At 65.2% G+C, this 114,258-nt stretch carries 103 protein-coding genes and 3 tRNA genes (2 of these 106 running past the window's edge); 43 read left to right on the forward strand and 63 right to left on the reverse strand.

Annotated elements, in window-relative coordinates; all coding sequences use genetic code 11:
• The 6 genes from AWB66_RS12155 to AWB66_RS12180 all read left to right on the forward strand — a co-directional run.
• Nucleotides 1–489, forward strand: partial view of a UDP-2,3-diacylglucosamine diphosphatase gene (locus tag AWB66_RS12155; protein WP_087630549.1) — the 3' portion only. Its footprint begins 468 nt before the window's first position; the window shows 489 of its 957 coding nt (coding positions 469–957); its start codon lies off the left edge, out of view; it ends in the stop codon at nt 487–489.
• Between the two features lie 72 nt (nt 490–561).
• Entirely contained in the window at nt 562–1,593 is a 1,032-nt protein-coding gene (locus AWB66_RS12160) for a glycosyltransferase family 4 protein (RefSeq protein ID WP_087630550.1), read from the forward strand.
• On the forward strand, nt 1,590–2,252 hold the full coding sequence (locus AWB66_RS12165; protein ID WP_235021094.1) for a diacylglycerol kinase: 663 nt from the start codon (nt 1,590–1,592) through the stop codon (nt 2,250–2,252). The genes AWB66_RS12160 and AWB66_RS12165 overlap by 4 nt, the downstream gene beginning before the upstream one ends.
• A 145-nt stretch (nt 2,253–2,397) precedes the next feature.
• Complete coding sequence (locus tag AWB66_RS12170) at nt 2,398–3,129, forward strand: TetR/AcrR family transcriptional regulator (protein WP_087630551.1); 732 nt, start codon at nt 2,398–2,400, stop codon at nt 3,127–3,129.
• Nucleotides 3,129–3,713, forward strand: coding sequence for an LOG family protein (locus AWB66_RS12175; protein ID WP_087630714.1), 585 nt, complete (start codon nt 3,129–3,131; stop codon nt 3,711–3,713). Before AWB66_RS12170 ends, AWB66_RS12175 begins: the two co-directional genes overlap by 1 nt.
• 83 nt (nt 3,714–3,796) lie before the next feature.
• Entirely contained in the window at nt 3,797–4,543 is a 747-nt protein-coding gene (locus AWB66_RS12180) for an SDR family oxidoreductase (protein WP_087630552.1), read from the forward strand.
• A 9-nt stretch (nt 4,544–4,552) separates the two neighbouring features.
• Here the strand turns inward: AWB66_RS12180 and AWB66_RS12185 are convergent, their stop codons facing one another.
• The 6 genes from AWB66_RS12185 to sugE all read right to left on the reverse strand — a co-directional run bounded on the left by AWB66_RS12185 (nt 4,553) and on the right by sugE (nt 10,188).
• Nucleotides 4,553–5,146, reverse strand: coding sequence for a DUF924 family protein (locus tag AWB66_RS12185; protein ID WP_087630715.1), 594 nt, complete (start codon nt 5,144–5,146; stop codon nt 4,553–4,555).
• Nucleotides 5,147–5,160: 14 nt separating this feature from the next.
• Nucleotides 5,161–5,892 carry an alanyl-tRNA editing protein gene (locus AWB66_RS12190; protein WP_087630553.1) on the reverse strand — a complete coding sequence of 244 codons (732 nt, stop codon included), beginning with the start codon at nt 5,890–5,892 and terminating at the stop codon, nt 5,161–5,163.
• A gap of 81 nt (nt 5,893–5,973) precedes the next feature.
• Entirely contained in the window at nt 5,974–6,393 is a 420-nt protein-coding gene (locus tag AWB66_RS12195) for a group II truncated hemoglobin (RefSeq protein WP_087630554.1), read from the reverse strand.
• A gap of 22 nt (nt 6,394–6,415) precedes the next feature.
• Nucleotides 6,416–8,914 (reverse strand): ABC transporter permease, encoded by a 2,499-nt coding sequence (locus tag AWB66_RS12200; protein ID WP_087630555.1) that lies wholly within the window; start codon nt 8,912–8,914, stop codon nt 6,416–6,418.
• Nucleotides 8,915–8,985: 71 nt separating this feature from the next.
• Nucleotides 8,986–9,621, reverse strand: a complete 636-nt coding sequence (locus AWB66_RS12205; protein ID WP_087630556.1) for a DUF4126 domain-containing protein — start codon at nt 9,619–9,621, stop codon at nt 8,986–8,988.
• 246 nt (nt 9,622–9,867) lie between these two features.
• Entirely contained in the window at nt 9,868–10,188 is a 321-nt protein-coding gene (sugE, locus tag AWB66_RS12210; protein WP_087630557.1) for a quaternary ammonium compound efflux SMR transporter SugE, read from the reverse strand.
• Between the two features lie 443 nt (nt 10,189–10,631).
• Here sugE and AWB66_RS12215 point away from each other — a divergent pair, with 443 nt between their 5' ends.
• Together AWB66_RS12215 and cydB are read left to right on the forward strand one after the other, a co-directional pair.
• Nucleotides 10,632–12,074, forward strand: coding sequence for a cytochrome ubiquinol oxidase subunit I (locus AWB66_RS12215; RefSeq protein ID WP_087630558.1), 1,443 nt, complete (start codon nt 10,632–10,634; stop codon nt 12,072–12,074).
• 308 nt (nt 12,075–12,382) lie between these two features.
• Nucleotides 12,383–13,387 carry a cytochrome d ubiquinol oxidase subunit II gene (cydB, locus tag AWB66_RS12220; RefSeq protein ID WP_087630559.1) on the forward strand — a complete coding sequence of 335 codons (1,005 nt, stop codon included), beginning with the start codon at nt 12,383–12,385 and terminating at the stop codon, nt 13,385–13,387.
• 6 nt (nt 13,388–13,393) lie between these two features.
• Here cydB and AWB66_RS12225 read toward each other — a convergent pair whose 3' ends face one another.
• From AWB66_RS12225 to AWB66_RS12235, 3 genes are all read right to left on the reverse strand, one after another.
• Nucleotides 13,394–13,876: a hypothetical protein gene (locus tag AWB66_RS12225; RefSeq protein ID WP_087630560.1), complete on the reverse strand. Its 483-nt coding sequence runs from the start codon at nt 13,874–13,876 to the stop codon at nt 13,394–13,396.
• A gap of 38 nt (nt 13,877–13,914) precedes the next feature.
• A complete protein-coding gene (locus tag AWB66_RS12230; protein WP_087630561.1) occupies nt 13,915–14,478 on the reverse strand; it encodes a peroxiredoxin in 564 nt (187 codons plus the stop codon).
• Between the two features lie 99 nt (nt 14,479–14,577).
• On the reverse strand, nt 14,578–15,858 hold the full coding sequence (locus tag AWB66_RS12235; protein ID WP_087630562.1) for an EAL and HDOD domain-containing protein: 1,281 nt from the start codon (nt 15,856–15,858) through the stop codon (nt 14,578–14,580).
• Here AWB66_RS12235 and AWB66_RS33670 point away from each other — a divergent pair.
• The 3 genes from AWB66_RS33670 to AWB66_RS12245 all read left to right on the forward strand — a co-directional run bounded on the left by AWB66_RS33670 (nt 15,857) and on the right by AWB66_RS12245 (nt 19,968).
• On the forward strand, nt 15,857–16,009 hold the full coding sequence (locus AWB66_RS33670) for a hypothetical protein (RefSeq protein ID WP_159462904.1): 153 nt from the start codon (nt 15,857–15,859) through the stop codon (nt 16,007–16,009). The genes AWB66_RS12235 and AWB66_RS33670 overlap by 2 nt on opposite strands.
• Before the next feature lie 349 nt (nt 16,010–16,358).
• Nucleotides 16,359–18,281: a putative bifunctional diguanylate cyclase/phosphodiesterase gene (locus AWB66_RS12240; RefSeq protein ID WP_087630563.1), complete on the forward strand. Its 1,923-nt coding sequence runs from the start codon at nt 16,359–16,361 to the stop codon at nt 18,279–18,281.
• 214 nt (nt 18,282–18,495) lie between these two features.
• Nucleotides 18,496–19,968: an HDOD domain-containing protein gene (locus AWB66_RS12245; protein ID WP_087630564.1), complete on the forward strand. Its 1,473-nt coding sequence runs from the start codon at nt 18,496–18,498 to the stop codon at nt 19,966–19,968.
• Between the two features lie 695 nt (nt 19,969–20,663).
• Here the strand turns inward: AWB66_RS12245 and AWB66_RS12250 are convergent.
• Nucleotides 20,664–22,325, reverse strand: coding sequence for a methyl-accepting chemotaxis protein (locus AWB66_RS12250; RefSeq protein WP_087630565.1), 1,662 nt, complete (start codon nt 22,323–22,325; stop codon nt 20,664–20,666).
• Nucleotides 22,326–22,689: 364 nt separating this feature from the next.
• Here AWB66_RS12250 and AWB66_RS12255 point away from each other — a divergent pair, with 364 nt between their 5' ends.
• Nucleotides 22,690–23,931, forward strand: a complete 1,242-nt coding sequence (locus AWB66_RS12255; RefSeq protein ID WP_087630566.1) for an MFS transporter — start codon at nt 22,690–22,692, stop codon at nt 23,929–23,931.
• Between the two features lie 83 nt (nt 23,932–24,014).
• On the opposite strand, the gene AWB66_RS12260 is transcribed toward AWB66_RS12255, so the two are convergent.
• From AWB66_RS12260 to AWB66_RS12280, 5 genes are all read right to left on the reverse strand, one after another.
• Complete coding sequence (locus tag AWB66_RS12260; RefSeq protein ID WP_087630567.1) at nt 24,015–25,913, reverse strand: propionate--CoA ligase; 1,899 nt, start codon at nt 25,911–25,913, stop codon at nt 24,015–24,017.
• Between the two features lie 62 nt (nt 25,914–25,975).
• A complete protein-coding gene (locus AWB66_RS12265; protein WP_200818975.1) occupies nt 25,976–26,476 on the reverse strand; it encodes a hypothetical protein in 501 nt (166 codons plus the stop codon).
• The gene (locus tag AWB66_RS12270; protein ID WP_125469713.1) at nt 26,473–26,721 is read right to left on the reverse strand and encodes a hypothetical protein; all 249 of its coding nucleotides are present in this window, start codon (nt 26,719–26,721) and stop codon (nt 26,473–26,475) included. Before AWB66_RS12270 ends, AWB66_RS12265 begins: the two co-directional genes overlap by 4 nt.
• A gap of 89 nt (nt 26,722–26,810) precedes the next feature.
• Nucleotides 26,811–27,575: a 5'-methylthioadenosine/adenosylhomocysteine nucleosidase gene (locus AWB66_RS12275; RefSeq protein WP_235021095.1), complete on the reverse strand. Its 765-nt coding sequence runs from the start codon at nt 27,573–27,575 to the stop codon at nt 26,811–26,813.
• Nucleotides 27,572–29,941, reverse strand: coding sequence for a UvrD-helicase domain-containing protein (locus AWB66_RS12280; protein WP_087630570.1), 2,370 nt, complete (start codon nt 29,939–29,941; stop codon nt 27,572–27,574). The genes AWB66_RS12275 and AWB66_RS12280 overlap by 4 nt, the downstream gene beginning before the upstream one ends.
• 151 nt (nt 29,942–30,092) lie before the next feature.
• Between AWB66_RS12280 and AWB66_RS12285 the strand changes: the two genes are divergently transcribed.
• Nucleotides 30,093–32,960 (forward strand): valine--tRNA ligase, encoded by a 2,868-nt coding sequence (locus AWB66_RS12285; RefSeq protein WP_087630717.1) that lies wholly within the window; start codon nt 30,093–30,095, stop codon nt 32,958–32,960.
• Nucleotides 32,961–33,025: 65 nt separating this feature from the next.
• Nucleotides 33,026–33,907: a UTP--glucose-1-phosphate uridylyltransferase GalU gene (gene galU, locus AWB66_RS12290; protein ID WP_087630718.1), complete on the forward strand. Its 882-nt coding sequence runs from the start codon at nt 33,026–33,028 to the stop codon at nt 33,905–33,907.
• 75 nt (nt 33,908–33,982) lie between these two features.
• Here the strand turns inward: galU and AWB66_RS12295 are convergent, their stop codons facing one another.
• The 4 genes from AWB66_RS12295 to AWB66_RS12310 are packed head-to-tail and all read right to left on the reverse strand — an operon-like array spanning nt 33,983 to nt 37,152.
• Nucleotides 33,983–34,210, reverse strand: coding sequence for a sulfurtransferase TusA family protein (locus AWB66_RS12295; RefSeq protein ID WP_087630571.1), 228 nt, complete (start codon nt 34,208–34,210; stop codon nt 33,983–33,985).
• A gap of 41 nt (nt 34,211–34,251) precedes the next feature.
• Nucleotides 34,252–35,283, reverse strand: coding sequence for a Gfo/Idh/MocA family protein (locus tag AWB66_RS12300; protein ID WP_087630572.1), 1,032 nt, complete (start codon nt 35,281–35,283; stop codon nt 34,252–34,254).
• The gene (gene iolG / locus AWB66_RS12305; protein WP_087630573.1) at nt 35,280–36,284 is read right to left on the reverse strand and encodes an inositol 2-dehydrogenase; all 1,005 of its coding nucleotides are present in this window, start codon (nt 36,282–36,284) and stop codon (nt 35,280–35,282) included. The genes AWB66_RS12300 and iolG overlap by 4 nt, the downstream gene beginning before the upstream one ends.
• A complete protein-coding gene (locus tag AWB66_RS12310) occupies nt 36,274–37,152 on the reverse strand; it encodes a MurR/RpiR family transcriptional regulator (protein WP_087630574.1) in 879 nt (292 codons plus the stop codon). The genes iolG and AWB66_RS12310 overlap by 11 nt, the downstream gene beginning before the upstream one ends.
• 206 nt (nt 37,153–37,358) lie before the next feature.
• Between AWB66_RS12310 and AWB66_RS12315 the strand changes: the two genes are divergently transcribed.
• From AWB66_RS12315 to iolB, 7 genes are all read left to right on the forward strand, one after another.
• Entirely contained in the window at nt 37,359–38,417 is a 1,059-nt protein-coding gene (locus AWB66_RS12315; protein WP_125469714.1) for a sugar ABC transporter substrate-binding protein, read from the forward strand.
• A 160-nt stretch (nt 38,418–38,577) separates the two neighbouring features.
• Nucleotides 38,578–39,741, forward strand: a complete 1,164-nt coding sequence (locus AWB66_RS12320; protein ID WP_087630575.1) for an ABC transporter permease — start codon at nt 38,578–38,580, stop codon at nt 39,739–39,741.
• Between the two features lie 16 nt (nt 39,742–39,757).
• The gene (locus tag AWB66_RS12325) at nt 39,758–40,546 is read left to right on the forward strand and encodes an ATP-binding cassette domain-containing protein (RefSeq protein WP_087630576.1); all 789 of its coding nucleotides are present in this window, start codon (nt 39,758–39,760) and stop codon (nt 40,544–40,546) included.
• A gap of 10 nt (nt 40,547–40,556) precedes the next feature.
• Entirely contained in the window at nt 40,557–42,536 is a 1,980-nt protein-coding gene (locus tag AWB66_RS12330; RefSeq protein WP_087630577.1) for a bifunctional 5-dehydro-2-deoxygluconokinase/5-dehydro-2-deoxyphosphogluconate aldolase, read from the forward strand.
• The gene (gene iolD, locus AWB66_RS12335) at nt 42,533–44,437 is read left to right on the forward strand and encodes a 3D-(3,5/4)-trihydroxycyclohexane-1,2-dione acylhydrolase (decyclizing) (RefSeq protein WP_087630578.1); all 1,905 of its coding nucleotides are present in this window, start codon (nt 42,533–42,535) and stop codon (nt 44,435–44,437) included. The genes AWB66_RS12330 and iolD overlap by 4 nt, the downstream gene beginning before the upstream one ends.
• Nucleotides 44,438–44,447: 10 nt before the next feature.
• A complete protein-coding gene (iolE, locus tag AWB66_RS12340) occupies nt 44,448–45,353 on the forward strand; it encodes a myo-inosose-2 dehydratase (RefSeq protein ID WP_087630579.1) in 906 nt (301 codons plus the stop codon).
• On the forward strand, nt 45,350–46,156 hold the full coding sequence (gene iolB, locus AWB66_RS12345) for a 5-deoxy-glucuronate isomerase (RefSeq protein WP_087630580.1): 807 nt from the start codon (nt 45,350–45,352) through the stop codon (nt 46,154–46,156). The genes iolE and iolB overlap by 4 nt, the downstream gene beginning before the upstream one ends.
• A gap of 6 nt (nt 46,157–46,162) precedes the next feature.
• Here the strand turns inward: iolB and AWB66_RS12350 are convergent, their stop codons facing one another.
• From AWB66_RS12350 to AWB66_RS12385, 8 genes are all read right to left on the reverse strand, one after another.
• On the reverse strand, nt 46,163–46,864 hold the full coding sequence (locus AWB66_RS12350; RefSeq protein WP_087630581.1) for an ABC transporter ATP-binding protein: 702 nt from the start codon (nt 46,862–46,864) through the stop codon (nt 46,163–46,165).
• Entirely contained in the window at nt 46,861–47,610 is a 750-nt protein-coding gene (locus AWB66_RS12355) for an ABC transporter ATP-binding protein (protein ID WP_087630582.1), read from the reverse strand. Before AWB66_RS12355 ends, AWB66_RS12350 begins: the two co-directional genes overlap by 4 nt.
• Nucleotides 47,607–48,728, reverse strand: a complete 1,122-nt coding sequence (locus AWB66_RS12360) for a branched-chain amino acid ABC transporter permease (RefSeq protein WP_087630583.1) — start codon at nt 48,726–48,728, stop codon at nt 47,607–47,609. Before AWB66_RS12360 ends, AWB66_RS12355 begins: the two co-directional genes overlap by 4 nt.
• Nucleotides 48,721–49,671 carry a branched-chain amino acid ABC transporter permease gene (locus AWB66_RS12365; RefSeq protein ID WP_087630584.1) on the reverse strand — a complete coding sequence of 317 codons (951 nt, stop codon included), beginning with the start codon at nt 49,669–49,671 and terminating at the stop codon, nt 48,721–48,723. Before AWB66_RS12365 ends, AWB66_RS12360 begins: the two co-directional genes overlap by 8 nt.
• A 2-nt stretch (nt 49,672–49,673) precedes the next feature.
• The gene (locus AWB66_RS12370; protein WP_087630585.1) at nt 49,674–50,111 is read right to left on the reverse strand and encodes an acyl-CoA thioesterase; all 438 of its coding nucleotides are present in this window, start codon (nt 50,109–50,111) and stop codon (nt 49,674–49,676) included.
• Nucleotides 50,112–50,114: 3 nt separating this feature from the next.
• Complete coding sequence (locus AWB66_RS12375; RefSeq protein ID WP_087630586.1) at nt 50,115–51,263, reverse strand: iron-containing alcohol dehydrogenase; 1,149 nt, start codon at nt 51,261–51,263, stop codon at nt 50,115–50,117.
• A gap of 100 nt (nt 51,264–51,363) precedes the next feature.
• Nucleotides 51,364–52,395 (reverse strand): threonine aldolase family protein, encoded by a 1,032-nt coding sequence (locus AWB66_RS12380; RefSeq protein WP_087630720.1) that lies wholly within the window; start codon nt 52,393–52,395, stop codon nt 51,364–51,366.
• An 85-nt stretch (nt 52,396–52,480) separates the two neighbouring features.
• Complete coding sequence (locus AWB66_RS12385) at nt 52,481–53,383, reverse strand: LysR substrate-binding domain-containing protein (protein ID WP_087630587.1); 903 nt, start codon at nt 53,381–53,383, stop codon at nt 52,481–52,483.
• Nucleotides 53,384–53,483: 100 nt separating this feature from the next.
• Between AWB66_RS12385 and AWB66_RS12390 the strand changes: the two genes are divergently transcribed.
• Nucleotides 53,484–54,662, forward strand: a complete 1,179-nt coding sequence (locus tag AWB66_RS12390; RefSeq protein WP_087630721.1) for a YbfB/YjiJ family MFS transporter — start codon at nt 53,484–53,486, stop codon at nt 54,660–54,662.
• Nucleotides 54,663–54,680: 18 nt separating this feature from the next.
• Here AWB66_RS12390 and AWB66_RS12395 read toward each other — a convergent pair whose 3' ends face one another.
• The gene (locus AWB66_RS12395; RefSeq protein ID WP_087630722.1) at nt 54,681–54,875 is read right to left on the reverse strand and encodes a hypothetical protein; all 195 of its coding nucleotides are present in this window, start codon (nt 54,873–54,875) and stop codon (nt 54,681–54,683) included.
• 196 nt (nt 54,876–55,071) lie between these two features.
• Nucleotides 55,072–57,696 carry an alanine--tRNA ligase gene (alaS, locus tag AWB66_RS12400; protein WP_087630588.1) on the reverse strand — a complete coding sequence of 875 codons (2,625 nt, stop codon included), beginning with the start codon at nt 57,694–57,696 and terminating at the stop codon, nt 55,072–55,074.
• Between the two features lie 349 nt (nt 57,697–58,045).
• Between alaS and AWB66_RS12405 the strand changes: the two genes are divergently transcribed.
• Nucleotides 58,046–59,266: a CaiB/BaiF CoA transferase family protein gene (locus tag AWB66_RS12405; RefSeq protein ID WP_087630589.1), complete on the forward strand. Its 1,221-nt coding sequence runs from the start codon at nt 58,046–58,048 to the stop codon at nt 59,264–59,266.
• Nucleotides 59,267–59,320: 54 nt separating this feature from the next.
• Here AWB66_RS12405 and AWB66_RS12410 read toward each other — a convergent pair whose 3' ends face one another.
• Nucleotides 59,321–59,533 carry an ornithine carbamoyltransferase gene (locus AWB66_RS12410; RefSeq protein WP_087630590.1) on the reverse strand — a complete coding sequence of 71 codons (213 nt, stop codon included), beginning with the start codon at nt 59,531–59,533 and terminating at the stop codon, nt 59,321–59,323.
• A gap of 392 nt (nt 59,534–59,925) precedes the next feature.
• Here AWB66_RS12410 and AWB66_RS12415 point away from each other — a divergent pair, with 392 nt between their 5' ends.
• Both AWB66_RS12415 and AWB66_RS12420 read left to right on the forward strand, forming a co-directional pair.
• A complete protein-coding gene (locus tag AWB66_RS12415) occupies nt 59,926–61,635 on the forward strand; it encodes a glutamine--tRNA ligase/YqeY domain fusion protein (protein WP_087630723.1) in 1,710 nt (569 codons plus the stop codon).
• Nucleotides 61,636–61,760: 125 nt separating this feature from the next.
• Nucleotides 61,761–62,672 carry a transporter substrate-binding domain-containing protein gene (locus AWB66_RS12420; protein ID WP_087630724.1) on the forward strand — a complete coding sequence of 304 codons (912 nt, stop codon included), beginning with the start codon at nt 61,761–61,763 and terminating at the stop codon, nt 62,670–62,672.
• Between the two features lie 24 nt (nt 62,673–62,696).
• Here the strand turns inward: AWB66_RS12420 and AWB66_RS12425 are convergent, their stop codons facing one another.
• Both AWB66_RS12425 and AWB66_RS12430 read right to left on the reverse strand, forming a co-directional pair.
• On the reverse strand, nt 62,697–63,149 hold the full coding sequence (locus tag AWB66_RS12425; RefSeq protein WP_087630591.1) for an NUDIX hydrolase: 453 nt from the start codon (nt 63,147–63,149) through the stop codon (nt 62,697–62,699).
• A gap of 49 nt (nt 63,150–63,198) precedes the next feature.
• Complete coding sequence (locus AWB66_RS12430) at nt 63,199–63,597, reverse strand: RT0821/Lpp0805 family surface protein (RefSeq protein ID WP_087630592.1); 399 nt, start codon at nt 63,595–63,597, stop codon at nt 63,199–63,201.
• A gap of 254 nt (nt 63,598–63,851) precedes the next feature.
• Here AWB66_RS12430 and AWB66_RS12435 point away from each other — a divergent pair, with 254 nt between their 5' ends.
• Nucleotides 63,852–64,103, forward strand: a complete 252-nt coding sequence (locus AWB66_RS12435; RefSeq protein WP_087630593.1) for a hypothetical protein — start codon at nt 63,852–63,854, stop codon at nt 64,101–64,103.
• Here the strand turns inward: AWB66_RS12435 and AWB66_RS12440 are convergent.
• Nucleotides 64,100–65,422, reverse strand: a complete 1,323-nt coding sequence (locus AWB66_RS12440; protein ID WP_087630594.1) for a cytochrome-c peroxidase — start codon at nt 65,420–65,422, stop codon at nt 64,100–64,102. The genes AWB66_RS12435 and AWB66_RS12440 overlap by 4 nt on opposite strands.
• A gap of 226 nt (nt 65,423–65,648) precedes the next feature.
• On the opposite strand from AWB66_RS12440, the gene AWB66_RS12445 reads away from it, so the two are divergent.
• On the forward strand, nt 65,649–67,211 hold the full coding sequence (locus AWB66_RS12445; RefSeq protein WP_087630595.1) for an acid phosphatase: 1,563 nt from the start codon (nt 65,649–65,651) through the stop codon (nt 67,209–67,211).
• Between the two features lie 39 nt (nt 67,212–67,250).
• Here the strand turns inward: AWB66_RS12445 and AWB66_RS12450 are convergent, their stop codons facing one another.
• Nucleotides 67,251–67,952: a GntR family transcriptional regulator gene (locus tag AWB66_RS12450; RefSeq protein ID WP_087630596.1), complete on the reverse strand. Its 702-nt coding sequence runs from the start codon at nt 67,950–67,952 to the stop codon at nt 67,251–67,253.
• Between the two features lie 127 nt (nt 67,953–68,079).
• On the opposite strand from AWB66_RS12450, the gene AWB66_RS12455 reads away from it, so the two are divergent.
• Nucleotides 68,080–69,273, forward strand: coding sequence for an amidohydrolase family protein (locus AWB66_RS12455; protein ID WP_087630597.1), 1,194 nt, complete (start codon nt 68,080–68,082; stop codon nt 69,271–69,273).
• Nucleotides 69,270–70,514, forward strand: a complete 1,245-nt coding sequence (locus AWB66_RS12460; RefSeq protein WP_087630598.1) for a cyanate transporter — start codon at nt 69,270–69,272, stop codon at nt 70,512–70,514. The genes AWB66_RS12455 and AWB66_RS12460 overlap by 4 nt, the downstream gene beginning before the upstream one ends.
• A 19-nt stretch (nt 70,515–70,533) precedes the next feature.
• On the opposite strand, the gene AWB66_RS12465 is transcribed toward AWB66_RS12460, so the two are convergent.
• Both AWB66_RS12465 and AWB66_RS12470 read right to left on the reverse strand, forming a co-directional pair.
• Nucleotides 70,534–70,610: transfer RNA gene (locus tag AWB66_RS12465), tRNA-Arg, on the reverse strand.
• Nucleotides 70,611–70,688: 78 nt separating this feature from the next.
• A complete protein-coding gene (locus AWB66_RS12470) occupies nt 70,689–71,519 on the reverse strand; it encodes an undecaprenyl-diphosphate phosphatase (protein ID WP_087630599.1) in 831 nt (276 codons plus the stop codon).
• 574 nt (nt 71,520–72,093) lie between these two features.
• On the opposite strand from AWB66_RS12470, the gene AWB66_RS12480 reads away from it, so the two are divergent.
• From AWB66_RS12480 to AWB66_RS12490, 3 genes are all read left to right on the forward strand, one after another.
• A complete protein-coding gene (locus tag AWB66_RS12480) occupies nt 72,094–72,996 on the forward strand; it encodes an aldose epimerase family protein (RefSeq protein ID WP_087630601.1) in 903 nt (300 codons plus the stop codon).
• A 130-nt stretch (nt 72,997–73,126) separates the two neighbouring features.
• Nucleotides 73,127–73,807, forward strand: a complete 681-nt coding sequence (locus tag AWB66_RS12485) for a peptidoglycan DD-metalloendopeptidase family protein (RefSeq protein WP_087630602.1) — start codon at nt 73,127–73,129, stop codon at nt 73,805–73,807.
• 62 nt (nt 73,808–73,869) lie between these two features.
• Nucleotides 73,870–74,172, forward strand: coding sequence for a hypothetical protein (locus AWB66_RS12490; protein ID WP_125469721.1), 303 nt, complete (start codon nt 73,870–73,872; stop codon nt 74,170–74,172).
• Here AWB66_RS12490 and AWB66_RS12495 read toward each other — a convergent pair.
• The 3 genes from AWB66_RS12495 to AWB66_RS12500 form a co-directional block, all read right to left on the reverse strand.
• Nucleotides 74,153–74,356 (reverse strand): hypothetical protein, encoded by a 204-nt coding sequence (locus tag AWB66_RS12495; protein WP_087630604.1) that lies wholly within the window; start codon nt 74,354–74,356, stop codon nt 74,153–74,155. The two genes, AWB66_RS12490 and AWB66_RS12495, sit on opposite strands and share 20 nt — an antisense overlap.
• Nucleotides 74,357–74,670: 314 nt before the next feature.
• The gene (locus AWB66_RS34020; protein ID WP_200818976.1) at nt 74,671–74,838 is read right to left on the reverse strand and encodes a hypothetical protein; all 168 of its coding nucleotides are present in this window, start codon (nt 74,836–74,838) and stop codon (nt 74,671–74,673) included.
• A gap of 95 nt (nt 74,839–74,933) precedes the next feature.
• Nucleotides 74,934–75,010 (reverse strand) — tRNA-Pro (locus AWB66_RS12500).
• A gap of 142 nt (nt 75,011–75,152) precedes the next feature.
• On the opposite strand from AWB66_RS12500, the gene AWB66_RS12505 reads away from it, so the two are divergent.
• Together AWB66_RS12505 and AWB66_RS12510 are read left to right on the forward strand one after the other, a co-directional pair.
• Complete coding sequence (locus AWB66_RS12505) at nt 75,153–75,611, forward strand: SixA phosphatase family protein (RefSeq protein ID WP_087630605.1); 459 nt, start codon at nt 75,153–75,155, stop codon at nt 75,609–75,611.
• A 123-nt stretch (nt 75,612–75,734) separates the two neighbouring features.
• Entirely contained in the window at nt 75,735–76,562 is an 828-nt protein-coding gene (locus tag AWB66_RS12510; RefSeq protein WP_087630606.1) for a GNAT family N-acetyltransferase, read from the forward strand.
• Nucleotides 76,563–76,594: 32 nt separating this feature from the next.
• Here AWB66_RS12510 and ppx read toward each other — a convergent pair whose 3' ends face one another.
• On the reverse strand, nt 76,595–78,106 hold the full coding sequence (gene ppx, locus AWB66_RS12515) for an exopolyphosphatase (RefSeq protein WP_087630607.1): 1,512 nt from the start codon (nt 78,104–78,106) through the stop codon (nt 76,595–76,597).
• A 229-nt stretch (nt 78,107–78,335) separates the two neighbouring features.
• On the opposite strand from ppx, the gene ppk1 reads away from it, so the two are divergent.
• On the forward strand, nt 78,336–80,399 hold the full coding sequence (gene ppk1 / locus AWB66_RS12520; RefSeq protein ID WP_200818977.1) for a polyphosphate kinase 1: 2,064 nt from the start codon (nt 78,336–78,338) through the stop codon (nt 80,397–80,399).
• Between the two features lie 36 nt (nt 80,400–80,435).
• On the opposite strand, the gene phoR is transcribed toward ppk1, so the two are convergent.
• The 11 genes from phoR to AWB66_RS12575 form a co-directional block, all read right to left on the reverse strand.
• Complete coding sequence (gene phoR / locus AWB66_RS12525) at nt 80,436–81,749, reverse strand: phosphate regulon sensor histidine kinase PhoR (protein ID WP_087630609.1); 1,314 nt, start codon at nt 81,747–81,749, stop codon at nt 80,436–80,438.
• A 43-nt stretch (nt 81,750–81,792) separates the two neighbouring features.
• Nucleotides 81,793–82,494 (reverse strand): phosphate regulon transcriptional regulator PhoB, encoded by a 702-nt coding sequence (phoB, locus tag AWB66_RS12530; RefSeq protein ID WP_087630610.1) that lies wholly within the window; start codon nt 82,492–82,494, stop codon nt 81,793–81,795.
• Between the two features lie 45 nt (nt 82,495–82,539).
• On the reverse strand, nt 82,540–83,244 hold the full coding sequence (gene phoU / locus AWB66_RS12535) for a phosphate signaling complex protein PhoU (protein WP_087630611.1): 705 nt from the start codon (nt 83,242–83,244) through the stop codon (nt 82,540–82,542).
• 34 nt (nt 83,245–83,278) lie between these two features.
• Nucleotides 83,279–84,034 (reverse strand): phosphate ABC transporter ATP-binding protein PstB, encoded by a 756-nt coding sequence (gene pstB / locus AWB66_RS12540; protein WP_235021100.1) that lies wholly within the window; start codon nt 84,032–84,034, stop codon nt 83,279–83,281.
• A gap of 145 nt (nt 84,035–84,179) precedes the next feature.
• Nucleotides 84,180–85,061 (reverse strand): phosphate ABC transporter permease PstA, encoded by an 882-nt coding sequence (gene pstA / locus AWB66_RS12545; protein WP_087630612.1) that lies wholly within the window; start codon nt 85,059–85,061, stop codon nt 84,180–84,182.
• The gene (pstC, locus tag AWB66_RS12550) at nt 85,058–86,041 is read right to left on the reverse strand and encodes a phosphate ABC transporter permease PstC (RefSeq protein ID WP_087630613.1); all 984 of its coding nucleotides are present in this window, start codon (nt 86,039–86,041) and stop codon (nt 85,058–85,060) included. The genes pstA and pstC overlap by 4 nt, the downstream gene beginning before the upstream one ends.
• A 94-nt stretch (nt 86,042–86,135) precedes the next feature.
• Nucleotides 86,136–87,167: a phosphate ABC transporter substrate-binding protein PstS gene (gene pstS, locus AWB66_RS12555; RefSeq protein WP_087630614.1), complete on the reverse strand. Its 1,032-nt coding sequence runs from the start codon at nt 87,165–87,167 to the stop codon at nt 86,136–86,138.
• A gap of 206 nt (nt 87,168–87,373) precedes the next feature.
• Nucleotides 87,374–88,732 (reverse strand): phosphoglucosamine mutase, encoded by a 1,359-nt coding sequence (gene glmM, locus AWB66_RS12560; protein WP_087630615.1) that lies wholly within the window; start codon nt 88,730–88,732, stop codon nt 87,374–87,376.
• Between the two features lie 107 nt (nt 88,733–88,839).
• Entirely contained in the window at nt 88,840–89,640 is an 801-nt protein-coding gene (gene folP, locus AWB66_RS12565) for a dihydropteroate synthase (RefSeq protein WP_235021101.1), read from the reverse strand.
• Nucleotides 89,641–89,827: 187 nt separating this feature from the next.
• Nucleotides 89,828–91,714 carry an ATP-dependent zinc metalloprotease FtsH gene (gene ftsH / locus AWB66_RS12570; RefSeq protein ID WP_087630617.1) on the reverse strand — a complete coding sequence of 629 codons (1,887 nt, stop codon included), beginning with the start codon at nt 91,712–91,714 and terminating at the stop codon, nt 89,828–89,830.
• A gap of 184 nt (nt 91,715–91,898) precedes the next feature.
• Nucleotides 91,899–92,561, reverse strand: coding sequence for an RlmE family RNA methyltransferase (locus AWB66_RS12575; RefSeq protein WP_087630618.1), 663 nt, complete (start codon nt 92,559–92,561; stop codon nt 91,899–91,901).
• A 376-nt stretch (nt 92,562–92,937) separates the two neighbouring features.
• On the opposite strand from AWB66_RS12575, the gene AWB66_RS12580 reads away from it, so the two are divergent.
• Nucleotides 92,938–93,468 carry a YhbY family RNA-binding protein gene (locus tag AWB66_RS12580; protein ID WP_087630619.1) on the forward strand — a complete coding sequence of 177 codons (531 nt, stop codon included), beginning with the start codon at nt 92,938–92,940 and terminating at the stop codon, nt 93,466–93,468.
• A 72-nt stretch (nt 93,469–93,540) separates the two neighbouring features.
• Here the strand turns inward: AWB66_RS12580 and AWB66_RS12585 are convergent, their stop codons facing one another.
• From AWB66_RS12585 to gloB, 7 genes are all read right to left on the reverse strand, one after another.
• Nucleotides 93,541–94,059, reverse strand: coding sequence for a DUF4149 domain-containing protein (locus AWB66_RS12585; RefSeq protein ID WP_087630620.1), 519 nt, complete (start codon nt 94,057–94,059; stop codon nt 93,541–93,543).
• Nucleotides 94,059–94,535, reverse strand: a complete 477-nt coding sequence (gene greA, locus AWB66_RS12590; RefSeq protein WP_087630621.1) for a transcription elongation factor GreA — start codon at nt 94,533–94,535, stop codon at nt 94,059–94,061. The genes AWB66_RS12585 and greA overlap by 1 nt, the downstream gene beginning before the upstream one ends.
• A 120-nt stretch (nt 94,536–94,655) precedes the next feature.
• Nucleotides 94,656–97,910: a carbamoyl-phosphate synthase large subunit gene (gene carB, locus AWB66_RS12595; protein ID WP_087630622.1), complete on the reverse strand. Its 3,255-nt coding sequence runs from the start codon at nt 97,908–97,910 to the stop codon at nt 94,656–94,658.
• A 39-nt stretch (nt 97,911–97,949) separates the two neighbouring features.
• A complete protein-coding gene (carA, locus tag AWB66_RS12600) occupies nt 97,950–99,089 on the reverse strand; it encodes a glutamine-hydrolyzing carbamoyl-phosphate synthase small subunit (protein ID WP_087630623.1) in 1,140 nt (379 codons plus the stop codon).
• Between the two features lie 381 nt (nt 99,090–99,470).
• Nucleotides 99,471–100,700, reverse strand: a complete 1,230-nt coding sequence (locus AWB66_RS12605) for an MFS transporter (RefSeq protein WP_087630624.1) — start codon at nt 100,698–100,700, stop codon at nt 99,471–99,473.
• A 102-nt stretch (nt 100,701–100,802) separates the two neighbouring features.
• Nucleotides 100,803–102,416 (reverse strand): transglycosylase SLT domain-containing protein, encoded by a 1,614-nt coding sequence (locus AWB66_RS12610; protein WP_087630625.1) that lies wholly within the window; start codon nt 102,414–102,416, stop codon nt 100,803–100,805.
• A 158-nt stretch (nt 102,417–102,574) separates the two neighbouring features.
• Entirely contained in the window at nt 102,575–103,378 is an 804-nt protein-coding gene (gloB, locus tag AWB66_RS12615) for a hydroxyacylglutathione hydrolase (protein ID WP_087630626.1), read from the reverse strand.
• Nucleotides 103,379–103,407: 29 nt separating this feature from the next.
• Between gloB and AWB66_RS12620 the strand changes: the two genes are divergently transcribed.
• The 4 genes from AWB66_RS12620 (at nt 103,408) to AWB66_RS12635 (ending at nt 105,591) form a co-directional block, all read left to right on the forward strand.
• Complete coding sequence (locus AWB66_RS12620) at nt 103,408–104,244, forward strand: class I SAM-dependent methyltransferase (protein WP_087630627.1); 837 nt, start codon at nt 103,408–103,410, stop codon at nt 104,242–104,244.
• Nucleotides 104,244–104,699, forward strand: a complete 456-nt coding sequence (gene rnhA, locus AWB66_RS12625) for a ribonuclease HI (RefSeq protein WP_087630628.1) — start codon at nt 104,244–104,246, stop codon at nt 104,697–104,699. The genes AWB66_RS12620 and rnhA overlap by 1 nt, the downstream gene beginning before the upstream one ends.
• A gap of 13 nt (nt 104,700–104,712) precedes the next feature.
• A complete protein-coding gene (gene dnaQ, locus AWB66_RS12630; RefSeq protein ID WP_087630629.1) occupies nt 104,713–105,450 on the forward strand; it encodes a DNA polymerase III subunit epsilon in 738 nt (245 codons plus the stop codon).
• A 66-nt stretch (nt 105,451–105,516) separates the two neighbouring features.
• Nucleotides 105,517–105,591: transfer RNA gene (locus AWB66_RS12635), tRNA-Val, on the forward strand.
• A 109-nt stretch (nt 105,592–105,700) separates the two neighbouring features.
• On the opposite strand, the gene AWB66_RS12640 is transcribed toward AWB66_RS12635, so the two are convergent.
• From AWB66_RS12640 to AWB66_RS12650, 3 genes are all read right to left on the reverse strand, one after another.
• A complete protein-coding gene (locus tag AWB66_RS12640) occupies nt 105,701–106,174 on the reverse strand; it encodes a DUF2214 family protein (RefSeq protein WP_200818978.1) in 474 nt (157 codons plus the stop codon).
• 46 nt (nt 106,175–106,220) lie between these two features.
• Nucleotides 106,221–107,048 carry a hypothetical protein gene (locus AWB66_RS12645; RefSeq protein WP_087630630.1) on the reverse strand — a complete coding sequence of 276 codons (828 nt, stop codon included), beginning with the start codon at nt 107,046–107,048 and terminating at the stop codon, nt 106,221–106,223.
• Between the two features lie 303 nt (nt 107,049–107,351).
• Nucleotides 107,352–108,416, reverse strand: coding sequence for a glycosyltransferase family 4 protein (locus AWB66_RS12650; RefSeq protein ID WP_087630631.1), 1,065 nt, complete (start codon nt 108,414–108,416; stop codon nt 107,352–107,354).
• Between the two features lie 870 nt (nt 108,417–109,286).
• Here AWB66_RS12650 and AWB66_RS12655 point away from each other — a divergent pair.
• Nucleotides 109,287–111,107, forward strand: a complete 1,821-nt coding sequence (locus AWB66_RS12655) for an ABC transporter ATP-binding protein (RefSeq protein ID WP_087630632.1) — start codon at nt 109,287–109,289, stop codon at nt 111,105–111,107.
• Between the two features lie 38 nt (nt 111,108–111,145).
• On the opposite strand, the gene otsA is transcribed toward AWB66_RS12655, so the two are convergent.
• Both otsA and otsB read right to left on the reverse strand, forming a co-directional pair.
• Nucleotides 111,146–112,525, reverse strand: coding sequence for an alpha,alpha-trehalose-phosphate synthase (UDP-forming) (otsA, locus tag AWB66_RS12660; RefSeq protein WP_087630633.1), 1,380 nt, complete (start codon nt 112,523–112,525; stop codon nt 111,146–111,148).
• Complete coding sequence (otsB, locus tag AWB66_RS12665) at nt 112,522–113,286, reverse strand: trehalose-phosphatase (RefSeq protein ID WP_087630634.1); 765 nt, start codon at nt 113,284–113,286, stop codon at nt 112,522–112,524. The genes otsA and otsB overlap by 4 nt, the downstream gene beginning before the upstream one ends.
• A 299-nt stretch (nt 113,287–113,585) precedes the next feature.
• Between otsB and AWB66_RS12670 the strand changes: the two genes are divergently transcribed.
• On the forward strand, nt 113,586–114,215 hold the full coding sequence (locus tag AWB66_RS12670; protein ID WP_087630635.1) for an SCO family protein: 630 nt from the start codon (nt 113,586–113,588) through the stop codon (nt 114,213–114,215).
• A protein-coding gene (locus AWB66_RS12675; RefSeq protein ID WP_087630636.1) for a cytochrome c oxidase assembly protein crosses the window boundary here: on the forward strand, nt 114,212–114,258 show its start. Its footprint extends 811 nt past the window's final position; 47 of the gene's 858 nt are visible here — the first part of the coding sequence; the start codon lies at nt 114,212–114,214; its stop codon lies off the right edge, out of view. The genes AWB66_RS12670 and AWB66_RS12675 overlap by 4 nt, the downstream gene beginning before the upstream one ends.

Below are 114,258 nucleotides of genomic sequence, written 5' to 3' on the forward strand. Positions count from 1 at the left end.
ATCCACGTGCGCGGCGAAGCCTTTCACACGACGCTCGCGGGCAAGCGCCTGTGGATCGTGCACGGCGATCTCTTCGACGGCGTCATCCAGCACGCGAAGTGGCTCGCCTATCTCGGCGACACGCTCTATACGCTGATCCTGCTACTCAACCGCTGGTTCAACCGCGCGCGCACGCGGCTCGGCCTGAACTACTGGTCGCTCTCGCAGTACCTCAAGCACCAGGTCAAGAACGCAGTCAACTTCATCTCGCAGTTCGAGCGCGTGATGACCGACGAAGCGCGCCGGCGCGGCTGCGACGGCGTCGTCTGCGGGCACATCCACAAGGCGGAGATCCGCGACATCGACGGCGTTCTCTACTGCAACGACGGCGACTGGGTCGAGAGTCTCTCGGCGCTCGTCGAGACGCTCGACGGTGAACTGAAGATCGTCTACTGGACCGTCATGCGATCGCCGGAAGAAATCGCGGTGAAAGCCCGCGCGACTGCCTGACAAACGCCGGAAACCGCGCCGCCGCAGCTTCACCGAAGCCGCACCGCAGCCTCACCACCTGGGCCGAATACGATGAAGATCATGATCGTCACCGATGCATGGGAACCGCAGGTCAACGGCGTCGTCCGCACGCTGAAGAACACGACGCGCGAGCTGACCGCCCTCGGGCATCGCGTGGAATTGCTGACGCCGCTCGAATTCAAGACCATCCCCTGCCCGACCTATCCGGAAATCCGCCTTTCGCTGATGCCGGGCCGCCGGGTCGCGCGACGCATCGCGGAATTTGCGCCCGATGCGCTCCACATCGCAACGGAAGGTCCGCTCGGCATGGCCGCGCGCGCGTATGCGATCCGTCACCGGTTGCCGTTCACGACCGCTTATCACACCCGCTTTCCTGAGTACGTGAACGCGCGTTTCGGCATTCCGCTCACGCTGACCTACCGCTTCCTGCACTGGTTCCACAAGCGCTCGCAGGCGGTGATGGCGCCGACGCCCGTCGTCAAGCGCGATCTCGAAGCGCACGGCTTTACCAATGTCGTGCTGTGGACGCGCGGCGTCGATCTCGACATCTTCCGGCCGATGGACTCGAAGGTGCTGAACTCCGCGCGGCCGATCTTCCTGTACGTGGGGCGCGTGGCGGTCGAGAAGAACGTCGAGGCGTTCCTGAAACTCGACCTGCCCGGCTCGAAGTGGGTCGCGGGCGAAGGTCCGGCACTCGCCGAACTGAAGTCGCGCTATGCGAGCGTCAACTATCTCGGCGTGCTGTCGCAGCCGGAACTGGCGAAGGTCTACGCCGCCGCCGACGTCTTCGTGTTCCCGAGCCGCACCGACACGTTCGGCCTCGTGCTGCTCGAAGCGATGGCATGCGGCACGCCGGTCGCGGCTTATCCCGTGACGGGACCGATCGACGTGCTCGGCACCGACGGCCCCGGCGCCCTCGACGACGACCTGCGCGAAGCGTGCCTGCAGGCGCTGAAAATCGAACGCGCCGATGCGCGCGCCTGGGCCGAGCGCTTTTCGTGGCGCACGGCATCGGAGCAGTTCGCGTCGCACCTGAAGCCGCTCGGCCCGCGCGAGCCGAGCACCCATCGGGCGACCGCATGACGCGGCGCGCGTCGGCGGCGTCGGCCGCGTCGGCGAACGAAGCCCGCGTGCGCGGCGAGACGGACCGCGACGCGGCGGCCGCGGTGGCGCCGGTTCACCGATCGCGCGGCATCGATCGAGCGAAAGGCGCCAACCGCGCTACCATCGGCGCCATGCGCGAACCCTTCGAACAAGACGAACCCGAACGCGACACGCCGGACGGCGAGCGCCCCGAACCGCTCTCCCCCGACGATCCGCTCGCCCCGCTGCCCTTCAATCCGTACAAGGGCAATCGCGGACTCACGCGCGCGTGGCATGCGTTGAAAAATTCGATCGCCGGCATCCGCGTGGCGATCCGCGAAGAAAGCGCGTTTCGCCAGGAACTCACGCTCGCCGCGATCCTCGTGCCGTGCGGCATCGTCGTTCCCGTCGCGCCGGTCGAGCGCGCCGCGCTCCTCGCCTCCGTGCTCCTCGTGCTGATCGTCGAACTGCTGAATTCGAGCGTCGAAGCCGCCATCGACCGCATCTCGCTCGAGCGCCACGAACTCTCGAAACGCGCGAAGGACTTCGGCAGCGCGGCCGTCCTGCTCGCGCTCGCCGTGTGCGTGATGACCTGGGCGCTGATCGTCGGGCCCGTGGTCTCGCCTGTCGTCTGGCATTGGCTCACGCGCATCTCATAAACGCGCTTCGAACGAATCGCGCGCCGCATCCGTCGTGCCGAACGACCGGTTTATAATCGTCCGATATTCTCAAAAATAGGAACCGACCCGGGTCCGCGACGCTTTTCACGAGGCCGAAGCACCCCGGCAACACGGTACGGACGATATGGAAGCCAAACCTCCCCGCCGCACCCGCGAACGGATACTCGAGTTGTCGCTGAAGCTGTTCAACGATCTCGGCGAGCCCAACGTCACGACGACGACGATTGCCGAAGAGATGGAGATCAGCCCCGGAAACCTGTACTACCATTTCCGCAACAAAGACGACATCATCAACAGCCTGTTCGCGCAGTTCGAGCAGCAGATCGAAAGGCGGCTGCGCTTCCCGGACGACCATCGTCCGACCATCGACGAAATGTGGTCGTATCTGCAGTACATGGCCGATTTTCTTTGGACCTACCGGTTCCTGTATCGCGACCTGAACGACCTGCTCGCGCGCAACCGCACGCTGGAAACGCATTTCAAGCAGATCATCACGCACAAGGTGCACTTCGCGCGCCAGTTGTGCGAGGCGCTTGTCGCCGATGAGGAGATGGTCGCGACGCCCGACGAGATCAAGGTCATCGCGACGAACATCGGCGTGATCGCGACTTACTGGCTGTCGTATCAGTACGTGATGAATCCGCGCAAGTACAACGATCAGGAAGCGATCCGCGCGGAACTGCATCAGGCGAGCCTGCATATCATTTCGTTGATGGCGCCGTATCTGCGCGGCCGCTCGCGTCAACTTTTCGACGATCTGGCTTCGGGCAAGATGCCGATGCGCCAGTACGCCGACTTCCTGCCGCCGCGCGAGGACGCCGCAGCGAAACCCGACACTCCCAAGGATTCCCGATGATGAAGTCGGTTTGTGTGTATTGCGGCTCCGCTTCCGGAGCCAGGCCGGTCTATGCCGAAGCCGCGAAGGCGTTCGGCCGCGCGCTGGTCGAGGCGAACATGTCGCTCGTGTACGGCGGCGGCCGCGTGGGGCTGATGGGCCTCATCGCCGACGAAGTGCTCGCGTGTGGCGGACGCGCGGTCGGCGTGATTCCCGAGTTGCTGCTGAGCAAGGAAGTGGGCCATACGGATCTGACCGAACTGCACGTCGTGCCGGACATGCACGAGCGCAAGAAGAAGATGGCCGATCTGTCGGACGCGTTCGTCGCGATGCCGGGCGGCGTCGGCACCTTCGAAGAGCTGTTCGAGGTCTATACGTGGGCGCAGCTCGGCTATCACCAGAAGCCGGTGGCGCTGCTCGATGTCGACGGCTATTACGATCCGCTGCTTTCGATGCTGCGGCATACCGTCGAGGAAGGGTTCATGCGCGAGGCTTATTTGGACATGCTGCTGGTCGCGCGGGAGCCTGCGCAGATGATCGCGAAGCTCACGCGCTACGTGCCGCCCATGATCGACAAGTGGGCCGAGAAACGCGATTCGGTCTGAATTGTCGCGGGCGCTCGGACGGCTCTGCACGAAGCGAAAAAAATCAGACGGTGTTGAACGACACCTCCCGGAGACGCAAACCCATGTCGAAAGTCATCCTGATCACCGGCGGCAGCCGAGGCATCGGCCGCGCAGCGGCCATCCAGGCGGGAACGCGCGGCTGGTCCGTCGCGGTGAACTACGCGACCAACGCCTCCGCCGCCCACGATACGGTCGCCCGGATCGAATCCGCGGGCGGCAAAGCCATTGCGATCCAGGCCGATGTCACCGACGAATCCGCGGTCATCGCGATGTTCGACGCGACGCAGGCCGCCTTCGGCCCGATCGACGGCTTCGTGAACAACGCAGGCATCGTCGCCCCGGGCGCGGCCCTCGCGGACATGGACCTCGCGCGCCTGAAGCGCGTCTTCGACACCAACGTGCTCGGCGCCTACCTCGGCGCCCGCGAAGCGGCCCGGCGCATGTCGGTGACGCGCGGCGGCAAGGGCGGCTCGATCGTGAACCTGTCGTCGGCGGCGGCGCGGCTTGGCGCACCGAACGAATACGTCGATTACGCCGGCTCGAAAGGCGCAATCGACACACTCACCATCGGCCTCTCGAAGGAACTCGGCCCGCAAGGCGTGCGCGTGAACGCCATCCGCCCGGGACTTATCGACACCGAGATCCACGCGAGCGGCGGCAAGCCGGATCGCGCGGCGGTACTCGGCGTGCAGACGCCGCTCGGACGCCCGGGCAGCGCCGACGAAGTCGGAGAAGCGATCGTGTGGCTGCTCTCGGACGCGTCGTCGTATGTGACGGGCGCGATCATCGACGTGACGGGCGGCCGTTAGAACCGCGCGCTAGAACCCGCCGTGCTTCGCGAGCCACGCTTCTTCGTCCGCGCGCATCGTGCGCCCGAGAATGCGGTTGCGATGCGGAAAGCGCCCGAAGCGCTCGATGACTTCGGCGTGTTCCCGCGCGTAGTCCAGAAAACCGACGTCGCCGGTTTCGTCTCGCAACGCGGTGAAAAGACGCACCGCCTCGCGTTGGCTTTCGGGCGTTTCGTCATGCTCGAACGGCATGTAGGCGAAGTTGCGATGCTGCGCGCTCGGCAGGCGCACATCGTCGCCCGCGGCAACCAGCGCCTTCGCCAGAGCGAGCGCCGTCGCGTCCCCGGCGAACGCGCGCGGCGTGCCGCGAAAACAGTTGCGGGAAAACTGGTCGAGCACCACGATCAGCGCCAGCGCGCCGAGCGGCGTGTCGGCCCAGTGCGCGAGCCGGCCTGCGTGCGCCTCTTCGAGCAGCGCGCCAAAATGCGCGGAAAGCGCGGCATCGAATGCGCGGTTCTTGGTGAACCACGCCTTGTTCTCCCGTCCGAATTCGGGCGAGCCCGGCGCGCCGAACCAGGCGTCGAGCACCTCTTGCGCGCGCGGATCGAGCGGCTCGCCGTTCATGTCGCGCCGCGCGCTCACACGAATTCGAGCACGAGCCGCCGCGTGCGCGCGCTCTTCTTTTCGAGCTTCGCGACCCGCAGCCGCCCAATCTCGCCCGTGTTGCGCACGTGGGTGCCGCCACACGGCTGAAGATCGACGTTGTCGATGCGCAGCAGACGCACGCGCCCGAGGCCGATCGGCGGCTTCACGCTCATCGTGCGCACGAGTTCGGGGCGCTCGGCCATCTCGTCGTCGGTGATCCATTCGGTCTCTACCGCATGCGATCCGCCGACGAGTTCCGCGAGCCGCGCCTCGACGAACTCGCGCTCGATCGGCTCGACCGTCGCGAAGTCGAGCCGTGCGTAATCGGTCGTGATGCTGCAACCGTCGACGGGATACGGCAACACCGCGCACATCAGATGACTCGCCGTGTGCAGCCGCATATGCCGGTAACGTCTTTCCCAGTCGATCTCGGCCGTCACGCGCGCGCCCGTCGCGAGCCGCGCGAGCGCGTCTTCCTGTCCGGGCGACGGAACGTGCACGGCATCGTCGGGCGTCGCGCCCTCGAACTTCGCCTTGCGCGTATCCGCGATGTCGATCCGCGTGCCGTCCGCGAGCGTCAGCGTGCCGGCGTCGCCCGCCTGGCCGCCACCGAGCGGATAGAACACGGTCTGGTCGAGATGGATGCCCTGCTCGTCGATGGCGGTGACCGTCGCTTCGCAGCGCGTCAGGTAGGCGTCTTCGCGAAAGAGTGCGCGTGTGCTCATGGGATGTGATGTCCGGCGGAGGGGGAACGGCCATTATGCCGAGCGTTCGCCCGTCATATTGTCAACGATTCTTGACGAAGTTCAGCCCGGACGATTGCGCATCCAGTCGGCGGTATCGAAGAAGGAGGTGAGCAGGCGTTCGCGCAGCTTTTCGTCGAGGCCGACGTCTTCCATCGCCCACGCCATGCAGCGCAACCACTGGTCGCGCTCGTCCGACGCGATGGCGAACGGCAAATGCCGCGCGCGCAGCCGTGGATGGCCGAAGCGGCTGATGTAGTGGTCCGGGCCGCCCATCCAGCCGCACAGGAACCAGAAGAACTTGTCGCGCGAGCCGTCGAGCGTCGGCGGATGCAACGCGCGGATGCCCGCGAATTCGGCTTCGAGGTCCATCAGGTCGTAGAAACGGTCGACGAGCGCGCGCACGCGCGCCTCGCCGCCGACCAGGTCGAACGCCGTCGGCTGCGGCGCTTCGGTGTGTGCTTCGGTGTTCACTTCGCTCATACGTGTGTTTGTCGATGAAAGTCTATGCGTCGCGCAGCGATTGCAGCGCCGGACGCGCCAGCACGCGGCGCAGGCTCAGCCAGCCGCCGAGCGCGGCGCACGCCACGCCCGCGACGATGCCCACGGGCACCAGCCACGGATTGAAGTCGATATGGAATTCGAACACGCGCGAGGCCAGCACATAGCCGATCGCCTGCGCGCCGAGCGCCGCCATCAGGCCCGACAGCGCGCCCACCGCGACGAATTCCGCCACCTGCACCGAACGCACCTGCCGATGCGACGCGCCGAGCGCGCGCAACAGCGCCGACTCGCGCATGCGCTCGTCGCGCGTGCCGGCGAGCGCCGCGTACAGCACGAGCACGCCCGCTGCCAGCGTGAACAGGAACAGGAACTGCACCGCGCCGATCACCTGCTGCAAGGTGCGCTGGATTTGCGCGAGGATCGGCGCGATGTCGATGGCGGTGACGTTCGGATACTGGCCGACGAGCCCGTCGATCAGCGTCTGCTGCGTCGGCGGCAGATGGAAGCTCGTGATGAAGGTGGCCGGGAAATCGGCGAGCGCCGCGGGCGGCATCAGCACGAAGAAGTTGACCTTGAACGAATTCCAGTCGAGCTTGCGCATGCTCGTGACAGGCCCTTCGACCTGCAAGCCCGCGACGTCGAAGCGCAGCGTATCGCCGAGCTTTACGCCGATCAGCTTCGCGAGCCCTTGCTCGATCGACACCTGCGGCTTCTCGCTCTGCCCGAACCAGTTGCCCTCTTCGACGCGGTTGTCGCCCGGCAATTCGGTCGTGTACGACAGGTTGAATTCGCGATCGACGAGCCGCTTCGCGTCGGCCTTCTCGTAGTTGTCCGGGTTCACCGGCTTGCCGTTCACCGCGACGAGCCGCCCGCGCACCATCGGCGAGAGCGCGGCGTCGGGCTGGCCGTGTCGCGTCAGATACGTCGCGACGCCCGCGCGCTGGTCGGGCTGGATGTCGATGAGGAACTGGTTCGGCGCGTCGGGCGGCGTCGCGTTGCGCCAGCCGGCGATCAGGTCGTTGCGCGTCATCGCGATCAGCAGCAGACACATGAGGCCGATGCCGAGCGCCGTGATTTGCAGCGCACTCGCGCCGCTTCGCCGCTCCAGCGACGCCAGCGCATACCGCCAGCCGACGCCCGCGCCGCCACGCTCGCGCCTCACGAAACGCGCGGCCGCCCAGAGCGCCGCGCGCGCGATGCCGCCGAACACCAAAAGCCCGAGCGCGAAGCCACCGGCTACGATCCCGCCGAGCTTCCACTCGCCCGCCGCGAGCACGAGCAGGAGCGCGAACAGCAGCACGCCCGCGCCATACGCGGCATAGGCGACGCGCTGTTCATCGCCGAGTTCGCGGCGGATCACATGCACCGGCGGCACACGCGTGAGCGGCAAAAGCGGCGGCACGGCGAAGCCGAGCAGCAGCACGAGCCCCATCGCGATGCCTTGGAGCCCGGGCCAGACGCTCGCGTTCGGCAGTTCGACATCGACCAGCGAGCCGAGCCAGTTCAAGAGCACGAGATGGCCGCCGAAGCCCAGCACCACGCCGGCGATGCTGCCGAGCACGCCGATCGTCAGGAATTCGCCGATGAAAAGCGCGCGCAACGTCCACTGGCTCACGCCGAGGCAGCGCATCGCGGCGCAGCCGTCGAGATGCCGGCGCGCGAAACGGTGCGCCGCCATCGCGATCGCGACCGCCGCGAGGAGCGCGGTCAAAAGCGAGACGAGCGTGAGAAAGTGGCTCGCGCGGTCGATCGTCTGGCGCACTTGCGGCTGGCCGTCCTGCAGCGATTCGAGGTTCACGCCGCGCAGCTTGCCGCCGTCGACGCGCGAGCGCGCCCACTTGGCAAACCGGTCGACCTGCGCATCGGGACCGGCGACCAGCAGCCGGTACGTCACGCGGCTGCCATAGCCGATGAGGCCGGTGCTGGCGAGGTCGTCGGCGCGCATCATCAGGCGCGGCGAGAAATTGACGAAGCCGAAACCGCGGTCCAGCTCGCGCGTGATGACCGCCGCGACCGTGAACACGCGCGTGCCGACCTTCACCGTGCCGCCGACGCGCGTCTTCAGCGCATCGAGCAACGGCGGATCGAGCCAGACGGTGCCGGGCGCGGGAATCGCGGTGGCGGGCGCATCGGCGGCACCGGGCGCGGGCGCCAGGCGCACCGCGCCGCGCAGCGGATAGCCCGGCGACACGCCCTTGATCGCCGCGAGCCGCGACGCGGGACTGCCGCTGGCGGCGACGGTCGCGCTGATCATGCTGGGGAAGATGGTGGTGGTCGCGGTCGCGAGTTTGAGCGACGCGGCTTCCTGGGCGAACGCGGGATCGACCGGATGATCGGCGCGCACGACGAAGTCGGCGGCGATCATCTGGCGGCCGTCGCGCTCCAGGCCCTGGCGCATGCGGTCGGCGAGAAAGCCGACGCTCGCGAGCGCCGCCACGGCCAGCACGAGCGCGAAGAGCAGCATCGTGAGTTCGCCCGCGCGCCAGTCGCGCGCGGTCATTCTCAAGGACTGACGCGCAAGTTGGGACAATCCGGGATGACGCGCTGTCGGCGCTGTCGGAGATACGGCGCTCAATCGTGCTTGCTCCGCAGGCGATCGAGATGCCGGAACCGGTCGACGCTCGGCACCATGTGCTTCGCCATGCGGCTCACGCCGCCGTGCACGCCGCGCACGAGACGCGGCAGCGCCCAGCCGGCAAAGACGAGAAACGCGATCACCAGCACGAGGAACAGGAGCGGCACGAAGAACGCGAGCGTGAGGCCGCCGAGCGCGCCGACGTCCTCGGTCGCGGAAGCCGCCCAGTTCGACACCGGCTCCGGCGAGAGATTGATGAGCGCGCGCGTGCCCGCCTTGGCGAAGTGCGACGCGCCCGCGAGCGTGCCGCCGGCGAGCGCGGCGATGGTGACGAGCGTCGGGTCGGCGTGACCAAGCGAAGCGGCGGCGAGCACCGCGCCCGCCGGGATGCGGATCAGCGTGTGGACGGCGTCCCAGAGGGAATCGAAGGCGGGAATCTTGTCGGCGAGAAATTCGACGACCGCGAGAAACGCGGCCACGCCGATCACCCACGGCGACGACAGCACCGCGAGCGTGTCCGGCAGATGCACGAGGCCCATGCGCTCGAAGACGCCTGCCACGAAGATCGTCAGGTACAGGCGCAGTCCGCTGGCCCACGAAAGGCCCGCTGCGAGCGAAAGTGCTTCCAGCATTGCCGCCTCCTTGCGTGCTACACGCGCCGCGCGCCCGGCTGGTGATCCAGGGCGAGCGCCGGCGTCGGTTGCTTCCGCCGGAGACGCCGGAAGAAGCCACCCGCATCGACGACGAGGCGGGGGAAAAGAAACGAACGCGGCTCGATACGAAGAATTCGAGATGACTTCAGACCATTATAGCCATGCTGCGCCAGGCCTTGCACGCCAAGGTCAAGCAGTTGAAGGTCCAGCTTGGCAGCTTACCCGTCAATGCCCGGAAGACAGCTTCAGTCCGACGAGTCCGATCACGATGAGCGCCGCGCTCGCGACGCGCGCCACCGTGAGCGCCTCGCCCATCATCACGATGCCGAAGATGAACGCGCCGACCGCGCCGATGCCGGTCCAGACGGCGTAGGCGGTACCGAGCGGCAACTGCCGCATCGCGATGGCGAGCAGCACGAAGCTGCCCGCGGCGGTCACGAGCGTGAACACGGACGGCCAGAGCCGCGTAAAGCCATCGGACGATTTGAGACCCGCCGCCCAGGCGACTTCCAGCAGACCGGCGATGAAAAGAAGAAACCAGGACATCGGAGAGACTCCATTGGAAAACTTGGGGTCGTCCCCTGTCGGCCAGAGTTGGCGCTGGCCCCATGCAACTGGGTGGCTGACATTCGAAAGCGCGCGCGGTCGTCCGCGCGGCCGTAGGTGAACTGTAATTGTACCAAAACGGTGCAAAAGCTTGCGCGTGCGGCCGGCGAAGCGCTCTTTCGCGACGACGATTCGTTCAGCGGTGACATACACGTCCGCGCAAATGCGCTGGAACTATTCGACAACGCGCCGTCATTTCGGCGGACAAAAGCGAATCAGCACGGAATTATCGAATAAAGAGCGCGTCGTGCGGAAAACGTGTATTAAGCTGAATGACACGTTTGCGATTATTTGCGCTTGTTTCGGTCACCGTGGCGACGTCGTTTTCTCGCCCAAACGCCGCCAGACGCCGTTCGATCCGACATTCTCGACGCGGAGTGCTCATGGAGTTCGATGCCGTCCTGCTATCCCGCTTCCAGTTCGCCTGGGTCGTCGCTTTTCATATTCTCCTGCCGGCATTCACGGTCGGTTTGTCGTGCTTCATCGCCACGCTCGAATTCAACTGGTGGATCACCAAGCGCGATGTCTACCGGCGGCTGTCCGCGTTCTGGCTGAAGATTTTCGCGGTGTCGTTCGGCATGGGCGTCGTCTCGGGCCTCGTCATGCCGTTCCAGTTTGGCACCAACTGGAGCCGTTTCTCCGACATCGCCGCCAACGTCATCGGCCCGTTGATGGGCTACGAGGTCATCACCGCGTTCTTCCTCGAAGCCGCGTTCCTCGGCGTGCTGCTCTTCGGGCGCAAGCTCGTGCCGCAGTGGGCGCACGTGATGTCGGCGATCTTCGTGGCGGCGGGTACCGTGATCTCGTCGTTCTGGATTCTCGCCGTCAACAGCTGGATGCAGACGCCGCAAGGCCACCGGATCCTGCCGGACGGCCGCTTTGAAGTCGTCAGCTTCTTCGACGTGATCTTCACGCCGTCGTTTCCGTACCGGCTCGGGCACACGGTGAGCGCGTTCCTCGTGACGGCGGCGTTCGTGATCCTCGGCGTCGGCGCGAGGTACGTGCTGCAGCGGCGGGCGCTGGAGGAAAGCCGCGTGATGCTTAAGATGTCGCTGATCTTTCTCGTCATCATGGTGCCGGTGCAGATGGTGATCGGCGACATGCACGGTCTCAATACGCTCAAGCATCAGCCGGCCAAGATCGCCGCGATGGAGGGCCTGTGGGAAACCGGTTCGCGCGTGCCCGCCAATCTCTTCGCGATCCCCGATCAGGACGCCGAGATGAATCACTTCGAAATCGCGATTCCCGTGCTCGGCAGCATCTATCTGACGCACGATCCGAACGGCACGGTGCAGGGCCTCAAGGCGTTCCCTCGCGAGGACCGGCCGCCGGTGGCGGTCGTGTTCTTCGCGTTCCGGATCATGGTCGGCATCGCGCTTTTGATGTTCGCGCTCGTGCTGTCCGGCATCGTGCTCTTCGCGCGCGGCCGGCTCGAACAAAGCCGCGCGTGGCTGCGCTGCGCGACGCTCGGCATGCCGCTCGGGTTCATCGCGGTGATCGCCGGCTGGACGACGACCGAAGCGGGCCGCCAGCCGTGGACCATCTACGGCCTGCTGCGCACGAAGGACTCGGTGACGCCGTCGCTCACCGCGGCGAATGTCGGGCTCTCGTGGCTGCTCTACGTGCTCGCGTATCTCGTCATTTTCGGCGCGGGTTTCACGCTGCTGCGCCGGCTCGTGCGCGTCGGGCCGTCGGAGACGGCGCAGGGCCACGAAGGCGATCGGCTCGAACCGGAGAAGCGTGCCGCGCGGCCGCTTTCGGCGCTGTCGAACAAGGCCGTCGCGGCATCGGCCGCGAAGGGCACCGAACCGCCGCCGCGCGCGTGACTGCAACTTGCATGGGACCGGATTAAGCGCGAAACGCATACTCCGGTCGGACGCTACTTCGTTGCATGGGACCAGAGTAAGGCGCATGGGGCCAGAGTAAGCGCATGGGACCAGAGTAAGCTCTAAAGCGCCAACTCTGGCCGACAGCGCCAACTCGGGTCGACAGCGCCAACTCTGGCCGACAGCGCCAACTCGGGTCGACCGCACTTCGTTGCATGGGACCAGAGTAAGGCGCATGGGGCCAGAGTAAGCGCTAAAGCGCCAACTCTGGCCGACAGCGCCAACTCGGGTCGACAGGAGACTCCGCGATGCTTGACCTCGTGCCACTCTGGGCCGCCATTCTTGCGCTGGCGGTGTTCATGTACGTGCTGCTCGACGGCTTCGACCTCGGCGTCGGCATGGTGTTTCTGCTGCGGCGCGACGCTCACGATCGCGACATGATGATCAACTCGGTCGCGCCCGTCTGGGACTTCAACGAAACCTGGCTGATCCTCGGCGGCGGCGGGCTGCTCGCGGTGTTTCCGCTCGCGTTCGCGATCATCGTGCCGGCCGTCTATTTCCCGATTCTCTTCATGCTGCTCGGGCTGATCTTCCGCGGCGTCGCGTTTGAGTTCCGCGAAGTGGTCGGCGCGCGCAAGTGGCTCTGGGACAGCGCGTTCGGCTATGGCTCGCTCGTCGCGACGTTCTCGCAGGGGATCGTGCTCGGCATGTTCATCCAGGGTTTCCCGATCGAGGGACGCGTGTTTTCCGGAACGAGCTGGGACTGGGTCGCGCCGTTTCCGCTCCTGACAGGCGCGGGCCTCGTGTTCGGCTATGCGTTGCAGGGCACGACGTGGCTCGTGCTCAAGACCGAGGGCGACCTGCAGGCGTGGGGACGCCGGATGGCGCGCTTCGCGCTCATCGGCGTGATCGCGTTCATTTTGCTGATCAGCATCTGGACGCCGCTCAAGGACGCGCGCATCGCCGCGCGCTGGTTCGATTTCCCGGTGAGCTTCCTGTTCGCGCCCGTGCCCGTGCTCACGGCGCTTTTGACGTGGACGCTCTGGTCGAGCCTCGACAAGGACCGCGACGTCGTGCCGTTTCTCTGCTCGATCGGACTGTTCTTCCTGGCGTTCACCGGTCTCGTGATCAGCCTGTGGCCGTTCATCGCGCCGCCTTCGGTGACATTATGGGACGCGTCGGCGGCGCCGCTGTCACAGCAGTTCCTGCTGATCGGGACGATGTTCCTGCTGCCGATCATCGTGTTGTACGTGATCTGGTCGTACTGGGTGTTTCGCGGGAAAGTGCGCGGCGATATGGGGTATCACGGGTGAGCTGCGCTACAACTTCTGCTCCACCGCGCGCGTCAGAATGCGCGTCCACTTGAGCGCCTCGCGCCTGTCGCGCATCGGCAGGCGCCATTCGCCGCGCTTCGCGTCCTTGACGTCGAGCAGGACCTGCCAGGCGCCATCCGCGCTCGCACCCGGTTCCATCCGCACGCCGCGCAGGTCCGCGAAAATGTAGCCGCCGCGTTCCCCGCCGACGCGCAGATCGCACAGCCGCTTGCCCGCCGCGAGGCGCACGCCGCCCCACTCGCGCCTCAGTTCGTGGGTCCAGTCGCCGTCCTGCCCGCGCGCGATGTTCGGCGCGACTTCGCGGATGCGATAGAGCAGATACAGAATCCCCGCGACGACCAGCGCCGCCGCCATTGCCGCCACGCCCGTCGCGACGCCGAGCCCGAAATGCGCCGACAGCGCGTGAAACGACCACACCGCGCCGTAGATCAGCGCGACGAGGGCGGCGAGCGCGACGACGATCGGCATGCTCGCGACTCAGCCGGCGTGGGTGAAAAGGACGAGCGTCATTGCGCGTGGTGCTTCGCGTTCCACTCTCGCAGCGCCTGCAGCGTGTTCGCGACGTGCTTCTCCGGCGAGAGGCTCGTGTACTCGTAGATGACGGTGCCGTCGGGCGCGATCACGTACGACACGCGATTAGCCATCGACGCCTTCATCGGCATCGACGCGTCGTAGGACTTGATGATCTGCGAACCCGCGTCCGCCGCCACCGGGAACTTGCTGCGGCATTCGCTCACGGAGAAGCGCTTGAGCGTGTCGATGTCGTCGTGCGACACGCCGATCACCGTCGCGCCCTCGGCCTTGTACTGGTCGACCGCTTCGGCGAATTCGTGCGCCTCGATCGTGCAGCCCTTGGTGAACGCCGCCGGATAGAAGTACAGCACGACCGGGCCCTTCTTCAGCTCGTCGGCGAGCGAGTAGTTGTACACGTTGCCGCCGAGCGATGCCTGCGCCACGAACGACGGCGCACGCTCGCCCGGCTTGAGCGTCGCGAACGCGACGAGGGCGTATGCCGCGAGTCCGGCGCCCAGCGCAGCCGCCCGCATCCTGCCTGCAAAGTTGCGTTTCATGTGTTTCCTCGTGTCTCGTCAGCCTTCGGGTAACGGGCGCCGTGCAGCGTCCGGGGAAAACAACGCATGTCTTATTCCAGCCGTCTCATTCCAGCCGCTTCATTCCAGCCGATGCGCGGCAAACCACGTCGCCGCCTCGACCTGAAGCTTCGCCAGCACCGCCGGCGTCAGCCGTGCGAACGCGGCGTCGGCGAGGCTCGCGTCGACTTCGGGGATGTCGCCCCGGTCGGCCGCCTGCGAAATCCGCAGCAGCACGCCAAGCGGCCCGCGTCCGTCGACGATCGCCTCGCGGATCGCCTCGGAGAGGCTCAGGCGCGTCAGCGCCTCGGCGGCCGCCATGTCGAGCACCACGTGCACCAGCGAGAAAATGCCGGTCATGAACGCGGAATCGGCGAACGCATCATCCGATGGACGCAACACCCGCGCCGCCAGTTCCATGAAACGCGCCCGCGTGCCGACCAGTTGCACGAGCGGGTCCGACCGCCACGACAGGCCGCGCCCGTCGGCGTAGAGCAGGAGTTGCGTCCAGCGGGTGATCTGCCGTGTGCCGATCGCCGCGATGGCATCGCGCAGCGACGAAACATGCCGGCTCAAGCCGAACGCGCTCGAATTGGCGACGCGCAGCAGTTGCACGACCACTTCGGGATTGCGCTTCAACTCCGCTTCGAGGCTGCGCATGGCGGGGTCGTCGGCGAGCAGCGACAGAAGCCGCATCAGCGCGACGCGCGATGCGCTGGGACGCCGCGTCGCGAGCACCTGCGGACGCGCGAAGAAGTAACCCTGGAAGTAATCGAAGCCGAGATCGCGGGCGCGCTGGAAATGCTCGTGCGTCTCGATCTTTTCGGCGAGCAGCGCCCGGCCGCTGCGCTTGACCTCCGCCGCGAGCGCGGGCAGCGTCCTCTGATCGGTGGCGAGGAAATCGATCTTCACCGTGTCGACGTAAGGGAGCGCCGCGAGCAGCGCGTCGTCGAGCTGCACGACATCGTCGAGGGCGAGTTGGAAGCCCGCGTCGCGCAACTGCGCGCAGCGCCGGAAGAGCGCGGCGTCGAAGGTGACTGTTTCGAGCACTTCGAGCACGAAACGCTCGGGCGGCATGATGTGGACGATGTCGTCGAAGAGCAGCGCCCGGTTCATGTTCACGTAGCCGCGATAGTCGCCGAGCACCGCCGACACGCCGATCTCGCCGACCGTGCGCGCCACGACATGCGCGGTCGCCTGGACGTCGTCGTGGACGGGCGCGCGATTGTCCAGGCTGTCGCGGAACAACAGCTCATAGGCGTGGAGCGCGCCGGAGCGATCGAGAATCGGCTGGCGTCCGAGAAAGACGCTTTCCGGTTCGCGCGCGTCGTCCGGCTCGGTCGGCTGCAACGAATCGTCCATGACTCAATCGTCCATGACTCAACAGTATGTGCTCGACCCGCACGCCCTGACGCGCCGCATGGGATGCGCCGGCGTACCGGCCAACGAAGGCCGAACCGAACTCGTATCACACATGGGCGGGCAAGTCGAGGAGGCGGGCTGGAATCGGTAAAAGAAACGAAACTTGCGCTGGCGCAGGGCGTTTTCAACCAAAGTTCGGTAGGAAATTCCGTAACCGCCGCGACACTTTAACCGAAAACCACGGCGCTCAGAGCATCCCGGCGGCCAGAAAAATATCGTCGATCGGCGCTGGCGGGCCGCTTCGCGGTGGCGCTTGCGGGGCGTGCGCGTTCACTAAAGTAATTCGTGACATAGCCGATAACCTGCCTGATAGGGCGTGTACCTGTTGCGCGAAAAGGCGCGAAAACGCGCGCGTGAAATCCGCGCGGGCAGTCTCCCAAGCGGACGTGCCGCCACGCGTCCTCCGACAGGTCACGCAACCAGAAGGCCATCACAAGAACATGCAAGCGAACCGGAACACCGTCCCCCGCCGCCTCTGGCGCGCCGCACTCGACAACGCGCTCGGTCTCATCGGCGCGTCGAAGCGGCATGCGCACGCGCCGGCCGCAGACGGCGCGAACGCCAGCCGCGCGGCAGCGGACGTTCCCAGCCCCGCAGCGGCCGAAGCGCTCGAATCCACGCCGGCGGCACCCGCCGCGCGTTCGTTGCCGGCGCAGCTGGAGGCGACGCTCGGCACGGTCGACTTCCTCGCCCAGCTCGACGAATCATTGCGCTTTGTCTACGTGTCGGATGCGAGCATCAGCTTCATCGGCTATCACCGCGACTATCTCGGCATGCTGACGCTTCACGACCTCGTGGCGTCGAACGAAGCCGACGAACTGAACGCGCTCGTGGCACGCGCGCACGCAAGCGGCAGGCTCGAAGCCGCGACGCTGTCGCTCGTCAAGTCGCTGACGTATCCGATCCCGGTCGAACTGCGTCTCCTTTCGACCACGGCAGCGGGCGTGCCGGGCTTCGCGCTCGCTGCGTTCGACGTCTCGCACTGGCGCGACAACGAGGCGCGGCTCACGCATGCGCTCCACCACGACCCGCTGACGGGCCTCGAAAACCTCACCGCGCTGATCGCCGCGGTCAACGCCGTGCAGGCGGAAGCCGAGCACACGCGCACGCAGGCGGCGCTCGTGCTCGTCGACATCGACGACTACCAGCGCATCAACCGCGCGCTCGGCTACGACGCCGGCGACGACATGCTGCGCGAAACCGCGCGGCGCATCCAGCACGCGGCCGGGCACGGCGAGCGCGTGGCGCGCGTCGCGAGCGACGAGTTCGCCGTCCTGCTGCCGGCGGGGACGAGCGCCGAAGCCGCCGAAAGTCTCGGCCGGCGCGTGCTGACGGCGATCGCGCAGCCGTATCGCTATCGCGGGCAGCACACGCATCTTTCCGCGAGCGTCGGCGTCGCGCTCTATCCCGATCAGGCCGATCCGGCAACGAGCGCCGACGAAACCGGCGGCCCGGGCAGCACGGCGGGCGCGCATCTGCTGCGCATGGCCGATCACGCGCTCGCCGAGGCGAAGTCGTCGGGCGGCAACACGCTCGTGTTCCACGCGGTCGACGACGACCCGACCGACGCCGAGCGCCTCAAGCTCGAAGCCGATCTCTACGAGGCCGTGCGCAACGGCGAGTTTGCGCTGCACTTCCAGCCGATCACGAGCAGCCACTCGGGCGGCGTGGTGGGCGTGGAGGCGCTGATGCGCTGGCAGCATCCGGTGCACGGGCTCGTGCCGCCGACGACGTTCATCCCGCTCGCCGAATCGATCGGCCTCATCAACTATCTTGGCAACTGGGTGCTGAAAGCCGCGTGCATGCAGCTCGTGCAATGGGACGCGATCGGCATCCGGCTCCACTACGTGTCGGTGAACGTGTCGCCGCAGCAGTTCCGCGACAAGCGTTTCACCTTCGCGGTGCAGGAAGCGCTCACGCTGACGGGGCTCGATCCGCGGCGGCTCGTGTTCGAGATCACCGAGAGCCTTCTGATGCACGATCCCGAAGAAGCGACGCGGCTCCTGCAGAAGCTCAGGGCATTCGGCATCCGTTTCGCCGTCGACGACTTCGGCACCGGCTATTCCAGCCTCGCCTATTTGCAGCGCTTTCCGCTCTCGAAGCTCAAGATCGACCGCAGTTTTGTCGAAAACCTGCTTACCTCCCGCAACAACCGCGCGATCGTGAGCGCGGTGGTGGGGCTCGCGCAGTCGCTCGGGCTGGAACTGGTCGCGGAAGGCGTCGAAACCGAAGCGCAGCGCGACCTTCTGACCGAAATGGGCTGCGATCACATCCAGGGCTGGCTCATCAGCCACGCGCTGCCGTCGGAAGAGCTTGCACGGTCGTTCCAGTCGAACTCGCTCTTCCTTCACGAGGCATTATGAGATAGGGCACGTTCGTGTTTTAATCCGGGAGCGTGCCGCGCAAACCACCTCGCATCGCCGCCTCACGTCGCCGTATCGTCGTATCGCCGTATCACTGCAGCACCGAGTATCGTTCCGGCCCGTTTCTCCGCTTTTCGTACGGCGGGAACGGGCCGAAGATTGACGCCGCGCCGGCCCGTTGGCCGCGGCACAGCAGGGCTTTCTCACACTACGCATGGCAAGCACCGTCAAGGCCGAATTACTGGACAAGTTGTGGCAGCGCATGAGCGAGCGCGGGGACTTCCCGATGCTCTCGCAGGCGTTGCGCACGACCGTGTCCGCGATGAGCGACGACGACCTCGACTTCACTGCCCTCGTGCAAGTCGTGCTGTCGGATTTCGGCCTCACGCAGAAGGTGCTGCGCCTCGCCAATTCGGCGATGTACATGGCCTTCGGCGGCAACATCACGACCGTGACGCGCGCGCTGATGGTGCTCGGCATGGACGCGGTCGGGCATCTCGTCGTCGGGCTGAAGCTCGTCGATCACTTTCATGCGAGCGTGCCGCGCCGCATCGACGCCAAGCTCGAACTGAACCGCACGCTGCTCTCGGGCGCGGTCGCGCGCCAGATCACCGAGCACACCGACCTGCGTTCGGCCGAGGAAGCGGTGGTCTGCACGCTGATGCGGCAGATCGGCAAGCTGCTGGTCGCGTTTTATCTGGAAAGCGAGTGGGACCAGTTGCGCCGCAAGGCCGCCGTCGAGAACATCAGCGACAGCAGCGCGTGCGCGGCGCTGCTCGGCGTCTCGTTCGAGGAGATCGGCATCGAGGCGGCGGACCGCTGGCGGCTGCCGGAGACGATCCGCGCGGGCATGCGCGCGAGCGACCCGCAGGCGCCCGACCAGACCGTGCCGCGCCATGTCGCGTGGCTGCAGGCCGTGACGAACTATTCGACCGAAGTCGCCGATGCGCTGACGGCGCAGAACATGGCGGGCGAAAATCGCGAGTCGCTGTTGGTTGATATCGCGAACCGTTACAGCGGCGCGCTGAACACCGACGCCGAGACGCTTGCCGCGATGAGCATTGCGCTCGCGAACGAAGAGAGCGGCGACGGCGTGATGCGCGAGATCGTCGAATTGCGTGCGAACGCCGACGCGATCGCGCGCGCGGGGGTATCGGCGGAAGCGCGGATCGGCGCGGGACTGGACGATTTGCGCGCGTTGCCTTCGAAGAACGCGCTCGGGCCGGTGCTCGCGCTGGCTTCCGAGGCGGTGCTCGCGGGCCTGGGCTTTTCGCGGACGGTGGTCTTCGTGCGCCAGGCCAACGATGAATTCCACGCGCGGCTGGGGCTCGGTCCGAACGTCGAGCGGATGCTGCCGACGCTGCAGTTCGCGGCCGCTTTCCAGCCGGATGTGTTTCATCTTGCGATCTCGAATCCGGTGGGCATCTTCATCGAGAATGCGCACGATCCGCGGATCGACGCGCGTTTGCCGCGCTGGTTCAAGCAGGCATTCGGCGATGCCAAGGCTTTCGTGCTGCTGCCCGTGAAGGCCAACGACTCGACAGTCGCGCTCGTTTATGGCGACTGGACGCTTTCGCCGCAAGTGCGCAAGATCACGCCGCCGGAGATGGGCGCGCTCAATGAGCTCACGCGGGAGCTTAGTCGGTTCTTTTCCAATGCGGATTGGAAGGAAGTTGAATTGCTCTAGGGGGTGCTGGCGCTTTGGGGGATTCTGCGCTTCTGTGGAACTTGTTTTCGCGTCGGTCTATTAGCTCTGCCCCTGTCCGGGGCGGGACTTACTTTCTTTGCTGCTGCAAAGAAAGTAAGCAAAGAAAGCAGCTTTTTAGGCAGCAGTTTTGAGGCGGCAACGCTCTTGAAGCACTGAGTGGACATACCGCCTAAGTGTCGCCCTCAAAGGTCTTTAGCGACTTGGTGCGATTAACCGCTGTGTCATCGCGCAGCGAATACAACGGTACAGCAGTCATACATCCATCTTCGCTTCGCTCGGACGTCAGGTGCATGGGTCGCGCGGTTCATGTTCGCGGTTCCGGCGGCTGTGGACCAACGGTTTTCTGTTTATGCCTTTCGTCCGCGAAGCGCGGACGAAAGGATGATTGCCTTACCAAAAACTTCACTGTGCGATGACACAGTGGTTAATCGCGCCAAGTCGCTAAAGACCTTTGAGGGGGACACTTAGGCGGTATGTCCACTCAGTACTTCAAGAGCGTTGCCGCCTCAAAACTGCTGCCTGAAAAAGCTGCTTTCTTTGCTTACTTTCTTTGCAGCAGCAAAGAAAGTAAGTCCCGCCCCGGACAGGGGCAGAGCAAATAGACCGCTAAGAAAGCAGGTTCCATAGAAGCGGAAGAACATCAAACGGTGTTCCACAAAGCGCCAGCACACCCCTCAGTGCAACTGAAACTTCCCGACCAATCCCTTCAACGCCCTCGCCTGATCATCGAGTGACTGCGCGGCGGCAGCCGCCTGCTCCACGAGTGCGGCATTCTGCTGCGTCCCGGCGTCCATCTGCGTGACAGCGCGGCCGATCTCCTCAATGCCGCTCTTCTGCTCCGCCGACGCCGCCGAAATCTCGCCCATGATGTCGGTCACGCGCCTGACCGCCTTCACCACTTCGTCCATCGTGGCGCCAGCCTCGTGCGCATAGGTCGAGCCGTCCGTCACGCGCGATACCGACGCGTGGATCAAGCCCTTGATCTCCTTGGCCGCCGCCGACGAACGCTGCGCGAGCGATCGCACTTCGCCCGCCACCACCGCGAAACCACGCCCCTCCTCGCCCGCGCGCGCCGCCTCGACCGCCGCATTGAGCGCGAGAATGTTCGTCTGGAACGCGATACCCTCGATCACACCGATGATGTCGCCGATACTCTTCGCGCTCGCGTTGATCTGCTCCATCGTCGCGACCACGCGTCCGACCACCTCGCCGCCCTTCTCCGCGATCTCCGACGCGTTGTGCGCCAGCATGCTCGCCTGCTGCGCGTTGTCGGCGTTCTGACGCACCGTCGAGGTCAGTTGCTCCATGCTCGCCGCCGTCTTTTCGAGCGCGACCGCCTGCTCCTCCGTGCGATGCGAGAGGTCGACGTTGCCCGTCGAAATCTCGCTCGACGCCGAAGCGATCGCCTCGGCGCTCGCCGCAATCTCGCCGACCGTCGACGACAACCCCGACTGCATGTCCGAGAGCGCGCGCAGCATGCTCGCGTTGTCGCGCGTCGAGAGGTCGATGCGGTTCGAGAGGTCGCCCGCCGCGATGCGGCTCGCAATCTCCTTCGCATAACCCGGCTCGCCGCCGAGCTGTCCCGCGAGGCGTCGCACCACCCATTCGCTCACGACGATCGCAAGGACGAAGAGCGCCACCGTCAGCGCCGACACCATCACGAACGACGACTGATAGATGAACGCGGCGGCATCGATGGTCGCCTTCGCGGCGGCGCCCCGGCGCGCGACGAGATCGTCGACCATCTTTTCGAGCTTGCCCGTTTCGACCAGCAGCGACACGTCCTGGATGCCGACCTGCCAGTTCATCTGCGACAGGTCGAGCGGCTGCTCCTTCACGAGCTTGACGAAGCTGCGCAGGTTCTCGCTCCATTTCGTGACGCCCGCCGCGAAACGCTTCTGCTGCGCGAGCGCATCCTGGTCGGACGCGTCGATGTGCTGCTGCAACTGCGCCTGTTCCTTGCCGATCGCAGCCAGCGCCTCTTCGATCTGCGCGCCGAGTTCGTCGCGTTCCTTGGCCGTGGTCGCGGTGAGCAGCATCTTTTGCGAGCGGCTCGCGCGCAAGAGATCGCCGCGCGTTTCCTCGGCGGCCCGGCTCGCGACGTAGCCTTGTGTGTAGATCGAGCCGGTCGAGTCGTTCAGACGGCCGATCTGCGTGAGCGCGATCGCGCCGATCGCGAGCGTCCCTGCCAGCACGAGCGCGAAGGCGAGCCTGAGCGACGCCTTCACCGACAACCCGCCACGGCCGGCCGCCGCGCGGCGCGTTCTGGATGCATCCTTTGAAGCTTGCGAGACTGAGCCCGCGCCGGCATGGCCGCGCAGCAAAAACGGTTTCATCGATTCATTCCCCGAATGATTCTGGTTGCAGGCCGCGTCGTCGAAAGACGCATGCCTTTGTCACTGGTCTACGGCCGTCGCGTCGCAAATCTTGAGTAGGGTATTTCCCGCGCCCGGATTCGGATGAAGCCGCGCGCCGCTTGCGTTTCTCGCCGCCGTCGACGCGTTATAACCGACCAAAAAAAACGTGCGTGCGCAAATCGCGCCGCCGCCGCGCGGCATGTCCAATTCGCGACAAAGGTTGGCAGGACAACGCGTACCGGACAAACTAAACTACGTCCTATTCGACCTGCTCATGAATCGCCTAATACAGCGAGCGGCTGAAAAAAATTCCAAGAGACCACCTTCCGGCAGACTTTTCACCATGCAAACGAGCATCGACAAAGCCGCGCTCAGTGCGGCGCCTTCCGTTTCCGCGCCGCCGGCCGCCGCGCAACGCACGGTCTATTCGGTCCTGGGTGCGATCAGCTTCTCGCATCTGCTGAACGACATGATCCAGTCGCTGATCCTCGCGATCTATCCGATGTTCAAGAGCCAATTCGCGCTCTCGTTCGCGCAAATCGGGCTCATCACGCTGACCTACCAGATCACGGCGTCGCTGCTGCAGCCGCTCGTCGGCCTCTACACCGACAAGCATCCGAAACCCTGGTCGCTGCCCGTCGGCATGGGCTTCACGCTTTGCGGGCTGCTCCTGATGTCGGTCGCGGGCAACTTCCCGACGCTGCTCGTCGCGGCGGCGCTCGTCGGCTGCGGGTCGTCGGTGTTCCATCCGGAATCGTCGCGGGTGGCGCGCATGGCCTCGGGCGGCAAGCACGGTCTCGCGCAGTCGCTCTTCCAGGTGGGCGGCAACGCCGGTTCGTCGCTCGGGCCGCTCCTCGCCGCGCTGATCGTGATCCCGCACGGACAGAAGAGCATCGCGTGGTTCTCGGCGGCGGCGCTGGTCGCGATCGTCGTGCTGGCTAACATCGGGCGCTGGTACAAGCGCCATCCCGCGGCAAAGAAAGGCCGCGCGCACGCCGCGCATGCCACCCTGCCGCGCAACAAGGTGATTCTCGCGATGAGCGTGCTCGTGCTGCTCGTGTTCTCCAAGTACTTCTACATGTCGAGCATCATGAGCTACTTCACGTTCTATCTGATCAGCAAGTTCGGGCTGTCGGTGCAAAGCGCGCAGGTGCATCTGTTCGTGTTCCTCGCGGCGGTCGCGGCGGGCACGATCATCGGCGGGCCGGTCGGCGACCGGATCGGGCGCAAGGTCGTGATCTGGGTGTCGATTCTCGGCGTCGCGCCGTTCACGCTGCTGCTTCCCTACGCGAACCTGTTCTGGACCGGCGTGCTGTCGGTGATCATCGGGCTCGTGCTGGCGTCGGCGTTCTCGGCGATCCTCGTCTATGCGCAGGAACTGATTCCGGGCAAGGTCGGGATGGTGGCGGGGCTCTTCTTCGGCTTCGCGTTCGGCATGGGCGGCGTGGGCGCCGCGGTGCTCGGCCATCTCGCCGATACGACCAGCATCGACTACGTGTACAAGCTCTGTTCGTTCCTGCCGCTGATCGGCATGCTGGCCGTGCTGCTGCCGCGCACGTCGGAGCCGAAGCCGAAAACGGCCTGACGACGCTCTTCACGCTTGCTTGCGAAAACGCCCGCTTCGACGCTGTCGAAGCGGGCGTTTTTTTGATGCGCATGACGCGTGTTTCAGCCTCCCGCGCCGAGCGCCGCCTTCACCTGCTGCAACGCGCCGATGTCCTCGATGGTCGGCAGATCGCCCGGTTCGCGCCCTTCCGCGAGCGCGGCGATCGCGCGACGCAGGAGCTTGCCCGAGCGCGTCTTCGGCAGCATCGAGACGAAATGCACGCGCGCCGGCCGGGCGATCGCGCCCAGTTGCGTATCGACGGTATGCGCGAGTTCCGCTTCCAGTCCTTCGCGCACGCCCGGCGCGTTCAGGCGATCCGCGTCGCGCAGCACGACGAACGCGAACGCCGCCTGCCCCTTCACCGCATCCGCGACGCCGACGACCGCCACTTCCGCCACCGCCGGGTGGCTGGACAGCGCTTCCTCGATCTCGCGCGTGCCGAGCCGGTGCCCCGCCACGTTGATGACGTCATCGGTGCGGCCGAGGATAGAGACATAACCGTCGTCGTCCTGCACGCCCCAGTCGAAGGTGGAATAGACCTGCTGGTTCGGCACGCTCTTCCAGTATGTATCGACGAAACGTCGGTCGTCGCCCCACACGGTCTGCATGCAGCCGGGCGGCAGCGGATAGCCGAGCGCGATCACGCCCTTCTCGCCCGGCGCGCAGATGTCGCCTGTCTGCTCGTCGCGCAGGCTGAGGTTGAAGCCCATCGACGGCACGCCCGGCGAGCCGAGCTTCGGCGGCAGATCTTCGATGCCGTGCGGGATCGCGATCATCGGCCAGCCGGTTTCGGTCTGCCAGTAATTGTCGACGACGGGTTTTCTGAGCGCGCCCTGGATCCATTGCGCGGTCGGTTCGTCGAGCGGCTCGCCCGCGAGGAAGAGCGTGCGCAGGCTCGACAAATCCGCCTGCTGCATCAGCTGCGGGTCTTGCTTTTTCAGCACGCGGATCGCGGTCGGCGCGGTGAACATCAGGTTGATCCTGTACTGCTCGACGAGCCGCCACCAGACGCCGCCGTCCGGGCGCACCGGCGTGCCTTCGTACATGACGGTCGTGAGCCCGGCGATCAGCGGCGCATAGATGATGTAGCTGTGGCCGACCACCCAGCCGATATCCGACGGGGTGAACATCACGTCGCCCGCCGCGCCCTGGAAGATGTGTTCCATCGATGCCGCGAGCGCGACCGCGTAGCCGCCGACATCGCGCTGCACGCCCTTCGGCCGCCCGGTCGTGCCCGACGTGTAGAGCACATACGACGGCTCGTTCGATTCGAGCCATTCGCACTGCACGCAGGCATCGAAGAACTGTTCGCGCAGCGGTTCGTAGGCGATGAGATACGGCGCCTGCAGGCGCTCCGGGGCGAGCTGGCGGTCGATCAGAAGCACCTGCGGCACCTTGTATTCGGCGCGCGAAAGCGCTTCGTCGACGAGCGGCGTGTAGTCGATCACCTTGCCCGCGCGCGCGCCGGCGTCGGCGGTGATGATGAGCGCGGGCTTCGCATCGTCGATGCGGGCCGCGAGATTCGGCGCCGCGAAGCCGCCGAACACGACCGAATGAATCGCGCCGAGCCGCGCACAGGCGAGCATCGCGAAGAGCGCTTCGGCAATCATCGGCAGATAGATCAGCACGCGATCGCCCTTCTTCACGTGCAGCGAGCGCATCACGGCCGCCATCCGGTTCACTTCGGCATGCAGTTCCGCATACGTGTAGCGGCGCTCGATGCCCGTCTCGGTGGAAACGTAGATCAGCGCATCCTGCTGCGCGCGCGACGCGAGGTGACGGTCGACCGCGTTGTAGCAGAGATTCGTGCGCCCGCCGACGAACCAGCGCGCGAACGGCGGGCGGCTGTCGTCGAGCACCTTCTCGAACGGGGTTTCCCAGTGGATGCGGCGTGCCTGTTCGCCCCAGAATGCCTCGGGCGCTTCGATCGAACGGCGAAACTCCTCGCGATAAGTCGTCATTCGCTCCCTCTGATAGCAGTGTGCAGTCTGCTTCAGAGCATAGAGCAGCCCGACAGGGCGTGCTAGAGAGGGACCGCCCTATGCGCGCGGCGGCGGACGGGCGCCGCATCCGCGCGCGGTTCGGCCGGCGAGTGCTTGAGCAGCACGGGCGCGAGATCGACGGCCACCCGCATGCTCGACACCACGACCGTGCGCACGCCGCCGTGCGCTGTGACGATGCGCCACGCTTCGCGCGTCGTCGCGCGTGCTTCGATGCGCGGTTCGATCACGATGAAGCCGCGGCAGTACGCCGCGAGCGTCGCCGACTGCGCGCGCAGCCACGCGGTGCGCAGGCGCGTGTCGTCGAGGGTTTCGTCCGCGCCGTGCTCCGACACGATGACGAACGGCGTCTTCAGCGCGAGCAGGCGCTGCATTTCGACGCGCCACGCGAACGCATAACCCGGCTTCACCGCGCGGCGGCGCAGCCGCACGAGCGGGAAGCGGCTCGCGTCGTGCATCGGCTGGTCGGGGGGCTGGATGGCCGCGGCCGTCGCGGAGGTCGGAGCGAGGTCGGAAGCAATCACAGCGGTTTCGGGCTCCAGTAGTTGAAGGCGGCGACGAAGTTGCCCCACTGCGACCGGCGCGCCTTCACCCGTCTTTTCGACGCCTTCGGCGCGGCGCGCTCGCTTTGCGCGGGCGCGCAGACGGCGCTCGTCGCCCACGCACGACGCGTGGTGTCGAGCACCTTCGCCGCGTTCACGGAGATCGCGACGGCGGGCGTGTCGAGGGGTATTGCGGATGAATTCGGTTCAGTTGACGCGCGTGGCATGTCGGGCCCCTTGTCTCGTGCGAAACCTATTGTATTGAGAATCATTCTCAACTACAAGCGGGTTTATGCCGATGGAAGCGCGACGCGACTCAGGAGCGTGAGCGCAGAAAGCGCGACAGGATGCCGGACGAATACGCCCCGGCGATCGCCATGAGAAATTCGGCGAAGGAAGCGGGCGCGGCGGCGTCGGCGGTATCGGAGATCGTGCGCACGACCGCGCACGGCACGCCGTACTCGTAGCAGACCTGCGCGAGCGCGGCGCCTTCCATCTCGACGGCGAGCGCGTCCGGCAAGACTTCGCGCAACGCGAGCACGGCATCGTGGCTCGCGATGAAGCGGTCGCCGCTCACGATCAGACCGCGATGCACGCGCGGGCGGCTCACCGTGAAGCGCTCCCGCAGCGTATCGCCGGCCTGTTCGAGAAACGCCTCGGACGCGGCGACGAGCAGCGCGCTCAGTTCGGGGGAGGTTTCGAAGCGCGCTTTGTCGAGCAGCGGCACCTCGAAGCGCGGAAAGAGCGGCGACGCGTCGAGGTCGTGCTGCAAAAGCGTGTCCGCGACAACGATGTCGCCCACCTGCACATCCGCGTGCACGCCGCCCGCGACGCCGGTGAACACGATCGCCTCCGCGCCGAATTCGTGGATGAGCGCGGTGGCCGTCGTGGCGGCGGCGACCTTGCCGATGCGCGCGAGCGTCGCGACACACCGCACGCCATGCGCCTCGCCGACGTGATATTCGCGCTGGCCGAGCGTGATCGTTTCGACTTCGCCTGTGGCGCGCATATCCGCGATGAGGTCGCCGAGTTCCTGCGGCAGCGCCGCCATGATGCCGAGCATCTCGACTCGCCCCGTCATTCCACGGCTTGCAGCTTCGCGACCGCGAGCGCGAGCCATTTTTCGCCGTGCCGCTTGAAGCGAACCTGCGCGCGGGCATCGGCGCCCGAGCCTTCGAGCGCCGTGACCGTGCCTTCGCCGAACTTGTTGTGAAACACCGCCTGGCCGACCTTGAAGCCGGTTTCGGCGGCGCGCTGCTGGTTGGCGAACGCGGGCACGGGCGCGCCCGCATCGGGATTCACATAATCCGACGACGACGACCGCTCGCGTCCGGGCCGCGCGAACCAGTCGCGGCCCCAGCCGGCGTTATCCGCGCGGCCGCCCCAGCGCGCGCCCGCTTCCGCCTTCGGCGTGAGCCACTTGAGCGAGCCTTCGGGCAACTCGTCGAAGAAACGCGAGCGGATGTTGTAGCGCGTCTGGCCGTGCAGCATGCGGCTCTGCGCGAACGAGAGATAAAGCCGCTCCTTCGCCCGCGTGATCGCCACGTAGGCGAGCCGGCGCTCTTCCTCGAGGCCGTCGGTTTCCTGCGCGCTGTTCTCGTGCGGAAAGAGGCCCTCTTCCAGCCCGGTGATGAACACCGCCGTGAATTCGAGCCCCTTCGCCGCGTGCACCGTCATCAGCTGCACGGCGTCCTGGCCCGCCTGCGCCTGGTTGTCGCCCGCTTCGAGCGACGCGTGCGAGAGAAAGCCCGCGAGCGGCGTCATCGTGTCGGGGTTTTGCGCGGGATCGGCGGGACTCGCGGCATCCAGCACGTCGACGGAAGGATCGTCGGTCGCGAGCGCGATTTCCGGCGCGGCCGTCGCGCCCGGCCGCAGCGGAATCGAGCGCGCGGGCGTGTCGAGCCCGTAGCCTTCTTCGCTGACGAACGCCGCCGCCGCGTTGACCAGTTCCTGCAAATTCTCCAGCCGGTCCTGCCCTTCGCGCTCGGTTTCGTAGTGCGCGGCAAGTCCGCTCGCGCGGACCACGTATTCGACCGTCTCCGGCAGGCTCATCTGCTGCGTCTCGGCGCGCATTTTCGCGACGAGCGTCGCGAACGCGCCGAGGCTCGAACCCGCCTTGCCCGCCACGTAGGGCACAGCGGCCGCCATCGAACAGTTGTAGAGACGCGCCGCGTCGGCGAGTTGCTCGATCGAGCGCGCGCCGATGCCGCGCGTCGGGAAATTCACGACGCGCGCGAACGCGGTGTCGTCGTTCGGGTTGTCGATCAGGCGCAGATACGCGAGCGCGTGCTTCACTTCCTGCCGCTCGAAAAAGCGCAGCCCGCCATAGACGCGATAGGGAATGCCGGCGTTCACGAGCGTGTGCTCGATCGTGCGCGACTGCGCGTTGCTCCGGTACAGCACCGCGATCTCGCCGCGCGAAAGGCCCGTGTTGATCAGCGCCTTGATTTCCTCGACGATCCAGCCCGCTTCCTGCGAATCCGTCGCCGCCTCGTAGACGCGCACCGGCTCGCCGTGTCCGGCGTCCGTGCGCAAGTTCTTGCCGAGCCGTCGCGAGTTGTTCGCGATCAGGAAGTTGGCCGTGTCGAGAATATGGCCGTGCGAGCGGTAGTTTTGCTCCAGCTTGATCAGATTGCGCACGCGGAATTCGCGCTCGAAGTCGTGCATGTTGCCGACGTTCGCGCCGCGAAACGCGTAGATCGACTGGTCGTCGTCGCCGACGGCGAAGATCGCGTTGTGCTCGCCCGCGAGCATCTTCAGCCACGCGTACTGGAGCTTGTTGGTGTCCTGGAATTCGTCGACGAGAATCTGCCGGAACCGCGCCTGGTAATGCGCCCGAAGCGGCGGATTGTGCGCGAGCAGTTCGTAGCAGCGCAGCAGCAGCTCCGGAAAATCGACGACGCCCTCGCGCTGGCATTGTTGATCGTAGGCTTCGTACAGTTCGACGAACTTGCGATTGAACGCATCGGTCGCATCTACGTCTTTCGGACGCAGACCCTGCTCCTTCGCGTTGTTGATGAAGTACTGGAGATTCTTCGCCGGATACTTCTCGTCGTCGATGTTCAGGCCCTTCATCAGACGCTTGATCGCGGAAAGCTGGTCGGCGGTGTCGAGGATCTGGAACGTCTGCGGCAGGCCGGCGTCGCGGTAATGCGCGCGCAGCATGCGGTTGCACAAGCCGTGGAACGTGCCGATCCACATGCCGCGCGTGTCGATCGGCAACAGCGCGGAGAGACGCGACATCATCTCGCGCGCGGCCTTGTTCGTGAACGTGACGGCGAGAATGGTCGACGGCGACGCATAACCCTGCTGGATCAGCCACGCGATGCGCGTGATCAGCACGCGCGTCTTGCCGCTGCCGGCGCCCGCGAGGATCATCGCCGGCTCGTTCGGCAGCGTCACGGCGGCGAGTTGTTCGGGATTCAGGTTGGCAAGCAGATCGGGCATGAGGGATGTCTTCCGGTGGGTCGAACATTATAAGACCGCTCCGATGGCGACGTTCGGCGCCGCCGCCCCGATTCGTCCGACGCTCGTCGCGAAACCTTATAATTGGCTGTTCATCCGCATTTTTTCACGCATTTTTCGGCAGATTCCACACATGAGCGACAGCACGCTTGCGAAGAGCTTCGAGCCCCACGACATCGAGTCCCAATGGGGCCCGGAATGGGAAAAACGCGGTTATGCCGCTCCTGATTTCAAGCCGGGCGCGAAGAATTTCTCGATCCAGCTGCCGCCGCCCAACGTCACCGGCACGCTGCACATGGGCCACGCGTTCAACCAGACCATCATGGATGGCTTGACGCGCTATCACCGCATGCTCGGCGACAACACGCTCTGGGTGCCGGGGACGGATCACGCGGGCATCGCGACGCAGATCGTCGTCGAGCGCCAGCTCGATGCCAAGGGCGTCTCGCGCCACGACCTCGGCCGCGAGGAATTTTTGAAGCGCGTCTGGGCGTGGAAACAGGAATCCGGCTCGACCATCACGAACCAGGTGCGGCGCCTCGGCGCGTCGATCGACTGGTCGCGCGAATATTTCACGATGGACGACAAGATGTCGGCTGCCGTGCGCGACGTGTTCGTCACGCTTTACAAACAGGGCCTGATCTATCGCGGCAAGCGCCTCGTGAATTGGGACCCGGTGCTCGGCACTGCGGTGTCCGACCTTGAAGTGGTCAGCGAAGAGGAAAACGGCAGCCTCTGGCACATCAACTATCCGCTGCCGGACGGCTCGGGCCATGTCACGGTGGCAACCACGCGCCCCGAAACCATGCTCGGCGACGTCGCCGTGATGGTGCATCCGGAAGACGAGCGCTACGCGCATCTGATCGGCAAGACGGTCGTGCTGCCGCTTTCCGACCGCGAAATCCCCGTCATCGCCGACGATTACGTCGACCGCGAATTCGGCACCGGCGTCGTGAAAGTGACGCCCGCGCACGATTTCAACGACTATCAGGTCGGCCAGCGCCACAAGCTGCCGCAAATCGAAATCCTCACGCTCGACGCGAAGATCAACGACAACGCGCCCGCTAAATATCGCGGCATGGATCGCTTCGAGGCGCGCAAGCAAGTGGTCGCGGACCTCGAAGCGCTCGGCCTGCTCGATTCGGTCAAGCCGCACAAGCTGATGGTGCCGCGCGGCGACCGCACGGGCGTCGCGATCGAGCCGATGCTGACCGACCAATGGTTCGTCGCGATGAGCAAGCCGGCGCCGGAAGGCACGTTCAATCCGGGCAAGTCGATCGCGGAAACCGCACTCGATGTCGTGCGCGGCGGAGAGATCAAGTTCGTGCCGGAAAACTGGACGACCACCTATTACCAGTGGCTCGAAAACATCCAGGACTGGTGCATCTCGCGTCAGTTGTGGTGGGGTCATCAGATTCCCGCGTGGTACGGCGAGAACGGCGAAATCTTCGTCGCGAAGACGGAAGACGAAGCCCGCGCCGAAGCGCAGTCGCAAGGCTACACGGGCGCGCTCAAACGCGACGACGATGTCCTCGACACCTGGTTCTCGTCCGCGCTCGTGCCCTTCTCCTCGCTCGGCTGGCCGAATGAGACGAAGGAATTGCAGGCGTTTTTGCCGTCTTCGGTACTGGTGACTGGGTTCGACATCATCTTCTTCTGGGTCGCCCGGATGGTAATGATGACCACGCATTTCACCGGCAAGGTGCCGTTCGACACCGTCTACGTGCACGGCCTCGTGCGCGACGCGGAAGGCCAGAAAATGTCGAAGAGCAAGGGCAACACGCTCGACCCGATCGACATCGTCGACGGCATCGGGCTCGATGCGCTCGTCGCCAAGCGCACGACCGGCCTCATGAACCCGAAGCAGGCCGCGCAGATCGAGAAAAAGACGCGCAAGGAATTCCCCGACGGCATTCCCGCGTTCGGCACGGACGCACTGCGTTTCACGATGGCGTCGATGGCAACGCTCGGTCGCAATGTGAATTTTGATTTGGCACGCTGTGAGGGCTACCGCAATTTCTGCAACAAGCTCTGGAACGCGACGCGCTTCGTGCTGATGAACACCGAAGGGCACGATTGCGGCTTCGGCAAGCCCGGCGCATGCGAGCCGGGCGACTGCGGCCCGGGCGGCTACCTGCATTTCTCGCAGGCCGACTTCTGGATCGTGTCGCTGCTCCAGCGCGTGGAGATGGAAGTCGAAAAAGGTTTCGCGGACTACCGCTTCGACAACGTCGCAAGCGCCATTTACAAGTTCGTGTGGGACGAGTACTGCGACTGGTATCTCGAACTCGCGAAGGTTCAGATCCAGACCGGCACGCCGGAACAGCAGCGCGCCACGCGCCGCACGTTGCTGCGCGTGCTGGAAACGGTGCTGCGCCTCGCGCATCCGGTGATTCCGTTCATCACCGAGGCGCTGTGGCAAAAGGTGGCGCCGCTCACCGATGCTTACCCGAAAGGCGCCAGGGAGGGCGAAGCATCGATCATGGTGCGGCGTTTCCCGCAGGCGCAGCCGGAAAAAATCGATGAATCCGCCGAACAGTGGGCCGCCGAACTGAAAGCGATCATCGATGCATGCCGTAATCTGCGCGGGGAGATGAATTTGTCGCCGGCGGTGAAGGTGCCGATGCTCGCCACCGGCGACGCCGCGCGTCTCGCCACGTTCGCGCCCTATGTCCAGGCGCTCGCGCGCTTGTCGGACGTGCAGATCATCGCCGACGAGGCGACGCTCGACAGCCAGGCGCACGGCGCACCGGTTGCGATCGTCGGGGCGAACAAGCTGGTGCTGAAGGTCGAGATCGACGTCGCGGCGGAACGCGAGCGTTTGTCGAAGGAAGTGGACCGTCTCACGCACGAGCTGTCCAAGTGCGGCGCCAAGCTTGGAAACGAGAGTTTTGTCGCAAAGGCGCCGGCCGCCGTCGTTGAACAGGAGCGAAAAAGGCTGGCAGAATACGAAACCACTATCGCAAAGCTTCAGGCGCAATTATTGCGTCTTCCCGCTTGATCGAGCGTCAGAAGTACTGACATCGCTCGATGTTTCAATACGATTACGAGGATCAGGGTCATCACATGCTAAAAGTTACTAAGGCGGTTTTTCCCGTTGCAGGTCTCGGCACCCGATTCCTCCCGGCGACCAAGGCAAGCCCGAAGGAAATGCTGCCCGTCGTCGACAAGCCGCTGATTCAGTACGCGGTGGAAGAAGCGATGGCGGCCGGCATCACCGAAATGATCTTTGTCACGGGCCGCAGCAAGCGCGCGATCGAAGATCATTTCGACAAGTCCTATGAGATCGAGGCCGAACTCGAAGCGCGCGGCAAGGACAAGCTGCTCGAACTCGTGCGCAGCATCAAGCCGAGCCACGTCGACTGCTTCTACGTGCGTCAGGCCGAAGCGCTCGGTCTCGGCCACGCGGTGCTGTGCGCCGAGAAGCTCGTCGGCGACAACCCGTTCGCCGTGATCCTCGCGGACGACTTGCTGTACGGCAAGCCGCCCGTGATGACGCAGATGATCGAAGTGTTCGATCACTATCACAGCTCGGTCATCGGCGTCGAAGAGATTCCGGCACAGGATTCGAAGTCCTACGGCGTGATCGACGGCAAGGAATGGGAAAGCAACATTTTCAAGCTGTCGGGGATCGTCGAGAAGCCGGAGCCGGCCGTGGCGCCGTCGAATCTGGGCGTGGTCGGCCGTTATGTGTTGAAGCCGCGCATCTTCGACCACATCCGGGCGCTCAAACCCGGCGCGGGCGGCGAACTGCAACTGACGGACGCGATCCAGTCACTTCTCGCCGACGAGCAAGTGCTCGCATACAAGTATCACGGCACGCGTTTCGACTGCGGGAGCAAGCTCGGCTACCTGAAGGCGACCGTGGAATTCGCGTTGCGCCATCCGGAAGTCGCGGCGGACTTCGAAGAGTATCTGAGGACGCGTTCGCCGGTTCTCGAAGGCTGAGCGTTTTTGACAAGCCGGACGTAAAAATGCCCGCGATTTACCTCGCGGGCATTTTTTGGCGCTTCGGCAAAGCCTTCAGCGGCGGCGCATCAGGAACACGAAGGTCTTGTCCTCTGCCTTCGATTCGACGATTTCATTGCCGGTCTGCTTCGCGAATGCCGCGAAATCGCGTTGCGAGCCGGGATCGGTAGCGAGGACCTTCAGGATCTGGCCGCTCTCCATGTCCGCCAGCGCCTTCTTGGCCCGCAAAATGGGCAGCGGGCAATTGAGCCCGCGCGCATCGACTTCCTTGTGAACTTGCATCGGGTGAGCCTTCGCTATGCCTCATTCAGAAGGTTTCGATTCTACCGCAGCGTCTGCAAATCCACCGGCTGGCCGCTCTGGAACGCCTCGCGCAATGCGATGCCGATGCGCGTCGCCTCGCGCGCGTCGGCGAGCGTGAGGCCGGTCGGCGCCCCGCCCTGCAACGCCTCGACGAACGCGCGCGCTTCGTGCAGAAACGCTTCTTCGAAGCGCTCGAAGAAGGTCGGCGTGCATTCGTTGCGCACGCCGGACGCATCCGCGATCTCCACGCGATTCGCCCGCGGATTGTGCCCGACCGAGAGCGCCCCGCCCGTGCCGATTACGTCGGTCTGCGTGTCGTGGCCGTGCGCCATCGTCCGCGACGCGTAGAACACCGCGAGCCGTCCGTCCTCGAATTCGCAGATGCCGACGCCATTGTCGATGTCGCCGCATTCGCGCAGGCCTTCGTGGATCGCGATCGTCCCGCTCGCGAACACGCGCTTCGGTCGCGGATTGCCGAGCAGCCACCGCGCGAGGTCGATGTCGTGGACGCTGCAATCGAGAAAGAGCCCGCCCGAAGTCGGCGCGAAACGCACGAAGAACCCATCGGGATCGTTCTTGTCGCAGGTCTGCGAGCGCACCATGAACGGCCGGCCAATCGCGCCCTTTGCGACTTTGTCGAAGGCGTCGCGATAGCTCGGATCGAAGCGCCGCACGAAACCGATCATCACCTGCTGCTCCGGTCTGAGCGCGCTCTCTTCGATCACCCGGTCGCATTCGCCCAGATCGAGCGACAGCGGCTTTTCGCAGAACACGTGCTTGCCCGCGCGCAACGCGGCAATAATCTGCGCCGGATGCAGCGAAGTGGGCGTGACGAGCCAGACGGCGTCGATCGACTCGTCGGCGAGGAGCGCGCCGTAGTCGTCGTAAAGCGCGAGTTCGGGCAGGCTCACGCGCGCCCAGTTGCGCTCTTCGGCGACCGGACTGCACGCGGCCGCGAGCACGGCGCCCGGCACGCGCCACGCGAGATTCTCCGCATGCTTGCGCCCAAGCCGCCCCAGCCCGACGATGCCGATGCGAACCGGCGCGCTCATGCGACATTCTCCCCGAGCTTGACGGCACGTCCCTCGCGCCACGAACGCGTCGCGGCTTCGGCGAGTTCGAGCGCCTTGAGGCCATCGGCGACCGTCGTGCGCACAGGCTTGCCGGTCGTCACGGCATCGAAGAAATGCGCGATTTCGAGCGCATACGCCGCGCGATACCGTTCGAGGAAGAACGCCTCGGGCACGTCGCTCGACACTGATGTTTTCGAATACGCGGTGACTTCGGTCGGCCGCACGTTGCCCGCCTGCAGCATGCCGCGGCTTCCGAGCAGCTCGAAGCGCTGATCGTAGCCATACGCCGCGCGCCGCGCCGTGTTGATCTGGCACAGGCGCCCGCGCTTCGTGCGGATCGTGACGGCGGTCGAATCGATGTCGCCCGCTTCCGCGATCGCCGGATCGGAGAGACAGCTTCCGGTTGCATGCAGCGTGTCGGCTTCGTCGTCGAGCATCCAGCGGAAGATGTCGAAGTCGTGGATCAGCATGTCCTTGAAGATGCCGCCCGAATGCCGGATGTACTCGACCGGCGGCGCGCCCGGATCACGGCTCGTCACGATTAGCATTTCCGGCTCGCCGATCTCGCCCGCCTCGACGCGCGCTTTCACCGCCGAGAACGTCGGGTCGAAGCGCCGCTGGAAACCGATCATGCAGACGACGCCCGCCTTCGCAACCGCATCGGCGCAGGCGCGCGCGCGTTCGAGCGTGAGATCGACCGGCTTCTCGCAGAACACATGCTTCTTTTGCGCGGCCGATTGCAGGATCAGATCGGCGTGCGTGTCCGTGCTCGAACACACGACGGTCGCGCCGACCGACGCATCGCCCATCGCGCCGTCGATGTCCGCGACCTGCGCGCCGTGTTGCGCGGCGAGCGCCGCGGCCGCCTCGCGGTTCACATCGACGACGTACTTGAGCCGCACGCCCGGCTGCCGCGCAAGGTTCGCCGCATGAATCTTGCCGATGCGCCCGGCGCCGAAAATAGCCACATCAATCGTCATAGCCACCTGTCTCCTTGGATTCCTCGACGTTCAATTCCAGCCGGTACGCGAGCGCGATGAACAGCGCCTGGCACAGGCAAATGGTGCTCGTGAGCGAACGGAACGCAAACGCGCTGCCCTCCTTCACGAACAAATGCGCGCTCGCGTGACGCGCGAGCGGCGAAAGCTGGCTATCGGTGATGACGAGCGTCTTCGCGCCGTGATGCTGCGCGGCGCGCACGCAATACTGCGTCTCCTTGCCGTACGGCGCGAAGCTGATCGCCACGACGACATCGCCCTTCCTCACGCTGCGAATCTGCTCGCGATACATCCCGCCGAAGCCCGACACGAGATGCACGCGCTTAGGCGTGTGCTGCAACGCATACACGATGTAGCTCGCGACCGCGAACGAGCGCCGCACGCCGATCACGTAGATGTTTTCCGCCTGCTGGAGCATTTTCACGGCGGCTTCGAAGTGCTCGTCGTCGAGACCGGCTTCGAGTTCGTCGAGACCGGTGCGGCTCGCCGCGATGAATTCGCGCGCCACCGATACGCCCGACACCTTCCCCGCTTTTTCGTCGATCAGCTTCCTGATGCGCTGCTGGTAGCTTTGAGGCGAGCTTTGACCGGCATAAGCCAGCCTGAACACCGCCTGCAAGTCCGAGAAGCCGGAAAAGCCGAAGCGCTGCGCAAACCGCACGACCGCAGACGGATGCACGCCGCACGCGCTCGCGATGTCGCTCGTGCGATCCATCATCACGTTCGAGCGATGCTGCTCGATATAGGTCGCGACGCTCTTGAGCTGACGCGGCAGCGTTTCATAGGCTTCCGTGATCCGCTGCATCAGTTCATCGACGTTCTGCACGTCGGCGCTGGTTTCTTCCTGCATGGCTCGCTCTTCTTTGCACGCTTCGATGATGACGATTATAGGGAGCGGATCTACAAAATGGAATGTATTTTCCATTTGATCGTCAGTTGAAATTTCTATTGCAGAGCGATGGAACTTGTCCTAATCTTGGTCGTGAGCAGCGGCATCCTCATCCGCAACCGAGTGCAGCGCTCGCGGAAAACAACAACCGAGATAGGTGGAGACAAATGAAACTACGTACCTTGCGTAAGGGCCGGACCGCGCTAACGGCGCTGGCGGCTGCGTTCGCCTTGTGCGGCGCAGCAGCGATGACCTCGACGGCAGCACTCGCCGCCGATGCCAAATTCGTCCTGATCAGCCACGCGCCGGATTCGGACTCGTGGTGGAACACGATCAAGAACGCGATCAAGCAGGCGGACGAGGATTTCAACGTCGAAACGGACTACCGCAATCCGCCCAACGGCGACATCGCGGACATGTCGCGCCTGATCGAACAGGCGGCGGCGCGCAACTACGACGGCGTCATCACCACCATCGCGGACTTCGACGTGTTGAAGAGTTCGCTAAACAAGGTGACGGCGAAGAAGATTCCGCTCGTCACGATCAACTCGGGCACCGAGGAACAGAGTGCGCAGTTGGGCGCGATCATGCACATCGGCCAGCCGGAATACGTCGCGGGCAAGGCGGCGGGCGAAAAGGCGAAGGCCGCCGGAGTGAAGTCGTTCCTGTGCGTGAACCACATCGCGACGAATACAGTTTCGTTCGACCGCTGCCGCGGCTTCGCGGACGCGCTCGGCGTCGACTACAAGGCCGCGACGCTCGACTCCGGCCAGGACCCGACCGAGATTCAATCGAAGGTGGGCGCGTATCTGCGCAACCATCCGAAGACCGACGCGATCCTGACACTCGGCCCGACGCCCGCTTCCGCGACGCTCAAGACGGTCACGCAAATGGGCCTGCAAAACAAGATCTATTTCGTGACCTTCGACTTCTCGGACGACATCGCGAAGGCGATCAAGGACGGCACCATCAAGTTCGCGATCGATCAGCAGCCGTACTTGCAAGGTTACATCCCGGTCGCGGTGCTCGCGATCGTGAAGAAGGAACACACCACCGATCCGGCGAAAATCCGCCAGATCCTGGAAGCGAATCCGAAGTTCAAGGCGCGCCTCGAAACCTATGGATTGCAGCCGTCGTATGGGCCGAAGAACATCCGTTCGGGCCCGGGATTCATCACCAAGGAAAACCTCGACAAGGTCGTGAAGTACGCGGGCCAGTATCGCTGAAGCCTTTGCGCTGACCCTCTTCGGGCGGCGGCGTTCCATCGCGCTGCCCGCGTTCATCTCTCGGTTCACCACTGCGCTGTTGCGTTGTCCATCGACGCGGCATGCGCTCGCGCATCCGAAGCGCGTCAATTCGTGCCTCAAACCGCATCAAGGAGCAATCATGGGCGTAGCCGGCAAGCACTATCCGCAACACGCAGATCCACAGGAACCCGCCGACGCGGCCGACAAGGCCCGGCCCTCCGATGAACGCGTGAGACGCGAATCGTGGTTCGGCCATCTGTTGAACCGCCCCGAGTTCGCCGCGATCTCGGGCACGGTGCTCGTCTTTGCCGTGTTCGGCTTCGCTGCGGGCTCGTCGGGCATGTTCAACCTCGACGGCGTGATGAACTGGTCGCAGGTCGCGGCCTACCTCGGCCTGCTTGCGGTGGGCGCATGCCTGCTAATGATCGCCGGCGAGTTCGACCTCTCGATCGGTTCGATGATCGGCTTCGCGGGCATGATGGTCGCGCTGCCTTCCGTGTATTTCCACTGGCCGATCTGGCTCGCGATCATCTTCGCGTTCGCGACCTCGATGCTGCTCGGCGCGCTGAACGGCTATCTCGTGATGAAGACGCGGCTGCCGTCGTTCATCGTGACGCTCGCGTTCCTCTTCATCCTGCGCGGCCTGACGCTCGCGCTCTCGATCATGTTCGCGGACCGCACGATCATCTCCGGTGTCGGCGACATCGCGCAGAACGACTGGATCACGAATACGCTCTTTCACGGCGTGGCCTTCCACGGCCTCTTCACCTGGCTCGGACACATGGGCATCGGCAAACTGCTCGATTCCGGCGAGCCGCTCGTACCGGGCATTCCGAAAGTGATCCTCTGGTGGTTCGCACTCGCGGCGGTCAGCGCGTTCGTCCTTGCCAAGACGCGCTACGGCAACTGGATTCTCGCGGTCGGTGGCGACGCGAATGCCGCTAAGAACGTCGGCGTGCCCGTCAAGCGTGTGAAGATTTCGCTCTTTGTTCTTACCGCCTTCTGCTCGTGCCTCTTCGCGGTGCTGCAGGTGTGCGACATCGGTTCGGCGGCGGCGGATCGCGGCTTGCAGAAGGAATTCGAAGCGATCATCGCGGCGGTCATCGGCGGAACCTTGCTGACGGGCGGTTACGGCTCGGTGATCGGCGCGTGCTTCGGCGCGCTGATCTTCGGCGTCGTGCAGATCGGCATCACCTATACCAATGTGAGTTCCGACTGGTTCCGCGTGTTCCTCGGCGTGATGCTCCTGATCGCCGTGCTCTTCAATCACTACGTGCGTCGCCGCGTATCACAGGCTCAATGACGAGAGGACGAACATCATGAACGAAGACATCATCCTCGCGCTCGAAAACGTCAGCAAGTTTTTCGGCAAGGTCATCGCACTGAACGGCGTGACGCTGCGCCTGAAGCGCGGCGAAGTGCACTGCCTCCTGGGCGACAACGGCGCAGGCAAGTCCACCCTCATCAAGACGCTCGCAGGCGTGCATACGCCCTCCTCGGGCGACTATCTCGTCGACGGCAAGCCGGTCCGTTTCGAGTCGCCCAAGGACGCGCTCGATCTCGGCATCGCGACCGTCTATCAGGATCTCGCGCTCGTGCCGCTTTTGTCCGTCGCGCGCAACTTCTTCATGGGACGCGAGCCGCAGAAGAAACGCTTCGGCATCTTCAACGTGATGGACCTCGACCTTGCCGCCGACACGTCGCGGGCCAAACTCGCCGAGATGGGCATCAACGTGCGCGACCCGCACCAGCCGATCGGCACGATGTCCGGCGGCGAGAAGCAATGTCTCGCGATTGCGCGGGCGATCCACTTCGGCGCGCGCGTGCTGATTCTCGACGAACCGACCGCGGCGCTCGGCGTGAAGCAGAGCTTCAACGTCCTGCGGCTCATTCACACGGCGCGCGCCAAAGGCATCTCGGTGATCTTCATCACGCACAACGTGCACCATGCGTATCCGATCGGCGATTCGTTCACGCTGCTCAATCGCGGCAAGTCGATGGGCACGTACACGAAGGACACGATCAGCAAGAACGAAGTGCTCGACATGATGGCGGGCGGTGCCGAAATGCAGAAGATGATCGGCGAACTCGAAGGCGCGACGATCTAAGGAAGAGACCATGCCAGCCAACACTCGTTTTGCTCCCGGCCGCGCGCGCGACATCGTGTGCCTCGGCCGCCTCGCAGTGGATCTCTATGCGCAACAGGTCGGGGCGCGGCTCGAAGACGTGTCGAGCTTCGCGAAGTATCTCGGCGGATCGTCGGCGAACATCGCGTTCGGATGCGCGCGGCTCGGACTCCGGTCGTCGATGCTCTCGCGCGTCGGCAACGATCACATGGGCCGCTTTCTCACCGAGACGCTCGAACGCGAGGGCTGCGACGTGAGCTATGTGCGCATCGACCCCGACCGGCTGACCGCGCTCGTGCTGCTCGGCATCGAAGACCGCGATACATTCCCGCTCGTCTTTTACCGGGACGATTGCGCGGACATGGCCGTCGACGAAAGCGATTTCGACGAGGCCTACATCGCTTCCGCGAAGGCGCTTCTCATCACCGGCACGCACTTCTCGACCGCGCAGGTCAACCGCACGAGCCGCCGCGCGCTGGACTACGCGCGGCGCAACGAGGTTCGCACGGTGCTCGACATCGACTATCGTCCCGTGCTCTGGGGCCTCACCGGCAAGGCCGATGGCGAAACGCGCTTCATCGCGAATGAAAGCGTGACCGCGCATCTGCAACGCATCCTGCCGCTGATCGACCTCGTCATCGGCACGGAAGAAGAATTCCGCATCGCGGGCGGCAAGGATCAACTGATCGATGCGCTCACGATGGTCCGCGCGGTGACCGATGCGACGCTCGTCGTGAAGCGCGGGCCGCTCGGCTGCTCGATCATCGAAGGCGCGGTGCCCGCTTCGATCGACGATGCGCCGATCCATGGCGGCGTCGAGGTGGAAGTGCTGAACGTGCTCGGCGCAGGCGATGCATTCGCGTCCGGCTTTCTTTCCGGCTGGCTGCGCGACGAGCCGCTCGAAGCCTGCGCGCGCACGGCGAACGCGAGCGGCGCGCTCGTCGTGTCGCGGCACGGTTGCGCGCCCGCGATGCCGACGCCCGCCGAACTCGACTACTTCCTCGATGCCGCGAAGAAAGACCCTACCCGCATGCGCCGTCCCGATCGCGATGCGACGCTCGCACGGCTGCATCGCGTAACGCCCAATCGCAAGCAATGGGATGAAGTGCTCGGTTTCGCCTTCGATCATCGCAACCAGTTCTTCGATCTCGCGCAGCAGACCGGCGCCGATGAAGCGCGCATCGCTAGGCTGAAGGGTCTGTTCGTCGACGCGGTCGCGCAGACGGAGCAGCAGCTTGGACTCGAAGGCCGCATCGGCGTGCTGATCGACGACCGCTACGGCCAGGACGCGCTCAATGCGGCGACCGGACGCGGCTGGTGGATCGGCCGGCCCGTCGAGTTGCCTGGGTCGCTCCCGCTCGTCTTCGATCACGGCCGCTCGATCGGAACGACGCTGATCGAATGGCCCCGCGAACACGTCGCGAAGTGTCTCGTGCAATATCACCCCGATCATCCGCACGAACTGCGGCTCGAACAGGAGGCGCAGATTCGCGCGCTATACGACGCGACGCAGGCAAGCGGCCACGAACTGCTGCTCGAAGTGATCGTGCCGAAGAACGGCCCGGCAGTCGCCGACGACACGGTGTATCGTGCTCTGAAGCGCCTCTATAACCTCGGCATCTACCCGGAATGGTGGAAGCTCGAACCGATGTCGGCGAAGCAGTGGCACGCCATCGACGCGCTGATCGCCGAACGCGATCCGGCGTGTCGCGGTGTCGTGCTATTGGGGTTGTCGGCGGCGGTCGACCAACTGTGCGACGGCTTCAAGGCAGCGGCGGCATCGGCGACGTGTCGCGGCTTCACGGTCGGCCGCACGATCTTCCACGAGCCGAGCCACGCATGGCTCGCAGGCCAGATCGACGACGCCGAACTGATCGCCCGCGTGCGCCGCACGTTCGAAACGCTCATCGATGCGTGGCGCCACGCGCGCACCGAAACCGCCGTTCACGCGAGACAGGAGCAGGCAGCATGAACCAGCGCGAGATGACTACCCATACGCCATCGCAAGCCTCGTCGACAACGGTGCGCCTCACCACCGCGCAAGCCCTCGTCCGCTATCTCGCCGCTCAACGCACGCCCTCTGGCGAGCCGCTCTTCGGCGGCGTGTTCGCGATCTTCGGTCACGGCAACGTGGCAGGGATCGGCGAGGCGCTCTATCACCATCGCGAGGAACTGCCGGTCTATCGCGCACACAACGAGCAAGCAATGGCGCACAGCGCGATCGCGTATGCCAAGGCGAACTTCAGGCGACGCATGATGGCGGTCACGACGTCGATCGGCCCGGGTGCGACGAATCTCGTCACGGCCGCTGCGCTCGCGCACGTCAACCGGCTGCCGGTGCTGCTCCTGCCCGGCGACATCTTCGTCTCGCGCGCGCCCGATCCGGTGTTGCAGCAGGTCGAGGACGCGCACGATGGCGGCCTCTCCGCCAACGATGCGTTAAAGCCCGTGTCTCGCTACTTCGATCGCATCGTGCATCCCGCGCAATTGCTGAGTGCATTGCCGCGCGCGATCCGCGTATTGACCGATGCCGCCTTGTGCGGCCCCGTCACGCTCGCCTTGCCGCAGGACGTGCAGGCGATGGCCTACGACTACCCCGCTTCGTTCTTCGAGCCGCGCGTCGTCTCGTTTCACGCGAGCGCGCCCGTCGCGCACGAGATCGAACGCGCGGCCGCCGCGCTGCGCGAAGCGCGCGAGCCACTGATCGTCTCGGGCGGCGGCGTGCTCTATGGCGAAGCGAGCGAAGCGCTGCGGACCTTCGCCGAGCGGCACGGCATTCCGGTCGCGGAAACGCAGGCCGGCAAGAGCGCGTTGCCGTGGGATCATCCGCTGAACGTGGGCGGGATCGGGGTGACCGGTTCGTCGTCCGCGAACGAACTCGCGAACGCAGCCGATTGCGTGCTCGCCGTCGGCACGCGTCTGCAGGACTTCACCACGGGCTCCAACACGCTCTTCACGCAGGCGCGTCTCATCGGCGTGAATGCGAACGCGTTCGATGCGCTCAAGCAGAACAGCATCGCAGTCGAATCGGATGCGCGGCTTGCCCTCGACGCGCTGAGCGACGCGCTCGGCGACTGGCGCGCGGCCCCGCAATGGACGACGCGCGCCCATCATCTCGCCGACGACTGGCGCACCGCCGTCGCCCACGTGACGAACACGCCGCCGCACGACGGGCTGCTGCCGCGCGAGGCCGACGTGATCGGCGCGGTGCAGCGCTCGGATGGGCAGTCGGCTTCGAACGACATCGTCGTGTGTGCGGCCGGCACGCTGCCCGCCGACTTGCAGAAGCTCTGGCGCACCGCAACGCCCGGCGGCTATCACGTCGAATACGGCTACTCGTGCATGGGCTACGAGATCGCGGGCGGCCTCGGCGCGAAGCTCGCGAAGCCTGCGCGCGAAGTGATCGTGATCGTCGGCGACGGCAGCTATCTGATGATGAACAGCGAGCTTGCCACGTCCGTGATGCTCGGCGCGAAGCTGATCGTCGTGCTGCTCGACAACCGCGGCTATGGCTGCATCAACCGCTTGCAGCAGTCGTGCGGCGGTGCGCCGTTCAACAACCTCATCGACGATTGCAAACAGGGTCCGCAAGGTGCGCCCGCGATCGACTTCGCGATGCACGCGCGCTCGCTAGGCGCGACGGCCGAGCACGTCGCGAACATCGCCGAACTCGAAGCCGCGATGCAGCGCGCACGCGCCTCGGATCGCAGCTACCTGATCAGCATCGACACCGACCCGGCGCGGCCGACCGAGGAAGGCGGCTGGTGGTGGGAAGTCGCGGTGCCCGAAGTATCGGAACGCGAAACGGTGCAGCGCGCACGCGCGGGCTATGACAGCGCACTCGCCGCACGCTCGAAGAGCGCAAGCCAATAAGGATTCCTACATGACGACTTTCGATGTACGCATCGGCATCAACCCGCTTTCGTGGATGAACGACGACCTGCCCTCGCTCGGCGGCGAGACGCCGCTCGATCTCGCGCTGACGGAAGGCAAGCGCATCGGGTATGAAGGCTTCGAGCTCGGCAATAAGTTTCCGCGCGAACCGCAGGCGCTGAAAGTGCTGCTTGCGCAATACGATCTCGCGCTCGTTTCGGGCTGGTACTCGGGACGGCTCGCTCTGCGCAGCGCGGAAGACGAGATCGCCGCGGTCGGTCCGCATCTCGATCTGCTGGCAAAGAACGGCGCGACGGTCATGGTGTACGGTGAAGTGGCGGATTCGATCCAGGGTTCACCGCAGCCGCTTTATCAGCGTCCGCGGTTCTTCTCGGATGCACGCTGGAGCGAATACGCCGAGCGCCTGAACGCGTTCGCCGAGTACACGCTCTCGCGCGGCGTGCGCGTGGCTTACCATCATCACATGGGCGCGTATGTCGAGACGCAAGCCGATGTCGACCGGCTCATGAGCCTAACGAGCGACGACGTCGGCCTGCTCTTCGATGCGGGTCACATCACCTTCGCGGGCGGCGATCCGCACGCCATGCTCGACAAGCACATCGCCCGCGTGTGTCACGTGCATTGCAAGGACGTGCGGCCGGAGATCGTCCGGCTTGCGCGCAATCGCAACTGGAGCTTCCTCGATGCGGTGATCAACGGTGCGTTCACCGTGCCCGGCGACGGCACGGTCGACTTCCCGTCGATCATCGCGCGCCTCAGGCGCCACGGCTATCGTGGCTGGCTCGTCGTGGAAGCCGAACAGGACCCCGTCATCGCGCCGAGCTATGCGTATGCCGACAAGGGCTATCGCACGCTGCGCGCGCTCGTTGACGCACCCTTGAAGGAGGCAGCATGAGTCTGCTTGTGAAGGCCTCGCGCGAGGGCCAGACCATCGCGCGCGTCACGCCGGAATCGGCCGGCTGGAAGCATGTGGGATTCGCCGCGTATCGCTTGGATGGCGGCGATGTCGTGCATGTCTACGAAGCCGCGCGCGAGGTGTGCATCGTCGTGCTCTCGGGCACGGTCACGATCGAAGCGGGCGACTTGCGCTATGAATCCATCGGCAAGCGCGACAGCGTCTTCGAGGACACCGCGCCGTATGCGGTCTACCTGCCGCCGAAGCTCGCGGCCATCGTGCATGCGGAGCGCGAGGCGGAGATTGGCGTGGCGAGCGCGCCCGCGACGGGCAAGTATCCGGCGCGTCTCATCGAGCCCTCGCAGATGAAGCGCTCGACGCGCGGCAAAGGTGCCAATACGCGCTACGTCTGCGATATTCTTCCGCAGACCGAGCCGGCCGAAGGGCTGCTCGTAGTCGAGGTGAAGACGCCGGGCGGACATGCGTCGAGCTATCCGCCGCACAAGCACGACAAGGACAACGTGCCCGTCGAGAGTTCGCTGGAAGAGACCTACTATCATCGGCTGAATCCGCCGCAGGGGTTTGCGTTCCAGCGCGTCTATACGGACGAGCGCGATCTCGACGAGACGATGGCCGTCGAGGATCACGATGTCGTGATGGTGCCGCGCGGCTATCATCCGGTCGTCGTGCCGTATGGCTACGATAACTACTATCTCAACGTGATGGCCGGCGACAAGCGCACGTGGCACTTCAAGAACGATCCGAAGCATGAGTGGATCGTCGAGCGGGACAGTAAGAGCTAGCCGCGCTCAGCCCACGGAGAGCCAGTCGTTCGTCACGCGCGCGTCGGCAGCGAGCGTGTCGAAGGTGCCATCGAAGACGATCGTCCCGCGGCCCATCACCGCGACGCGATCACCGAGCGCGCGTGCGATGGTCATGCGCTGTTCAATCAGCAGCATCGCGACGCCGCGTTGCTTGAGCGTAGCGAGACAGTCGCCGACCTGCCTCACCACGGCGGGCGCGAGACCTTCGGCAGGCTCGTCGACGATCACGAGTTCCGGGTCGCCGACAAGCGTTCTCGCGAGCGCCAGCATCTGTTGCTCGCCGCCGGACAACACGCCCGCCTTCACCGACATCCGCTCCTGAAGGACAGGAAAGATGCGATACGCGTCGTCGATGGTGAAGCGCCGCGCGTGCGCGTTCATCCCAAGCACGAGATTCTCACGCACGGTCAGCGAGGGAAAGATGTCGCGCTGCTCAGGCACATAGCCGATCCCGCGCCGCGCGATGCGAAACGGCCGCAGCCCGACAAGCGATGCGCCCCGAAAGCGCACATCGCCCTTCGTCTGCACGAGCCCCATGATCGCCTTCGCGAGCGTCGAGCGGCCCGAGCCGTTGCGTCCGCTCAACGCGAGCACTTCGCCCTCGCCGATCGAAAGATCGACGCCGTCGAGCACATGGCTCGCGCCGTACCACGCATGCAATCCGGCTAGTTCGAGCAGCGCGCTCATCGCGATGCCTCGTCGTCGCCGAGATACGCTTCGCGCACTGTCTCGTTCACGCGAATTTCTGCGGGCGTGCCCGTCGCGATCACTTCGCCGCGCACGAGCACGGAGATGCGATCCGCGAGCGCGAACACGGCCTGCATGTCGTGCTCGACGATCAGCAAGGTGCGGCCGTGGGTCGTCGAGCGAATCAGATCGAGCGCACGCGCGCTTTCGGCGCGATTCATGCCGGCGGTCGGCTCGTCGAGCAGGAGGAGCGGCGCGTCGGTGGCAAGCGCGATGCCGAGGTCGAGCGCGCGCTGCTCGGCATAGCTCAACGACGCCGCTCGCTCGTTGCGGCGCCTCGCGAGCCCGATCGATTCGAGAATCGCTTCGGCCTTGCGGTCGATGGCGCGCGAACGGAACCAGCGGTCGGCCACACGCGCCGCCGGCGCGCCTAGCAACGCGCAACGCACGTTGTCGACGACGGAGAGGCCGCCGAACACGCTCGTCGTCTGGAAGCTGCGCGCAAGTCCCTGCCGCGCCACGCGATGCGCCGGCATGCCCGACACGTCAACGCCGCCCACGACGATACGTCCGCCACTCGCGCGCGCGCGGCCCGATACGAGATCGAAGAGCGTCGACTTGCCTGCGCCGTTCGGGCCGATCAACGCGTGACGTTCGCCGCGCACGATCGCAAGATCGACGCCGCGCAGGATCTCGGTGGCGCCGAAGCGTTTGGTCACGCGATGCAGTTCGAGCGCGGCGGTCATCGTTTTGCCCAGCGCGTGAGGAGCGCGGCCAGCACGGCGCAGCCCAGGGCCGCAAGCCAGGGCACGGGCGTTCGTCCGTCGAGCGCGATGCCGCCTAAGCGCGCCACGCCGTCGCCGTTGCCATCGAACTGCATCGCGTAGGCGGTTTCGCTCGCGACGACGATCGCGAGCATCCACGTCGACGCGGCCAGAACGATACGCAAGCTCACACGTCTCGCCGCGAGTCCGCACAGTCCGTTGGGCAAAGCCACGACGACCCAAACAAAAAAGAGACCGAGATACAGCAGCCATGCTGGCGAAACGCTCGCCACCGCCACGCTGAAAAACGTCAGCAGCGCGGCGCCCGCGATCGGTCCGAAGAACGACGACGTCCCGCCGATGACGGTCGCGATCAGCACGCTGCCCGAGCGTGCAAGACCGACGCCTTCGGCCGAAGCCAGTTCCACGTTGATCAGCGCCATCGCGCCCGCGATGCCCGCGAAGAACGCCGACACGACCGACATCGTGAAGCGCACCCGCCGCGGATCGAAACCGATCGACGCCACGCGCGCGGCGTTGTCGCGCACGGCATTGGCGAGACGCGCGGTCGGCGTGCGCGAGAATGCGTACATCGCGATGCACGCCAGCACGCACCACGCCGCGATCAGCGCATACGCCTCGCGCGCGGGGCCAAAGGTCCACGTGAAGAATGGCGGGCCACTCGCGCGGTCGACGGGCACGCCGCCCTCGCCGCCGAACCATCCCGGCACGAGCCACACGCAGGCCGCGACGAGTTCGCCAATGCCGAGCGTGATCATCGCGTATGGGGTGCCGGCGCGGCGCGTCGAGATGAAGCCGAACAGCACGCCCGCACACGCGCCGGCCGCGCCGCCGATCAACGGCACGAGCGGCAGCGCCACGCCGTAGCGGTTGAAAACATGCGCGGCGGCGAACGCGCCGAGGCCCGCATACGCGGCGTGGCCGAACGAAAGCAGACCCGTCTCGCCGAGCAGGAGGTTGTACGAGAGCGCGAAGACGATCATCGTCGCGGTCTGCGCGAGGTAGGCAAGCAGCCAGCTTTGCGACGCGAAGGCCAGTGGCAGAAAGAGCGCGGCGATCAGCGCGAGCCACTTAAGCATCGTCGCCACGCTCGCCGAAGAGTCCGCGCGGCCGCACGCTCAGCATCGCGACGAGCAGCAGATACGGCAGCACCGGCGCGATCTGCGCGACCGTGAGCGACGCCCACGCCGGCGGCACCGACGCCCCGAGCGTCGCGGCGATGCTGCCGAGCGACGCGGCGCTTGCGACGGCGAACGTCTGCACGCAGCCGATCAGAAGCGATGCGACGAGCGCGCCGCCGAGCGACCCGAGCCCGCCGATCACGACGACGACGAACACGATCGGCCCCATGGCATCGGCCATCGCGGGTTCGATCACGGCAAGCGGCGCACCGATCACGCCGGCGAGCGCGGCAAGCGCGGTGCCCACGGCGAAGACCGTCGTGAGGACGCGCGGCACGTCGTGGCCGAGCGTCTCGACCATCGCCGGATGCATGAGGGCCGCACGCACGACGAGGCCCGTCTTCGAGACGCGCAGCACGGCGTACAGCACGACCAGCATCGCGACCGAGAGCAGCATCATGAACGCGCGATAGCGCGGGAAGGCGGCGCCGTAGAGCGTGAAGAGCGGGCCGTCGAGCGAAGACGGAACCAGTGCGGCAAGCGGCGCGAGTCCCCAGACGAGCTTCACCGCTTCGGCGATCAGGTAGGCCGCGCCGAAGGTCAGCAGCAGTTCCGCGAGCGCGCCGCGCGCATGCACGCGGCGCAGCAGGAAGCGCTCGAAGAGCGCACCCAGCGCGCCGACGATCACGGGTGCCGCGACGAGCGCGAACCAGAATCCGCCATGCGCGGCGAGCGCGTAGCCGACGTAGGCGCCGAGCATGTAGAAGCTCGCGTGCGCGAAGTTCAGCACGCCGAGCATGCTGAAGATGAGCGTGAGTCCCGCCGACAGCATGAAGAGGAGCAGTCCCACGCTCACGCCATTGACGAGGCTCACGGCGAACCACGGAACGAACGACTGCACGCCTATCCGATGAGAAGCGGTTCGAGCGCCGCGACGAACGCCTCGGGCAGCGTCACGGGCCGGCGCGTCTCGCGGTCCACGTAGACGTGCACGAAATGCCCTTGCGCCGCCGCTTCGTTCCCGCCTTCGCTGAAGATCGCCACTTCGTAGCGCACGCTCGTCGTGCCGAGCGTCGCCACCCGCAAGCCGGCGTCGACGCGCTCGGGAAACGCGATCGACGCGAAGTAGTTGCACCGCGTCTCGACGACGAGGCCGATGGTCGCGCCATGCTCGAAGTCGAGCACCCCCGCGCGCATCAGATACTCGTTCACCACGGTGTCGAAGTAGCTGTAGTAGACGACGTTGTTCACGTGGCCGTAGACGTCGTTATCGGACCAGCGCGTCGGGATCGTCAGGAAGTGCGGATAGTCCGCGCGGGTCGCAGGAGACGGCTTGCTCATCGTTCAGAGCGACTCCGCGAGCATGTGCCGGTAGTCGTCCGCGCTCGCCTCGCGCGGATTCGTCTTGTGGCAGTGATCCGCAAGGGCGCCCGCAACGACCTTGTCGAACATGCTCGCATCGACGCCCATCTGCGAGAGATGCGTCGGCAAGCCGAGACGCGCGGTCATGTCGTGCAGCGCCTGTGCGAGGTCCGCCTCCGCCGGCAGGTTCATCACGCGGCGCATGCGCGCGTAGCGGTTATCGGCGACGACCGTCGGCGCCGATTCGTTGAAGCGCAGCACGGCGGGCAGCACGACCGCGTTCAGCGTGCCGTGATGCAGCGACGTGCGTCCGTCCACGGCGAGGCCGCCGAGCGGATGCGACAGCGAATGCACGCAGCCGAGGCCCTTCTGGAACGCCATCGCGCCCTGCATCGACGCGCTCATCATCGCGAGGCGCGCGTCGCGGTCCTGGCCGTCGTTCGTCGCGCGCTCGATGTGCGCCCACGCGCGCTCAAGCCCGTCGAGCGCGATGCCGTCGGCGGGCGGATTGAACGCGGGCGCGAGGAAGGTTTCGATGCAATGCGCGATCGCGTCCATGCCGGTCGCGGCCGTCAGCCCCGAAGGCAGGCCGAGCGTGAGCGACGGATCGCAGATCGCCGATTTCGGCAGCAGATGCCACGAGTGAAAGCCGAGCTTGCGGCCGTCGTTCAGGATGATGATCGCGCCGCGCGCCACTTCGCTGCCGGTGCCTGAGGTCGTCGGGATGGCGATCAGCGGCGCGGCCGCCTCCGTGATCTTGCCGCTGCCGCCTTCGATGGTCGCGTATTCGGTGAGCGTGCCCGGATGCGTCGCTGCGATCGCGACGCCCTTCGCGAGATCGATCGACGAACCGCCGCCCACGGCGACCAAGCCGTCGCAATCTTCGCGGCGGTACATGTCGGCGGCCTTCAGCACCATCGCCTCGGTCGGGTTCGACGGCGTTTCGTCGAACACCGGCAGTTCGCCGAGCTTCGTGCTTTCGACCGCGCGTGCCGCAAGACCGGCGGCGGCGACGCCCTTGTCGGTGATGACGAGCGGTCGCCTCATGCCGACACGCGCGCATTCGCTTTCGAGCATCGCGAGCGCGTCGTAACCGAGGTGGATGTGGGTCAGATAGAAGATGAAGGCCATGACGTGTCCTGCTCGATGAGTGGGCGTGCGGCGATGGTAGGAGCCGCGCTCGACGCGTGTCAATCGGCGGTAGCGCGTAGCGCCATGCCGCCTCGACCGGTTACGCCGCGCACAGCGCGCGGATTTCGTCGGTGAACTGCTCGACCGTCTCGCGCTTCGTATCCCACGCGCACATCAGCCGGCAGCCGCCCGAGCCGATGAACTGATAGAACTTCCAGCCCTTGTTGCGCAGCGCGAGCGCGACGCGCGAAGGCAGCTCGGCGAACACCGCGTTCGATTGCGGCTCGAACATCACCTTCACTTCGGGGATGCCGCCAAGACGCTCGGCCATCAGCTTCGCCATCGCGTTCGCATGGCGCGCGTTGCGCAGCCATACGTCGTTGTCGAGAAGACCCAGCCACGGCGCCGAAATGAAGCGCATCTTCGAGGCGAGCTGGCCCGCCTGCTTTAGCCGGTAAGCGAAGTCGGCGGCGAGCGCCTTGTCGAAGAAGACGACCGCCTCGCCCACCGGCAGGCCGTTCTTCGTGCCGCCGAAACACAGCACGTCGACGCCCGCGCGCCACGTGATCTCCGACGGATGCACGTCGAGCGCCGCGACCGCATTCGCGAAACGCGCGCCGTCCATGTGCACGGTCAGATGGCGGCGCTTGGCGATCGCGGCAATCGCGCGCACTTCCTCGACGCTGTAGACCGTGCCGACCTCCGTCGACTGCGTGAGCGTGACGACCTTCGGCTTCGGATAGTGGATGTCGGCGCGGCGCGTGACGACCGCTTCGATCGCGTCCGGCGTGAGTTTGGCCGAAGCGCCGGTCGCGGTGAGGAGCTTCGAGCCGCCGGAGAAGAATTCGGGGCCGCCGCATTCGTCGGTTTCGACGTGCGCGAGTTCGTGGCAAATCACCGAGTGATACGACTGGCACAGCGACGCGAGCGCGAGCGAGTTGGCCGCCGTGCCGTTGAACACGAAAAAAACTTCGCAATCGGTCTGGAACAGGTCGCGGATGCGGTCGCAGACCTGGCTCGTCCAGGAGTCGTCGCCGTAGGACGGCTCGTGGCCGCTGTTGTTGGCGTGGATCAGCGCGGCGAGCGCTTCCGGGCAAATGCCGGCGTAGTTGTCGGAGGCGAAATGTTGCATGCGGTTTTTCTTGTCGTGCGGTGGGACGCCCGGGCGCGCCGGGATCGGTGCGGCCATTTTATCCGCTACGACATTCGTCCGCGCCTCAGGCCGTGACGAGCGCCGCCGGCTGATCCGCGCGCACGTCCGAGAGCAGCAGTTCACGCAGCGCGTTCAACGCCGCCGAGAAGTGACCGTGACGCCAGACGAGCAGCGTGTCGATCATGCCGATGTCGGGCAGCGCATGGACCGCGACGCCTTCGCTCGGCGTGCTCGTGAGCACCGCGCGCGGCGCCACGGCGACGCCCGCGCCCGCCGCCACGCACGCGACGATCGCATGGTACGAGCCGAGTTCGAGCACGCGCGCGAGCCGCACGCCGTCGCGGTCGAACCAGCGCTCGGCATACGCGCGATACTCGCAGCCGCGCTCGAACGCGACGAGCGTCGAAAGCGTAATGTCGCGCGGGTTCCGCACGGGCGGATGTCCGCTCGGCGTGAGGAGCACGAGTTCCTCGCGGAAGACCGGCACGGAATCGAAGATGTCGGCGGGCGTCGTCGCGGCATCGGGCGCCTTCGCGACGAGCGCGGCATCGACTTCGAAATTGCGCACGCTCTCGATCAGATCGCGCGTCACGCCGGTCACGAGTTCGAGCGTCACTTCCGGCCAGCGCCGGTGATAGTCGGCGAGCGCGCGCGGCAGGCGGCTTGCGGCGGTGCTTTCCATCGTGCCGAGCCGCAGCCGTCCGCGCGGACGGTTTTCCGCGATGGCATGACGCGCCTCGTCGGCGAGCGCGAGCAGGCGCTCGGCGTAAGGCAGCAGCGTTTCCCCGGCGGGCGTCAGGACGAGGCGGCGGCCGTCGCGCGTGAAAAGCTCGGCGCCGAGCTGCGCTTCGAGCTGCCGGATGCGCGTCGTGACATTCGACTGCACGCGGTTGAGCTTGGCCGCCGCGCGCGTCACGCCGTTCTCGCGCACGACCGTGCGAAATATGTGTAGCGCTGCGAGATCCATTTGAATCTCCCCATGAGATGCATTTATTCTCGATTATTCATTTTTCAGAATGGATCGGTCAAGCTAGGATATTTTGTATCCTCTCGTTCTCGGCCTGATCATGTCCGCTTCCATGCCCCTTCCCCTTTCCGCCGGCCGCCCCGCCCGTGACGCCGCGCTCGGCTGCGCGGTCGTGCTGGCCGTCGCGCTCGGTGTCGGGCGTTTCGCCTTCACGCCCCTTTTGCCGATGATGCTCGCGAGCGGCGCCATCGACATCCGCCACGGCGGCTGGCTCGCGTCGTGCAACTACGCGGGTTATTTCGTCGGCGCGCTGACCTGCGCGGCGATCGCCGTCGATCACGCGAAGATGGTCCGCGTCGGGCTTGTGGCGACGGTCGTGCTGACGTTCGCGATGGGCGTGATCGATGCGTTCTGGGTGTGGGCCGTCGTGCGCTTCGTCGCGGGCGTCGTCAGCGCGTGGACGTTCGTGTTCGCCTCGCAATGGGGACTGCGGCGGCTGGCCGAACTCGGCGCGCCCGCGTGGGGCGGCGTGATCTATACCGGGCCGGGCTTCGGCATCGTCGTCACCGGATTGATCGGCGCGGCGGCGGGGCCGCTCGGCGCGAATGCCACGTGGATCGGCTTCGCGGTGCTGTCGGCCGTGGCGGGCGCGTTCGTCTGGCGGACCTTTCGTGGCACCCCGCAAGCCGCGCCCGTCGCGAGTCACCGCGCGCCCGTTGCAACAGCCGGCGCCGAGGCCGGCTGGCTCATCGTGCTGTATGGCTTGCCGGGCTTCGGCTACATCATCACCGCGACGTTCCTGCCGGTGATCGCCCGGCACGCGCTGCCCGGTTCGATTTGGCCGGACCTGTTCTGGCCGGTGTTCGGCGTGGCGCTGATCGTCGGCGCGCTGCTCGCCGCGCGTCTGCCGTTGCACTGGGACAATCGCACGCTGCTCGCGGGTTCCTACGTGTTGCAGGCGGTCGGCATCGCGCTCGGCATCGTCTTTCCGACGACGGCCGGCTTCGCGATCGGCAGCGTGCTGATCGGCTTGCCGTTCACGGCAATTACCTTGTTCGCGATGCGCGAGGCGCGCCGGCTGCGCGGCGAGCGCGCCGCCGGGCTAATGGGCTATGCGACAGCCGCCTACGGTCTCGGACAGATCGCCGGCCCGCTCGTCGCCGCGCCGATCGCCGCGCATACCGGTTCTTTTTCCATCGCGTTGTGGATCGCGGCGGGAGCGCTCGTCGCGGGGAGCGTCGGGCTGATGGGCGTCGCGGCGCGGCATCGGCTGCCATAGCGCGCCGCGCCTCGACCGTTACTTCGCGGCCGGCTGACTGGCCGCGGCGTCCTTCTGCGCCTTGTCCTTCTTGCTCGCTTCGTGATGGCCGATTGCGCAGCCGCCCGCCGCGCCGACCGCGCCGTGCTTGCCGGCCACATGCCCTGCCACGCCGCCGACCGCCGCCCCTTCAATGCATCCCTTCGCCTGTACCGCACCTGCGGCGAAAAGCATCGTCGATGCAGCGAGAGCGCAAGTTGCAAGTTTGATCTTCATTCGATGTCGTCCTGTGGTGGTTGGAAGTCACAGGACAGTTGCACGGGACGTACCTGACATCGCGTAATCTCCGGCGCATCGAAATGAAGGCAAAAAAGAAAGCGAAAAAAATGCCCCGTCGAGACGGGGCATTGGTTCGTCGTGGCGATGCGCTTCAGAGTTGCTGCTGGACCCAGCCCGTCACGCCCGCGAGCGCCGCCGGCAGGTTCGCCGGCTCGGTGCCGCCCGCCTGCGCCATGTCGGGCCGACCGCCGCCCTTGCCGCCCACCTGCTGCGCGACGAAGTTGACGAGCTCGCCCGCCTTCACCTTCTTCGACGCATCCGCCGTCACGCCCGCGATCAGGCTCACCTTGCCGCCCTCGACCGACGCGAGCACGATCGCCGCGCTCTTCAGCTTGTCCTTCAGTTTGTCGACGGTTTCGCGCAGCGTCTTCACGTCCGCGCCTTCGAGTTGCGCGGCGAGCACCTGGACGCCTGCAACGTCGACCGCCTGCGACACGAGTTCGTCGCCCTGGCTCGATGCGAGCTTCGACTTCAGCGCGCCGAGCTCCTTCTCCAGCGACTTCACGTGCTCCTGAACCTGCGCGATGCGCTGGGTCAGTTCCGACGGCTGCGCCTTCAGCACGGCAGCGGCCGCGTTGATGCGCGAGTCGAGTTCCTGCACGAAGCGGACGGCGTTGTCGCCGGTGATCGCCTCGACGCGGCGAATGCCCGCCGCCACGCCGCCTTCCATCACGATCTTGAAGAAGCCGATGTCGCCGGTGCGCCGAACGTGCGTGCCGCCGCAGAGTTCGCGCGAGAAACCGAGGTCGAGCACGCGCACGGTGTCGCCGTACTTCTCGCCGAAGAGTGCCATCGCGCCGCCCTTCACGGCTTCGTCGTAGGGCAGCACGCGCACGATGCCCGGCGCGTTCGCCAGCACTTCCTCGTTCACGATCTGCTCGACGCGACGGATCTGCCCGTCGGTCATCGGCGCATTGTGCGCGAAGTCGAAGCGGGTCTTGTCCGCGTCGACGAGCGAGCCCTTTTGCTGCACATGGCCGCCGAGCACTTCGCGCAGCGCCTTGTGCATCAGGTGCGTCGCCGAGTGGTTGCGCGCGGTGCGGGCGCGGCGGATCGCGTCGATTTCGGCCTTCACGACGTCGCCGAGCCTGAGCGCGCCCTGTTCCAGCGTGCCGTGATGGCCGACGACGTCCGCCTGCACCTTCAGCGTGTCGAGCACGGTAAAGCGCACGCTCGCGTTCGCGAGCACGCCCTGGTCGCCCGCCTGACCGCCGGATTCGGCGTAGAACGGCGTGTGATCGAGCACGACGACCGCGTCCTGCCCGGCCTTCACTTCGTTCACCGACGCGCCATCGACATACAGCGCGACGATCTTCGCGTCGTCGAAGATTTCCTTCTCGTAGCCGTGGAACGTGGTCTTCGCGCCCGAGTAGTCGAGGCCCGCCGCGATCTTGAACTTGCCGGCCGCGCGCGCCTGCTCGCGCTGGCGAGCCATGGCGTCGTCGAACGCGGGTTCGTCGACCGTCATGCCGCGCTCGCGGCACACGTCCGCCGTGAGGTCGAGCGGGAAGCCGTAGGTGTCGTGCAGCTTGAACGCGAGTTCGCCGTCCAACTGCTTCACGCCCTTCTGCTCCAGCGCCGCGAGTTCGCCTTCGAGAATGGACATGCCGTGCTCGATCGTTTCGAAGAAGCGCTCTTCTTCCTGGCGCAAAACGTCGGTGACACGCGCCTGTGCGTCCTTCAGTTCCGGATACGCGGCGCCCATTTCGTCGACCAGATCGGCGACGAGCTTATGGAAGAACGCGCCCTTGCGGCCGAGCTTGTAGCCGTGGCGGATCGCGCGGCGCACGATCCGGCGCAGCACGTAGCCGCGGCCTTCGTTGCCGGGAATCACACCGTCGACGATCAAGAACGAGCACGCGCGGATGTGGTCGGCGATCACCTTCAGCGAATTGTTCGTGAGGTCCGCCGTATCCGTTTCGCGCGCCGCCGCGTGGATCAGCTTCTGGAACAGGTCGATCTCGTAGTTGCTGTGGACGTGTTGCAGCACGGCCGCAAGGCGTTCGAGGCCCATGCCCGTATCGACGCACTGCTTGGGCAGCGGCGTCATGTTGCCTTGCGCGTCGCGGTTGAACTGCATGAACACGAGATTCCAGATCTCGATGAAACGGTCGCCGTCTTCTTCAGGCGACCCCGGTGGGCCGCCCCAGATTTCCGGGCCGTGGTCGTAGAACACTTCCGAGCACGGACCGCAGGGGCCGGTATCGGCCATCTGCCAGAAGTTGTCCGACGCGTAGCGTGCGCCCTTGTTGTCGCCGATGCGGATGATCCGCTCGGGCGGCACGCCGATTTCCTTTTCCCAGATGCCGTAGGCTTCGTCGTCTTCCTGATAGACGGTGACGGTCAGCTTGTCCGCCGGCAACTGGTAGACCTTCGTCAGCAGTTCCCAGCAATAGTGGATGGCGTCGCGCTTGAAGTAATCGCCGAACGAGAAGTTGCCGAGCATCTCGAAGAACGTGTGATGGCGCGCGGTGTAGCCGACGTTCTCCAGGTCGTTGTGCTTGCCGCCCGCGCGCACGCTGCGCTGCGCGGTGGTCGCGCGCGAATACGGGCGCGACTCCGCGCCGAGGAACACGTCCTTGAACTGGACCATGCCCGAGTTGGTGAAGAGCAGCGTCGGATCGTTGCCGGGCACGAGGCTCGACGAACGGACGATCGTATGGCCCTTCGATTCGAAGAACTTCAGGAATTTCTCGCGTATTTCGGCAGCTTTCATGGCGTAACTGGGGCGGTCTGCTGTTTTGTGATGCGTCGGACTGGCGGTGCGGCTTCGCTGAACCACGCTGAGGTCGAATGCGCGCTTTGCGTTCGCCGCGGCCCGCCGGGCGTTTTCTGCCGCGCCCGTTGCCGGCGCGGCCTTGATTCAAAAGGTGATTGTCGATTATACGGGATCACATGCGGGTTGCCGGTGCATGAAGATCGCGTCCGGGGCGCATCTGTGCGAGAGTCGCGTTGGAGGAGCGCCGGATTCGCGTCGGCGCGCTCCCCGATATCGTGCGCGTCCTGCGCTTTTTTCGCGCACTGAACCGCCAGAACGAAGCAGACCGAAACAGGAAGGGAGGAAGATGGGAGCCTTGAGTCATATCCGCGTGCTGGACCTGACCCGCGTGCTCGCGGGGCCGTGGTGCGGGCAGACCTTCGCCGATTTCGGCGCCGACGTCATCAAGATCGAACGTCCGGAAACCGGCGACGATACGCGCCATTGGGGCCCGCCGTATCTGAAGACGCCCGATGGCGCCGATACCCGCGAAGCCGCCTACTATCTGGCCGCGAACCGCAATAAGCGCTCGGTGACCGTCGATATCGCATCGCCCGAAGGTCAGCGGATCATCCGAGAACTGGCGGCGCAAAGCGACGTCGTGCTGGAGAACTACAAGGTCGGCCAGTTGAAGAAGTACGGGCTCGACTACGAATCGCTGAAAGCAGTGAAGCCCGATCTCGTCTACTGCTCGGTCACGGGCTTCGGGCAGACGGGCCCGTATGCGTCGCGCGCGGGGTACGACTTCATCATCCAGGGGATCGGCGGCTTCATGAGCATCACCGGCGAGCGCGACGGCCAGCCGGGCGGCGGTCCGCAGAAGGCGGGCGTCGCGATCGCGGACCTGATGACCGGCATGTACGCGACGGTCGGCGTGATGGCCGCGCTCGCACACCGCGACCGCACGGGCGAAGGGCAATACGTCGACATGGCGCTGCTCGACGTGCAGGTCGCGATGCTCGCCAACATGAACACGAACTTCCTCGCGAGCGGCCAGCCGCCGGTGCGCTGGGGCAACGCGCATCCGAACATCGTGCCGTACCAGACGTTCCAGACGAGCGACGGCTGGATCATCGTCGCGGTGGGCAACGACGGTCAGTTCCGCAAGTTCGTCGAGGCGGGCGGCCGGCCGGAACTCGCCGACGATCCGCGCTTTTCGACCAATCCGTCGCGCGTGCGCAACCGCGAGACGCTCGTGCCGATCCTCGCGGCGATGGTGCGCGAGCGCGGCAAGCACGACTGGCTGGCGGCGCTCGAAGCGGCGGGCGTGCCGTGCGGGCCGATCAACGATCTGGGCGAAGTGTTCGAGGACCCGCAGGTGGTCGCGCGCGGGATGCAGGTCGAACTGCCGCATCCGGCGGGCGGACACGTCAAGCTCGTGCGCAGCCCGATCAAGATGAGCGCCACGCCGCCCGAGGCGCGCCTGCACCCGCCGATGCTCGGCGAGCATACGGACAGCGTGCTGCGCGAGCTGCTCGGTTACGACGATGCGCTCATCGCGCAGTTGCGGGAATCGAAGGCGATCTGAGCGCCGGTCAGCCCGGACTTGCGCGGCGGCCCCGCCCGGCAGGTCAAAGCGAGCTTAGCGTGTGCCCGCGCCGATCAGGCCACCGGCGGCGGCGCCCGCGATCGTGCCGATCGGGCCGCCCGTGAGCACGTAGCCGAGCGCGCCGCCCGCGCCCGCGCCGATGGCGGCGTGCGCCTGCTGGCGGCTCATTCCGGAGCAGGCGGCGAGGCTCGCCACGAGGGCGCCGGCGGCGGCGAGCTTGATGGTCGTGTACGCGATCTTGTTCATGGTCGAGTTGTCCTTGTTCTATCCGGGTGCGGCGTTGTTATTGGCATGCGGCCTTAAAAGGCGCCGGGCGTCGAAGCCCTGGCGAGGCGAAGCCATCATACGAAACGCGCCATGCCGCGAACAACTCGATTTACGTCCCGTTACGCTCGAAACAAACTTGTCGCGATTCCCCGTGCGACAGTCGGCGAGCCCCGCCCGTCTTGCATCCAGCGCCTCTGCGCCCCATCTGCGGGAGACATTTGCGACCCCTCGGCAACAAATGGCCGGCCGCGGTCATGCTCGCCGGTCGCCTAAGGTAGAATCGGCAGATAAATCAGGTATTTTCGAACGCTTTCGGACGTGTTTTGAACGTCCCGAACCTGCAAGCGCCCTCGTCCGCTCTCTTTTTTCGCATGAACACCGATCGCAACGACGCCCCGGCGGTATCCAATTTCATCCGCAATATCATCGACGAAGACAATCGCACCGGCAAATGGTCGCAGCGGGTCGAGACGCGCTTTCCGCCCGAGCCTAACGGCTATCTGCACATCGGCCACGCGAAGAGCATCTGCGTGAACTTCGGCATCGCGCGCGACTACGGCGGCGTCTGCCACCTGCGTTTCGACGATACGAACCCGGAAAAGGAAAGCGTCGAGTACGTGGAGTCGATCATCGACGCCGTGAAGTGGCTCGGCTACGACTGGAACAAGAACGGCGAAGAGCATCTCTACTTCGCGAGCGACTACTACGACAAGCTCTACGAGTTCGCCGAGACGCTGATCCAGCGCGGCCAGGCCTACGTCGACAGCCAGACCGCCGACGAAATTCGCGCCACGCGCGGCTCGGCCACCGAGGCCGGCATCAACTCGCCGTATCGCGACCGCTCGCCCGAGGAAAACCTCGACCTTTTCCGCCGCATGAAGGCGGGCGAGTTCAAGGAAGGCGAACACGTGCTGCGCGCGAAGATCGACATGGGGTCGCCCAACTTCAACATGCGCGACCCGGTCATTTACCGCATCCGCTTCGCGCATCACTACCGCACGGGCGACACGTGGTGCATCTACCCGATGTACGACTACACGCATTGCGTGTCGGACGCGCTCGAGAACATCACGCATTCGCTGTGCACGCTGGAGTTCGAGGATCACCGCCCGCTCTACGACTGGTTCCTCGCGCAACTCGCCGACGACGGCGTTTTCGCCCGTCCGCTGCCGCAGCAAATCGAGTTCTCGCGCCTGAACCTGACCTACGCCATCACGAGCAAGCGCAAACTGCTGCAACTCGTGCAGGACAACCACGTCGACGGCTGGGACGACCCGCGCATGCCGACCATCGTCGGCGTGCGGCGGCGCGGCTTCACGCCGGAGAGCATCCGCCTGATGGTGGAGCGCATCGGCGTGACGAAGGTCGATTCTTGGATCGACATGAGCGTGCTGGAAGGCGCGCTGCGCGACGACCTCGACGACAAGGCGCCGCGCGCGATCGCGGTGCTCGACCCGCTCAAGCTCGTCATCGACAACTATCCCGAAGGGCAGAACGAAGACTGCAGCGCGCCGGTGCATCCGCATCATCCGGAGCGCGGCACGCGCACGTTCCCGTTCTCGCGCGAACTGTGGATCGAGCGCGAAGATTTTCAGGAAACGCCGCCGAAGGGCTATTTCCGGCTCTTCCCGGGCAACAAGGTGCGTCTGAAGTACGGTTTCGTCGTGGAATGCACGGGCGCAGAGAAGGACGCGGACGGCAACGTGATCGCCGTCCACTGCAACTACTTCCCCGACAGCAAGTCCGGCACGGACGGCGCTAACAGCTACAAGGTGAAGGGCACGATCCACTGGGTCAGCGCGGAGCATGCCTGTCCGGCCGAAGTGCGCCTCTACGACCGGCTCTTCAAGGAACCGCAGCCGGGTGCCGGCGGCGCCGAATTTCTCGACGCGCTCAATCCGGATTCGAAGCGCATCGTGAATGCGTATCTCGAACCGAGCGCGCGCGAAGCGGCGGCCGAAGACCGTTTCCAGTTCGAGCGTCACGGCTACTTCGTGGCCGACCGCATCGATTCCCAGCCGGGCAAGCCGGTGTTCAACCGGATCGTGAGCCTGCGCGACAGCTGGGGCAAGCCGGCCTGAGATGCGCGCAATTTTCGGCGCTTCCGGCTTCCGGCGTTTTGCGGCGCGTGAATCGTGAGGATCGCATGACATTGCCGCCCGTTCCTGCCTTGCGCCGCGCGCGGTCGAATCGCGGCACGCGCTGGATGGCAGCCGCCGCCCTCGTGTGCAGCGGCGCCGCGCAAGCCGCCGGACCCACCGGCGCCGAGGCGGCCATCGACCAGTTGCCGCCCTCCGCGACGCTGCGCAAGATCGCGGAAAACAGCGCAATCGTGCTTGGCGTGCGCGAGTCGTCGGTGCCGTTTTCGTATCTCGACCGTCAGCAGCAGCCGATCGGCTATTCGCACGACATCGCGCTCAAGATCGTCGACGACATCAAGAAGCGTCTCAATCTGCCGACTCTCGCGGTCAAGACGGCGCTCGTCACCTCCGCGAACCGCATCTCGTTCGTCGTGAACAACCAGGTCGACCTGGAATGCGGCTCGACCGCGCATATCGCCGAGCGCGACCCGCTCGTCGCGTTTTCAAACAGCTTTTTCCAGTACGGCATCCGCATGGCCGTGAAGCGCAAGTCGGGCATCCAGGACTACGAGGATCTCGCCGGCAAGACGGTCTCGACGACCGCCGGCACCTCCGACGAGCGCATCCTGCGCCAGATGTCGATCGAGAAGAAGCTGAACCTGCGCATCATCAGCGCGCGCGATCACGCCGAGGCGTTCCAGGCGCTGAAGTCCGACCGCGCGGTGGCCTTCGTGATGGACGATCCGCTCCTGTACGGCAAGATCGCGCAGGAAGGCGCGGCCCGCAATGAATACGCCGTGACCGGCAAGCCGCTCGCCTTCGAAACCTACGGCTGCATGATTCGCAAGGGCGACCCGGTGTTCAAGCGCCTGGTGGACGACGTGATCGCCAACATGCAGCGCTCCGGCGAAGCGACAAAGCTCTACGAGAAGTGGTTCACGCAGCCGATCCCGCCCGACGGGATCAACCTGCAATTCCCGATGTCGCCGGAGATGAAGACGCTGTTCGCCAATCCCAACGACCGCACGATCGACTGACCGACTGACCGGCGCCCGCCTGGCTCAAACGAGCGTCTCGTGCAGTTCGGCGAGCGACAGCGTCGTCTGGAAAAGCCGCGCGAGGCTGCGGCTCGCGAACGCGTCGATGTCGGCGGGGCTCACCCAGCGGTAGGCATCCATTTCCGGGATCATCGTGCCGTCGCCGCGGCGCGGGAAAAAAGACTCGCACACGCACTGGTCGAGCCGCACTTCGTCTTCGGTGACGCGCACCGCGAACAGATGCAGGTCCTTGTCCCGGCGATAGAGAAAGCGCCCCAGATCCTTCAGCCGCTCGGGCGGCAACACGATGCCCGTCTCCTCGACGAGTTCGCGCAACGCTGCGTCGATCGGCCGCTCGTCGGGATCGGCGTGGCCCTTCGGCACGTCCCAGTGCGACGTCTCGGTTGCGTGGCAAAGCAGGACGTCGCCCTGCTCGTTCAGAATGACGACGCCGCACGACACGGTCCGCCCGCTCATGCGCGACCCTCCGCCCCGGCGACGGCGGCTCCGGCAACCACGGCGCGCGTCATTGCTTCAGCAGTTTCCACTTGCCGCCGCTCGCTTTGCAGGCGGTCGGCGTCCAGGTCTGCGTCTGGCCCTTGGCGATGGCGACGAGCGTCACCTTGCGGCAAGTGCGATCGCCCTGCTTGACCGAGTCCTGCGGCGTGATGGTGCCTCTGATCGGCACCGGGTTGCCGGTGCCCTGGTTGTTCCACTCGACCGATTCGCCGTCCTTCTGCGTGTCGAGCGCCTTGCTCGCGGCGCTGTTGAGCGCCTGGAGGTCGCGCTGCTTCATGTAGCTGATCGGCGTGTCGTTGAGAAAGCCGAGATTCGCGGCCGACGCAGCGGCGGCCCCGGCGACGAGCAGAGTCGCCGCGGTCGACTGGACACAGGCACGGACGAACGCGCGGGATGTCATCGGCATAAAACGATTCTCCTGAGGGTCGAGTTCGGTGGCTTCGCCCACACAGCATGGCGGCCGGACCCATCGAGAATAGCATGAGGCGAACGCGGCCAACTTTGCCCGCGAGAAGCTCGGCCGGGCCACGCAAAGGCGAATCGCACGCGCCGCAGGATCGTTTTAAGATTGATCCAATGTTCGCCTTAGAGCGCGCACTCTAGCATCGACGGTTCTGTCTGCCCTTGCGGCAACTTCCAGTCACTTGCGACCCGTCGACCATGTCCGAGCTTCTGTTCTCCAGCCATTCACCGGCCGTCTACTGGCTGCTCTCGATCGTCACCATCGCCTGCGCGGCCGGCATTCCGGGCGCCGTCATGCTCGTCGACCAGGTGCTGGCGAGCGGCCCGGTGTGGCAACGCAGCGGCGAGGTCTGCGACTGGCCGCGCGTCGTGGCGTGGGCCGGCATGGCGCTGCTCCTTGGCGCGTTCGTCGCGCTCGTGCTGCTCTGCCGGACGCTCGCGTCGGCCTAATTCGCCGCGGTCTTGGCAGGCGTTCGCGCCGGCGCCTGATACCCGTCGGTCAGCGTGCCGAGAAACGCGACCACATCCTTGATCTCCGCCTCATCCAGCGCCGGCTGCTCGCCGCGCTTGCGATCGAAAGGCGGCTCCGTATTCACGTTAGTCCAGTAGCGCTTCGGCAGATCGTCGAATTTCCGGACCACGCCCTTCGATACCGGATAGAACTTCTCCGGATTCGTATCCCGCTCGACGTAGAACCGCACCACGTCTTCGAGCGAGTGATAGATCCCGTTGTGAAAGAAGGTCTTGCGCAGCGCGACGTTGCGCAGCGACGGCGTGCGGAACAGTCCGCAGAATTCGTCGCGCCCCTTCAGGTCGGTCCGCTCCGGACCGCATGCGCCGAGGTCGTGATAGCGCGGGTCACGGTTGATCGGCAGCGCGCGGTTGCGCGGCACGCCGATCGCGATCAGCCCGAAGTCGCTGAACTGCGGCGGCGTGCCGTCCTTCGCGCGCTGGCTGATGTGGCACGCCGCGCAATTGCCCTTCTTCTCGTCGTTGAAGAGCTCGAGGCCGTGCAGTTCCGCGTCGGTGAGCTTCGTCCTGCCCGCGAGATACGCGTCGAACTTGCTCGTGTACGGATAGAACTTCTGCGGCACCTGCTCGAACGCCTCCAGCGCGCGCAACACGGCGGCGAAAGTCTGGTCGTCGCTGTCGAAGACGTTCGCGCCGAACGCGCGGCGGAAGTCGTCGGCGTAAGGCGCCGCCTTCACCGCCGCCGCCACCTTCGCCGGCGTGCTGCCCATCTCGAACGACGACAGCAGCGGAATGCGCGCCTGGTCCGCGCCATGATCGACGCGTCCATCCCACGTCAGGCCGCCCGTCGGACCGGCATCGACGCTCTCGTCGCCTTCGTCGTCGGAATCGTGGAAATGCTCGCTGAACGCGGGCACCGCCTGCAAATACCTGAGCGAGGGCACCGCGCGAAATCCCGGCCGATGCATGTCGCTGCCGCCGAGTTGCACCGACAGCCCGTTCGACGGCCCGAACGCGTGAACCGGACTGTGGCATGACGCGCACGCGAGCTTGCCCGAGCCGGAGAGCGACGGATCGAAGAAGAGCTTCTCGCCGACCGCCGTCATCTCCTTCACGGCCGCGAACACCTGCGAGCGCGACTGGGCTTGCGGCGATGCGCTCGCGGCCTGCGCGGACGCCGCCTTGGTCGACGCATCCGCGGACGGGTTTGCCGCATGCGAATCGCAGCCGCCGAGCGTGATCGCAAGCGTTGCAAAGAGGTGTGAAGACAGGGCGACGGAAAGACGCAACGAAGACATGAGCAGAGGGGCGAATGAAGAGAAGCCGCAGCGTATGACGCGAAGATGTCGATCGCGTGACACGTCGTGAGCGAGCGCTCACGACCGCTCCACCTTACGCAGCCGAAAGCCGTATTACACGGTCATGTCAAACGCGCTTGCGACACTTGCGGCGCCGGCCACAGGCGACAGCGCTTTTTCAAAGCGCGCGACGGGCGCCGGCTCCCCAACACGAGAGACCATTTCAATGAACAAGACACTCGCCTGCGCCGTGCCGCTCACGGCACTCGTCGCATTCGGCCTGTCCGCGTGCGGCAGCAGCGACAGCAAACATGCGGATTTGTCGTCGGTGAAGAACATCGTCGTGATCTATGCGGAGAACCGCAGTTTCGACAATCTCTACGGCAACTTCCCCGGCGCGAACGGCCTGCAAAACGTCACGGCGACGAGCGCGGCCCAGCTCGATCGCGACGGCAGCACGCTCGCCACGTTGCCCGCGATCTGGGGCGGCCTGACGGCGAAGGGCGTGACGCCGGTCGTCACCGAAGCGATGACGGCGAATCTGCCGAACGCGCCGTTCGCCATCGACGATCCGGCCGGCTTCAACACGCCCCTTTCCACGACGACGCGCGACCTGTATCACCGCTTCTACGAGAACCAGATGCAGATCGACGGCGGCAAGAACGACAAGTTCGCCGCCTGGGCCGATTCGGGCGGCCTCGTGATGGGTCACTACAACACGAACGCCGACAAGCTGCCGCTCTACAAGATCGCGCAGCAGTACACGCTCGCCGACAACTTCTTCATGGGCGCGTTCGGCGGCTCGTTCCTGAATCACCAGTGGCTCGTCTGCGCGTGCACGCCGGTGTATCCGAACGCGGACAAGAGTCCCGCGGCCAGTTCGATTTCGTCCGTCAACGACGACGGCGTGTCGCTCAAGGTGGCTTCGAATTCGCCGGCGTCCGCGCTCGCGGGCATTCCGAAGTTCGTGAACTCCGGCAACCTCACGCCCGACTTCTTCGCGATCAACACGATGCAGCCGCCGTATCAGCCGAGCGGCAACAAGGCAGCGACGGGCGGCGACCCCGCCCTCGCCGACCCGAGCGTCGCGACGACGCTGCCGCCGCAGACGCAGCAGCACATCGGCGATCTGCTGAACAACGCGGGGGTTTCGTGGGCGTGGTACGGCGGATCGTGGGGCGCGGCGCTGGCCGACCCGACCGTGATCTACGGCTCGACGAATTCGGTGCCGAACTTCCAGACGCACCATCAGCCGTTCAACTACTTCGCCGATCTGGCGCCCGGCACGGCCAATCGCGCGCAGCATCTGCTCGACGGCGGCACGAACGGTGCCGGGTTCATCAAGGCGATCGACGCGGGCACGCTGCCGGCCGTTTCGTTCTACAAGCCGCAGGGCAACCTGAACGAGCACCCGGGCTACACCGACGTCGCTTCGGGCGACGCGCACATCGCCGATCTGATCGCGCATCTGCAAAAGAGCCCGCAGTGGAAGAACATGGTCGTCGTCGTGACCTACGATGAAAACGGCGGCTTCTGGGATCACGTCGGCCCGCCGAAGGGCGATCGCTGGGGTCCGGGCTCGCGCATTCCGGCGCTCGTGATTTCGCCGTATGCGAAGAAGGGTTTCGTCGATCACACGCAATACGACACGACCTCGATCCTGCGCCTCATCACGCACCGCTTCTCGCTGCCGACGCTGCCGGGCCTCGCCTCGCGCGACTCGGCGCTCGTGGCGAACGGCGGCAAGGCGATGGGCGATCTGACCAACTCGCTCGACTTCTCGCAATAACGCGGCCGACGCCATGCGTGAAGCGGCCTCGCGCCCGCTTCACGCGCCGCTGAACAAGGTCACGAGATCGGCGCCCGCGCGCTCGTTCGCCCGCGCGACGACGCGCGCTTCCAGTTCCGCGAGATGCTCGCGCATCGACGCGAGCGCGGCGTCGAGCCGGCCGGCTTCGAGCGCGTCGATGAGCCGCGCGTGGTCGTCGGATGCGCAGTTCGATGCCTTCGACGGATCGAACAGCGCCTTGTAAAGCTCCGTCTTCGCGACGAGCTGCGCGAAGAACGCATGCAGTTCCGGGGCGGCCGCCATTTCCACGAGCAGCAGATGGAACTGGCCCGCGAGCCGCACGCAATCCTCGACACTGCCCGCTTTCAGCGCGCGCGCCTCGCTCTTCACGTGCGCACGCAGACTGCGCTTTTGCTGCGTCGTGAGCGCGCCGCAGAGCGTCACGACGATGCCCGCTTCGATCACTTGCCGCGCGCGATAGACGGCGCGGATGTCGTCTTCCGACGGCGACGGCACGAACGCGCCGCGATTCGCCTCCAGCACCACTTTCCCTTCGTAACCAAGACGCATCAGCACCTTGCGGATCGTGCCGCGCGTGCAGTCGAAGGCGGCGGCGAGATCGCGTTCGACAAGCTGCGCGCCGGGCGCGAGCCTGCCCTCCAGCAACGCTTTCGTGAGCGCGGCGTGAATGCGCTCGTCGATGGGAAGATCGTCCGTCGAAGGTTGCTTTCTGGTAGCCATGACCCGTATCAGCGCCTGTTATAAGCTGTATTTCGATGACCGGCATTGTAGCGACTGATGTACCCTCACGAAAATGGTTGACCAAAAATAGTTAAGATAGTCAACCAGATAGGAGGCATTTAGTCATATGAAACCGTCTTTTTCGATCATCGACGTGCGCCCGTTCGGCGCGGCGCCCGTCGACGTACGAGTCGTCGACGGCGCGATCGCGTCGATCGCGCCGCACGAGCGCGCCGCGCCGCCGCTCGCCGGCGACACCGTCATCGACGGTCAGGGCGCGCTGCTGCTGCCAGGCTTCGTCGAAGGCCATACGCATCTCGACAAGACCACGTGGGGCATGCCGTGGTATCGCAACGCCGTGGGGCCGCGTCTCGTCGATCGCATCGAAAACGAACGGCACTGGCGCGCGACGAGCGGGCATGACGCCGCGCGCGCGTCGCGTTCGCTCGCGCTTGCGTTCCTGCGCGCCGGCACGACGCGCCTGCGCACGCACGTCGACATCGATACCGATGCGGGCCTCGCCCATCTCGATGGCGTGCTCGACACGCGCGCCGCGCTCGCCGATGTGCTCGACCTGCAGATCGTCGCGTTTCCGCAATCGGGCATGCTCGAACGGCCCGGCACGCGCGAACTGCTCGATGCTGCGCTCGCAGAAGGCGCCGACGTGCTCGGCGCGCTCGACCCGGCTGCCATTGACGGCGACCCGGCCGCGTCGCTCGACCTCACGTTCGCGCTCGCAACGCGCCATCAGAAACCGATCGACATCCATCTGCACGAGCCCGGCGAACTCGGCGCGTTCACGTTCGGACTCCTGCTCGATCGCGTCGAGGCGCACGGGCTGCATGGGCGTGTCGTCGTGAGTCATGCGTTTTGTCTCGGCGAGCTGCCGGTGGCGAAGCGCGATGCGCTGCTCGAACGCATCGCGCGCGCGGGCGTCGCGCTCCTGACGACCGCGCCCGCTTCGACGCCCGTTCCGCCGCTCAATGCGGCGCGCGCGGCGGGCGTGACGCTCTTCGGCGGCAACGACGGCATCCGCGATGCGTGGACGCCCTACGGTTCGCCCGACATGCTGGAGCGCGCGATGCTGATCGCGATGCGCTACGACCTGCGCCGCGACGACGATCTCGCCACCGCCCTCGACCTTGTCACGACCGAAGGCGCCCGCGCCTGCGCCTTCGAGCGCTACGGCCTCGCGGCGGGCGCGCGCGCGGACCTCGTGCTGGTCGATGCCGAGACCGTCGCGCATGCGATCACGTCGCGGCCGCCGCGCCGCCTCGTGATGGCGAACGGCACGCTGATCGCGGCGGACTTCTCGCGATGAAAACAGCGCGTTCCGACCTTGCGTGGCTCGCCGTGATCGTCGCGATCGGGCTGAACCTGCGGCCCCTGCTCACGTCGATCAGCCCGCTCACCGGCGTGATCCTCGCCTCGACCGGGCTCACGTTCCACGGCGCATCGCTGCTCACGGGCCTGCCGGTGGTCGCGATGGGCGTCTGCGCGTTCGGCGCGAGCGCGCTCGCGCGGCTCGTCGGCGAAGCGCGCGGCGTCGCGGCGGGTCTCGTTGCGATCATGTGCGCCTGCGCCGCACGGCTTTTCATCGACAGCGGCAGCGGGTTGATCGCCAGCGCCGCGGTCGCGGGCGTCGGCGTCGCGGTGATCCAGGCGCTCCTGCCCGGCGTCATGAAAACGCGTTTCGCCGCGCGCCTGCCGTTCGCGATGGGCGTCTATTCGGCGTCGATCATGGCGGGCGGCGGACTCGGCGCGAGCGTGACGCCAGGCGTCGCCGCGCACGTCTCGTGGCACGCGGGGCTCGCGGTGTGGGCGCTGCCCGCGCTTGTGGCGCTCGCGCTGTGGGGCTGGCTCGTCAACGGAGACGGCGGCGGCGCGGCGAAGTCCGCGCGCGCGGCCGATGCGTCGCCTGCGCTTTTTCTCAATCGCCGCGCGTGGCTGCTCGGCCTCTACTTCGGGCTGGTGAACGGCGGCTACACGTGTCTCGTGGCGTGGCTGCCGGCGTATTACCAGCAGCTCGGCCGCAGCGTGACGCAAAGCGGCGGGCTGCTCGCGATCGCGACGGTATTTCAGGCGTCGTCGGCGTTGCTCCTGCCGATGGCCGCCGCGCGCTCGCGCGACCGTCGTCCGTGGCTTGCGGCCGGGCTTGTGGCGCAACTGGCGGGTTTCGTCGCGTTGCTCGCGGCGCCGATGGCCGCGCCGGTACTGATCGTCGCGCTGCTGGGCGGCGGCTTGGGCGGCGTGTTTGCGCTGACGCTCGTTCTGACGCTCGATCACACCGACGACCCGAGGGTCGCCGCGCGGCTCATCGCGTTCGTGCAGGGCGTCGGGTTCGTGATCGCAGCGGTCGCGCCGATCGTCGCGGGCATCGTGCGCGATGCGACCGGCGGCTTCACCGTCTCGTGGATGATGCTGATCGCGAGCCTCGTCGCGATGATCGCGCTCACGCTGGTGTTCTCGCCGCACAGTTATGCGCGCGCGATGCGGGGTCATGCGGGGGACGTGAAGCGGACGAAGGCGCGGCAAACGCGCCGTGTCGCTGGAGAAACTTGAGGGAAGAATGAGAAAACGCTGGCACGGCAGGAGGGACTCGAACCCCCGCCCCTCGGCTTAGAAGGCCGATGCTCTATCCAGCTGAGCTACTGCCGCGTCGCAAGCGAGCGTGGATTTTACCTCATCAGTGACGGCCCGGGCGCGTCAAGGCGAACCCGGGCAAATGCGTGCGCGTCAGACCGGCTGCGGATGCAGCATGAACCAGCCGAGGCAAAACGCGCCCGCGATCACGCAATACACGCCGAACGACGCAAGCCGCCCGCGTCCTTCGAAGTAATGCATGAGAAACCGCACGCTCAGATACGCGGCGATGCCGGTCAGCACGCCGCCGAGCAACGCATCGCCCAGTTGGCCGGGCGCGTGAAAGAGCTTCGGCAGTTCGAGCACGCCGGCCGCGAAAATGATCGGCGTGCCGAGCAGGAACGAAAACTCCGCCGCCTTTTCCGCCGTCATGCCGGCGCCGACGCCCGCGATCATCGTGAGTCCGCTGCGCGAAAAGCCCGGCACGAGCGCGCCGATCTGCGCGAGACCCACGAGAAACGCCTGGCCGAACGTAAGCTGCTCGGGCGCGGGGGTCGCGCGGGCGCGCTGCAGCCGGTCGCCGAGCCACAGCAACACGCCGTTCACCATCAGCGCCGCCGCCACGATGCGCAGATCATGAAAGATCGCTTCGATGCGCTTTTCCAGCAGCAGTCCGACGATGCCGGTCGGAATCGTACCGATGATGAGCGCCCACATCATGTGACCGTGTTCGTTGCGCCGTCCGCCGAGCGAAGCGAACCAGCCGCCGATCAGCTCGACCCAGCGCGTGCGGAAATACCAGAGCAGCGCGAAGGCGGTGCCGAGATGCAGCGCGACCAGGAACGGCAGCAACTGAGGCGCGTGCTTGTCGATGTGCATCCCGAAGAGGCCGGGGACGAGGAGCGTATGGCCGAGGCTGCTGACCGGAAAGAGTTCGGTCACGCCTTGCAGCACGCTTAGAAAAACCAGAAACCACAGAGTCACGCGTCGATCCTTTTGACGTTACGAATGGAGGACGCGTCGTGCGAATCCCGTCGTCCGTCGCGCTGCCCGGCGGGCGACGGAACGATCGAATGCGCAAAATGGGGATGTGAAACGGCACGGCGCGCGAAAAATCGCACCGATTATGCCGGTGGCGAAATCGAGCGCCAAGCGTTTAAGTCAATCAACATCCACCGACAGTCAAACGTCGGCTAAACGGATTTCGCAGTAATTGAAGACGAATGAAACCGAAAGGAAATGCGCATTGCCGCGCACCTGTTTTCGTGTGCGCCGCGCGCAAAGGGCCAGGTGTCAGGGCATGAGCTTGTATAGGAACAGCACGGTACTCGCGCCGAAAAGCCCGAACATCGCCAGAGCCATCGTCATCGCCAGATCCATGCTTCGCTCCTCGTTCTGTCTGATAGGCAACACAGCACGGAATAACAACACATCGAGGGGGCGGACGTCAGTCGCTGTTTTCCCGAGAAGGGTTTCCCCGTAGAAAAATCCACGGCAGAATCTGCGAGTCTGCAACGACCTCACACGCCGTCACCACGCCCTCCGGAGCGCTCCAACCATGTCATCCGAGCAAGACATCATCGATATCACGCGCGACGGCGCCTCCATCTCGCTCGCCCCGCAGGCGGGCGGCCGGCTCATGACCTGGCGCGTCGGCGGCGAGCCGGTGATCCACTGGCCCGCCACGCCCGACTGGTCGCAGCCGGCGAAGATCCGCGGCGGCAATCCGCTGCTGTTTCCGTTCCTCGGACGCCATTTCGTCGCGGGCGAGATCGGCAAATGGCGCGACCCCGACGGCGCGATCCACGATCTGCCGACGCACGGCTTCGCCCGCAACCTGCCCTTTTCGACCACGAAAGACGCGGACGGCCACGGACTGCGCATGACGCTCGTCGACAGCGACGCGACCCGCGCCGGCTATCCGTTCGCGTTCCGCTTCGAGGCGGCGTACCGGCTCGTCGATGCGAACACGCTCGACGTGGAGCTGACGACGTCCAATCCGGGCGAAGTCGCGCTGCCCTACTACGCCGGCCATCATTTCTACTTTCACCTGCCGCACGACCAGCGCGCGTCGAGCAGCGTCGAGCTGCCGCGTACCGAGCAGCGCCATCAACTGCCCGACGGCTCGATCAGCGAAGCGGTGCCGGGCGCGCCGCGCTATACCCTCGACGATCCCTCCATCGTCGACCGTTTTCACTGCTTCACCGGACCGTCGGACCAGCCGGTGCGGCTCTTCATGCCCGGGCTCAGGCGCATGGTGAGCTTCGAGCTCGACCAGCCGGACTCGGTGCCGTGGTACGCGGTCACGACCTGGACCGAAGCCGACACATCCGATTTTTACTGCGTCGAACCGTGGATCGGCCTGCCCGACGCGATCCACAACGGCCACGGCCTGCGCTGGCTCGCGCCCGGGAAGACGGAGTCGGCGTCGCTGCGGCTCGTCGTATCGCCGCTCGACTGAGCGTCGGACGCGCGCATCGACGCAACCGCGCCCGGCGCCTTTTCGCGGCCGACCGGGCGAAGACGGTAAAATCCGATGTTTGGACCGCCGCGCACCTTTTGCACGCGGCGGCGCTTCGCGAGGTCTAACGTTGGCAACAAGAATTCGACGGCTCCTCTGCGCCTCGCTGGTCGCAGTGCTCGCCGCATGTGGCTCGGCGCCGGTCGGGCCGGGCTTTTATCGCGTGGAACGGGGCGATTCGGTCTCGAAGATCGCGCGTGAAAACCGCACCTCCGTGCAGAACATCGTGCGCTGGAACGGGCTTGCCAATCCCGACGCGATCGAAGTCGATCAGGTGCTGCGCGTCGTGCCGCCGGCGGGCATGGCGAGCGCGCCGCGCCCGGCTCCCGCGCCTTCGGCGAGCCGCGGCGACACTGCACCCGATCCCGCGCCCGCGAAGGCGCCCGCCGTGTCGCTCGTCTGGCCCGCGCAGGGCGAAGTGATCCGCACGTTCGATGGCAAGACGTCGAAGGGCATCGACATCGTCAATGCGCCGGGCACGAAGGTCGTCGCGGCGGCGGGCGGCACGGTCGTCTACGCGGGCAACGGCTTGCGCGGCTACGGCAACATGCTGATCGTCAAGCACGATTCGGAGTATCTGACCGCGTATGCGCACAATCGGGCGCTGCTCGTGAAGGAAGGCCAGACCGTCGCGCAAGGCCAGCAGATCGCGGAAATGGGCGATACGGACTCGAACCGCGTGATGCTGCACTTCGAGTTGCGCTATCTCGGCCGCTCGACCGATCCGTCGCGCTATCTGCCGGCGCGCTGAACGCCGGCCGCGCTGACACGGAAGTGACGCGACACATGACAAGGAAAGTTTCGATGAAGATGATGAACCGAGCCGCGCTTCTGGCGGCGCTGGGCGCGCTGGCGACGTTCGCCGGCTGCGCGAACACGTCGACCATGACCTATCTGCCCTCGGGCGAAACGGGATTCGCCATCAACTGCAGTGGCAGCGATGCAAGCACGAGCTGGGCGGAGTGTTACAAAAAGGCAGGCGAGACGTGCGGCGCGTACGGCTACGACGTCGTATCGAAGGACACCGACAACGGCGCGACGGCGGGCGGCTCGGTGGGCGGCATCTTCGGGGCGAACATCAAGAACCGCTCGATGGTCATTCGCTGCAAGCAGTGACGCCCGCGTGGCCCATGAGCCCGGCGCGCAGCCGTTCATGGCCGCCGAAGCCGCCGAGACCACGTTTCGCGCGGGGTTTGAGCGCCTGCCAGCGACCCGAGAGCGGGTCGATATGCGCCGCGAATGCGACGAGCGCCGCGAGCGCGAACGGGCAAAACGCGATGAAAATCCAGAGCAGGTGCATGATCGATACAGCCGACGACGAATGGTCCGATCATAACCGCAAGGCAAATAATTCGCTCGATGCGAACGGCGTAGGCGAACCGTACGGGAATTCTTACCCGTCCAGCGATTGAACGAGACTCACGCGGACGAGGCGCGCTGTCGCATTGCGTTACGCTCCGATACAAGCGCACACAACGTTGCGAAAAGCGGCGCCCTAGAATCCGTTCCAGCCCGTGCATTCTCTGCGCGAACAGTCCGCGCGGGTCAGAGGCCCCGACGTGCCCGCGTCGGGGCCTCGCCATTTCTAGCGCACGATGTCATGCGAAGCGGCCGCTATTCCGACTTGTCCGGCGCGATCAGCATGACGGGCGGACGCGTGTCGGTCGGCACGCCCTTGTAGTCCGGCGGGTCCTGCGGCGGGCGATGTTTCGGCTGAGTCGACGAATCGGCGCACGCGCACAGCACGAGCGACACGGCAGCGAACAGAACGATACGGAGCATGGAGTTTCCGGAAGACGCCGCAGTGAACGGCGAAGAAAAACAAAGGGGTTACAAGCCGAAACTTGTAACCCCTGCTTGTTGCCCTTCTTGTACGGTGGTCGGAGCGATAGGATTCGAACCTACGACCCTCTGATCCCAAATCAGATGCGCTACCAGGCTGCGCTACGCTCCGACAAGCCGCAGATAATAGCGTTTTCCCGCACCCCGCGCAATGAAAAGCGACGCCCGCGCTTCGCAACACGCAAATCGAGCGCGCCGACGGGCACGCATCGCACGCTCGGCGGTCGAACGGATCTCACCCACGGAGACAACCGATGAACCTCATTCTCTGGCGTCACGCGGAAGCCGAGGACCAGGCGGCGAGCGACCTCGCCCGGCAACTCACCCCGCGCGGACGCAAGCAGGCGCAGGCGGTCGCCAAGTGGCTGCGCGCGCGCCTCGACGACGACGCCCTCTTCCTCGCCAGCCCCGCGACCCGCACGATCCAGACGGCCGAAGCATTCGGCGACCGCTATCGCGTCGTGCCGTCGCTCGCGCCGGGCGGCAGCGCGCAAGCCGTGCTCGACGCCGCCGGCTGGCCGGACGGCATCGCGGAAACGGTGGTCGTGGTCGGCCATCAGCCGACGATGGGTTATGTCGCTTCGCTGCTGCTCTCCGGAGAGGAAGCCGAGTGGTCGGTCAAGAAGGCGGGCGTCTGGTGGTTCCAGCAGCGCTCGCGCGGCGGCGACGGCCAGGTCGTCCTGCGCGCGGTGGCGAGTCCCGACCTGCTCTGAGCTTGCAGCACGCCGCGCCGCACCTGACGATCGCGTTTCATCGAATCGTCATTGCGACGCCATGCGAGCGTCACGCGCGATTACTACATTGGCGGGGACTCAAGCCTCCTACGAGGAACGCCAATGCAAGATTCAGCCACGCCCGCGCTGCCGAAGAAGGCGCATTCAGCGCTTCTCCACGACGCGCGCCGGCGTCTGCCGCGCGCAGCGGAAACCGTCACCGGCCAGGTGCGCCTGCAGGTCGCCTGGGCCCGCACCGACGACGCGTTGCGCGAAGCGCAGCGTCTGCGCTACCGCGTGTTCTCCGACGAAATGGGCGCCCGCCTGACAGGTCCCGCGGGCCTCGACGTCGATGCCTTCGACGCCTTCTGCGATCACCTGCTCGTGCGCGATCTCGATACGCTGAAAGTCGTCGGCACCTATCGCGTGCTGCCGCCGCACCAGGCAGCGCGGATAGGCCGCCTCTACGCCGAAAGCGAATTCGACGTGTCGCGCCTCACGCATTTGCGGCCGAAGCTCGTCGAAGTGGGCCGTTCGTGCGTGCATCCCGACTATCGCAACGGCGCGGTCATCATGTCGCTGTGGGGCGGGCTCGCGACCTACATGATGCAGAACGGCTACGAAACGATGCTCGGCTGCGCGAGCGTCGGCATGGTCGATGGCGGGCACTACGCCGCGAACCTGTATTGCTCGCTCGCCGCCGACGCGCTGACGGCGCCCGAATACCGCGCGTTCCCGCATACGCCGCTGCCGGTGGAGGAATTGCGCACGGGCGTCGACGTGAGCGCGCCGCCGCTCGTCAAGGGCTACCTGCGCCTGGGTGCGAAGATCTGCGGTGCGCCCGCCTGGGACCCCGACTTCAACACGGCGGACTTCCTCACGCTCTTTCGCCTCTCGGACATCAATGCCCGCTACGCGCGCCACTTCATGAGCGACGCGAACGCGCGCTGACCGGCACGCCCTTCGCATCGGCGACGCGGCGATCAGTCGTCCGTATAGACCACGCGATAGGGCCGCCCGATCTTCTCCCACTCGGCCGCTTCCTGCACGAGGCTGTAGTCGGTGAGCGGATTGTTCGCGACCCAGTCGTTCGGCAGACGCACGTCGAAGCCGCTCGCCGCCTGCTTGACCTCGATGCTCGGCAGGCCCGCATCGGTGCGCCGCCGGCATAGCAGCGACGCGAGCCGCAGGCAGAAAAGCAGCGTCCAGTCGACGTCGCGCGAATGCGAGAGTTTGCCGAGCTTGCCCGCGTGTCCCAGCACGAGCGCCGCGAGCCGCGCCTGATCCGTGCGCGAGAAGCCGGGCATGTCGGCGTGGGTCGCGATGTACGCCGAATGCTTGTGGTACGCGCTATGCGCAATCGACAAGCCGATCTCGTGCAACGCCGCCGACCACGCGAGAAACATGCGGTTTTCCTCGCGCCGCTCGGCATCGGGTTCGTCGAACTGGTCGTAGAAGCGGATCGCCAGTTCCGCGATGCGCTCGGACTGCGCGGCATCGACGGCATAGCGGCGCTTGAAGCCTTCCACCGTGACCGTGCGCATGTCCTCGTGCTGCGAGCGCCCGAGCAGGTCGTACAGCACGCCGAGCCTGAGCGCGCCGTCGGTGGTGTCGACGTAATCGATGCCCAGTTCCTCGAACACGCCGAGCATGATCGACAGGCCGCCCGCCAGCACCGGAATGCGGTCGGGCTTGAGCGCCACCAGCTTCAGCCGGTTCACGTTTTCCGCCTTGATGAGCGCGCGCTTCAGGCGCTCCAGCCCGCCGCGCGAAATGCCGTGCGTGATGTCCGGATCGTTGAAGCCGTTCGCCTCGACGAGTTCCGCGAGCGCGCGCGCCGTGCCCGACGAGCCGATCGCCTGATCCCAGCCCGTGTGCTTGTATTCGGCCGAGATGATCTGGATCTCGCGCTTCGCGGCGAGTTCGGCCTGACGCATCGTATATTCGTCGACGTTGCCCGCCGCGAAGAACTGTCGGCTATGGCTCACGCAGCCGATATAGAGGCTTTCCATGTGGATCGGCGTGTAGTGCGAGCCGATGATGAATTCCGTCGAGCCGCCGCCGATGTCCACCACGAGGCGCTTGCCCGCGCTCGCCGGCACCGAGTGCGCCGCGCCCGCATAGATGAGGCGCGCTTCCTCGCGGCCCGCGATCACTTCGATCGGAAAGCCGAGCGCGGCTTCCGCCTCGACGATGAAGTCGCCCGCGTTCTTCGCGACCCTGAGCGTGTTGGTCGCGACCGCGCGCACGTGATCCGGATGGAAGTCGCGCAGACGCTCGCCGAAGCGCTTCAATGCATCCCAGCCGCGCAGTTGCGACGCGCGGTCGAGATACTTGTCGCGCGAAAGGCCCGCGCCGAGGCGCACCGGTTCGCGCAGCGCATCGACCTGATAGATCTGGCTGCCGGCCTCCGTCTCCTCGACGCGTCCGACGATCAGCCGGAAGCTGTTCGAACCCAGGTCTACGGCGGCGAGAAGATGCGGTTGAGTGACCATCGGATATCCAGGATTCATGGGAAAGGAACGCCTCGCGGCGCCGCACCAATTCTAATCCAGCCGGGCGCTCAGGCGTCGGACGCCCGGCGGGACCCGCCGCGCACAGGCGACGGTATTCCCAATCTGCGTAGAATTTGTGACACTGGCAATGTCACGAAAACTTAATCTTACTGTGAGACTATCCGAACGTCCGTTTGCCCTTTCGATAGACCCTCCACTGACCTCGTCGATGTCCATACGCTATCCGCTATTCAACCGCGAGCTGGGCATCCTGGGATTCAACGAGCGCGTGCTGGCGCAGGCCGCCGACACCGCCGTTCCTCTCCTCGAACGTCTTCGCTTCATCTGCATCACGAGCAGCAATCTCGACGAATTCTTCGAAGTCCGCATGGCGGGCCTGCAAGAGCAGATGCGCGACAACCCCGGCTCGCTGTCGCCGGACGGCATGTCGCTTCAGCATGTGTACGACCTCGTGGTCGAGCGCGCGCACCGGCTTGTGCGCCAGCAGTACGTGATGCTGCACGACACCGTGATTCCGGCGCTCGAAAGCGAAGGCATCTACTTTCATAACGCCGAAGCGTGGACCGCGCAGCAGACCGAGTGGGCGCGCGAGTACTTTCAGAACGAACTGTTGCCGGTGCTCACGCCGATCGGCCTCGATCCGGCGCATCCGTTTCCGCGCGTGCTCAACAAGAGCCTGAACTTCGTCGTCGAACTGGAAGGCAAGGACGCCTTCGGCCGTCAGGCGATGATGGGCATCGTGCAGGCGCCGCGCGCGCTGCCGCGCCTCGTGCGCATGCCCGAGGCGCTCTCGGGTTATCCGCACGGCTTCGTGCTCCTGAGTTCGCTGATGCAGCGCTTCGTCGAAGAGCTGTTTCCGCATCTGAACGTGCGCAGTTGCAATCAGTTTCGCATCACGCGCAACAGCGAGCTGTTCGTCGACGAAGACGAAATCACCAACCTGCGCGTCGCGCTGCAGGGCGAACTGCCGGCGCGGCATCTGGGCAACGCGGTGCGGCTGGAAGTGTCGGCGGAAACGCCGCCGCACATGGTGCGACGTCTGCTCGACGAGAGCCAGTTGAACGAGCGCGACTGTTATCGCGTGAACGGCCCGGTGAATCTCGTGCGGCTGATGCAGTTGCCCGAAATGGTCGACCGGCCCGACCTCAAGTTCGTGCCGCACATTCCGTCGATACCGAAGAGCATTGCAAACGCGTCGAATCTCTTCGATGCGATCGACCAAGGCGATGTCCTGCTGCATCATCCCTACGAGAGTTTTCAGCCGGTGCTCGAACTCTTGTTGCAGGCGGCGAAGGACCCGCAGGTCGTCGCGATCAAGCAGACGATCTATCGCACCGGCACCGATTCGCCGCTGATGGACGCGCTGATGCAGGCCGCGCGCAATGGCAAGGAAGTGACGGTGGTAGTCGAACTGCTTGCGCGCTTCGACGAAGAGACGAACATCAACTGGGCGTCGCAGCTGGAAGCGGTCGGCGCGCATGTGGTGTATGGCGTGGTCGGCCACAAGTGCCACGCGAAGATGATGTTGATCGTGCGGCGCGTGTCGCAGGGCGGCAAGCTCATGCTCAAGCGTTACGTGCATTTGGGAACGGGCAACTACCATCCGCGCACGGCGCGTCTTTATACCGACTTCGGCATGTTGACTGCCGACCAGCAACTCTGCGAAGACGTGCATCACGTGTTCCAGCAGCTGACGGGCATCGGCGGCGAGATTCCGCTGCATCAGATCTGGCAGTCGCCCTTCACGCTGCATGCGAAGCTGATGGATGCGATCCACGCGGAAGCCGAGCATGCGCGCGCGGGCAGGAAGGCGCGCATCGTCGCGAAGATGAATGCGCTGCTCGAGCCTTCGGTGATCGCGGCGCTTTACGAGGCGTCGCAGGCGGGGGTGAAGATCGACTTGATCGTGCGCGGCGTGTGTTCGCTCAAGCCGGGCGTGGAGGATCTGTCGGAGAACATCACGGTGCGCTCGATTGTCGGGCGGTTTCTGGAGCATCACCGCATCTTCTACTTCTATGCGCACGGCAACGAAGACGTCTATCTGTCGAGCGCCGACTGGATGGATCGCAACTTCTTCCGGCGCGTCGAAGTGGCGTTTCCGATTCGCGATCGACGCCTCAAGCGGCGGGTGATTGCGGAAGGTTTGTCGGTGTTTCTCGGCGATAACCAGACGGCGTGGCTCATGCAGAGCGATGGACATTACCGGCGGCGGCGGCCCGGGAAGGCGATGCGTAATGCGCAGTTGGGGTTGCTTGCGAAGTTTTGTTCTTGAGCGGACGAGCGTGGTTTGAGGGGTGCCCGCCAACCCTCAAACCGCGACCGATTTCCTCAACGCGGACCGCACAGCCGGAAACCGTACGCTGAACGTACTGCCGCGCCCTTCTTCGCTCTTCACATCGAGCTCCGCGTGATGCCGCTGCAGCACATGCTTGACGATCGCAAGCCCGAGCCCCGTGCCGCCCGTATCCCGCGAGCGGCTGCGATCCACCCGATAGAACCGCTCCGTCAGCCGCGGAATATGCTCCGCAGGAATGCCGAGCCCGCTATCCCGCACCGAGAACACCGCGCGATCCTGCTCGCGCTGCCACGTCACGTCGATCGTGCCTCCGTCCGGCGTATAGCGGATTGCGTTCGTCACGAGATTGGCGAGCGCGCTCACGATCTCCGTCTCGGCACCCGCTACCGTCAGCGCTTCGTCGCTGTTAAAAGTAATGCGATGCCGCCCCGCCGACAAATTGATCGCGTCGTCTTCGAGATGGCGCATCACCGCGCGCATGTCGAGCAGCTCGTCGCCCGGCGGCCGCATGTCGCCTTCGAGGTTCGCGAGCACCAGCAAGTCGCGCACGATGTTCCTCATCCGCGATGCCTGCTGATCCATCATCTCCAGATAGCGCGCGCGGTCCGCCTCGTCGAGCGGCAGTTCGCGCATCGTCTCCAGAAAGCCCGATAGCACCGTGAGCGGTGTCTTCAGTTCATGCGAGACGTTCGCGACGAAATCGCGCCGCATCGAATCCGTGCGCTCGAGTTCCGTGATGTCCTGCGTGAGGATCAGCTTGCGGTTGTCGCCATAGGGAAAGACCTGCACGGAGAGCGTATGCCGACGATTCATACCCATCGCGCGCATGATCAGCATCTCTTCGTAATGGTGCGAATTCAGATAGCGCACGAACTCGGGACGGCGAACGAGATGCGTGATGTGCTGGCGCAGGTCGCGCTTTGCGTCGAGCCCGAAATGCGTCTCGGCGATCGCGTTGCACCACTCGATCTGATCGTGGTCGTCGAGCATCGCGACGCCGTTCGGCGACGCCTGGATCGCCTGAATGAAGCGCGAATGCTGCTGCTCGACCTGACGCACCTGCGCATGCCAGCGCTTCGCGAGCTTGTGCAGCCGATAGTAGATCTCGCCCCAGATGCCGAGCGCGCTCGGCACTTCGCCATAGACGGGCGCATCGAGCAGACGCCAGAGACGTTGCGTGTGATAGGTGCCGAAGAAGCTCTGGACGACGAGCATCACCACCGCGAACGCGAGCGCGATGCGCACGCCGAAGAACGCGCCGACCAACGCGCTCAGCGCTGCGAGCAACGCGAGGGACACGATGGAACGCGTCCAGATGATATTCATGGTCGGTGGGTCGAAAGAATGAAGGATGCAGAGCGGCGATGGCTCAGGCGCTCTTCGCGAGCCGGTAGCCGCTGCCTCGCACCGTTTCGATCATAGCATCGCAGCCCGCCGGCTTGAGGGCCGCGCGCAGGCGCTTGATGTGCACATCGACCGTGCGCTCTTCCACGAAGACGTGATCGCCCCACACCTGATCGAGCAGTTGCGTGCGGCTGTGCACGCGCTCCGGATGCGTCATGAAGAAATGCAGCAGGCGGAATTCGGTGGGACCGAGATCGAGCTTGATGTCGCTGCCCGAATGGCTCGCCGCCACGCGATGCGTCGCCGGATCGAGCCGCAGACCGTTGATCGCGACGACGTCTTCCGTCAGTTGCGGCGCGCGCCGGCGCAGCACCGCCTTGATGCGCGCCATCAGTTCCTTCGGCGAGAACGGCTTGGTGACGTAGTCGTCGGCGCCGATCTCAAGACCGAGCACCTTGTCCTGTTCGTCGCCGCGCGCGGTGAGCATGATGATCGGGATGTGCTTCGTGCGCTCGTTGTTGCGCAGCTCGCGCGCGAACGTGATACCGGACTTGCCCGGCAACATCCAGTCGAGCAGCACGAGATCGGGCAGCACGTCGCTGATCAGGTTCTGCGCCTGCTCCGCGTTGTAAGCGCGGATCGGGCAGTGTCCCGCATGTTGCAGATTCACCGAGATCAGCTCGGAGATCGCGGGTTCGTCTTCGATGACGAGGATACTGCTGGGCATCGGCACCTCTGTGACCTTTTTGCTTGGAATGAAATTCAGCCGGATTCAACTGAGCGCTTCACGCTCGAGCTGGTCGCGCGGAACGTGCCGCACGTCGGTTCCCTTCACGATATAGATGATGAATTCGGCGATGTTCTTCGCGTGATCGCCGATCCGCTCCACGGCCTTCGCGATGAACAGATAGTCGAGACCCGCGGAAATCGTGCGCGGATCTTCCATCATGTACGTGATGAGCTTTCTCACGAACGCGCGGAATTCCTCGTCGATGGCTTTGTCGTCGCGCACGATCTGCGCGGCCGCGACCGTGTCGAGGCGCGCGAACGCGTCGAGCGCGCGGCGCAGGATCGTCACCGCCATCTCGCCCGAGAGCTTGATTTCGGCGATGTTCACCGTGCGGCCCGCGCCGTCCTCGTTGATGCGCTTCACGCGTTTCGCGATCTTCTCGGCTTCGTCGCCGGCGCGCTCGAGGTTGGTGATCGTCTTCGAGATCGCCATCAGAAGGCGCAGGTCGCGCGCGGCCGGCTGACGGCGCGCGATGATGTTGCTGCACTCCTCGTCGATCTCGACTTCCATCGTGTTCAGGCGCACTTCGGCCGCGATCACCTGATCGGCGACGCCGATGTCGAACGTGTTGAGCGCCTGCATCGCGTGGATGATCTGCGACTCGACGAGCCCGCCCATTTCCAGCACTTTCGACGATACCGCGTTGAGGTCGGCGTCGAACTGGCTCGACAGATGCTTATCGGACATGTATTGCTCCTGTAGTCCCTTTCTCTTCGGCGGCCTAGCCGAACCGTCCGGTGATGTAGTCTTCCGTTTCCTTGCGGGCGGGCTTGATGAAGATCTTTTCGGTATCGCCGAATTCGATCAGCTCGCCGAGGTACATATAGGCAGTGTAGTCCGAACAACGCGCCGCCTGCTGCATGTTGTGCGTGACGATCACGACCGTGTAGTCGTTCTTCAGCTCCGCGATCAGCTCTTCGATGCGGCCCGTCGAAATCGGGTCGAGCGCCGAGCACGGTTCGTCGAGCAGCAGCACTTCCGGACGGATCGCGATGCCGCGCGCGATGCAAAGACGCTGCTGCTGGCCGCCCGACAAGCCATAGCCGCTTTGCTGCAGCTTGTCCTTCACTTCGTTCCAGAGCGCGGCCTTGGTGAGCGCCCACTCGACGCGATCGTCCATCTCCGAGCGCGAAAGCTGTTCGAACATCTTCACGCCGAACGCGATGTTGTCGTAGATCGACATCGGGAACGGCGTCGGCTTCTGGAACACCATGCCGACGCGCGCGCGCAAGAGCGAAATGTCGCGGCGCGTGTCGAGCAGGTTCTCGCCGTCCATCAGGATCACGCCCTCGGCGCGCTGCTCCGGATAAAGCGCATACATCTTGTTGAACGTGCGCAGGAGCGTCGACTTGCCGCAACCCGACGGCCCGATGAACGCCGTCACCTTCTTTTCGGGAATGCGCAGGTTGATATTCTTCAGCGCGTGATACTTGCCGTAGAAGAAGTTGAGATCGTTGACCTCGATCTTCGGCTTCATCGAATCGGCGGACTTCGCGCTGTGCGTCGGCTTGAAGCTGCCGGGCACGCGGCCGCGTTCGACCGGCGCGTCGGTCTTGTCTTCGACCGCGTTCACATTCAGGTGGCTGACACCACTCGCAACCGTGTTCATGGAATCACTCCGCCTATTTTTTCGAAAGGATCGTGCGTGCGAGCACGTTGAGACCCAGCACGCCGAGCGTAATCAGGAAAACGCCGGCCCACGCGAGCGACTGCCACTGCGGGAACGGACTCATCGCGAACTTGTAGATCGTGACCGGCAGGTTGGCGACCGGCTGGTTCATGTCCCACGAGAAAAACTGGTTGGAGAGCGCCGTGAAGAGGAGCGGCGCGGTTTCCCCGGCGATGCGCGCGACCGCGAGCAACACCCCCGTCACGATCCCGCCGACCGACGCCTTCAGCGTGATCGACAGAATCATCTTCCACTTCGGCGTGCCGAGCGCGAACGCGGCTTCGCGCAGCGCGTTCGGCACGAGCTTCAACATGTTCTCGGTCGTGCGGATCACGATCGGAATCTGCAAGAGCGCGAGCGCGATCACGCCCGCCCAGCCCGAAAAGCGCCCCATCTTCGCGACGACGAGCGCGTAGACGAAAAGACCGATCACGATCGACGGCGCCGAGAGCAGGATGTCGTTGATGAAGCGCGTGATGCTCGCGAGCCAGCGCTTCTGCCCGTATTCCGCGAGATACACGCCCGCCAGGATGCCGAGCGGCGTGCCGATGAACGTCGCGAGCACGACCAGCATCAGGCTGCCGACGATCGCGTTCGCGAGACCGCCGCCGTCGGTGTTGGGCGGCGGCGTCGACTGCGTGAAGAGTTCGACCGACAACCCGCCGATGCCGAGCTTGAGCGTCGTGAACAGAATCCACACGAGCCACAGGAGGCCGAAGGCCATTGCGGCGAGCGAAAGCGTGAGCGCGATCGCGTTCTTGCCGCGGCGGCGGCGTTGCAGGCGCTCGCGCGTGGCGTCGGACGCGTCCGTATTGATGTAAGTAGGCTGGCTCACTTGGAACCCTCTCCTTTTTCGAGGCGAAGCAGCATCACCTTCGAAATCGCCAGCACGAAGAACGTGATCACGAAAAGAATCAGTCCGAGTTCCATCAGCGCCGACGTGTGCAGGCCCGGGCTCGCTTCGGCGAATTCGTTCGCGAGCGCGGACGTGATGCTGTTGCCCGGCGAAAAGAGCGACACGTTGTCGAGCAGGTTCGTATTGCCGATCACGAAGGTCACCGCCATCGTCTCGCCGAGCGCGCGGCCGAGGCCGAGCATCACGCCGCCGATCACGCCGGTGCGCGTGTACGGCAGCACGATCTTCCACATCACTTCCCAGGTCGTGCAGCCGATCCCGTAGGCCGACTCCTTCAGCAGCACGGGCGTGACCTCGAACACATCGCGCATCACCGCCGCGATATACGGAATGATCATGATCGCGAGGATGACGCCCGCGCACAGGATGCCGATGCCGATCGGCGCGCCCTGGAAGAAGCGGCCGATCACCCAGACGTCGCCGAGCAGATGTCCGAGCGGTTTTTCGAAGTAAGTCGCGAAGATCGGCGCGAAGACGAGCAGGCCCCACATGCCGTAGACGATCGACGGGATCGCGGCCAGCAGTTCGATCGCGATACCCAGCGGCCGGCGCAGCCACGCCGGCGACAGTTCGGTCAGGAAGAGCGCGATGCCGAAGCTCACCGGCACCGCGATGATCAGCGCGATCAGCGACGTGGCGATCGTGCCGTAAATTGGCACGAGCGCGCCGAAACTGTCGCTATTAGGGTCCCACTCTGATCGCCAAAGAAAGCTCAGGCCGAATTTTTCGATCGTCGGCATGGACGCCACGATCAGCGACACGATGATGCCGCCAAGCAAAAGCAGCGTGACGACGGCTGCAAGCCGCGTCAAACCGCCGAAAAGGATGTCGCCGAGACGCCCCGGGGCGCGCTGCGTGCCGCTGCCGGGAGGCGCCGAGGCTAGATTGATGTCCGACATGGGAACCTTGGGTCGGGCCGCGCGGCACCTGCCGCGCGGCGAAACGTACCGCGATCGTCCTGCTTCAACAGCTTAGGACAGTTTCAGACCTGCGTTACTGCGCGACTGCCTTGCCCGACGCGTCCTTCACCTTCGCCTTCCATTGCGTGCGGATTTCAGCGACCACCGAATCCGGCAGCGAGATGTAGTCGAGATCGTTCGCGGCCTGGTTGCCGTTCTTGAACGCCCAGTCGAAGAACTTCAGCGTTTCCGTGCCCTGTTCCGGCTTGTCCTGCGTCGCGTGCAGCAAGACGAAGGTCGCGCCGACGACCGGCCATGCATCCTTGCCCGGCTCGTTCGTGAGGATCTGGTAGAACGACTTCGACCAGTCCGCGCCGGCTGCCGCGGCCTTGAACGTCTCCGTCTTCGGCTCGACGATCGTGCCGGCGGCGTTCTTCAGGCCGACGTAGGTCATCTTGTTCTGCTTCGCGTACGCCCACTCGACATAGCCGATCGCGCCCGGCAGACGCTGCACGAACGCCGCGACGCCGTCGTTGCCCTTGCCGCCCGTGCCCGTCGGCCAGTTGACGGTCGAGCCTTCGCCGACCTTCGACTTCCACTCGCCGTTCACTTTCGACAGATAGTTCGTCCAGATGAAGCTCGTGCCCGAGCCGTCGGCGCGGCGGACCACGGCGATGTCCGTGTCCGGCAGCTTCACTTTCGGATTCAGCGCGGCGATCGCCGGGTCGTTCCACTTCTTGATCTTGCCGAGGTAGATGTCGCCGAGCACTTCGCCCGACAGCGTCACTTCACCCGCCTTCACGCCCGGCACGTTGATCACCGGCACGACGCCGCCGACCACCGTCGGAAACTGGAAGAGGCCTTGCTTCGTGAGTTCGTCGTCCTTCAGCGGCGCGTCCGAGCCGGCGAAATCGACCGTCTTCGCGACGATCTGCTTGAGGCCGCCCGACGAGCCGATGCCCTGATAGTTGACCTTGCCGCCGCCGGTTTTCTGGTAGGCGTCGGCCCACTTCGTGTAGATCGGTGCTGCGAAGGTGCTGCCCGCGCCGGTGATGTCGGCTGCTTGCGCGGAGATGGCGACGAGTGCGCCGATTACGCCAGCCAGCGCGGTTTGCATCAATTTCATGAGACCTCCAGGTTGTGAGCGAATGACACGACAACGCGAAGCATAGGCAGTCTCCGTGACAGTAATGTGACTCTCCGTGAAGCCAGCGTGACAACGGCCTTACGTCGATGAAAGACGGCAGTTTTTCTCGTTCAAGCGCGCTCAGAATGTAAAAAAGCCGCTGCGATTCAAAATCGCAGCGGCTTTTTTACGGTTTTGACGAAAAGTCAGGAAGTCGCGTCTTTTACCACTTGCGCAATCGTTTCCGCGTGCCGAATGGCGTCCGTCTCCGAAGCGGCCTCGACCATCACGCGCAGCACGGGCTCGGTGCCCGACGCGCGGATTAGCACACGTCCATGCGCCTGAAGCGCGCGTTCGGCGTTCGCGATCGCGGTCTGGATCGCGTCGCTGCTTTTCCAGTCGGCGCCCGGGCTCATGCGCACGTTGATCAGTTTCTGCGGGAACAGCGTGACGCCTTCTAGCTGTTCGGCAAGCGTCTTGCCGCTGCGCTGGATGGCGGCCAGCACGAGCAGCGCCGAGACGATGCCGTCGCCCGTCGAATGCCGGTCGAGCGACAGGATGTGGCCCGACCCTTCCGCGCCGAGTTGCCAGCCGTTTTCGCGCAGCTTTTCGAGCACGTAGCGGTCGCCGACGGCCGCGCGTTCGAACTGGACGCCGGCGTTCCTGAGCGCCACTTCGACGGCCATGTTCGTCATCAGCGTGCCGACCGCGCCTTCCACCTTGCCGGCGGTCGCGATGCGGTCTTTCACCAGCACGTAGAGCAATTCGTCGCCGTTGTAGAGGCGGCCAATGGCGTCGACGACCTGCAGGCGGTCGGCGTCGCCGTCCAGCGCGATGCCGATGTCCGCGCCATGTTCGCGCACCGCGCGCACGAGCGCCTCGGGCGCTGTGGCACCGACGCCGTCATTGATATTGAAGCCGTTCGGCGAGATGCCGAGCGAAATGACCTCGGCGCCGAGTTCGTGGAACACGTTCGGCGCGACGTCATAGGCGGCGCCATGCGCACAATCGAGCGCGATTTTCATCCCGCGCAGATCGAAGCTCGCCGGAAACGTGCTTTTGCAGAATTCGACGTAGCGGCCGCCGGCGTCGTCGAGCCGCCGGGCTTTGCCGAGGCGCTCAGAGCTCACGCAGTCGAGCGGCTGCTCCAGTTGCGATTCGATCTGCAATTCGACGTTGTCCGGCAGCTTGTTGCCGTCGGCGGAGAAGAACTTGATGCCGTTGTCGTAGTACGGATTATGCGAAGCGCTGATCACGACGCCCGCCGCGAGCCGCAGCGCGCGCGTCAGATACGCGATGCCGGGCGTCGGCATCGGGCCGGCCAGCATGACGTCGACGCCCGCGGCCGAAAAACCCGCCTCCAGCGCGGCCTCGAGCATATAACCGGAGACCCGCGTGTCCTTGCCGATCAGCACGGTCGGACGGCTTCCCTTCTTCTGCCAGCGGTCGGCGCCGGCCAGCACCTTGCCGGCGGCGTAGCCAAGCCGCAGCACGAATTCCGGCGTGATCGGAGCCTCGCCGACCTTGCCTCGAATTCCATCCGTTCCAAAATAGCGACGTGCCATTGTGAGTCGACCCTCCCTCATGGGACGCTGAGGCGCGCCTCGCGTCCCCGTTTATATGAAACCGTGAAGTGGCGCTCGCGCTGCGCACGGCTCCACGCAATATCTCTTCAATGATGACGGACCCGGGCCGCGTCTTTCGTTGCCTTCCAGACCTTCATTGCATCGACGGTTGGCGCGACGTCGTGAACCCTGACGATCGCCGCTCCCCGTTCCGCCGCGCAAACCGCCGCCGCGACGCCCGCCGCGACGCGCTCGGCCTTCTTGCGACCGGTCGCGGCACCGAGCATCGACTTGCGCGACATGCCGACGAGCAATGGGAAGTTCGTGCCGGCCGGCATTGTATCCGCGAGGTGGGCGAGCAATGCGAAATTGTGCGCCTCCGTTTTGCCGAAACCATACCCAGGATCAAGACAGAGTCGCTCACGCGCGATTCCTGCATTCATCAGCGCTGCCACGCGTTCCCCAAAAAAGGCGCGCACATCCGCGACGACGTCCCCATACACCGGCTCGACGGCCTGCATCGTCTGCGGCTCGCCGAGCATGTGCATCACGCACAGCCCGCCGTTGCCTTCGCGCACCGCATCGAGCGCGCCGGGCTGCCTGAAGCCCCAGATGTCGTTGATCATGTCGGCGCCCGCGGCGAGCGCGGCGCGCATCACCGCGGGCTTGTACGTGTCGACCGACAGCGGCACGTTCAATTGTCGCAAAGCCTCGACGATCGGGATGACCCGAGCGAGTTCCTCGTCGAGTGGGACCGGCACCGCACCGGGACGCGTCGATTCGCCGCCGATGTCGATGATTTCGGCGCCATCGGCGAGCATGTCCTCCGCGCGCCGGAGTGCGTCATCGCGCGCGAGGAAGCGACCGCCGTCGGAAAACGAGTCCGGCGTCACGTTGAGGATGCCCATCACGAGCGGCCGCTCGAAATTCAAGACAAAGCGCCCGCATTGCAGCGGCGGTGCTGAAAATTGCGATGTGGAAGTCGTCAAGGGATCTGACTGATGGATGGATTGATCAAGTTTTGCCGCCACGGGTGCGGCAATGAAAAAGGGCCGGTGTGCGAACACACCAGCCCCCATACGGATCGGGTGAAACTCAGGCGGGCGCGGTGGCGCTGCCCGGCTTGACCTCTGTGCCGCTATTGCCGCTGCTCGGCGTATCGCCCGACGGCGGCGGCAGATTCTTCGGCGGACGCGGCGGACGGCCCGCCATGATGTCGCTGATCTGGTCCGCGTCGATCGTTTCCCATTCGAGCAGCGCCTTCGTCATGGCTTCGACGTTGTCGCGGTGGTCTTCGAGCAGCTTGCGCGCAAGGCCGTATTGCTCGTCGAGAATCCGGCGAATTTCGGCGTCGACCTTCTGCTGCGTTGCTTCCGACACCGTCTTCGATGCCAGCTTACCGAACATGCCATCCTGCTCGGTATCGACATAGACCATCGTGCCAAGCACGTCCGACATGCCGTAGCGCGTCACCATGTCGCGCGCCATCTTGGTCGCACGCTCGAAGTCGTTCGACGCACCGGTCGACATCGAGTTGAGGAATACCTCTTCCGCTGCACGGCCGCCGAACAGGATCGCGATTTCCTCGAGCATCTTGTCCCGATACAGGTTCACACGGTCATGTTCCGGCAACTGCCACGTGATGCCGAGTGCCCAGCCGCGCGGCATGATCGTCACCTTGTGCACCGGGTCGGCGTGCGGCAGCAGCTTCGCGACCACCGCGTGACCGGACTCGTGGTAAGCCGTATTGCGGCGCTCTTCCTCGCGCATCACCGCCGACTTGCGCTCCGGACCCATGAAAATCTTGTCCTTCGCGTCTTCGAAGTCCTGCATTTCGACGATTCGCTTGCCGCGACGCGCCGCGAACAACGCAGCTTCGTTCACGAGATTCGCGAGATCGGCGCCCGAGAAACCAGGCGTGCCACGCGCGATCACCGATGCGTCGACGTCGTTTGCAATCGGCACCTTGCGCAGGTGCACCTTCATGATGTGTTCACGGCCACGGATGTCCGGCAGTCCGACATACACCTGACGGTCGAAACGGCCCGGGCGCAAGAGCGCCTTGTCGAGCACATCGGAGCGGTTCGTCGCGGCTATCACGATCACGCCGGAGTTCGCTTCGAAGCCGTCCATCTCGACGAGCATCTGGTTCAGCGTCTGCTCACGCTCGTCGTTGCCGCCGCCCATGCCGGCGCCGCGATGACGACCGACCGCGTCGATTTCGTCGATGAACACGATGCAGGGCGCATGCTTCTTCGCCTGCTCGAACATGTCGCGCACGCGGGCCGCGCCCACGCCGACAAACATTTCGACGAAGTCCGAACCCGAAATGCTGAAGAACGGCACCTTCGCCTCGCCGGCGATGGCACGCGCAAGCAGCGTCTTACCGGTACCTGGAGGCCCGACCAGCAGCACGCCGCGCGGGATTCGCCCGCCGAGCTTCTGGAACTTTTGCGGATCGCGCAGGAAATCGACGAGCTCGGACACTTCTTCCTTCGCTTCGTCACAGCCCGCGACATCGGTGAAATTGATTGCGTTGTTGTTCTCGTCGATCAGCCGCGCTCGCGACTTGCCGAACGAGAAGGCACCGCCTTTGCCGCCCCCTTGCATCTGCCGCATCATGTAGAACCAGAAGCCGATGATCAGGATCGTCGGTCCGAGGTAATACAGCGCCGACACGAGCGCATTGGGTTCGTCATCGGCCTTGCCGCTGACCTGAACGCCATACTTCATCAGATCGCCGACCATCCAGATGTCGCCGGGGGACACGATCTGATATTTCTGGCCATCTGCCGGAGTGACCGTCAAGTTACGGCCCTGAACGGTTACGGTCTTGACCTTACCGTTCTTCGCGTCGTCCATGAACTGCGAATACGACACACCTTCCTGGACGCGGGGCTTATCGAACTGCTTGAACACCGTGAACAGCACCAGTGCGATCACGAGCCACACTGCTGCCTTAGAGAACATATTGTTGTTCAAAGCACCACTCCTCACTCATAGACGGGCGCCTACATATACCTTGCGGCGCCACGAAAACATTCTAATCCAGTCCGCTAGCCCCTGCCATAAGCATTCTCTACCACGCAAATAGCGATGGAGGCCCTTTTTTCGGCGCATTCGCTGGAATTTGGCGCTTTTTTGCCACTTCCACCGAACGGAACGCTCACGCGGGACGCTTCAAATGCCGGCCCAAGATAAACGTTTCAGACGATTTGTCACGCGAGGCTTTCGGCTTGCGCGGCGCGACGACTTTGAACTGTTGCTTGAATTTCTCGACGATCTGGCTGTAACCGCTGCCATGAAAGCACTTGACCAGCAAAGCGCCTTCCGGTTTCAGGTGATTCTGCGAGAATTCCAGCGCGAGATCGCACAGATGCTCCATTCGCGCGGCATCCGCGCTCGCCACCCCTGAGAGGTTGGGGGCCATGTCGGAAATTACAAGGTCCACTTGGCGCCCGCCGACGATTTCGTTGAGCTGTTCCAGTACCGCATCCTCGCGGAAGTCGCCCTGAATGAACGTGACGTCGGCGATCGGCGCCATTGGCAGGAGGTCGAGCGCGATGATCGTGCCGTCGATGCCGCCCTCGCGCTCGGCGTCACGCTTCGCGCCCTGCGCGAGCTTGTTGCGCGCATACTGGCTCCAGCTGCCGGGCGTCGAACCCAGATCGACGATCACGTGCCCCGGGCGGATCAGCTTGTCTTGCTCGTCGATCTCCTTGAGCTTGTATGCGGCGCGCGCGCGATAACCCTCGCGCTGCGCGAGTTTCACGTAGGGATCGTTGATGTGGTCGTGCAACCACGAATGGTTAAAGCGGTTTTTTGCCATCAATAGTGAACTCGTGCTGCGTAATCGTGCATTCAGCAATGCTTTTAGCGGATAATACGCGTCTATTTGGCCGGCCCCGCTTCGCGCGGTACGGCCGGCGTGGGCGAAACCGGTGATTTCCGTACTGCCCGGCCGATAACCTGTGCCAAGCGTTGTTCGTCGTGCCGCGCGGTTCCATGGTTCCCGCGGTTCCTTTGGCGGATAATCGGCGCCGTTTCGTTTTCAGTCGCTCGCGGACCCTGTCCGTCTGACTGTGCGCCTTATGGTAAATGGCTCTCAGCGCTTTTTTCGCATCGTCCCGGCCGCAGCCGATCATGCCGCTTTTGCTCCTTTTGCGCTTCAGCACCCCTCATTTTAGTCGAGTCCGTTAATTCTCATGTCCGCCCTCAAACTCTCTCCTGCCCAACGTGCCGATCTTCGCGCGCAGGCTCACGCGCTCAAGCCCGTCGTTCTCGTCGGCGCAGAAGGGCTGACTGAAGCCGTGCTGACCGAAATCGAAGTTCATCTCGGCGCGCATCAGCTCATCAAGATCCGCGTTTTCGGCGACGATCGCGATGCGCGCATCGCAATGTACGAGGAAATCTGCGACCGACTCGGCGCCGCGCCTGTCCAGCATATCGGCAAGCTGCTCGTGATCTGGAGGCCGGAAGGCGCCGCACCGCAAAAGCCGTCGGGCCGCCGCTCCACGATGCCGAGCGCCGCCGAAGCCGCGGAACGTCCGTCGAAGAGCGCGGCACCGCGCATCGTCAAGGCCGTGAAGATCACGCGCGACGCGCCCGCCGTGAAGAAGCCCAAGAAACAGAAACTGCTGGTGCGCGGTAACGAACGCGTGACCGCCGGCGGGAATGTCAAACGCGCGAAAAAGCGTCAGTCCAGCAGCAAGCGCGCCCATCAGGCGTCGAAATAAAAAACGCTGTGGTTCCGGGCGCTGCCCGGACCGAGGACGCGGCGCCCGAATCGCGAGGCGCCGCCTGGCCGATCAGCGCCGCACGCGCCGCGCCGCCACGGCGGCAGACTGGCCGCGCGCGACGATTGGCCCCGTCGACGACTGTCCCGGCAAACGCCAGACGAGCAGAATGCCGAGCAGGCTTTCGACGACATAAAACGCGCTCGACACGCCATGCAGCACGCCGAAGCGCTGCGCATAGGCCGAATGCGCGAGATCGGTCCCCGCTTCCTGCGCGGCCACGCGCAGCGATTCCATGAACGGCTGCAGGGCGAAATAGCCGATCAGCACGCACAGCAACATCGCCATGACGATCCACCGCACGCGCTTGTAGTCGGCGAAACCGCTTTTCACCTGACGGTTGCCGATCAGGAGCAGGACCAGCCCGCACACGACGCCCAGTATTCCTTCGATACGGAAGAGCTGCGCCGCCACCGATCCCGCCGACGTGCGCTCGAGCATCCGAAAGAGCACCGGCGCGGCGATGAAGCCGAGCGACAGCAGGCTGCCGACCCACACCATCGCCACGAGCCGGAAGAGTCGATGTGCCATCAGACGTATCGAACAGCGATGATTTCGTACTCGCGCGCGCCGCTCGGCGCCTGTACCGACGCCACATCGCCTTCGTTCTTGCCGATCAGCGCACGCGCGATCGGCGAACTGATCGACACGAGACCGTGATCGATGTCCGCTTCGTCGTCGCCGACGATCTGATAAGTCACCGCTTTACCCGAATCCAGGTCTTCCAGTTCGACCGTCGCGCCGAACACCACGCGTCCGTCGGCTTCGACCGTCGTCGGGTCGATCACTTGCGCCGCGGCCAGCTTCGATTCGAGCTCGGCGATGCGGCCCTCGATGAAGCCCTGCTTTTCCTTTGCCGCGTCGTACTCGGCGTTTTCCGACAGATCGCCCTGAGCGCGCGCTTCCGCGATCGAATTCACGACCGCCGGCCGCTCGACCGATTTCAGGCGTTGCAATTCCGCGCGCAGAAGTTCTGCGCCGCGCTTCGTCAATGGAACTGTGCTCATAAACAACTCGGAGAACAAAAAACAGCCGTAAAAAAATTACCGCGGTTAAGTGCATCTCCCGGTAAATCGGAAGACGCCGCTTAACCGCGGCCCTTGAAGCCAAAACCAATAATCGAGCCCTTAGTTTAGGCGAGCATGCAGACCTTGTAAATCATAGACTTCCAGGTCCTTCAGATAGCGCAGACCTTCGACCGCCGCCCGCGCACCCGACATCGTCGTGTAGTACGTGACCTTGTTCGCCTGCGCGCTCATGCGAATCGAGCGCGAATCGGCAATCGCGGCGCGCGTTTCGTCGACCGTCGTGAAGACCAGCGCGATCTCGCCGTTCTTGATCATGTCGACGATGTGCGGACGACCGTCCTTCACCTTGTTCACGACCTTCACCGGCACGCCGGCCGCCTCGATCGACGCGGCCGTGCCCTTGGTCGCGACGATCTTGTAGCCCAGTTCGTGCAGCATGGTCGCGACTTCCACGGCCTTCGGCTTGTCGGCGTCCATCACGGTTACAAGCACCGTGCCGGATTCCGGCAGACGCGAACCCGCCGCCAGTTGCGACTTGAAAAGCGCCTCGCCGAAGGTGCGGCCTACGCCCATTACTTCGCCGGTCGAGCGCATTTCGGGCCCGAGCACCGGATCGACCGCCGGGAACTTCACGAACGGGAACACGGCTTCCTTGACGCTGAAGTACGGCGGAATCACTTCCTTCGTGACGCCCTGCTCCGCGAGTGTCTGGCCGACCATCGCGCGCGCCGCGATCTTCGCGAGCGGCAGGCCCGTCGCCTTCGACACATACGGCACCGTGCGCGACGCGCGCGGATTCACTTCCAGCACGTAGATCACGTCCTTCTTCGAGCCGTCTTCCTGAGGAACCTGCTGGATCGCGAACTGCACGTTCATCAGGCCGATCACGTTCAGCGCCTTCGCCATCGCGCCGGTCTGGCGCTTCAGTTCGTCGACGGTTTCCTGCGCAAGCGAATACGGCGGCAGCGAGCACGCCGAGTCGCCCGAGTGCACGCCCGCCTGTTCGATGTGCTCCATCACGCCGCCGATGAACACGGCTTCGCCATCGGAGATGCAGTCGACGTCGCATTCGATCGCGTCGTTCAGGAAGCGGTCGAGCAGCACCGGCGAATCGTGCGACACCTTCACGGCCTCACGCATGTAGCGTTCGAGGTCACGCGGCTCGTGGACGATTTCCATCGCGCGCCCGCCCAGCACGTACGACGGACGCACGACGAGCGGATAGCCGATTTCCTCGGCGAGCTTGAGCGCTTCGTCTTCGGCGCGCGCGGTGCGGTTTGGCGGCTGGCGCAGGTTCAGGTCATGCAAGAGCTTCTGGAAGCGCTCGCGGTCTTCGGCGGCGTCGATCATGTCCGGCGACGTCCCGACGATCGGCACGCCGTTCGCTTCCAGATCGAGCGCGAGCTTGAGCGGCGTCTGGCCGCCGTACTGCACGATCACGCCGACGGGCTTTTCCAGATCGACGATTTCGAGGACGTCTTCAAGTGTCAGCGATTCGAAGTAGAGACGGTCGGACGTGTCGTAGTCGGTGGACACCGTTTCCGGGTTGCAGTTGACCATGATCGTTTCATAGCCGTCCTCGCGCATCGCGAGCGCGGCGTGCACGCAGCAATAGTCGAACTCGATGCCCTGCCCGATCCGGTTCGGGCCGCCGCCCAGCACCATGATCTTCTTCTTGTCCGTCGGGTTCGCTTCGCACTCGTCCTCGTAGGTCGAGTACATGTAGGCGGTCTTGGTCGCGAATTCGGCCGCGCACGTGTCGACGCGCTTGTACACCGGACGCACTTTCAGTTCATGACGACGGCGGCGCACCGCGGTCTGGTCCGAGCCGGTGAGCTTCGCAAGACGCCGGTCCGAGAAACCGCTCTGCTTCAGATACAGCAGTTCTTCGCGCGTGAGGCTCTCGATCGTGCGGCCTTGCAGCGCCTTTTCCTTGAGAATGATCTGTTCGATCTGCGCGAGGAACCACGGATCGATCGCGGTTTCTTCGAAGATTTCCTGCGGGCTCAAGCCAAGACGGAACGCGTCGCCGAGGAACCAGATGCGGTCCGGGCCCGGCTCGCCGATTTCGCGAATCGCTTCGTCGCGGCTCGTGGTCTTTTCGTCGAGACCGTCGACGCCGACTTCCAGCCCGCGCAGCGCCTTCTGGAACGACTCCTGGAACGTGCGGCCGATCGCCATCACTTCGCCGACCGACTTCATCTGCGTGGTCAGGCGCGAATCGGCTTCGCGGAACTTCTCGAACGCGAAACGCGGAATCTTCGTGACGACGTAGTCGATGGTCGGCTCGAACGACGCCGGCGTCTGGCCGCCGGTGATTTCGTTCTTCAGCTCGTCGAGCGTGTAGCCCACGGCCAGCTTCGCCGCGACCTTCGCGATCGGGAAGCCGGTGGCCTTCGACGCCAGCGCCGACGAACGCGATACTCGCGGATTCATTTCGATCACGACCATGCGGCCGTCTTTCGGGTTGATCGCGAACTGCACGTTCGAGCCGCCCGTGTCGACGCCGATCTCGCGCAGCACCGCGAGCGACGCGTTGCGCAGGATCTGGTATTCCTTGTCGGTGAGCGTCTGCGCCGGGGCGACGGTGATCGAGTCGCCGGTATGCACGCCCATCGGGTCGAGGTTTTCGATCGAGCAGACGATGATGCAGTTGTCCTTCGTGTCGCGCACCACTTCCATCTCGTACTCTTTCCAGCCGAGCAGCGACTCTTCGATCAGCAGTTCGCGCGTGGGCGACAAATCCAGCCCGCGACGACAGATTTCCTCGAACTCTTCCTTGTTGTACGCAATGCCGCCGCCCGAGCCGCCCAACGTGAACGACGGGCGGATCACGGTCGGATAACCGCCGCTGCCGGTTACGGCCGCGATGTCGGCCTGCACTTGCAGCGCTTCTTCCATCGAATGCGCGATGCCCGACTTGGCCGAACCGAGGCCAATCTTCGTCATCGCGTCCTTGAACTTCTGGCGGTCTTCGGCCTTGTCGATTGCTTCCGGCGACGCGCCGATCAGCTCGACCTTGTACTTCTCCAGCACGCCGTGATGGAAAAGATCGAGTGCGCAATTAAGCGCGGTCTGGCCGCCCATCGTCGGCAGGATCGCGTCGGGGCGCTCCTTCGCGATGATGCGCTCGACCACTTCCCACGAAATCGGCTCGATGTAGGTCACATCGGCGGTGTTCGGGTCGGTCATGATCGTCGCGGGATTGCTGTTGACGAGAATGACCTTGTAGCCTTCCTCACGCAGCGCCTTGCACGCCTGCGCGCCCGAATAGTCGAACTCGCACGCCTGGCCGATGATGATCGGTCCCGCGCCGATGATGAGGATGCTCTTGATGTCTGTCCGCTTCGGCATAACTGCTCTCGGTAATGGGGTGCTGTGTTCTGTGCTTGCTTACGCTGCGACTTTCGACGCTTCCATCAGCTTGACGAAGCGGTCGAACAGATACGCGATGTCGTTCGGCCCCGGCGACGCTTCCGGATGGCCCTGGAAGCAGAACGCGGGTTTGTCGGTGAGCGCGAAGCCTTGCAGCGTGCCGTCGAAGAGCGAGACGTGCGTGACCTTCGCGTTCGCGGGCAGCGTGGCGGCATCGACGGCGAAACCGTGGTTCTGCGACGTGATGACGACGCGACCGTCTTCGAGATCCTTCACCGGATGGTTCGCGCCGTGGTGGCCGGTCTTCATCTTCATGGTCTTCGCGCCGAGCGCGAGGCCCATGATCTGATGGCCGAGGCAAATGCCGAAGGTCGGAATGCCGCGCGCGATGAATTCGCGCGTCGCGGCGATCGCGTAATCGCACGGTTCAGGATCGCCCGGGCCGTTCGACAGGAAGATGCCGTCCGGGTTGAGCGCGAGTGCATCGGCGGCGGTGGCTTGCGCGGGCAGCACCGTGACCTGGCAGCCGCGCTCGGCGAGCATGCGCAGGATGTTGTACTTCACGCCGTAGTCGAACGCGACGACGCGATGCTTCGGCGCTTCCAGCTTGCCGTAGCCTTCGCCGAGACGCCATTCGGTCTGCGACCAGTCGTAGGTTTCCTTCGTCGACACGACTTTCGCGAGGTCCATGCCCGCGAGGCCCGGAAACGAGCGCGCGAGTTCGAGCGCCTTCGCTTCGTCGGTGCCGGCGAGGATGCAGCCGTTTTGCGCGCCCTTGTCGCGCAGGATGCGGGTTAGCTTGCGCGTGTCGATGCCCGCGATCGCGACGACGCCTTGCGCCTTCAGGTAATCGGAGAGCGACTGTTCGGAGCGGAAGTTGGACGCGAGCACCGGCAGGTCGCGAATGATCAGGCCGGCGGCATGGACTTTGGTGGCTTCGACATCCTCGGCATTCACGCCGACGTTGCCGATATGCGGATAGGTCAGCGTAACGATCTGGCGGGCGTAGGACGGATCGGTGAGGATCTCCTGATAGCCGGTGATCGCGGTGTTGAACACCACTTCGCCGATCGTCGACCCGGAGGCGCCGATCGAATGACCACGAAAGACCGTGCCGTCGGCGAGTGCGAGAATTGCTGGGGAAAATGACGGCAACACGGGAGGCTCCTTGGGGGAACACCCTGTTGCCGACCTGCCTGTCCGCTTGGTCGGGGTCGCGCGCGGCCTGAGGCGCGCGCAGACCCGCATCGCGTGACTTGCAGGCGGGCGCATGATTCGCGGCGGTGGCTCGTGCGGTCCGGATTCGCACGGGGCGAAACGGTCGGCGCAGGGACTCGGCGACATGCGGCGCGTGCTACAAGGCGCGGCGGATGAACGGTGTGTGGGAGGTAGGCGCTAGGGTGCGGGTTGATGTGCTCAAACCTTCGAATTATAGCCCTGAACCGCCTCTTCCGCCAAATTTTGAGACTGCGCGCATGCAAGACGCGTTCCAGAAGCGCCGTTGATGCCCTTTCTCGCCGGATCGGCCCGATTGTGAGATCAGGGGACGGCGCGCGTCTTTTGCAGCACGCGGCTCGGCAGGACATACCAGATCGCGCTCGCGATCTGCAGCATGATCAGAATGCCCCAGGCGGTCTGATGAGCGATCGCCGGATAGTGCCCGTCCTCGATCGGCCATCGCGACAACCCGCTGCCGATGCCTACCTGGAACGCGAAAATCAGCACGAAGATGACGAGCGTGAGCGTCGTGTTGCCGCGCCCGATCATGTGCGAAGGGAAGTATTCCGCCAGCACCGCATAGCTCAGGATGCCCGTGCCACCGAAGACGCCATACGCGGCGAGCAAGAGCGCGGGCGGCAGCGGCGCGCGAAACAGCATCAGCACCTGCACGAGCACGTAGAGCGCCATGCCGATGCCGCAAAACGCGTACACCGACACCCCGCGTCGCTCCAGTGTGCGCGCCGCCGCGCCGAAGCCGATGCAGCCGGCCATCATCGCGAAGCCGAGCACCGAGACGAGCGCGGCCGTGTGTGCAGGCGTGAGGCCCATCACGTCGAGCAGATACGGGCGAATCCACAGCGACTGCATCGCGTAGAACACGCCCTGCGTCACGACGGAAAACGACGCGATCTTCCAGAACACCGCGCTCTTCAGGATGTGCCAGGTGCCCTTGAATTGCGTGACGATGTCGGCCTGGTGGTGCGGGTCGCGCTTGTCGGGGGCGAAGAACAGGATCGCCCCGGCGACCAGCACGGTGAAAACGCCGAGGCCGACGCACACGCTGCGCCAGTCCGCGACCGCGAGGAGCGAGGCGAGCGGCGAGCCGACCACGACGCCGCCCAATCCGCCAACGGCCATCGTCATCCCGTTGACGAGCGGCAGGCGCGCGACCGGGAAGAATTGCGCGGACGCCTTGAACGCCGCGCTCAGGCACACCGACACGCCCACGCCGATCAACAGCCGCCCCGCCATCATCGCGGCGAGCCCGTGCGCCATGCCGAAGACCCAGATGCCGAGCGCCGCGAACATCAGCATGCCGGCCGTGACGCGGCGCGGCCCGACATGGTCGAGCAGCACGCCGACGGGAATCTGCGCGAGCGCGAAGCCGATGAAATAAAGCGACGTCAGGAGGCCGAGATCGGCGGCGGAGAGGCCGAGCTCGTGAGTGATGAGCGGCGCGAAGCCCAGATTGACGCCGCGAAACACGTAGGAAACGAAGTAACCGGCGGCGAACAGCCAGAACACACGCAGACGAACGGAGGACGTCATTCGATGCAGGCGCTTTTTGTATTTAATGCAGGAGTTTAACTGCGACGCCGAAATGAAAACGCCGTCACCTTGGTGACGGCGTGGGATCAGGCATCGCGGGCGTTACTTCTTTTTGCTCTTGGAGGACGCCGGCTTGACCGCTTTCGACTCGCTCTTCGTCTCGCTCTTCGCCGACACCTTCGTGACCTTGCCCGCGGATTTCGTCGACCGCGAGGATTTCGACGCTGGCACATGGGTGCCGATCTTCGTCACGCCGCCGCTCGAACGGCTCGACGCCGACACGGTCTCGACACGCACCGGCCCCGGCTCCGCCGGCACCGCGCGGCCGACCGGCACGTGCAGCACCATGACCTGGCCCGCCATGATCGTCTCGCGACGCGTCCGGTTCCACGCCCGCACCTGCGAAACCGACACGTTGTAACGGTCGGCGAAGGTCGCGATCGACTGCTGACGGCGCACGCGGATCACCATCTTGCGCGTGTCGGGCACGTCCGGCTCGACGGCGAGCACCGCGCTCTCGGCAACATCGGCGCTGATGTCCTCGTCGTCGTCGTCGTTGCGCGGCACGACGATCGTCGAGCCCGGCTTCAGGCGCATGCCGGCCGGAATGCGGTTGACCGACATCAGCGTATCCGCGTCGACGCCGATTTTTTCGGCGATCGCCGCCGGCCGCGCGCGCTCGGTGACGGTGTACGTGGTCCACGACGACAGCGCGCCCGTGTACGACTTCAGGTTGCGCTGGAAGGCGGTGGCGTTGTCGAACGGAAGCAGGATCTGCGGATTCGTCGCGCCGAGAATCACCGGCTTCGCAAACGACGGATTCAGCGAGCGGAATTCCTCGACCGGCATGCCGGCGAGTTTGGACGCCATCGTCACGTCGATGTCGCGCGACGTCGTGACGGTCACGAAATACGGGTGATTCGGAATGTCAGGCAGCGCGAGGCCGTACATCCGCGGATTCGTGACGATATTCTTGACCGCCTGCAGCTTCGGCACGTAGTTGCGCGTCTCGTTCGGCATGCGCAGGCTTTCGTAGTCGGTCGGCAGGCCCGCCGCCTCGTTGCGCGCGATCGCGCGCTGCACGTTGCCCTCGCCCCAGTTGTAGGCGGCGAGCGCGAGATGCCAGTCGCCGAACATGTCGTGCAGGCGCGAGAGGTAATCGAGCGCCGCGCTGGTCGACGCCAGCACGTCGCGCCGCTCGTCCTGCCACATGTTCTGTTTCAGGTTGTAGTCGCGGCCGGTGCCCGGCACGAACTGCCACATCCCGGCCGCCTTCGCCACCGAGAGCGCCTGCGGATTGAACGCCGATTCGATGAACGGCAAGAGCGCGAGCTCCGTCGGCATGTGCCGCTGCTCGAGTTCCTCGACGATGTGATACAGATATTTCTGGGAACGTCCCGTCATCCGTTCGACGTAGTCCGGACGTTGCGCATACCAGCTCACCTGCATGTCGACGAGGTCGCTCTGCAAGTCGGGAATCTGGAAGCCGCGACGAATCCGGCCCCACAGGTCGGCGTCGCCGCTCGCGAGCGAATCGATCGACGTCTTGTCGACGTTGATCGTTTCCTTGGCGGCTGCGGTTCGGCGGATCGTGTCGGCTACGGCTTGCTGTTTGGAAGCGGAGGGAAGTGAGGCAAGGGAATTGGGCGCTGTCGGTCCTTGGCTGGCACAGGCGGCCAGTGTCAGGACGAATAGCGCGCTAAGAATCTGTCGCATGAACGTCTCGGATTCCAAAAAATATGCTTGGAAATTTGGAGCCGATGGTACGGAAGCGCACTGCGAACGTCAATATAAAAGACAGAAATGCGAACAAAATCCGTGATCTGGCGACGTTTTCCACGTTTCGGATGAAGTTCGCCCCAACTTCCTGCGGGTTAACGGAACTTATCCTTCCAACCGCGCATCAGCCGAAATGCTTCGAGCCGGTCCGACACCGCATGCTGATAATGCGCGGCGAGCGTCGCCTGGACGTTCGCATCGTCGACGCGCAGGAACGGATTCACCGATCGCTCGTGGCCGATCGTGGTGGGCAGCGTCGGTTTACCGGACGCGCGCAGCGCCTCTGCGTCCTCCTGCCAGCGCGCGAGCGCGTCGTTCGCGGGATCGCACGCGAGCGCGAAGCGGATGTTCGACAGCGTGTACTCGTGCGCGCAATGCACCTGCGTGGTCTCGGGCAGCGCCGCGAGCGAATCGAGCGACGCGAGCATCTGCTGCGGCGTGCCTTCGAAGAGACGCCCGCAGCCGCTCGCGAACAGCGTGTCGCCGCAAAAGAGATGCGGCGTGCCGTGCGGGTCCGCCTTCTGGAAGTATGCGATGTGGCCGGCGGTGTGCCCGGGAACGTCGATCACCGAGACGTCCAGCGCCGGATTCGGGATGCGCACCGTGTCGCCCTCTTTCAGGCGAGCCGTAAGATGCTCGATGCGCTCGCCGGCCGGGCCGTAGACGGGAATCGCGCCCTCGTCCGAACGACTGGCGAGCAGGTCGCCGACGCCGCCGACGTGGTCGTGATGATGGTGCGTGAGTAAAATAGCGGTCAGCTTCCAGCCGCGCTTCGCGAGATACGCTTCGACGGGCGCGGCATCGCCGGGATCGACCACGACGGCGTCGGTGCCGTCGGACACGAGCCAGATGTAGTTGTCTTCGAACGCCGGCACCGGCACGTATTCAAGCGTTTTCATAAGCGAGTTCAAGAAGGCGGCAACCCCGAATGTCTGACCGATCGATTATAGACTGGCCCGCCTGGACCGGCTCCGCGCCCGGACGCTATGTCCTCGACTGGGAGCAGGAACAGCTCGATCGCGTGGTGTCCGACATTTTCGGCTACCACGCGCTGCAGCTCGGCATGCCTCAGCTCGACGCCCTGCGCGAAAACCGCATGACCGGTCGCGCGCTCGTGCTGGATGCCGCGAGCGGCGCCAGCGCGCCTTTCAGTTGTCCGGCGGCGGATCCGCGGCCGGGCGTCGCGTCGCTGCCGTCGGCGAATCGCGGCCTGCACGCGCCCGAGGGACGCAGCACGGTCTGGTGCGATCTGCTCGATTTGCCGTTCGAGGCTCAGAGCATCGATCTGCTCGTGCTGCCGCACACGCTCGAATTCACGAGCGATCCGCACCGGCTCCTGCGCGAGGCCGAGCGCGTGCTGATGCCGGAAGGCCAGTTGATCATCCTCGGCTTCAATTCGCTGAGTCTCTGGGGCGCGCGGCAGTCGCTCGGCAAGGTCGCCGGGCGGCCGTTCGTGCCGGACGCGCACGACATGATCGCGTTCACGCGCATCAAGGACTGGATCAAGCTGCTCGGATTCGACCTTGAACGCGGACGCTTCGGCTGCTATCGTCCGCCGCTCGTCGCCGAAAAATGGCTGCAGCGCTATCAGTTCATGGAAGCGGCTGGCGACCGCTGGTGGCCGATCTTCGGCGCCGCCTACATGATCACGGCGATCAAGCGCATGCGCGGCATGCGCCTGATCGGCCCGCGCAAGCTGAAAAAGCCCGCGCTCGCGCCGGGACTCGCCCCGGTCGCGACCCCGCACACCCGCAACGAGCATTGATGACTTCAGACTCCGCACAAAAAGTAATCGACATCTATACCGACGGCGCCTGCAAGGGCAATCCCGGCCCGGGCGGCTGGGGCGCCCTCTTGCGCTTCGGTTCGCAGGAAAAGGAACTGTTCGGCGGCGAAGCCACGACCACCAACAACCGCATGGAACTGATGGCCGTGATCGCGGCGCTCGAAGCGCTCAAGCGGCCGTGCCACGCCGTGATCCACACCGATTCGCAATATGTCCAGAAAGGCATCAGCGAATGGATCCACGGCTGGAAAAAGAAGAACTGGATGACGGCCGCGAAAACGCCCGTCAAGAACGCTGACCTCTGGAAGCGGCTCGACGCGCTCGTCGTGCAGCATCAGATCGAATGGCGCTGGGTGAAGGGCCATTCCGGCCATCCCGAAAACGAACGCGCCGATGCGCTCGCGAACCGCGGCGTGACCTCGCTCGCAGACTAACCCTCGACAATCCATGCGCCAACTCGTACTCGATACCGAAACCACCGGCCTCAATGCCCGCACGGGCGACCGCATCATCGAAATCGGCTGCGTCGAGCTGATCAACCGGCGACTCACCGGCAACAACCTGCACTTCTACGTCAATCCGGAGCGCGACAGCGATCCGGGCGCACTCGCCGTGCACGGCCTCACGACCGAGTTCCTCCGCGACAAGCCGAAATTCGCCGAAGTCGCCGCGCAATTGCGCGATTTCATCGCGGACGCCGAGCTGATCATCCACAACGCGCCGTTCGACATCGGCTTTCTGGACGTCGAATTCGGCCTGCTCGGACTGCCGCGCGTGACCGAATGCTGCGGCGGCGTGATCGACACGCTCGTGCAGGCGAAGCAGATGTTCCCCGGCAAGCGCAATTCGCTCGACGCGCTGTGCGACCGGTTCGGCATCAGCAACGCGCACCGCACGCTGCACGGCGCGCTGCTCGATTCGGAACTGCTCGCGGAGGTCTATCTCGCGATGACGCGCGGCCAGGAAAGCCTCGTCATCGACATGCTGGGCGACGTGCCGGCGGCGGGCACGTCGCTTAACCCGCGCATCGCGCTCGACGATCTCGATCTGGTCGTGATCGCCGCGAGCAGCCAGGAAGCGAGCGCGCACGAGTCCGTGCTTGACGGTCTCGACAAGGCCGTCAAGGGCACGAGCGTCTGGCGCGCGCAACCGGACGTGGTGGAAAATGTCGAGGCAGCCGCATAAATTCGCGCATTGCTTTAAAGAATCACTTTACGAACGCGAATATCCCTGACATAATTTCGCTTCTTCGGGTGGTTAGCTCAGCGGTAGAGCACTGCCTTCACACGGCAGGGGTCACTGGTTCGATCCCAGTACTACCCACCACGATAGAGGCAGGCGTTTTCAGTTCGAAACGTCTGCCGGAAAACCCCGGCGCTGCAAGGCGCCGGGGTTTTTTACTTTCTGCAGCAGGTTATCGGACTGCTTGGGCGCGCTACCCCGCCCACACGCCCCGCGCCATGCCGCTCGCCGCGATCACCATCACGATCACGAGACCGGCTTCCAGATCGCTCATCCATGCGAAGCGCCGGGCGCGCGAAAGGTCGATCGCGCCGCCGTGCGCCGCGGCGACACGCCATCGGATCAGCGCCATCATCGGCGTGATTTCGACGAACAGGATCAGCACGAGCGCCGTCATCTTCAGATGGAAAAGCGGCTCGTGCAGATAATACGAACCGCCCTTCTCGAAACCGCCGAATGCGCGCATCACGCCCGTGACGAGCAGGACCAGCGCCGCAATGCCCCATATGCCGTCGGCGCGGAAGACGTCGCGCAGGCCGGTCGCGTTGGCGTGGAGCGTGTTGGACGCGTCGAGTTTTCGCAGCGCGCGGGCGCGCGCGAGCACCGACCCGAACGCGAAGCCGAATGCAAGCAGATGAATCGCGGCCAGCAACCAACGTAGCATCATGCTTCCCCTCCCTTTACAGACAAGAAGTCGTGACGGCACCGGCCGCTCAAACCTGCCGCAGCGTGCTGTCGAGTGCGCGGGCGGCGCTCCGGTCGCCTTCGCTCGAAAGCGGCGCGCGAAAAATCGTCGTCCGGTTGTGACCCGCAGCCGCCGGCGAATCCCACAGCAATTCCATTTTGGGACGGCTCGAAAAAGCGCCGCGCCAACCGCGCCGCCGCGCTGGCAATGGCAATGGCGACGGCGCGGGCACGGCCACAGTGTCCTCCGCAACGCCGTTGCCGCCCACGACCTGCGGCCATTTCACCGACAACTCCCGCGCATCATACTGTCCGAGCTTGCGGCTCTCGGCCCAGACGACGGCTGTGCGCGTCGTCGGATCGAGCGAGATCGCGTAGCGGCCGATCGCGAAACGCCGCGCCGCGATATTCGTGCGCCACAGCGCGCGCGGCCGGCAGATCCAGATGACGACGGCATACAGCGCAGGCGCCGCGACGAGCCAGCCATTCGATTCCGCGAGCGCGTGCATCGCGCGCCGCCAGCCCGCGTGCCACGTGAAGAGGCCGACCGAAAATACCGCGAAACCGAATGTCAGCATGGCGAGCAGGCGCAGTGCCTGACGCAGCCACTGAGGCAGCGGATGCAACGGCCGTTCGGCGCGCGCGCGCGCGCCGGGCAGGAAAATCAGGAGGAACAGCAGCACGAGATTGACGCAGGCCCACGGCGAGGACGTCATCGCGCGCAGCGACGACACATATCCCATCTGCGACATCGAGAACACCCATCGCGCGACGAGCACGAGCCCGATCGCCCGCAGCGCGAAGACGGTGCCGGCGCCCGGTGCCGGGGTCGCGCTGGTTTGCTTCGTTCTCGCCAAAACGTTTGCTCCTGTCCACGGTTCATGCCGGCCGATTCGACGATCGCCGGACGCTGTCGCTGCGCGCTTGCGGCCGGATTGCGGCCCGTCGCGGGCCACGGTCTGCCTCGCATAGCGCGAAGCCCGGACATTATAGGGAGATTGCCAGGAGGGCTTTCGATTTCATGTCGCTCGACGTCGTTACGCTCGAAAAGTGCGCAACAGTGTGCGATTGTGACAACGCCCCGCGAACCTTTCGGTTCACGGGGCGTTTTTATTGGCAGCGCTCAGGCGGTCCGGCGACCAACCGCCTGTCGGTCAGGCTCAGCCCGCGTTGACTTCGCGCAGCACGGTGCGGCGCTTCCGGCGCAGCAGCTCTTCATACGACTGGACATAGCGCTCAGCCATGACCTTCGACGAGAACCGCTCTTCGAACGCCTTGCGGACCTTCGCGCGCGGCAGCGTGTCGAGACGCTTGACCGCGGCGATCGCGCTCAGTTCATCTTCGACGACGAAGCCCGACACGCCGTTCTCGATCACTTCCGGCACCGAGCCGCGGTTGAACGCGATCACCGGCGTGCCGCAGGCCATCGCCTCGATCATCACGAGGCCGAAGGGCTCCGGCCAATCGATCGGGAACAGGAGCGCGTGCGCGTTGCCGAGGAATTCGGTCTTCTGCTGCTCGTTGATTTCGCCGATGTACTCGACGTGCGGCAGCGCGAAAAGCGGCTTGATCTGCTCTTCATAGTAGGCGCGGTCGGCCTTATCGAGCTTCGCGGCGATCTTGATCTTCATTCCCGCAGCCTGCGCGATGCGGATCGCACGGTCGACGCGCTTTTCCGGCGAAATGCGGCCGAGGAACGCGAGGTAGCCCGGTTCGACGTTCGGAATCGGCTTGAGCAGGTTTTCCGGCAGGCCGTGATACACCGTCGACAGCCAGTTCGCCTGCGGCAGCGGCTGACGCTGGTTGTCCGAGATCGAAACGACGGGTACGTCGCTGAACGTGTTGAAGACCGGCTGCAGTTCGGGCAGGTCGAGACGGCCGTGGAGCGTCGTCAGGAACGGCACCGGCTGGCGCGCGAACAGCGAGAACGGGTAGTAGTCGATGTGGAAATGCAGCACGTCGAATTCGTCGGCGCGACGGCGGACTTCTTCGAGCAGCAGCATGTGCGGCGCCATCGTGTCGCGGATGGTCGGGTCGAGGCGCAGCGCTTGCGGCCAGAAGGCTTCGAGCTTTGCCGACGTGATCGAATCGCCGCTCGCGAAGAGGGTGACGTCGTGCCCGGCGTCCACCAGGGCCTCGGTCAGGTAAGACACCACGCGTTCCGTGCCGCCGTAGAGCTTCGGGGGAACGGCTTCGTGGAGGGGCGCGATTTGAGCGATTCGCATGTCGGAAACTCCTAATAAAGATTCAGGCTAAGTACTACGTGTCGTGTCGAAGTATCGGAAGCGAATCGCTCGGCTCGGGCGGACGCGTCCGCTGGCGCAACAGTCCAGCGGCGGGAATCAATGCTCGAGTAAAAAAGCGACAGTTCGCTGATCACCAGGGTTTGCGCGCGGATAACCGAGCAAAGCAATCGTAATTCCAGCTGCCGATCCGCCGCGCACCAGCAATAAACGCGTAAGTGTCTGAGGCGTTGACTCGAACCTACAGAAACCTGTCAAAAATCCTAAGGGCAAACCCGCAGCGGATTATGGAGGTTTTTACACGGCGATCGCGTAGTCATTTCAACTTATTTACCTTGTTACAAAGGGGAAACACTTTGCAAACCCCTGTTTATTAAGGCTGTTCTACATTGGGAAGCGTCTGTTCGCGCGGGCGCAGGGCGTTTGAGTTGCCGCGTGTCCTTTCTCTCGATACGCCCGTCGCACAAAGTGCCAGCGGGCCCGGGTTGTGCTCCGACGTGCAATCGATGCTTTCGCGTCCGCTTCCGCGACGACCGACGCCGGTCGACCGACGCGGCGATGCAGACGGCTCGACTTCGGTCGGTGGCTTGCCCGTTGCCTCATTGCGCGGCGCATTGCTTACAATGCGCCGCGCCCGGAACGTCGGCGACTGGCGTCAGGAATCGCGCATCTTGGCGATCCGGGCATGTCTGCTGCGGCCTGCAAGCGATTTTGGCTTCTTTGTCCCATCTCATAACTGGCTACAATTCAGCCAGGGATCGCGCGCCGGCGCCGCGTCACCTTCTCGACGAACGCGGCACCGTACTCAGGCGCACTACGAGCTCAACCGATCTACGACCAAAAAACGACCAATTGGACCAACTTACCGTCTCCCAGCGTAACGCGCACAACGCCAAGCTAGCGAGCTACGCGCATCGCCCGCTTGCGTTCCTGCTCCGTTACATCCGCCGTCACCCGATCGCCCACGCCACCGTTCTCATCAGCGTGTTTGCCGCGGTCGGATGCGCCCTCGCCTCGCAGTACGCGATCAAGCACCTGATCGACGTGCTCGGCCAGGGCCGCGGACATCCGGGCCCCCTGTGGGGCGCGTTCATGATCCTGGTCGGACTGATCGCCGCCGACAACATGCTGTGGCGCGTAGGCGGCTGGGTCGGCGCGCATACGTTCGTCACCGTGACGGGCGACCTGCGCCGCGATCTGTTCTCCTACCTGAGCGGCCACTCGCCCACCTATTTCTCCGAGAAACAGCCCGGCATGCTCGCAAGCCGGATCACGGCGACGTCGAACGCGATCTACACGTCCGAGAACGTGATGGCGTGGAACGTCCTGCCGCCTTGCATCGCGGTGCTCGGCGCGATCGTGATGATCGTCACGGTGAATCCGCTGATGGCGGGCGGCCTGATGCTCGCGTCGGCGATTCTTTCGTTCATCCTCTACCGGCTCGCGAAGCGCGGCTCGGCGCGGCATCACAACTTCGCGTCGAAGGCGGCTTCGGTCGACGGCGAACTCGTCGACGTGATCGGCAACATGGCGCTCGTGCGCGCCTTCGGCATGACCTTCCGGGAGCAGAAGCGCTTCGGCTCGACGGTCAAGGCCGAGATGGTCGCGCGCCAGCAAAGTCTCCTGTATCTGGAAAAGCTGCGGCTCTTTCACGCGGTCGTGACCGCGATCCTTTCGGCCGGCCTGCTCGGCTGGGCGCTGTGGCTGTGGTCGCAGGGCAAAGCGACCTCCGGTGACATCGTGCTCGTCAGCTCGCTCGGCTTCACGATCCTGCACGGCACGCGCGATCTGGCCGTCGCGCTCGTCGACGTCACGCAGCACGTCGCGCGTCTCGCCGAGGCCGTGCAGACGCTGCTCGAACCGCACGGCATGCCCGACCGCTCGGACGCGACCGAACTCGTGCCGCAGGGCGGACGCGTCGATTTCGAGGGCGTGACATTCGCGTATCCGCGTCGCCGCCCGATTCTCGACAACTTCCATCTGCACATCGAGCCGGGCCAGCGCGTCGGGCTGATCGGCAAGTCGGGCGCGGGCAAGTCGACCGTGCTCGCGCTCCTGCAGCGCTTCTACGAGCCGCAGGGCGGCACGATCCGGATCGACGGCCAGGACATCCAGTCGATCACGCAGGACAGCCTGCGCCAGTCGATCGCGCTCGTTCCGCAGGACATTTCGCTCTTCCACCGCACGGTGTACGAGAACATCGCGTACGGCCGCCCGGACGCGAGCCGCGAGGAAGTGCTGGCGGCGGCCCGCGAGGCGCGCTGCACGGACTTCATCGAGGCGATGCCGGAAGGATTCGACACCATCGTGGGCGACCGCGGCGTGAAGCTGTCCGGCGGACAGCGCCAGCGGATCGCGATCGCGCGCGCCATCCTGAAGAACGCGCCGATCCTGCTGCTCGACGAGGCGACCTCCGCGCTCGACAGTTCGTCGGAAGAAGCGATTCAGCAGGCGCTCGACCGGCTGATGGTCGGCCGCACGGTGATCGCGATCGCGCACCGCCTCTCGACGCTGCAAAACTTTGACCGGATCATCGTGATGAGTTCGGGCAAGGTGATCGACGACGGCTCGCCCGACGTATTGCGCGACCGGCCGGGGCTCTATCGCGAGCTGCTCTCGAAGCAGCACGGCAAGATGCCCGCCGTGCCGGTGCCGTCGCAGCAGCCGGCTTAAAGCAAACGGGGCGCTTCGAAAAGCGCCCCGTTGCACGATTACTGCCGCAAATCCCGCAGGAAGTTATCCCGCCACACGGAGACGTTGTTCTCCCGCAGCGATTCGAACATATCCCGATACCGCGCCTGCCGCTCGCCGTGCGGCATCGAGAGCGCGGTCGCGAGCGCGTCGGCCATGTCGTCGATGTCGAGCGGATTCACGATCAGCGCGCCGGTCAGCTCCCGCGCCGCGCCAGCGAACTGCGACAGCACGAGCACGCCGGGATCGTCCGGGTCCTGCGCCGACACGTATTCCTTCGCGACCAGGTTCATTCCGTCGCGCAACGGCGTGACGAACCCGATGTGCGATTCGCGAAACAGCGCCGCCAGCACGGGCCGCTCGTACTGTCGATGGATATAACGGATCGGCGTCCAGTCGAGTTCGGCGTAGCGTCCGTTGATGCGTCCGGATTCCGCTTCGAGTTGCAGCCGGATATCGCGATAGGCGTCCATGTCGGCGCGCGTCGGCGGCGCGATCTGCAGGAACGACACGTTGTTGCGCTGCTGCGGCTGGTGCTCGATCAGCCGCTCGAACGCGCGAAAACGCTCGACGAGACCCTTTGAGTAATCCAGCCGGTCCACGCTCATCACGAGCTTGCGTTCGTGCAGCGTCGCCTTGACGATCTGCACGTCGCGGCCGCTTTCGCCGTCTTTCGCGAGCGCGGCGATCTCATCGGGATAGACACCGATCGGATAGGCCGCCGCCTTCAGCGTCTTGCCGAACGCGCTGATCCGGCACGGCGCGTCGGCGTGACGCTCGATCGAACCGTTCGCTTCCGATTCGATGTAGTCGCAGAACGCGCGCAGGTCGGGCGCCGTCTGGAAGCCGAGCAGGTCGAAGGAACAAAGCGCGTCGGCGAGTTCGCGGTGGCGCGGCACGGACAGCAGGATCTGCGACGCGGGAAACGGAATGTGCAGGAAAAAGCCGATGCGGTTCGTCACGCCGAGTTCTCGCAGCGCCTCGGCGAACGGAATCAGGTGATAGTCGTGGACCCAGATGACGTCGTCGGGCTTCAGAAGCGGCGCGAGCTTGCCCGCGAGCCATCGGTTCACGCGGCAATAGCCTTCGAATTCGTGGCGGTCGAACTGGATCAGGTCCGGACGATAGTGGAACGCGGGCCAGAGCGTCGCGTTCGAGAAGCCGCGGTAGTACTGGTCGTAGTCGCGCCGCACGAGGCCGATGGTCGCGAAAGTCACCGGTCCGCGCTCTTCCAGGCTGATGCCCTCGGCCGGCGCCGAGAGCACGTCGCCGCTCCAGCCGAACCACATGCCGCCGGTTTCCTTGAGCGCATCGTAGACGCCGACCGCGAGCCCGCCCGCCGCAGGGCCGCCTTCGGAGATCGGCGCGACGCGGTTGGACACGATGATCAGGCGGCTCATGGGTTCGCCCCGGCGCCTTGCCCCGCCGCGTCGGCCACGCCTTGCAGCCAGTCGAGGAACGCCGGAACCGACTCGACGCGCGCATGCGCGAGCGTATTGCCGGCGCCGACCTTGATCGACAGCCCGCCGAGTTCGTTGACGACCGCGAAGCCTTTCTCATCGGTCAGGTCGTCGCCGACGAAAACCGGCTTCCTGCCCGTGAACGGCGGCTCGTTCATGAACGCGCGCACGGCACGCCCCTTGTCGACGTCCTTCGGCTTGATCTCGTAGACCATTTTGCCGGGTTGCAGCACGTAGGCGTCGGCGTACTGCGCGACGAGGCGCTCCGTCGCCGTGCGCGCCGCCGCCTCGCGGTCCGGCGCGTTGCGATAGTGAAGCGCGAGCGCCGCGCCCTTGATTTCGAGCAGCATGCCGGGGTTGCGGCCGACCACGTCTTCGAGCACGTGCTCCATGCGCAGGAGCCGCTCATCGTTGAAGCCGATGCGCGCGACGTCGCCGTTCGAATCGCGCCGTTCGGCGCCGTGCAGGCCCGCGACCGGCAGATCGGGCATCGAGACGAACGAATCGATGCTGTCGATGCCGCGGCCCGACACCACCGCGACCGCGCCGTTGGTCGCGCGCCTGAGCGTCGCGAGGAGTTCGGGCACGACGCGCGGCACGACGATACCGTCGGGCGTCGGCGCGAGTTCGACGAGCGTGCCGTCGAAGTCGAAGAAAAAAGCCGTTTCGGCGAGAGCCAGGGTGCGAGGAAGTGCTTGCATCGATGTGGACCTTCGAACCGGAGATGACCGGAAAAGTGTGCGCATATTACCGCGAGCCGCGCTGTTTTCGAGAGAGCAGGGTTTTCGTCAGACGCCGTGCACGCGAGCCGGGTCGATGGCGCCGCGCCGTCGCGAATCTGCTTGCAAGCGCGCTTCATCGGCCTTACAGCCTTATACGGCGGGGCTGCGGCAAAACGCCCCATTTTCGAGATGATGCGCCGAGCCGCCGAAGCAGGCGTCCATTTTGCGATAGAGTCGCGAGAGCCGGTCTTGCCCGGCCGCATCTGATCGAGTCCGAAATGCCTTCTTTGTTCCAGCTTCGGCGTGACGGACGGCGTGTCGCCGCCACGCTCGCGCTTTGCGCGCTTTGTAGCCTCCTCGCCGGCTGTTCGCGGCCCGCCGAACCCTGGCGCCTCACCGATGTCAGCGGTCATCTGCCCGACCTGTCGTTCTCGCTCGTCGACGACAGCGGCCGTGCCGTGAATGGCGAGTCGTTCGCCGGCCGCGCGACGCTCGTCTACTTCGGCTACACGCACTGCCCCGACGTGTGCCCCGAAACGATGGCGCGGCTCATGCAAGTGCTTCAGCAGATCGGCGCCGACGCGACTCGCGCGAAGATCGTCTTCATCACCGTCGATCCCTCGCGCGACACGCCCGCCGCCTTGCACACCTACGTGCGTGCGTTCGACGCGCAACACGCGGTCGGCCTGACGGGTTCGGACCGGGCGATCGAGTCGCTCGCGAAACGCTACCGCGTGGCGTACCAGATGGAAAAGCGCGACGCGAACGGCACATATGAGGTCACGCACAGTTCGGCGGTCTACATCTTCGACGCGCAAGGCCGCGCGCGCCTGCTCGCCACCGACAACGATTCCATCGACGCCATCGCGCACGACCTGCGACGCGTCATCGAGACGGCGAAGTCATGATCGCGACGCTCTTCTACTGGCTCGAACCGTGGGAATTCTCGCC

The sequence above is a fragment of the Caballeronia telluris genome, assembly GCF_001544495.1.
GTDB lineage: Bacteria > Pseudomonadota > Gammaproteobacteria > Burkholderiales > Burkholderiaceae > Caballeronia > Caballeronia telluris.

Coding starts and splice junctions, on each gene's coding strand:
- iolB (WP_087630580.1), top strand. CDS start 45,350: ATGAGTCTGCTTGTGAAGGCCTCGCGCGAGGGCCAGACCATCGCGCGC.
- AWB66_RS12260 (WP_087630567.1), bottom strand. CDS start 25,913: ATGACGACTTATCGCGAGGAGTTTCGCCGTTCGATCGAAGCGCCCGAG.
- rnhA (WP_087630628.1), top strand. CDS start 104,244: ATGACTTCAGACTCCGCACAAAAAGTAATCGACATCTATACCGACGGC.
- iolD (WP_087630578.1), top strand. CDS start 42,533: ATGAACCAGCGCGAGATGACTACCCATACGCCATCGCAAGCCTCGTCG.
- phoR (WP_087630609.1), bottom strand. CDS start 81,749: ATGAATATCATCTGGACGCGTTCCATCGTGTCCCTCGCGTTGCTCGCA.
- AWB66_RS12415 (WP_087630723.1), top strand. CDS start 59,926: ATGAACACCGATCGCAACGACGCCCCGGCGGTATCCAATTTCATCCGC.
- AWB66_RS34020 (WP_200818976.1), bottom strand. CDS start 74,838: ATGCTCCGTATCGTTCTGTTCGCTGCCGTGTCGCTCGTGCTGTGCGCG.
- AWB66_RS12395 (WP_087630722.1), bottom strand. CDS start 54,875: ATGCTTTTCGCCGCAGGTGCGGTACAGGCGAAGGGATGCATTGAAGGG.
- AWB66_RS12455 (WP_087630597.1), top strand. CDS start 68,080: ATGAAACCGTCTTTTTCGATCATCGACGTGCGCCCGTTCGGCGCGGCG.
- AWB66_RS12585 (WP_087630620.1), bottom strand. CDS start 94,059: ATGGCACATCGACTCTTCCGGCTCGTGGCGATGGTGTGGGTCGGCAGC.
- AWB66_RS12320 (WP_087630575.1), top strand. CDS start 38,578: ATGGGCGTAGCCGGCAAGCACTATCCGCAACACGCAGATCCACAGGAA.
- AWB66_RS12640 (WP_200818978.1), bottom strand. CDS start 106,174: ATGATGCTACGTTGGTTGCTGGCCGCGATTCATCTGCTTGCATTCGGC.
- AWB66_RS12510 (WP_087630606.1), top strand. CDS start 75,735: ATGCAAGATTCAGCCACGCCCGCGCTGCCGAAGAAGGCGCATTCAGCG.
- ppx (WP_087630607.1), bottom strand. CDS start 78,106: ATGGTCACTCAACCGCATCTTCTCGCCGCCGTAGACCTGGGTTCGAAC.
- AWB66_RS12230 (WP_087630561.1), bottom strand. CDS start 14,478: ATGAAACGCAACTTTGCAGGCAGGATGCGGGCGGCTGCGCTGGGCGCC.
- AWB66_RS12390 (WP_087630721.1), top strand. CDS start 53,484: ATGTCCGCTTCCATGCCCCTTCCCCTTTCCGCCGGCCGCCCCGCCCGT.
- AWB66_RS12620 (WP_087630627.1), top strand. CDS start 103,408: ATGTCTGACCGATCGATTATAGACTGGCCCGCCTGGACCGGCTCCGCG.
- AWB66_RS12280 (WP_087630570.1), bottom strand. CDS start 29,941: ATGCCCGATCTGCTTGCCAACCTGAATCCCGAACAACTCGCCGCCGTG.
- AWB66_RS12275 (WP_235021095.1), bottom strand. CDS start 27,575: ATGACGGGGCGAGTCGAGATGCTCGGCATCATGGCGGCGCTGCCGCAG.
- AWB66_RS12440 (WP_087630594.1), bottom strand. CDS start 65,422: ATGTCTTCGTTGCGTCTTTCCGTCGCCCTGTCTTCACACCTCTTTGCA.
- AWB66_RS12360 (WP_087630583.1), bottom strand. CDS start 48,728: ATGCTTAAGTGGCTCGCGCTGATCGCCGCGCTCTTTCTGCCACTGGCC.
- AWB66_RS12205 (WP_087630556.1), bottom strand. CDS start 9,621: ATGCTGGAAGCACTTTCGCTCGCAGCGGGCCTTTCGTGGGCCAGCGGA.
- alaS (WP_087630588.1), bottom strand. CDS start 57,696: ATGAAAGCTGCCGAAATACGCGAGAAATTCCTGAAGTTCTTCGAATCG.
- AWB66_RS12190 (WP_087630553.1), bottom strand. CDS start 5,892: ATGAGCACACGCGCACTCTTTCGCGAAGACGCCTACCTGACGCGCTGC.
- AWB66_RS12505 (WP_087630605.1), top strand. CDS start 75,153: ATGAACCTCATTCTCTGGCGTCACGCGGAAGCCGAGGACCAGGCGGCG.
- phoB (WP_087630610.1), bottom strand. CDS start 82,494: ATGCCCAGCAGTATCCTCGTCATCGAAGACGAACCCGCGATCTCCGAG.
- AWB66_RS12330 (WP_087630577.1), top strand. CDS start 40,557: ATGCCAGCCAACACTCGTTTTGCTCCCGGCCGCGCGCGCGACATCGTG.
- pstC (WP_087630613.1), bottom strand. CDS start 86,041: ATGTCGGACATCAATCTAGCCTCGGCGCCTCCCGGCAGCGGCACGCAG.
- AWB66_RS12375 (WP_087630586.1), bottom strand. CDS start 51,263: ATGGCCTTCATCTTCTATCTGACCCACATCCACCTCGGTTACGACGCG.
- AWB66_RS12175 (WP_087630714.1), top strand. CDS start 3,129: ATGAAGTCGGTTTGTGTGTATTGCGGCTCCGCTTCCGGAGCCAGGCCG.
- AWB66_RS12200 (WP_087630555.1), bottom strand. CDS start 8,914: ATGACCGCGCGCGACTGGCGCGCGGGCGAACTCACGATGCTGCTCTTC.
- otsB (WP_087630634.1), bottom strand. CDS start 113,286: ATGCAAGCACTTCCTCGCACCCTGGCTCTCGCCGAAACGGCTTTTTTC.
- iolE (WP_087630579.1), top strand. CDS start 44,448: ATGACGACTTTCGATGTACGCATCGGCATCAACCCGCTTTCGTGGATG.
- carB (WP_087630622.1), bottom strand. CDS start 97,910: ATGCCGAAGCGGACAGACATCAAGAGCATCCTCATCATCGGCGCGGGA.
- otsA (WP_087630633.1), bottom strand. CDS start 112,525: ATGAGCCGCCTGATCATCGTGTCCAACCGCGTCGCGCCGATCTCCGAA.
- AWB66_RS12410 (WP_087630590.1), bottom strand. CDS start 59,533: ATGAACAAGATCGCGTACACGACCATCAAGCTCGCCGCCGCCGGCGCC.
- AWB66_RS12255 (WP_087630566.1), top strand. CDS start 22,690: ATGCAAACGAGCATCGACAAAGCCGCGCTCAGTGCGGCGCCTTCCGTT.
- iolG (WP_087630573.1), bottom strand. CDS start 36,284: ATGACGATTGATGTGGCTATTTTCGGCGCCGGGCGCATCGGCAAGATT.
- AWB66_RS12495 (WP_087630604.1), bottom strand. CDS start 74,356: ATGCACCTGCTCTGGATTTTCATCGCGTTTTGCCCGTTCGCGCTCGCG.
- AWB66_RS12650 (WP_087630631.1), bottom strand. CDS start 108,416: ATGCGAATCGCTCAAATCGCGCCCCTCCACGAAGCCGTTCCCCCGAAG.
- AWB66_RS12170 (WP_087630551.1), top strand. CDS start 2,398: ATGGAAGCCAAACCTCCCCGCCGCACCCGCGAACGGATACTCGAGTTG.
- AWB66_RS12425 (WP_087630591.1), bottom strand. CDS start 63,149: ATGAGCGGGCGGACCGTGTCGTGCGGCGTCGTCATTCTGAACGAGCAG.
- AWB66_RS12285 (WP_087630717.1), top strand. CDS start 30,093: ATGAGCGACAGCACGCTTGCGAAGAGCTTCGAGCCCCACGACATCGAG.
- AWB66_RS12295 (WP_087630571.1), bottom strand. CDS start 34,210: ATGCAAGTTCACAAGGAAGTCGATGCGCGCGGGCTCAATTGCCCGCTG.
- pstS (WP_087630614.1), bottom strand. CDS start 87,167: ATGAAATTGATGCAAACCGCGCTGGCTGGCGTAATCGGCGCACTCGTC.
- AWB66_RS12195 (WP_087630554.1), bottom strand. CDS start 6,393: ATGAGCGAAGTGAACACCGAAGCACACACCGAAGCGCCGCAGCCGACG.
- AWB66_RS12225 (WP_087630560.1), bottom strand. CDS start 13,876: ATGCCGATCGTCGTCGCGCTCGCCGCCCTCGTCGCGCTGATCTACGGC.
- AWB66_RS33670 (WP_159462904.1), top strand. CDS start 15,857: ATGACTCAATCGTCCATGACTCAACAGTATGTGCTCGACCCGCACGCC.
- AWB66_RS12355 (WP_087630582.1), bottom strand. CDS start 47,610: ATGACCGCCGCGCTCGAACTGCATCGCGTGACCAAACGCTTCGGCGCC.
- AWB66_RS12490 (WP_125469721.1), top strand. CDS start 73,870: ATGAACCGAGCCGCGCTTCTGGCGGCGCTGGGCGCGCTGGCGACGTTC.
- AWB66_RS12385 (WP_087630587.1), bottom strand. CDS start 53,383: ATGGATCTCGCAGCGCTACACATATTTCGCACGGTCGTGCGCGAGAAC.
- dnaQ (WP_087630629.1), top strand. CDS start 104,713: ATGCGCCAACTCGTACTCGATACCGAAACCACCGGCCTCAATGCCCGC.
- gloB (WP_087630626.1), bottom strand. CDS start 103,378: ATGAAAACGCTTGAATACGTGCCGGTGCCGGCGTTCGAAGACAACTAC.
- AWB66_RS12270 (WP_125469713.1), bottom strand. CDS start 26,721: ATGCCACGCGCGTCAACTGAACCGAATTCATCCGCAATACCCCTCGAC.
- AWB66_RS12405 (WP_087630589.1), top strand. CDS start 58,046: ATGGGAGCCTTGAGTCATATCCGCGTGCTGGACCTGACCCGCGTGCTC.
- glmM (WP_087630615.1), bottom strand. CDS start 88,732: ATGGCACGTCGCTATTTTGGAACGGATGGAATTCGAGGCAAGGTCGGC.
- AWB66_RS12325 (WP_087630576.1), top strand. CDS start 39,758: ATGAACGAAGACATCATCCTCGCGCTCGAAAACGTCAGCAAGTTTTTC.
- AWB66_RS12300 (WP_087630572.1), bottom strand. CDS start 35,283: ATGAGCGCGCCGGTTCGCATCGGCATCGTCGGGCTGGGGCGGCTTGGG.
- AWB66_RS12580 (WP_087630619.1), top strand. CDS start 92,938: ATGTCCGCCCTCAAACTCTCTCCTGCCCAACGTGCCGATCTTCGCGCG.
- AWB66_RS12380 (WP_087630720.1), bottom strand. CDS start 52,395: ATGCAACATTTCGCCTCCGACAACTACGCCGGCATTTGCCCGGAAGCG.
- AWB66_RS12250 (WP_087630565.1), bottom strand. CDS start 22,325: ATGAAACCGTTTTTGCTGCGCGGCCATGCCGGCGCGGGCTCAGTCTCG.
- AWB66_RS12185 (WP_087630715.1), bottom strand. CDS start 5,146: ATGAACGGCGAGCCGCTCGATCCGCGCGCGCAAGAGGTGCTCGACGCC.
- cydB (WP_087630559.1), top strand. CDS start 12,383: ATGCTTGACCTCGTGCCACTCTGGGCCGCCATTCTTGCGCTGGCGGTG.
- AWB66_RS12605 (WP_087630624.1), bottom strand. CDS start 100,700: ATGACGTCCTCCGTTCGTCTGCGTGTGTTCTGGCTGTTCGCCGCCGGT.
- AWB66_RS12245 (WP_087630564.1), top strand. CDS start 18,496: ATGGCAAGCACCGTCAAGGCCGAATTACTGGACAAGTTGTGGCAGCGC.
- AWB66_RS12180 (WP_087630552.1), top strand. CDS start 3,797: ATGTCGAAAGTCATCCTGATCACCGGCGGCAGCCGAGGCATCGGCCGC.
- AWB66_RS12350 (WP_087630581.1), bottom strand. CDS start 46,864: ATGAGCGCGCTGCTCGAACTAGCCGGATTGCATGCGTGGTACGGCGCG.
- AWB66_RS12435 (WP_087630593.1), top strand. CDS start 63,852: ATGTCCGAGCTTCTGTTCTCCAGCCATTCACCGGCCGTCTACTGGCTG.
- greA (WP_087630621.1), bottom strand. CDS start 94,535: ATGAGCACAGTTCCATTGACGAAGCGCGGCGCAGAACTTCTGCGCGCG.
- AWB66_RS12430 (WP_087630592.1), bottom strand. CDS start 63,597: ATGCCGATGACATCCCGCGCGTTCGTCCGTGCCTGTGTCCAGTCGACC.
- AWB66_RS12460 (WP_087630598.1), top strand. CDS start 69,270: ATGAAAACAGCGCGTTCCGACCTTGCGTGGCTCGCCGTGATCGTCGCG.
- AWB66_RS12450 (WP_087630596.1), bottom strand. CDS start 67,952: ATGGCTACCAGAAAGCAACCTTCGACGGACGATCTTCCCATCGACGAG.
- phoU (WP_087630611.1), bottom strand. CDS start 83,244: ATGTCCGATAAGCATCTGTCGAGCCAGTTCGACGCCGACCTCAACGCG.
- AWB66_RS12610 (WP_087630625.1), bottom strand. CDS start 102,416: ATGCGACAGATTCTTAGCGCGCTATTCGTCCTGACACTGGCCGCCTGT.
- AWB66_RS12370 (WP_087630585.1), bottom strand. CDS start 50,111: ATGAGCAAGCCGTCTCCTGCGACCCGCGCGGACTATCCGCACTTCCTG.
- ppk1 (WP_200818977.1), top strand. CDS start 78,336: ATGTCCATACGCTATCCGCTATTCAACCGCGAGCTGGGCATCCTGGGA.
- AWB66_RS12670 (WP_087630635.1), top strand. CDS start 113,586: ATGCCTTCTTTGTTCCAGCTTCGGCGTGACGGACGGCGTGTCGCCGCC.
- sugE (WP_087630557.1), bottom strand. CDS start 10,188: ATGTCCTGGTTTCTTCTTTTCATCGCCGGTCTGCTGGAAGTCGCCTGG.
- galU (WP_087630718.1), top strand. CDS start 33,026: ATGCTAAAAGTTACTAAGGCGGTTTTTCCCGTTGCAGGTCTCGGCACC.
- folP (WP_235021101.1), bottom strand. CDS start 89,640: ATGGGCATCCTCAACGTGACGCCGGACTCGTTTTCCGACGGCGGTCGC.
- AWB66_RS12445 (WP_087630595.1), top strand. CDS start 65,649: ATGAACAAGACACTCGCCTGCGCCGTGCCGCTCACGGCACTCGTCGCA.
- AWB66_RS12575 (WP_087630618.1), bottom strand. CDS start 92,561: ATGGCAAAAAACCGCTTTAACCATTCGTGGTTGCACGACCACATCAAC.
- AWB66_RS12215 (WP_087630558.1), top strand. CDS start 10,632: ATGGAGTTCGATGCCGTCCTGCTATCCCGCTTCCAGTTCGCCTGGGTC.
- AWB66_RS12310 (WP_087630574.1), bottom strand. CDS start 37,152: ATGCAGGAAGAAACCAGCGCCGACGTGCAGAACGTCGATGAACTGATG.
- pstB (WP_235021100.1), bottom strand. CDS start 84,034: ATGAAGCCGAAGATCGAGGTCAACGATCTCAACTTCTTCTACGGCAAG.
- AWB66_RS12315 (WP_125469714.1), top strand. CDS start 37,359: ATGAAACTACGTACCTTGCGTAAGGGCCGGACCGCGCTAACGGCGCTG.
- AWB66_RS12235 (WP_087630562.1), bottom strand. CDS start 15,858: ATGGACGATTCGTTGCAGCCGACCGAGCCGGACGACGCGCGCGAACCG.
- AWB66_RS12480 (WP_087630601.1), top strand. CDS start 72,094: ATGTCATCCGAGCAAGACATCATCGATATCACGCGCGACGGCGCCTCC.
- AWB66_RS12160 (WP_087630550.1), top strand. CDS start 562: ATGAAGATCATGATCGTCACCGATGCATGGGAACCGCAGGTCAACGGC.
- AWB66_RS12240 (WP_087630563.1), top strand. CDS start 16,359: ATGCAAGCGAACCGGAACACCGTCCCCCGCCGCCTCTGGCGCGCCGCA.
- AWB66_RS12420 (WP_087630724.1), top strand. CDS start 61,761: ATGGCAGCCGCCGCCCTCGTGTGCAGCGGCGCCGCGCAAGCCGCCGGA.
- AWB66_RS12165 (WP_235021094.1), top strand. CDS start 1,590: ATGACGCGGCGCGCGTCGGCGGCGTCGGCCGCGTCGGCGAACGAAGCC.